Here is a 115,343-nt window from a genome sequence, read left to right on the forward strand (position 1 = left end):
AGGGTTTTATTGTTTTTGAAAAATATGAATAAGAGATTAATCATCCTGAATGATTTCTTGTTTCATATACATCTATTGATGTTCAATAAATATAAAAACCGCAGATAATCGACTAAATTTAAAAATATTTGATCTTTATCATTTAATTAAACCTTGCTGTTATGCAAGGACTCACTTGGCGACTGTAAAATCTGGCTACCTGCGGCAACACTATGGGTGAGCCAGACATTGCCACCAATGATCGAGCCTTGACCAATACTGATACGGCCTAAAATGGTTGCTCCTGCATAGATCACCACATGATCTTCAACAATCGGATGGCGTGCATAATCTTTTTTCAAGCCACCGTCATCATTTAGCTCGAAGCGTTTTGCGCCCAGAGTCACCGCCTGATAGATACGGACCTGTTCACCAATGACCGAGGTTTCACCAATCACCACGCCGGTACCATGATCGATAAAGAAGCCTTTTCCGATTTGCGCACCCGGATGGATATCAATCCCGGTGGCTGAATGAGCCAGTTCAGAAATAATCCGGGAGAGCAGCGGTACACTGGGGTAGAGCTGATGGGCAATACGATGGTGAATGATGGCGAAAATGCCCGGATAGCAGAGCAGGACTTCATCAACACTATGCGCTGCCGGATCACCTTCATAAGCTGCACAGACATCGGCATCCAGTAGACGACGAATCTCAGGCAAGGTATTGGCAAAATCCTGTACGATGGTCTGTGCCAAAGCCACCTGCTGCTCATACAGCAGCCTGTCATTGCTTGAGACAGGGATGGCCTTGACGCGACTTTTGGCTTCATAATTCAAAGCCAGCTTGACCTGTGCAAACAGGGCATTCAAGACCCGGTCAAGCGTATAGGCAATATAATAATCTTCTGTTTCCTGGCGCAGCTCACTGGGCCCAAGCCGCATTGGAAACAGGATGCCGCACAGATCATCCAGTATTGATTTAAGCGCCTCTTTGGATGGAAGTTCGCGTCCACCAAATTCCTTGATACGGTGTTGCCGCTCCCGCCATTCATGTCGTGCGTGTTGTAAGCCTTCGACCACCGGCTGTATTTTCCATTGGCTCACGAGAGTTCCTTGCAAAAAGAGGGGTTAAAAAACATCAGGCTTTAAAAGCCGTATCAGTCTTGTAGCCAGGGTAATTGATGAATACGCCAGCCATTGCTCTGATTACGCTGTTGCTGTTCGTTCAGATCGCCTTCAAAACCTTCCAGTACGTTATAAACCTGGGCAAAACCGGCGCTATAGGCTGCGGTTGCTGCCAAAGCCGAGCGTTTACCACTACGGCAGAGCAAGAGAATGATCTGGTCTTTGCCGACTTTGCTATCCAGTTCTTTCAAGAAGCGCGGATTACGGTTGAATGAGGTGCCCGTTGCCCATGCCACATGGATACTTTCAGGTACATAACCGACAAATTTACGTTCTTCATGGGTGCGCACATCTACCAGCACGGCATGGCCGTGTTGCACCAGAAACCAGGCTTCGGCAGGGGGAATACTGCCGGTAAAATCAAGTTCATTGTCTTCTGCATATTGCTGTGCACGTTGCAGGATATCTTGAGGATCATTTGAAGAACCCTGAGCAGGACTGGCAGATTCTGTTGCTGATACAGAATCAAGTTGAGCGTTCATTGTTATAGCCTTTATATACAACAGCGGGATGATTTTTATCTTAGGTTTGTTTTTATCAGCAGGAAAATAATCTATATTTATTTATATATCTGTATTTGATAAATAATGGTTATTTATTAACTTATTCGGAATATGGTTTAAAGAACATTTTAAAATAATTGTGCTTATTATATTTAAATATGAAATTATCAGGATTAAATATTTTACTTTTCAATTAAGCTGAGGAATATTTACCCTGAATATTAATCTGGAAAAAATAAAATGCAAATATAGTCAAATAAACAGGGTGGTGATAAAAACAGCAAACAATGGCCAGTACCTATTCTTATCTCTCAAATGAATAAGTAACTCACTTTTTCTTATTTTTAATCATAAACCCTCACGCATACCATAGGCCCATATTGTTGAAAGATCATTTAAATATGGGCATCAAGAACACCAAGCCGCTAATTGTTACAGCAATCGTCCTTGTGGCGATTGTTGCTTTTATTGTCTATCAAAACCAGAAAGATGCGGCTCCTGCCCAAACAAAAAACAATAAAGCGGTGGTGATTGCCTATCAGACCGGCGTTGATCCGACCAAGGTTGCGCAGGCCAGCGGTGATTATGAACGTGACAGCGGGCAGGCAATCCAGTGGCGCAAATTTGATGCCGGTTCGGATGTGGTTAATGCTTTGGCCTCGGGTGATGTGGTGATTGGCAATATTGGTTCCAGCCCGCTGGCTGCTGCAGCCAGTCGTGATTTACCGATTGAAGTCTTTCTGGTCACAGCAAAATTAGGTGGTTCAGAAGCCCTCGTGGTCAGCAATAAATCCGGCATCAAAAACCCGCAAGACTTGATTGGCAAAACCATTGCGGTGCCGTTTGTTTCGACCACACATTACAGCTTGTTGTCAGCACTCAAGCACTGGAATATTGCCGATAATCAGGTCAAGATCATTAATTTACGTCCACCTGAAATCACGGCTGCCTGGGAGCGTGGTGATATTGATGCCACTTATGTCTGGGAACCTGCATTAAGCAAGGTCAAAGCCAGTGGGCATGTCCTGACTGACTCGAAACAGGTCGGCGAGTGGGGTGCACCAACCTATGATTTATGGGTGGTTCGTAAAGACTTTGCCGAGAAAAATCCAGCGTTCTTGAAAGCTTTTGTGCAGACCAGCCTGCAGCAGATTGAACGCTATAACCAAGATCCGAAAGCATTTGAACAAAATGCCGATCATATCCAGAAAATTGCTCAGCTGACAGGCTCTGATGTGAAAGATATTCCTTTACTGTTATCCGGCAATATTTATCTGAATGGCCAGCAACAACACGCGACTTTAGCGGGTGAGTTTGCCAAAAATATTTTTGATACCGCAACATTCCTAAAAAGCCAGGGCAAGGTCGATCAGGTCAAGCCTGATTATCAAGCCAATGTCACCACCCAGTTCTTACAGCCCTAGGAGATCGACATGAGCGTATTAGCTGCAGAGCATCTTCATTTAACTTTTCCAAAGCAGACGGTGCCTGTGCTTCAGGAGATTAACCTGAAGATTGAAGAAGGCAGCTTGACCGTGATTTTGGGTGAGTCGGGCTGTGGTAAAACAACCTTGCTGAATATCTTGGCCGGCTTTCAACAGCCAAGTTCGGGCCAGATTACCCTGGATCATGAAGTGGTGACGGCACCCGATGCACGCCGTGCAGTGGTGTTTCAGGATCATGCCTTACTGCCTTGGCTGAATGTCTCTGAAAATATCGGTTTTGCTTTACAGCTCAAAGGCTTGAAAGCGCAAGAAATTCAGCAGCAGGTCGATGCAATCCTGAAAATTGTGGGGTTGAGTCATGTGGCTCAAGCCAATATCTGGGAATTGTCAGGCGGCATGAAACAACGTGTCGGTATTGCACGTGCCTTGATCAGCCATGCAGCATTCATTTTGCTGGATGAGCCTTTTGCTGCGCTGGATGCCTTTACCCGTGAAACCATGCAGCAACTGGTGCTGGATTTATGGATTGAACAGAATAAATCGTTTTTCCTGATTACCCATGACATTGAGGAAGCATTGTTGCTCAGCAATCAACTGGTATTGATGACAGCGCGTCCAGGAAAAATCGTCGAGACCTTAAAACTGGATTTTGCTGATCGTTATAAACAGGGTGAGTCGATCCGTGCGATTAAGTCGGATCCACAATTTATCCAGTTACGTGAGCAACTGTTTGAACGCTTACGTGTGCAGAAACAGGCAGGGCATGAGGTGGCTGTATGACGGGACCAGCAGAAAATACCGCATATGACGTGAGCAAAACGCAACAGCTGCAACCGGGCAAAATACCCTCAGCTTCGGTTTTAAATCCGATCGGGGCTTTTGTGGCCCGTCATCGTAGTGTGGTCATCAGCCTTGCCAGCGTATTGAGTGTCTTGGTGATCTGGTATCTGATCACGGCATTAAAAATTGTCCCAAGCCTATTTTTACCAAGTCCACAAGCGGTATGGCAAAAATTTCTTGAAGTCAGCCAGCAAGGCTTTATGAAAGCCACCTTATGGCAGCATCTGGCTGCAAGTATTTCTCGCGTGTTATTGGCATTGCTTGCCGCGATTGCCATTGGCGTGCCTTTAGGCTTGTGGATGGGACTGAATAAATGGGTGCGTGCCGTGCTTGATCCACTGGTTGAGTTATTGCGTCCGATTCCACCACTGGCGTATTTGCCCTTATTGGTGATCTGGTTCGGGATTGGTGAAACCACCAAAGTACTTTTGATTTTCTTTTCAATCCTTGCGCCTGTGATTATCAGCAGTACCCATGGGGTACTGAGCCATCAGCTTAATCGTGAGCGTGCAGCGTTGTCTTTGGGAGCGAGCCAGTCACAGGTGTTCTGGCATGTGATTCTGCCGACAGCTTTACCGCATATTCTGACCGGTATCCGGATTGGACTGGGCGTAGGCTGGTCAACCTTGGTGGCTTCAGAATTGGTCGCGGCAGATCGGGGCATTGGTTTTATGGTGCAGTCGGCAGCGCAGTTCCTGATTACCGATACCGTGGTTCTCGGCATTATCGTAATTGCAATCGTTGCAGTCAGTTTTGAATTGTTTTTGCGTTGGTTACAGAAGCAATTATCTCCTTGGTATGGCCAACAGTTATAAGTGTGAGTAGTAGAAGATGACGTTAAATATTGAAGTTATTAAACCGACCATTGGTGCCATTATTCACGATGTTGATTTAAACACGGCTGATGAACATACTACCCAACAAATTCAACAGGCGTTGCTGGATCATCACGTGATCTTCTTCCGCAACCAGCAGCTTGCTCCTCAGGCACAGGCAGAACTGGCACGTGGTTTTGGTTCCCTGCATATCCATCCGATTTATCCATCGGTAGACAATGTTCCTGAAATCATTGTGCTCGATAGCTGGAAACAGGACTTGCGTGACAATGAACTCTGGCACACTGATGTGACTTTTAGCCAGAAACCGCCATTGGGCTGTGTCTTGCAAGCCATCAAGATTCCACCTGTAGGCGGTGATACGCTTTGGTCAAGTGGTGCGGCGGCATTTGCAGCTCTAGATCAAGACTTGCAGCAAAAGTTAAAAGGTTTAACCGCAACGCATGACATTCGCCAGTCTTTCCCGATTGAACGGTTTGCGCATAATGATGTTGAACGTCAAAAACTGCAAGAAACCTTTAAGCGTAATCCACCTGTGGTGCATCCTGTGGTGAGAACGCATCCGGTCACGGGACAACCGATTTTGTTTGTGAGTGAAGGTTTTACCACACGGATCAATGAGCTGGATGAATCTGAAAGCGCTGAATTGCTAGCGTATTTATTTGCGCATGCGACCAAAGAGCAATTCCATTTGCGTTGGCAGTGGCAGGCAGGTGATGTGGCAATCTGGGATAATCGTTGCACCCAGCATAAGGCTTTATTTGATTATGGTGATGCGCATCGAATTATGCATCGTGCCACGATTAATGGTGATGTGCCGTTTTATCAGGCAGCGAGTTAAGCTTTGATTTTGATGAGAAAGCTTGGGTAAAGTCCCAAGCTTTTTTATTTTACGGTTCGATAGTTTCTGTGGAATCTTACGGAGATCTCATCCTATTTTGGTATAAGCCTTCAGCTGGAGTTACTTTTGTTTCGGCAAAAGTAACCAAAACCATTGTCATCCACAAAACCTGTCTTCTTTCAGCATCTCTTTAAATTAATCGCAGAAATCGCATCTGATTAATCTCACGCAGGTTGTGGCTGACCTGTAGCACCAGTGATTCCTGAGAAAAGTTCTATGTAAAATGGCGGATAGCACCAATTAATCAAAAATTTTCAAAGCGTTATTTAATTAAAATGAGCTTCTTGTTTATAAACCGAAGGCGCTTGTCCGGTCCAGCGTTTAAAGGCACGTCGGAATTCACGTAACTCGCTAAAGCCCAGTTGCAGGCTAATCTCACTCATGGACAGGTTCTGCTGTATTAATTGCTTGGCCTTATACTCCAGTACATTTTGCCGGATTTGCTGAAAACTCAAACCTTCTGCTAATAATTGCCGTCTTAAATGGCGTTCGCTGAGGTGTAACTGTTCTGCGGCCTGCTGCATCTCAAAGCGTTCAGGTAAATGCCGTTCAATCAAATGCTCAACTAACTGTACATAGCCAACCTGATTCAGCCGTTCGATTTCCTGTAAGGCCTGTTCACAGATCTGGATCGCGGTGGCGTAGTTGGCCGGGCTATAATTTTTCAGGTCACGCTGTAACAGGCGACTGTTAAAGCGCATGAGGTTTTTAGCCCTGTTAAACCGGACAGGGCAGCCAAAAATGTTTTCGTACTGTGCCGGATCAGTACTGGGCAAATAGCTGAGTTCCAGACTGATCACATCGGCATGATCGCCCAGCATGGCATTCAAACAGGTAATGATGCTGCTAAATAATTCATCATGGAAAAAGGCTTTCAGGTCATTACACGCATGTGGGTCAGTGACTTCCAGTTCGCAAACATCTCCCGAAACCGAAAATCCGAGCATCAGTACACTGCCAGAAATCTGGTGATAGCGAAGTGCTATATCCAAAGCATCGGCCACGGTTTTACATGATTGCATGGCAAAGCCCAGAATCCCCATCGAAATCAGGCCTTCACTGCTGCCCAGCTTGAGGCCAAGGTCAGGCTGTTGATAGGTAGAGATGGCTTGCCGGACGACCTCGCAGAGCTGGCCAAAACCCACCATACTGCGGGTGTGCTGCAACTGCGCAATGTTCAGGCCGGCATGCTGGAACCATGCCGCATAATCCCAATGCTGCTGTTCTGCATAGTGAATCAGGCTGGCCAGAATCGTTGGTGGAATCAATGGCTGCCGGATATGTTTATCGCTATTGTGTTTAGGCATAAGTCCGTTTTGCCCCCCAGAGAAAAGTGCCTTTAACCCTGTCGGGTATCGCATAATTTTGATTAACTTTCAACATGCTTTAAGGCCATTAAAAAAAGAATCGAAAAAAGGATGTTGTGATGTATCAGGTGGGCTGGGATAAACAGCAAATCAAAATTACCCCGAAAGGCTATGCCATGTTTGGCTATGGGCAATGGTCACACCGGGCTTATCGGCAAAGAACTGCTTTATATGCGCGTAGTGTCAGTATGGTCGATCAGCACAGCAACCGGTTGCTGATCTGCTGTCTGGATCTGGGCTGTATTACCCATGCCATACGCAGCCAAACTGTAGCGCAACTTACACAAATTCTAGATTCGCAATTTGATGAAAATCAACTGCTTCTCATGGCCACCCACACTCATTCCGGGCCCGGCGGTTGTGCCCATGAAGCACTCTACAATATACCGACACCGGGTTTTGTACCTGAACATTTAACAGCCATTGTGGAGGCGATTGTACAAAGTATTCAAAATGCGATGGCGTCTGAACAAGACACTGAAATATTGATTGGTACCCAAGCTTTTCCAGCACAGACACCTGTGGCATGGAATCGTTCAATCAAAGCCTATAATCGTAATCCAGAAGTTCAGCCACGGACAGAAGCTGCAACGCATCTGGCCTTGAATCGTGAAATGCAACTGATTGGTTTCTATCGGGAACAAAAGCTCCAGTCCTTTATTTCCTTATTCGGGGTACATGCAACCTGTCTGGGAAATTCTTTAAACGCCTATGGTGGCGATAATAAAGGTTATGCGGCTGCATTTTCCGAGCAGGCTTTAACTGAGCAAGGGGTTCAAAATCCAGTGACAATTTTTGCCCAAGCTACTGCAGGGGACGTATCGCCGCATTTTCATGGCAAAGACCAGCTCAAGATTCGCAACAAGATCAAAGGCGAGCAGCAATACCAGTACGCACAGCAAAATGGCCGTTATCAAAGTGATCTGGCTTTGACGGCCTTACAACAGCAAATGTCTGCAAATCTGAAAAATGTTGAAGGTGAAATCGATGCTGTTTTGTCCTATGTCGATCTTGGCAATATCGAGATTCCGGCTGCATTGGCTTATGGACAGGCTGGTGCAAGAACCAGTCAGCCTTGTCATGGCACCGCATTTTTTGCAGGTACGCCCGTCGATGGAGCCGGTGCGCCAAAACCGCTGATTAAAGGTTTGCAATTTTTGGCTGGTCAGCTGCGTAAACACAAGCTGAAAAATCCTGCTGCGGCCGACTTTATGGCTTATCAGCAACTATACGCTTCTCAAGGGCCGAAACAGATCGTACTGGAAGCGGGGGCCAAAAAGATTTTAGGCCAGCCGATTGGTTTTGCGCCGGGTATGCTTGACCCATTAATTGCCGAGATGAAGCGTCAGGTAAACGCAGGCGCAATTGAGCAGAGCCCTTTAGTCCCGAGCGTGGTTCCCTTGCAGATTATACGACTGGGCACGTTAGCGCTGGTCTGTTGTCCTGGAGAATTTACCACCATCGCAGGGCAGCGTGTTGTAGATATAGTTCAACAGACACTTGCTGCACAGGCTGCAACTGAAAATGTCTGGTTCGCATCCTACTGCAATGATTATATGGGTTATGTCACCACCTATGAAGAATATCAGGAGCAGGCGTATGAGGGAGGACATACCTTATTTGGTCAATGGACACTGGCTGCCTGTCAGAGCAAATTCAAAGAGTTAGCAGAACAATTATTACTGGAAAAAAACAAACGTCATTACGATGCAATGACGCGACCACAAGCGATTTCCGCACAGGAACTCACAAAACGTACTAATCATGGCAATGTAAAAACGGCCGTTAGCCAGGGAGAGGCAGTATGAGTGATCTAAAACAAGGCATCTGGTCAAACTGGTCCGGTTTTCAACAATCCAAACCGCAACAGATTTTACATCCTGCCAATATTCAAGAACTACAGAGCATCGTTGCTCAGCAACAAAAAATACGCGTGATCGGTGCAGGGCATTCTTTTACGCCGTTGGTGTGTAGTGATGCCACCTTGTTGTCTTTAGATCATATTGCCGGCATTGCCTCGACCGATGCCGGACTTTGCCAGAGCAGTATTTATGCCGGTACCCGCCTGTTTGACCTTGACCGGCTTTTACAGCAGCAGTCCATCAATCAGGCCTTGATCAATCAGGGCGATATTGACCAGCAAAGTCTGGCAGGGGCGGTCTCTACCGGTACACATGGCACAGGTGCAGACTTACACTGTATTTCCGGCTATGTCGAAGCTTTTGAGCTGTTGACGGCTTCGGGTGAAATACTCAAATGTAGCCGTAGCGAAAATCTCGAGATTTTTGCCGCAGGACGGGTGTCTTTAGGAAGTCTGGGCATCCTGACCCGGATCACCATGCAGAATCGTCCCCGTTATAAACTGAAAGAACATATCCGGCTCTGTCCGGTAGAAGAGATGCAGCAGAATATTCAGCAATGGAAACATCAGCATCGGCATATTGAGTGCTTTGTATTTTCCCATGAAAAACAGTTAATGCTCAAAACTCTAGAGGAAACCGAGGACGAAATTTTGCCACGCAAGCAAAATTTCCCGTCTGACGATACGCTGTTAACCCTGTGTTCCGAGTTGACCAGAAGCTTTCCTGCACTGAATCCTTATTTACAGAAGCTGTTGGGCATTTTTGTTAAACCAACCACCTATGTGGACTGGTCGAGTAACATATTTCCAACGCCGCGTAATACCAAGTTCAATGAAATGGAGTATCAGATTCCTGTCGATCAGGGGTTAGCCTGTCTGGATGAGGTCTTGCATGCATTAAGAAAGTATAAGGTTGCGACCTTTTTTCCACTCGAATTTCGTTTTGTGAAAGGTGATGAGATTTGGCTCAGTCCGTTTTATCAGCAAGATTCCATTTCAATTTCAGTGCATCAATACCACAAACAAGACCCGAAGTTGATTTTTGAGGTGGTGGAACCGATCTTGCAGAAATATCGGGGACGTCCGCATTGGGGGAAAATGCATACCCTGACAGCGGCTCAATTACGGACTTTATATCCAAACTGGGATGATTTTATGGTTTTGCGTCAGCAGCTTGACCCGAAAGCCAAGTTTTTAAATCCCTATCTGGAAAAGCTGTTTTTAGGTTAGTTTTAACTTGGTCTGATTTAAATGTTTATTGAATTTATTGAAAAATAATTAACTTAATGGAGTCTTGCCGAGTTTTTGTCCATTTTAGGATAAGCCACTTCGTCTTGCGCTTCACTAAAGCTTTAGTCGCTTTGGCTTGCTCAGGCTCGCCTTACTTTGGTTTCGCCCTGAGAAGTGTTTGAAGCTTTGTAAGAGCAAAGGCATTGTCATCTACATGAGGAGCGACTAGCTCTGCAAGGTAGTTCAGCTTTATTTCGCTTTGCCAAAGCTTTAGCTGCTTTGGCTTGCTCAGGTTGTATATAACGTTTCCTCATATCGGATGGTTTTTTAGGATCACGATTAAATAAAAAAGGTATAGCCATGTTGGATCATTATTTTAAGCAACTCAATCTGGACCTGAAAAAACAGGGGATTGCGACCCCGCAACTGATCGTCGATGAAGCCGCGTTAAAACAAAATATCCAGCATGTTCAGATTCGGCTTGCTCACGCCAAACATCTAAAAGCACGTTTGGTGGTAAAGTCATTAGCCAGTCTGGATTTACTCAAGTTGTTATCTGAACAGATCAACACCCAGCGCTTTATGGTGTTCCATCAACCACATATTATTTCGATATTAGAAAATTTTGCCGAAGCCGATATTTTACTGGGCAAACCGATGCCGGCTCAGGCTGTACGCCATTTTTTTGAACAACATGCAGCATGGTCAAATGCCAATATTCAGTGGCTGGTAGATACCCAGCAACGTGTGCAGCAATATCTTGAGATTGCCCAGACCCATTCGTGTTGTCTAAAGCTGAATATCGAGATTGATGTCGGTTTACATCGTGGCGGGGTACAGTCGACACAACAGCTGATCGAAATATTAAAGCTGATTGAGCAAAATCCACAGTATTTAAAACTCGCCGGTTTGATGGGTTATGATGCGCATGTCACCAAAATCCCTGCCATTATTAAAAAACCTGAACTGGCTTATCACAGCTCCCAGCAGACTTATGCGCATTATCAGCAGCTGATTCAAAAACAGTTCCCAACCTTGTGGAGTGAGGCGCTGTGTTTTAATGGCGGTGGTAGTCCAACCTTTAGTTTTCATACCACAGCAAGTGTCTGCAATGACCTGTCTTTTGGTTCAATGTTGTTAAAACCTAGTGATTTTGACAGTGATTTTTTACAGGCATTACAACCTGCATTATGGATCGCTGCACCTGTGCTCAAAGTCTTGCCATTTACCCAACTGCCTTCGATGTCGTTACTAGATAAATTACCGCATAAATGCAAGGCACTTTTTATTTATGGCGGCTACTGGCTGGCCGATTATGTTTATCCTGATCAGTGTCATACCCATGTCTTGTATGGGCGCAGCAGTAATCAGGAGCTGGTCAATGTACCGAAGAATTGTGATATTCAGGTCGATGATTTTGTGTTTTTAAGACCCACACAGAGTGAGGCGATTATTTCTCAATTTTCAGAGTTAAAACTGTATCGAACACATGCTTTTGAGACATGGCAGACTTTTAGTGAGTGACGATGGAGCCCAAGCTTTGCTCATCAATATTCGAGCTAAAAACTTGCCATGTACCCGCAGCTTTAAAATAAATCGGCCAAATGACAGCTTTTTGCTTCAGTCAGGTTTTCAATGGAATCGACCAATAGAATATTGATATCTTTTTCACTTTTATAGGCTGCGATCACTTCTGCATAAATCGGCTGTTTTAGTTTGGTGGCGTTGGAGAGAAAACCTGATACCACCTTTTCCTTAGACCAGTCGGCATCTTTTAACACATATTCATTTTGCGCAATATCACATCGCGTTAACATGGCTTTATTATCCTGAATAGTTAAGGTGCCTATAAAAATATCCATGCTCTCTTTGGGATCAGGCGAATTGGCAAAAGTTGTGAAAGGAAAAAATAAGCCAGATATACATATTGCAAAGACAAAAGTGTTTTTTTTCATTGGATTTTCCTGAAGATGACATTCATTATTAAAATAATGCTTTGAGATTTTAATCTCATAGGTGGATTGAATACCAGAAAATAGCCAAGTAGGCGCAAGAATTAAACAGGATCAGGCGGCTGCTTGGCTGGATAAGACTGAATGACTAAAAGCGATAACCCATCTTCAAAGCATAGCCAATGGCGCTGTTATCTTTAAAATCGGCTTGTTCAGCAACCGGTTTGATCCCCGGTACAGGAATGTAATAGGTACCGTCTTCGGCCACCACATCGCCTAACCAGAAGTATTTAACGCCTGCGGCAATAAAGTAGTTAGGGGCAGGGTTAAACTGGGCACCTAAGCCGACACCCCAAGAACCTTTGGTGGGATTCAAGGTGGAAGCCGGGTCGCCGGTACCCGAGTCCCAACTGACTTCTGTGGAGGCACTCCATTTTTCAGTAAATTGATGGCCAAGTCCGAAATTGACCGTCCATTGATCTTTTTGGTAGCTATCCAGATCAAAACCTCCGCTATAGCTGCCTTCGCTGATCAGGTCTGTCAAATATTCGGTGACTGCGCCAAACTGGGTCGGGCGAATATGAAAATCTTTCCAGTTGACCCAGCGCAGGTTGGCATATATGAGCGTGTCTTTATACACGCCGGTCTGAAAATCAATATTTACAGATTGTGGTGTTGAAATTTTGGTTTTACTGGCTGTCGTCACTTCCAAAGGTTCACCAAACATGGTCTCAGTCACCTGCATATCGTGGTCGATCTTGGAGCGATAGGTCACTGCGGCTTTTAAGGCAATATCCGGGATTTGATAACTCAACCCTGCCAGCCAGCCGACCGCATGATCCTGTTTAAATCGGGCATCATAGCCATTAAAAGCTTCACTGTATGAGTTACCACGCAGCGCGACATTACCTTTGACCGATTGATAGACAGCACCGCCATAGAGTTGAAAATCAGTAACCGGACTGAACCCGAAAATCATACTGATACTTTCGCTGTCGACATTGACCGATGTCCCTTGCTGGGTGAATTCATTGTCCGAGAAAGTATTATTGGATTGCATCGGATAGGTAATGTCGGCTCCAAAAGGCTGGTCATAGAGCAAACCAAAACTGATCCGGTCGGTCAGCTGCAGCTTGAGTGCAGCAGCATAATATTGAAAGCTGTTGCCCATATTGCCTGAGTTCAGGTTGGATGGATCATTGACCAGTTCCGGCCGATTACGGATTTTCCCTGAAATATCAGGATCGACCGCAGTGGCACTGACCTCGACATAATTGCCATTTTCCAGAAACGCCAACATGGACTGGCCGGACTGATCCAGTGCAGCAGCATGGTTGAGGGGACTGGCCAATAGGGCATAGATGCCGGCTAAAATTGAATTGCGTTTCATACTGATCATCCTTGTAAAACCGTATCTTATTTTTAGAACTGATATTTTTATTAACGGTCATCTTTTCTATTTAGAGCAATTTGATTTCACTCGATATTTTAAATAGAAAACTCATGTCCATACAGATAGTGAAGCATCTTTTCAGGGCATGGAACAGGGTTGCAAATATGCAGAATGGGGGGCTAAGCGGTCAAAAAGGCCTTATTCAGACCAGAAAAAACCTTGTGAGCGGGCACAAGGTTTTTTAGCACAATTGAGCAGTTATTGTTTGACGATGAGTACCGGAATATGCGATTCGGTCAGCACGGCACGGGCCACACTTCCCAGCAATAAACGTTTGACGCCGGTACGGCCATGCGAGCCCATGACGATCAGATCAGCGCCAATTTCATCGGCAACGAAAATAATGCCTTCACTGGCTGAACCATGATGAATCTTGGTATTGACTTCGATGCCATCACGAACAAAAGACTGGGAAATATCCTGTAACTGGGTTTTGGCATGCGCTTCAGCCTGCATAAAATAATCGGTTACCGCAGGAGCAAATTGATAAAAATCCACACCAACAAAGGGGTCAACCACCACTACACTCAGAATGGTCACTTTAGCCCCTGATAATTTTGCCAAGGACAAGGCATGTTCAACTGCAGCATAGGAAATCGGAGAATCGTCAACAGGTACCAATATATTTTGATAAGACATCTTATATTACTCCTTTATGGTTATAAAAATGATCGGATATAAGATGTTGATAACATATTGAGTCTACGCGAGCAAACCGGCGTAGCTGCACAGGTTCGGATAAAATAGAAAATAATCTGTAAAAACAATAGATTTCCATGCAAAATAGAGCGGTAGGAGAATCACTGTATTTTTGTAATTCCAGTCACTGTCCCGTTGGGAGCATACCGGAACATTCAGGCACCATTGCACATCATAAGGAAGGTCTGTGTTACTGAGTCTAGAGGCATTTAAACAGCAAAAGTTTGACCAGCTGGCCGCCAGAATCATGGCCAATCCTGAAGCTTATCTGGACTTTGACTCGGTTGCAGATTTTTATCAGGCGACATGGCTAGATGAGTTTCCACAAGGTACAACCTGGTCTGCGACTGGTCTGGATGACGGGGCTGAACAGTTTTATGCCATGATTGAATATAAAGATCATTATCTCTATATCAGCTGTCTGCACAGCGTGACAGTTAAATTAGGCAGGCGTCATCATTACAACAAAAATAACTAATCCGAACAGTCATCTATTTTTCAATGACTGCACCTTGGAGAGCTCAGGCCGGATGCTATACTTTTGCGCAATGATGAAATCCTAATAAAACAAAATGGACATTTAAAAATGGCGCATCAATTTACAGTGAATGAAACAATTCATGGTGTTTCGATTGAGGACTTTTCCAGGCTGGTGGCAGATACGTCATTGCATGAAGCGGTGTGTAAACGTATTCCCGGAGAAAATCTGGAAATTATTGAATCTGCGGTAAATGGTGACATTTATACCTTACGCCGTGAATATAATCTGGATGTGAATATTCCGGATGTGGCAAAAAAATTATTAAAAAATGCGTTCCGTTTAAAACGTGCCGATATTACCCATTTAAAGAACTTGACCTCTACGGTTGAACTGGGCGCAAACCTGCCTTTGGAAGCCAAAGGCGAACGTAGCGTGACTGGCGACAGTGAAAAAGTGAATATCTCTCTAACCTGGACGGTTAAAGTCAAAGTGCCATTGATTGGTGGCATGTTAGAGAAGCATGCTGAGGGTGAAATCCGTAAATTCAGCAATCTTGAAATCGAGATCGTTGCCGATGAATTAAAGAAACATCTTTAACTTATTCAATAAACAGAAAACTCTCCGATCGGGGAGTTTTTTGTTTTAGAAACGCAGAAAATAGGGAAGTATTGAAAACAATATACCTGTCATGCTGATCAGCACGGTACTGTCCATAAAATAGGTAAAGAACATCAGAACCAGACCGCAGACCAACGGCACAGTCATGTGCTGCTTTTTGCCATACAAAAAATAGCCTAAGCCAATCGAGCTAAAGATCACACCTAAAAACAGTTGCGTTGCATTCATTGGGATTTGCCCGTGTTATTTTTTTCGCAAATATATTATGACAATATTCTTAAATGAAAATTATAGAAGCATTATTCAATATCCCATAATATGGTAGCCACAATTTGTTAAAACAATTATAAGGGCGTGGGATGAGTGTAATTCTACCTGTAGCACAACGTGGTGAAGAGATTCTAAAAATTAAAGCGGCAACGGTTGCTGACGGGGAGTTTAACAGTGAATGGTTATTGCAACTGGCGTCGGCCATGCATGCAACCATGCTGGAACGTAATGGTGTCGGGATTGCCGCGCCGCAGGTCTATATTTCAAAACGCTTGATTATTGTGGCTTCGCGACCGAATCCACGTTATCCCGATGCACCGGAAATGGATGCGGTGGTGATGGTCAATCCCGAGATTCTAGAGTTTTCCGGAGCGACCTGTTTCGGTGAAGAAGGCTGTCTAAGCGTGCCGAATGAACGGGGACAGGTGGAACGGGCACAGGCGATCAAAGTACGCTATTACACTTTGCAGGGCGAAGTGATTGAAACGGTTTTTGATGGCTTTCCGGCGCGTATTGTTCAGCATGAAGTCGATCATCTGGATGGGATCTTGTTTGTTGAGCGACTGGCGCTAACCTGAGCCGTGTCAGATTGCGGGCAGATCGGACGTCAACGATCTTGCAATGATTACAAAAGCGATAAAATCAAGCTTATCAGGCTCCTGTACTATAAATTTTAATCACCTTTAAAATTTGACTGTTGCAAGGCGGCTGACCATGAAAACCCCTCTTCCTGACTATTTGGCACATGTGATCGAGGCTTGCGATACAGATAACAGGGGACAACTGGCCGATTATATTCCTGAGCTGGCCAACGCCAATCCAGACCGCTTGGCGCTGGCCTTGTCGACCGTTGATGGTGAAATCTATTCTGTTGGGGACGATGAGGTTGAGTTTACGATCCAGTCGATGTCCAAACCTTTCACCTATGCCTATGTGCTGCAACAGCTTGGCGTTGATGCGGTATTGGAAAAAGTCGGGGTCGAACCATCAGGCGAAGCCTTTAATGAAATTTCATTGGGAAAAGATCGCCGTCCCAAGAACCCGATGATTAACTCGGGTGCTATCACCACACATTCCTTGATTCCAGGCAAAGACGATCTGTCCGGCGCAGAAATTTTACGTCAGTTTATGAGCGAGCTGGCAGGACGTGAACTGCGCTTCGATGATGCTGTTTATGAGTCAGAAGTAAAAACCGCTTATCGCAATCTCTCTATTGGTTATATGTTGCGAACCGTGGGGATTTTGGAATCCGATCCTGTTGATATTGTGAATGGCTATATCCGTCAATGCGCGATCTTGGTGACGGTCAAAGATCTGGTACGCATGGGTAGTGTTTTTGCTAATGGCGGAGTTGACCCTAAAACTGGAAAGCGTTTATTGAATCGTGCTGTGGTACGTCAAGTTCTGAGCGTGATGATGAGCTGCGGGATGTACGATGCTGCGGGGGATTGGCTCACGACGGTTGGTATTCCTGCCAAAAGTGGTGTTGCAGGTGGAATCCTGGGGGTGTTGCCGGGTCAGGTCAGCATAGCGGCTTTTTCTCCTCGACTCGATGAACATGGCAATAGTGTACGCGGCATTGATATCATGGAAAGACTCTCTCGTGATATGGGGCTGCATTTGATGGAAGGCACACCTTCCGCACAAACCATTGTACAGAGCCATTATCGCACCGGAAAAGATGCGTCTTTAAGTGTCTATGTACTGCGCGGTGTCTTGAAATTTACTGAAGCGGAAATGTTGTTACGAACGTTGCAATGTGAGCCAGTCGATAACAGTAGCATCGTGATTGATTTATCCCAGATTTCTCTCATTCATGATGTCGGAAAACGGATGTTTTTAGAAGGCATAGATCGTTTGATTGATGATGGTCATAGCTTGCTTTTGGTTGATCCTGAGCAGCGTCTGGATAACGCACGAACGCATAAAGATCGGGTCTTGCATGTTTATCAGAATCTTGAGGATTTGATTGAGAAGCATAAGGAGCTGTGAGAGCCTATATTGAAATGATGTAGGTTCTAAAGAGTATTAATTAAACAAGAAGATTCTAATAATTGATAGTAATTTTAAAAAGAATTATTAAAAAATATAAACTAATATTAAATTACTTTTAAGAGCTAGAGTCGATAGATAAGGCTTTTATTAAATATTGAAATCTGCTATAAATAGTATAACCCAAGCGTTTCGTTTGGTTACGTATGTTACTCAAAAAAATCAGTGCTTATTGGCTAGTTTTAACTAGTGCTATTTAATAAATAGCTTGTGGGGAGAGGTGTCGTTTCCGTCATTTGTTCCAAATAATCCTGATAGTCGAGGGTAGTAATCTTAGTGTTTATTTAAGTGCTACTGAGTAACGAAGTAAATTGAGATTACAGGCTCTATGTATTGTTTTTTAGAGTTTAATCTATTTGGCATTTAGAGTACCCTCGCTATATCACATGATAAATTCAAAATATATTTTTAAAGGCTCTAAAATTGATAGTTTAGATAAATTATCTGAAGTTTTAGATATAGATATTGATGAGTTGACGAATGCCCTTTTGTTGGAGGATGAAGCTAAATATAAAGCTGGCTTTGTAAAAAAAAGTAATGGGAAATTAAGAAATATTTATAACCCTAATACTATCTTAAGAAAAATACAAAGAAGAATAAAGAATAGAATTTTTTGTCAAATTGAGTGGCCAGATTATATTTTTGGCTCTATTCCAGCAGATGAAATATCTTCAAATGATTATGTTGCTAGTGCTGCAAAACACTGTGGGGCTAGATCAATACTTAAACTAGATATAGAAGATTTTTTTGATAATATTACTCAGGAATTAGTTGAAAAAATATTTAAAGATTTTTTTAAGTATGATCAAGATGATTTACCTAGAATTTTAGCACAGCTATGTTGTGTAGATGGGAAAGTTCCACAAGGAGGTATTACTTCAAGCTATTTAGCTTCTTTAGCATTATTTTCTATAGAGGAAAGATTATTTTTTAGGTTGAAAAATAAAAAATTAACATACACTAGATATGTGGATGATATTACAATTTCAAGTAAAAATTCTGAATATAATTTTGACTCAATTATAAAAATTGTAGAAGGTCAATTAAATAGTATAGATTTGCCCTTAAATATTGAAAAAATAAATATTGAACGATTTTCTACTAAAGCATTAAAAGTTCATAATATAAGAGTTGATTTAAAAACACCAAGATTCGATAAGTCTGAAGTTAAAAATATACGAGCTGCAATTCATAGATTAGAAAAATTAGTCAAGAAGCCAAATTATAGAACACATTATTTTTATAGAATTGATTTCAATAGATGCCAAGGCTTGGTTAGTAAATTATCTCGTGTTAATCATGCTTCAGTAGAAAAGCTTCAGCGTAAACTTGACACAATTAAACCTTTGCCCAACCGATCGGATATAGTTTTTATTGAAACATCAATTGAATCATTAAGAAAATACTTTTCCTCGCAAAAAGAAAGTGGTTCATTTATTTATAATAGGAAGTTTTTTAAAATTCAGCATAGAATTGGTTTTCTTAAGTCTCACCCTAAGGGAATATATACTGAAAGGGCAAACTCTTTGAATGCGGAATTACAGAAATATAGGTTGAAGCAAATTAATGGTTAAGCTAGCAAGAAATAGTTTTTTAATTAATAAAGTTATCAAAATAGTTTGGTTTTTAGCAGCTTGTTCTACGTTATATTTTTTTAGTTGTAATTTTTTCTTTATTTTAAGAGAGGGATTTCAATTCGAGCCATCAAGTAATGGATTAGGGATTTTTTTTGAATTAAATAAATATATTTTTCAAATTCCTATCTTTGCTGCGGCAATTACTACAGCATTGTTAGGTTGGATAACTGTTCAGATTTATTTGGAAACCTATTTGACTACTCACACTAATAATTTAAATACACAGAAGGTTAATCAGTACTCTACATATCTTCAGCACTATAAAAATTTCCTTGAAACAGTTGATATATATATAGAACATAGCAATTATTTGAAATCAAACTCAATTGATCGTTTGTTCTTTTATCGGGTAATATACCCTAATTCTTTTGATGGCGACTTAAATATTTCTGAAAAATATAAAGAAATTATTTTTTTGATCGATAGTAACATAAAATTTTTGAATGAAGATCTTCCTAGGAAAATAGGATATTCTGAGCATATTAAAAGATTAATTGCGCATGCTGAAAATTTGGGAATAAGTATTCAAGAGTGTGATAGAAAAGATTTTATTAAATTGGAATATGATTTTTATTTATTTATTAACAACATAAATAAAAGTTTAGTTGTAAATGAACTAACAAGACCAGAATATTAGTCTTATTAGATTAGACATTAAAATTTAATGTCTAATCTAACTTATTAGAGATAATTTTTAGCCAATCGAATCATCCAAATTCGGCGCTAACCAACGCTTCGCTTCATCCAGTGTCCAGCCTTTACGCTTGGCATAATCCTCAAGCTGATCTTGAGAAATCTTGCCTACGTTGAAGTATTCACTTTCAGGATGCGAATAATAGAAACCACTGACCGAAGAAGGTGGCATCATGGCAAAATGTTCAGTCAATTTGGTACCAATCTTCGCTTCCGAGCCTAACCAGTCAAATAACACCGCTTTTTCAGAATGCTCTGGGCAAGCAGGGTAACCTGGTGCAGGACGAATACCGACATACTTCTCTTTGATCAATTCTTCATTGCTCAAAGTCTCATCGGCTTTATAGCCCCAGAACTCTTTGCGGATACGCTCATGCAAATGCTCGGCAAAAGCTTCTGCAAAACGATCGGCCAATGACTGAACCAAGATGGCTGAATAATCATCACCTTTGGCTTTGTATTCATTTGCCAGTTCTTCGGCACCAAAGATCGATACGGTGAATCCGCCCAAGTAATCCTGCTGCTCACGATCAGGACGAATATAATCTGCCAAAGATAAGTTTGGTTTGCCTGTCACTTTGTCAGATTGCTGACGGATATGCTCAAAGGTATGGGTAACCTTTTGACCGGCTTCATCAAACACGCTCACCGTATCTGCACCGGTACGTTGTGCAGGGTATAAACCAAATACAGCTCGGGCATCGAAACGATTATTTGCAATAATATCTTTCAACATCGCTTGTGCCTGATTATACAAATCAGTGGCTGCTTCACCGACCACTTCATCGGTCAGGATTTTCGGAAATTTACCCGCCAAGCTCCAAGAGATAAAGAACGGCGTCCAGTCAAAATATTCCACCAGTAATTCCAGCGGATAGTTTTTAATGACTTGTGTCCCTAAAAGGTTTGGTTTGGGTGGTACATAATTGGCAGCTACCTTAAAACCATTTTCAACCGATTCGGCATAGCTGAGTTTGGCGGCTTTCGGTTGCTTGTTAGCTAGACGTTCACGAATCTTGGCATATTCAGCACGGTGTTCGGCAATAAAGTTGCCACGCATTTCAGGTGAAAGCAGGGTGGTTGCAACACCCACTGCACGTGAAGCATCGGCTACATAGATGACAGCATCATTTTGATACTGCGGATCGATCTTGACGGCGGTATGTGCCTTCGATGTGGTTGCTCCGCCAATCAATAACGGAATGTTAAAGCCTTTACGTTGCATTTCTTTGGCAACAAACACCATTTCATCCAGAGAAGGGGTGATCAGACCAGACAGGCCGATGATGTCACATTTTTCGTCAATTGCGGTTTGCAGGATTTTCTCTGCAGGCACCATTACGCCCAGGTCAACAATGTCATAACCGTTACAGCCCAAGACTACCCCCACGATATTTTTACCAATATCGTGTACATCGCCTTTAACCGTTGCCATCAGCACTTTACCCTTGGACTGGCCTTCTGATTTTTCAGCTTCGATGTACGGATTCAGCCATGCTACAGCCTGTTTCATCACACGTGCAGATTTCACCACTTGTGGCAGGAACATTTTGCCTGAACCAAACAGGTCGCCGACCACGTTCATGCCATCCATCAATGGCCCTTCGATCACATCAAGAGGACGTTTGGATTTTAGACGGGCTTCTTCGGTATCTTCATTAATAAAGGTCGTGATACCCTTGACGAGCGCATATTCCAGCCGTTTCTCGACGGATTCATTGCGCCATTCCAGATTTTCAGCCTCTTTGGTTGCACCGCCCTGACCCCGATATTTTTCTGCAATTTCGAGCAGGCGTTCAGTTGCAGCCTGACCAGTTTCACCCTGGTTCCGGTTCAGCACTACATCCTCAACTGCCGCTTTCAGCTCTTCTGGAATATCATCATAGATTGCCATCTGGCCAGCATTGACGATGCCCATGGTCATACCTTGTTTGATGGCATGATACAGGAAGACCGAATGAATGGCTTCACGTACAGGCTCGTTGCCACGGAACGAGAACGAAACGTTTGAGACACCACCGGAAATCATGGCATGCGGCAGGTTCTGCTTGATCCAGCCGGTTGCTTCAATAAAATCGACGCCATAGTTGTTATGTTCTTCAATCCCGGTTGCCACGGCAAATATATTCGGGTCAAAAATAATATCTTCGGCAGGGAAGCCAACATCATTGACCAAGACATCATAAGAGCGTTTACAGATTTCACGCTTACGCTCGGCGGTATCGGCCTGTCCCGCCTCGTCAAAGGCCATGACAATAACCGCAGCGCCATATTGACGGCACAGGCGCGCTTTTTCGACAAACTCGTCATAACCTTCTTTTAAGGAAATCGAGTTAACTACCGCCTTACCCTGTACACACTTCAAGCCCGCTTCAATGATTTCCCACTTGGATGAGTCAATCATGATCGGTACGCGAGAGATATCCGGTTCAGACGCAACCAGATTAAGGAAATGCACCATCGCATTTTGCGAATCCAGCATCCCTTCATCCATGTTGATATCGATGATTTGTGCGCCAGCTTCCACCTGCTGCTGTGCAACTTCCAGTGCCTCGGCAAAGTTCTCTTCACGAATCAGGCGCAGGAATTTTTTTGAACCGGTAACGTTGGTACGCTCACCGACGTTAACAAACAGCGAATCATCATAGATGTTAAATGCTTCTAATCCACTTAAACGGCAGGCAGGAACGGTTTCAGGCACCTGACGTGGCTGAATGTCTTTGACGGCATGATAAATGGCACGGATGTGGTCGGGTGTGGTGCCACAGCAACCACCGGTAATATTGATCAAGCCGCTTTCAGCAAATTCTTTAATGAAGGCTGCGGTTTGTTCCGGTGTTTCATCATATTCACCAAAAGCATTTGGCAAGCCGGCATTCGGATGGGCTGAAATAAAGGTATCTGCCACATCGGCAATAGTCTTGATATGTGGGCGCATGGCATCTGCACCTAGCGCACAGTTAAAACCGATCGACAACAAATCGCCATGACGGACCGAGTTCCAGAATGCTTCAGCCGTCTGGCCTGTTAAGGTACGACCTGAGGCATCGGTAATGGTACCTGAAATCATCAATGGCAGTTCGCGGCCAATTTGCTTGAACACTTCTTTCACTGCAAAGATGGCAGCTTTACAGTTCAATGTATCAAATACCGTTTCGATCAGCAGAATGTCTGCACCACCTTCAATCAGCGCATGGGCAGCTTCAATATAGTTTTCTTTGAGTTCGTCAAAGGTAATGTTACGAAATGCCGGATCATTGACATTAGGCGAAATCGAGCAGGTTCGTGAAGTAGGGCCGAGTACACCTGCAACAAAACGCGGTTTATCCGGAGTCGAATATTTGTCACAGGCCGCACGTGCCAGACGCGCTGCTTCACGGTTGATCTCGGGAACCAGATCTTCCATGTGATAATCCGACATGGAAACACGGGTGCCGTTAAAGCTGTTGGTTTCAATAATGTCAGCGCCTGCATCCAGATAGGCTTCATGGATTCCCTGGATAATTTGTGGTTGTGTCAAAACCAGTAAATCATTATTCCCTTTGAGGTCGGATGCCCAATCTGCAAAACGTTCACCACGATAATCTTCTTCTTCTAATTTATGGCGTTGAATCATCGTTCCCATTGCACCATCAATAATCAGGATACGTTGGGCCAGAAGTGATTTTAGGGTGGTAAGCGTGGACATTCAGAAACCCCGGTGGATGATAAAGATAAAAAGCAGGGGCATTGTAACAGAAGCGAGACCAAAGCGCGTATTTTCAGCAGTCAGTGAGGGTGATTGTCCGGTTTATTTTAAAAATGTCATAAAAGCTTCATGAAGCTGTCACAATCGAACTGAATAATGCTTAAAAGAAGAAAAATTATTCGAAATATGACAGAAAGATGTCATATTTCGTAGCATTTGTTGCAAAATCAGACAAACAGTTTAATTTGCTGGGGGGTGTGCTTAATTTGTTGTTTTTAAATGTTTATTTTTATTTGGAGAGCAGAATTCAGGTACAAAAACAGCAAAAAACAAGGTGAAAACATGAAATTTTGGCTTTATGTGACAGTCCTTTGTCATATAATTGTCATAATTTAATTAAACAATACAGAGGATTTTATTATCCTCTCACCGTCTACATGAATTCTAATCTTCCTCCTGTTTCGGATTCACCGCTTGCCAATTCTCAGGCAAAATCGACGAATGTACATGTACCAACACCGAAATTCTTTATGCCGGTGTTTTTGACAATTATTGTTGCAACCCTGATTTATATCGGTTTTCAGTTAAGTGCTGATCTGGCACATGTACCGCCATTAAGTCTATATTCAGTTATTCTTTTATCGACGGCACTCTTCATCGCTTTAGGCTTCGAGTTTGTAAACGGTTTTCACGATACGGCAAATGCTGTAGCGACGGTTATTTATACCAATGCATTACCTGCACCGGCAGCTGTCATGTGGGCAGGTTTTTGTAACTTCCTTGGCGTGATGGTGGCAAGTGGCGCAGTAGCATACGGGATTATTGCATTACTTCCAGTAGAAATGATCATGAATGTCGGCAGTGGTGCTGGCTTCGCGATGGTGTTCGCCTTGTTGATCGCAGCAATCCTATGGAATTTAGGAACCTGGTTTCTGGGGATTCCGGCCTCAAGTTCGCATACCCTGATCGGTTCGATTCTGGGCGTGGGCATCATGAACCATATCCTGAATGCCTCTGCAGGTGCGACCAGTAGCGGTATTGATATTGATCAGGTGATCAAGGTGGGTAAGGCGTTATTATTCTCTCCATTAATCGGTTTTGCATTTGCTGCAATCCTGTTCTTGCTGGTGAAAAAAGTCTTTAAACGTCAAATGGAGCTGTTCCAGCCACCAGAAGGCAATAAGCCACCACCACCGCTGATCCGTGCCATCCTGATTTTTACCTGTACCGGTGTAAGTTTTGCCCATGGTTCAAACGATGGTCAAAAGGGCATGGGTTTAATCATGCTGATCCTGATCGGTCTGGTTCCATTGGCTTATTCATTGAATAAAAATCTGGATGCACAGCATTTACAGTCTTTTGAACAGCTTTCAGCTCAAACTGCCACTGTTTTAAATGTGAACCAGAATGAACTGGCTGATGAAAAAGCACGTGAGGTTCTGACCCGATTCATCCAGACCAAGGAACAGACTGCTGAAGTCGTGCCGGCACTTGCAAGCATGACTGCACATATCGGTACACGTGTTGCAGGCTATGGTGATCTGAAAGCGATTCCGGAAGCGGCAGTGAGTGAAATCCGTAATGACATGTATTTGAGTACCACGACATTCAAGCGTCTGGACAAGGCTGAAGCATTACCGGCAATGGATGAAACTCAGGCCAAAGTGGTAAAAGAGTATCGTAATAGTCTGGATTCTTTCCTGCAGTACATTCCAAACTGGGTGAAGGTTGCCGTTGCTCTTGCACTGGGTCTGGGAACGATGGTGGGCTGGAAACGTATCGTAGTGACTGTAGGCGAGCGTATCGGTAAGAACCATATGACTTATGGTCAGGGCATGTCTGCCGAGCTGGTTGCAATGAGTACCATTGCTGCGGCTGATGGTCTGGGGATGCCGGTATCAACGACACACGTATTAAACAGTGCGGTTGCAGGTACCATGGTGGCCAATAAATCAGGTTTAAACTTTAATACCGTGAAAACCATTCTTTCTGCATGGGTGTTCACCTTACCGGCAACAATTGCATTGTCTGGCGGTTTGTACTGGTTATTCTTACAGTTCGTTTAATGATCCTGATTCATTAAATCAGCATAATATTTCAAGACCTTGCTTCGGCAAGGTCTTTTTTTATGGGTACTGTTGATGTTACATCTGGCATTCACCAGATGCAGCCTTAACGCCTCCAGAGTGGTTTAAACATAACAAGTCTCCCCAGGTAGCACGATTTGTCTTAACCGGCGTAGGCGCGGTTATAGAGTGGAACTGGGTGCCATGAAAAACATTGCCATAGAGACGATAGAAATGATGGAGCGCTGTGCTACCTAATCCATATAAAGGCCTGATTTCCCAGACAGGGACGATGTCAGGAAGATGTTTAGTATTGGTCTGTTGATCCGAATAGATCATTCATGCCAGATCATGTGAGGGTGCCGGGCATGCACAGGTACTCTAATTGGGTTTGTATTATCGTTGGCCACTTCTGGCAAAAGTCTTTTAGGTGCTGTTAAAGTCAGGCGCATAAAAAAAGAGCTGTCTAGACAGCTCTTTTTTCAGTTTACTCAAGTGTTATGCCTGTTGAATACCGGCAACTACCCAGTCTTGCTGTGAACCGGCAGGTTTTACAAAATGCCAGATTTCAGTAAAAGGTTGCGGCAGGCTATTGAGGTCTTCACTCACAGTACCGGTAAAGCGTACGCTTACTACATATTGACCATTTTCAGTCGTGCTTTCCACCACCATTGCATTGAGGTTGCTAAATTCAGCAACATCCTGATCCTGGTTGGCCATAATGTCGTTATACATCGAGTCATAGAGTTCAGGTGTCAGATAACGGCGAATTTCTTCAACATTACTTGCACTGTTTACAGACTGGATGTGGTTAAAACGCTGGCGTGCAATTCGTAAGAAAGCTGCGGGTTCGGTACCATCTGGTAACTGATTGCCACTATTCATGGAAGCCCCGCCAAACGGTGCCTGCGGAGCAGCAGTACCACCACCTACAGATTGACCAAAGATATTGGTGTTATCACCTGACTGACGTGGTGCTGCCTGAGGCGGAACCTGACGGCCAAAATTGTTTTGACCGCCATTGTTCGGAGCATACGGGTTATTGGTTGCTAATTTTTTTTTTGCGCCCAATTTGCGGAACACAAAAAAGGCGATGGCAGCAGCAAGTAGTACCCAGATCCAGCCAGGCAGACCACCTTTTTCTTCCTGTTGCTGTTGAGTCTGTTGAGCCGCTTGCTGCTCAGTTGCGGTCGGATTGTGTTGTTTGTCATCCGCCAATGCATTGGCAGCTACAGCACCAACGGCTGCACCTGCGACACCCGCAGCAACCATTGAACCCACACCCGGACCAGATTTTTGAGGTGCAGTCTGTTGTTGAGGCGCTGGCGCTGCTTGGCGTGACGGCTGATAAGACTGGCTAGATGAACTAGATCTGCTCATACCATGGCTTTTTCCGCCACCGGCACGTTTTGCTTCCGCAAGGGGTGCAGCGACCAAAGTTGCCATTAAGAGAGCTGCCATCAAGCCACGCTGGTGTACTTGCATCGAAAATTCCTATTTAAATCCAATTTGTAAATGTATTTATGCAGGTATTTACAAGGAATTTCAACTAGAAAAGTATGTTTTTTTATGTCAGCTGCCACTCATAATTCATCACTGAGCTGCATGGCCTCGGTTAATGCCTCATGTAAACGGGCTACTGCAATGACCCGGACGCCTTCAACGGGCTTTTGCGGAGCATTGCCTCTTGGCAGGATGACATATTTAAAGCCATGTTTGGCTGCTTCCTTCAGGCGTTCCTGACCATTGGGGACAGGTCGAATCTCGCCGGAAAGCCCGACTTCACCAAAAACGGCCAGTTGTTGTGGTAATGCTTTGCCTCTCAGGCTGGAAGCGCAAGCGAGTAACACCGCCAGATCGGAACCGGTTTCGGTGATTTTTAAACCGCCAACCACATTGACATATACGTCTTGTCCAGAAGTTTGCACACCTCCATGACGATGCATCACGGCAAGCAACATATTCAGCCGGTTTTGTTCCAGACCCAGTGCCACACGACGAGGCTGTCCATGTGCATCGTCTACCAGCGCCTGAACCTCGACCAGCAGGGGACGAGTGCCTTCGCGGCTAATCATCACAATGGAGCCTGGAATGGCTTCGTCATAGCGGCTCAGGAAAATTGCTGACGGATTGGCGACTTCACGTAGACCCTTATCGGTCATGCCAAATACCCCCAGTTCATTGACTGCACCAAAACGGTTCTTGACCGCACGGATCATGCGATAGCGGGAGTCTGACTGTCCTTCAAAATACAGGACACAGTCGACCATATGTTCCAAAACACGGGGGCCGGCGAGCGAACCTTCCTTGGTAACATGACCAACAATGAACAGAGCCGTCCCGCTATTTTTGGCAAAACGTGTCAATAAAGCAGCCGACTCGCGAATTTGCGATACGCCGCCCGGAGCCGATTGCAGCGTTTCGGTATAGAGTGTCTGGATCGAATCCAGAATTGCAACAACAGGACGCTCCTGTGCCAGAACCTCACAGATCCGCTCGACACAGGTTTCAGCCATCACCTTCAAAGAGTCTGTAGGCAAATCCAGACGCTGGGCACGCAAAGCCACCTGTGACAATGATTCCTCACCGGTGACATACAGGGCGGTACTTTTCTTGCTTGCCATATGGGTCGCGGTTTGCAGCAGGATGGTCGATTTACCGATACCCGGGTCACCCCCAATCAGGACAACAGAACCGGTCACCAGCCCCCCGCCCAGTACACGGTCAAATTCGCTAATACCTGTAGGCACACGGGTTTCATTGGAGACGGTCACCTGATTTAAGGTGGTAATGCTGGCAGCCTGACCTGCATAACCTCCTCCCATTTTGGGTTGACCGCGATGCGTCACCACAGGTTCGACCCGGACTTCGAGCAGGCTATTCCATTCACCACATTCAGAACATTGACCAGCCCATTTGGGGTGATCGGTACCGCATTGTTCACATCTGTAAACGGTTTTAATTTTGGCCATAAGATAAAATTGAAAACTTGCTGAAAATTAGATAAAAAAGACTCAGGACGAAATTTCTAGTCATGCCGGACTACCTTGCAGATGGATAAAACAGGAAGCCGGTATGTTTTCGTCACTCGCTGGTTAAAGGGAAGAGCTCAGAAAAATAACATGATATACAACTTTTACAAGTTATAGACAGTGTGTTTTTAGCAATCGCTTTTTTGTTCAATTCACTTTTTCCATGGATGGTGTTAGGTGTGTTCGCTTATTTATTGTCATGAGATTTTGATCGAATGGCATAGATATTGCTCATGCTCAGACGAATGGAAATTTAGCCTTAGCTACTTTTCAAAATAAATAATAAAGGTGGATGTCTATGAGTGCAGCAGAAATTGTAAATTGGGTCAATGGAATTATCTGGAGTCCGGCACTGATCTATTTATGCCTGGGCGCAGGGCTATTTTTTTCTATTTTAACCCGCTTTGTGCAGGTTCGCCAAATTAAGGAGATGGCCAAACTGTTAATTCACGGTTCTTCCTCTGCGCAGGGAATTTCCTCATTTCAGGCCCTGTCGGTCTCGCTCTCTGGTCGTGTCGGGGTGGGGAATATTGCAGGGGTGGCAGCCGCCATCGGGTTTGGCGGGCCGGGAGCCGTGTTCTGGATGTGGGTGGTGGCTTTTCTGGGAGCAAGTACGGCTTATGTCGAATCCACACTTGGCCAGATTTACAAGGTTGAATATCAGGGGGAATATCGCGGAGGGCCGGCCTTTTATTTTGACCGGGGCTTAGGCCAGCGGTGGCTCGGTATTCTGTTTGCAATTGCTGCAATTGTTTCATGTGGCCTGTTCCTACCCGGTATTCAGGCCAATGCTGTCGGTAATGCCTTTACCCAGATTACAGGTCAGGGCGCTATCGTAGTCGGAAATATAGGCGCATATAAATTACTGGCGTTGATTGTAATTGTTTCCTTATTGGCAATCATTATTTTCGGCGGAATTAAACGGATTGCCCGTTTTGCCGAGCTGGTGGTGCCATTTATGGCCTTGGGGTATATCCTGATGGCGGTGATTATCGTGGTCATGAACATTCAGGAATTGCCGGGAGTGATCAAACTCATTTTTGCAGATGCATTTTCTCCAATGGCCGGGGTCGGAGCTGCAATCGGCTGGGGGGTAAAACGTGGTGTTTACTCCAATGAAGCGGGTCAGGGCACGGGGCCGCATGCAGCAGCTGCTGCAGAAGTCCAGCATCCGGCACAACAAGGGTTCGTACAGGCCTTTTCCATTTATGTCGATACGTTATTTGTCTGTTCTGCAACTGCCTTTATGATTCTGATTACCGGTACCTATAACGTACAAGGGACTCTGGAAGCTGGACAATTTATCGTGCAGCATGTTGCGCCGGCTACCGAAATCGGATCACCTGCCTTTACCCAGATGGCAGTGAGCACCGTGTTTGGTGGCTTTGGCCAGATTTTTGTCGCCTTGGCCGTTTTCTTCTTTGCCTTCACCACGATTGTTGCCTATTACTATATTGCTGAAACCAATATTACCTATCTGAGCTATATCACCAAAACGCCATCCTTACTGTTTATCACCAAATGTTTCATCATGATTTCCGTCGCTTATGGCGTGTTGAGTGCAACCGGTTATATCTGGGGAATTGGTGATATCGGGGTTGGCCTCATGGCATGGATCAATATTATTGGCATTATTGTTACTTATTTTGTGTGGAAACCGACCATCAAGGCGTTACGCGATTATGAAGCGCAGCAGAAGGCGGGCGTCAAGGAGTTTAGCTTTGATCCGGTAAAACTGGGTATACGCAATGCGACCTTCTGGGAAGAGCGTTTAAAGAAAAAACAGCAATCATCTAATGACTAAAGCATCAATCATTTTTTTATAAAAAAGCACTGGTCCTGAGTGCCACTGCTTTTTTATCTGTTCTTGTTTTCGAGATGACCAAGTTGCCCTCACAAGTTGATTGTATTGTTTTGGCCTTGTGCGTATGATCGAATTCAAATGTATTTCACTTGACAAATACAGGCAAAACATTGCTTAGCTAAAGCGAGCCAGAGCAAGGATAGCGAAAAAAATACTGAAAAGGGTATGTGTCGTTATGAACAGCTGGTTTTAGCTAAGGTATTAAAAAACACTGGAGAGTTTTTGTAAAATGTCGAATCAAAATCTGAGTGAGGCTGCTGAGCAAAGCGGGCTTCACCGTAGTCTATCTAATCGGCATCTACAGTTGATTGCGATTGGCGGTGCAATCGGAACTGGTTTGTTCATGGGTTCGGGTAAAACAATCAGTTTAGCCGGCCCATCGATTCTGTTTATCTATATGATGATTGGTTTAATGGTGTTCTTCGTGATGCGCGCATTGGGAGAATTATTATTATCCAACCTGAATTATAAGTCCTTTATCGATTTATCAACCGATCTTATTGGCCCTTGGGCTGGTTATTTTGTGGGCTGGACCTACTGGCTGTGCTGGGTCACGATCGGGATCGCAGATTTATCAGCGATTATTTATTATCTGGAATTTTTCAACGGCGGTGAATCCTTTACGGCCGCTGGCGGGTTACTGATCAGTACGGTTGCGATTGCCTTCGTACTTGGCTTGAATCTGGTCACCGTAAAACTGTTCGGTGAAATGGAATTCTGGTTTGCCATGGTCAAAATCACGGCAATCATCGTGTTGATCGCGGTGGGATTGTGGATGATTTTTACAGGATTCACCAGCGCTTCCGGTACCGTAGCCAGTATTTCTAACCTGTGGACGCATGGTGGCATGTTCCCGAAAGGCCTGGATGGTTTTCTGGCAGGTTTCCAGATTGCAATTTTTGCCTTTGTTGGTGTGGAACTGGTCGGTACGACCGCTGCTGAAACACAGGATCCAAAGCGTAATTTACCGAAAGCCATCAACTCGATTCCGATTCGTATCATCATTTTCTATGTACTGGCATTGTTTGTGGTGATGTGTGTAACGCCTTGGGATGAGATCAATCCTAAAGTCAGCCCCTTTGTAAATATCTTCTCGCAAGCGGGGATTGCATCTGCGGCGATCATCATGAATCTGGTGGTGTTGTCTTCGGTGATGTCATCAATGAACAGCGGGGTATTCTCGACCAGCCGCATGCTGTTCGGTTTATCGGCAGACCAGCAGGCTCCTAAGCTGTTTGGCAAGTTATCCAAATCTGCGGTTCCTGCCAAGGCTTTGATCTTCTCGTCTATCTGTATCTTTATTGGTGCATTTATTCAGTACATCTATAAGCTACAGACCGGAACCAACGATGAGGTTACGGCATTTACCCTGGCAACCACATTATCGACGATCCTGTTTATCTGTGTATGGATCATCATCATGTGGAGTTATATTAACTACCGCAAAAACCGTCCCGAGTTACATGCCCAGTCAAGCTTTAAGCTGCCTGGCGGTGTATTTACCTGCTGGGTGGTCATTATTTTCTTCCTTGCCACGATCTATTTCCTGGCACTGGATGAAACCACATTAGAATCGCTCAAAGTCAGCCCAATCTGGTTTATTATTCTGGCGATCGGTTATTTCTTCTATAAGAAAAAATAAGCCGGTAGCAGGGTAATGTAGAAAAATGCCGATTTTAAAGTCGGCATTTTTTATGCTTATTCGCCGATTCATTCAAGTTTAGACTTTAGCCAATCTGATGATCACGCTATACTGCTCCGAATTGTAAAAGTTAGGTGCTCAGATGCTTAAAGCCATTTGTTCTATCAGTTTATTATTGAGCAGTGTGATCTTGACTGCTTGTGGTCAGTCTGGTGCATTGCAGTTGCCGTCCGATCCCAACCATGACAAACGCGCCAAATATCTGCTTTACAAAAATGAAGCAAGCCAGACAAAAACGTCATCTGAGGTAAAGAACGCTGAAGCAGGTGCCGAACAGCAGGCCACCTCCTCAACGACCCAATCACAGACCATCTCCCCTTAAAGTTTGTAAATAAGGACATCTTCATGAGTTTCACTCGCATTAATGGAGTATTGCACGCTGAGCAATGTTCTCTGGATCAGCTCGCGCAGCAATTCGGCACGCCTTTATATGTGTATTCAAAAGCTGCTTTTGAGAAACATTATCTGGATATGCATCGTGCTTTTGATTTTATTGATCATCAAATCTGTTTTGCGGTGAAGTCAAACTCAAATCTGGCTGTCCTGAATGTATTGGCAAAACTGGGCGCAGGCTTTGATATTGTGTCTGGGGGTGAACTGGCCCGGGTTCTGGCTGCGGGGGGAGAACCTTCAAAAATCGTATTTTCCGGTTTGGGCAAGACCGAAGCGGATATCGAGCAGGCCCTTGAGGTCGGCATTGCCTGCTTTAACGTGGAATCTTATGCAGAGCTGGACCGCATTCAAAAAGTTGCAGCTAAACTGGGCCGCAAAGCGCCGGTTTCGCTGCGGGTAAATCCTGATGTAGATGCCAAAACCCATCCTTATATCTCGACGGGCTTGAAGGAAAACAAATTTGGTATTCCAAGCGATACTGTGAATGAAACTTATCAGTATGCGGCATCCTTGCCGAATCTTGAGATAGTCGGGATCGACTGCCACATTGGCTCACAGCTGACAGAAACCAAGCCGTTTGTCGATGCGCTGGAGCGGGTCATTGTCATGATCGGGCAGCTGAAAACTCTGGGTATCGAGCTTAAGCATATTGATATTGGTGGTGGTCTTGGGGTGCGTTATAAAGATGAAACGCCGCCAAGTGTTGAAGAATATGCAAATGCAATGCGTCCTGCTTTAGAGCAGCTTGGTTTAAAAGTCTATATGGAACCGGGCCGCAGTATTTCTGCCAATGCAGGCGCATTATTGACCAGAGTCGATTTACTCAAACCGACCAGCCACCGTAATTTTGCCATTATTGATGCGGCCATGAATGATTTAATCCGTCCGGCCTTGTATGAAGCATGGATGGATATTCAGTCGGTAAACCCGGATACTGATGTTGAGGTGAAGACATGGGATCTGGTTGGCGCAATCTGTGAAACTGGCGATTTCCTCGGTAAAGCGCGTGACCTGGCACTGCAGGAAAATGACATCTTGGCGGTGCTGGGAGCAGGCGCCTACGGTTTTGTGATGAGCTCTAACTATAATACGCGTGGACGTGCTGCCGAAGTCATGGTCAGTGGTGATCAGGCCTATTTAATTCGTGAACGTGAAACCATAGAATCACTCTGGGAAAAAGAGCATTTGTTGCCTGAGGAGTAAATTGAGATGTATTTAGAATTTACCAAGATGCATGGTCTGGGCAATGATTTTATGGTCGTTGATCTGGTTACCCAGCGCGCTTATCTGGATACCTTGACGATTCAGCGCTTGGCGGATCGTCATTTTGGTGTCGGTTTTGATCAGTTACTGATCGTTGAACCACCCGATTTACCGGATGTTGATTTTAAATACCGGATTTTTAATGCTGACGGTTCTGAAGTAGAACAATGTGGGAATGGCGTACGATGTTTTGCCCGCTTTGTGCATGAACGTCAGCTGACCAGCAAAACCAAGATTCGTGTACAAACCAAGGCAGGCATTGTTGAGCCTGAACTGGGAGCAAATGGCTGGGTGCGTGTGAATATGGGGCAGCCTAGATTCCTGCCTGAAGAAATTCCGTTTGTTACCGAGGCCCATGAAGATACCGAAGGTTTATATACCCTGGCATTGGCAGATAACCAGAACCTCAATATTGATGTCGTCAATATGGGAAATCCGCATGCAGTAACCATCGTGCCGGATGTACTGACCGCCGAGGTGGAACGTATCGGCCCGCAAGTCGAATCACATGAGCGTTTTCCGGCACGTGTCAATGCAGGGTTCATGCAGATTCTGGATGAAAAACATGTCCGTTTACGTGTCTATGAACGTGGTGTCGGCGAGACCATGGCCTGTGGTACGGGGGCTTGTGCAGCAGCGGTAAGCGGCATGCGCCGTGGCCTGCTGGCGAGTGAGGTTGAAGTCCAGCTTGCTGGTGGCAAGTTGCATATTGCCTGGCGTGAAGGGGATGTGGTGTGGATGACCGGCCCAACCACGCATGTCTACGATGCCCGTCTGGATTTAAGATATTTTCAGGGCTGATCATACCGGATTAAAAAAGCGCGTAGTCATGTACGCGCTTTTTTATGGCTTAACGTTTGCTTAGCGCCAGTTTCAGTGCAAACAGGACAAACACGCTGCCTGTAATACGATCCATATATTGAATGAATTTCGGTTGTTTCAGGTAGCCTGAAATAGTTTGCATTGCAGCGATCAGGAATATCGACCAGACCAAGCCAATCAGCACATGAATCATCACCAAGCCCATGGTCCAGATGACTGGAGATGAGGACTGCGGAATAAACTGCGGCAAGAAGGAAATATAAAAAATACCGACTTTCGGATTAAGTAAATTGCCCCAGAAGCCTTTGATAAACCAGTTTTGCGTCGTCGTAGAATCATTCAGACCTGCGAGTTGGTTACGTGGTTTCAAGATCAGATTGAGTCCTAACCAGGCCAGATAAATGGCGCCCATCCATTTTAAAATATTAAAGGCCAGATCCGAGGTCATCAACAAGGCACCCAGACCACAGGCCACAATGATTCCCCAAACAATACAGCCCAGATTAATCCCTAAAGCCGCTTGAAAGGCTTTGGCCTTACCTTCCAGTGTGGCAGTGCGAATAATCAGTGTGGTATCAAGCCCAGGGGTAAGGGTAAGCAAGGTAATTGCGATCAGATAGGGAATAAGCATTGTTGTCATGATGAGGCCACCACTTAAAACTTGAAAAATGATTGTAGTACAGTGCCATACATTGTTCGAGCAGGTTGAGCAGGAATCGAGGGAAAAATTTGCTAGACTGTATGACGTTGAAGTCAGAATAAAATTTAAATGCTGCAAAATAAAATTCGAGGCGGTCTGTATGGCTTGTTGTTAGGAGATGCCGCTGGTGTACCTTATGAGTTTAATCTGCCGGAGTTACTGCCTGCATATCATCAGATAGATATGCTTCCTCCCCAGGGCTTTAGAAAAACTTACCCTGAGATTGCTGTCGGGACATGGTCAGATGACGGGGCACAGGCACTGTGTTTATTGGCTTCTTTATTGTATTGCGGTCGCTATGACGAATCGGACTTTGTAAACAGGTTATGTAACTGGTGGCAGTATGGTTATATGGCGGTTGACGATCAAGTCTTTGATGTGGGAGTACAGACGGCTCAGGCCCTGCGCCGATATATAGAAGGCACCGAGATTTCCCGAATGGCCAATCGGGACGAATATTCAAATGGCAATGGTGCATTGATGCGCACATTGCCCTTGGCGTTATGGCACAAGGGCAGTGATGAGCAATTGATTGAAGATGCCTATGCGCAGTCACATGTGACCCATGCCCATATCCGCTCAAAGATTTGTTCGGCTTTGTATTGCTTATGGGCAAGGTATCTGCTGGCTGGGACAGCGGTTAATGATGCCTGGCATCAAGCTATCCGGACATTGAGTTTGGTTTATCGCCATAGGCATGAGGAGCTGCGCGAGCTCGAAGACAATATTGCTCCCATTCCGGCACAGGTCACGGGCAGCGGTTATGTGGTAGATTGTTTACATTCGGCACGGTTTGCACTTCAGCAGCATAACTTTGTAGATGTGGTGAAGACTGCCATTGCTTTAGGCCGGGATACCGATACCACGGCTTGTGTTGCCGGTGGTCTGGCCGGGATCGTTTACGGTGATGAAGGATTGCCAAAAAACTGGCTGGACGTATTGAAAGGAAAGCAGATGGTTGAACCTTTGCTAAGGGACTTAATACTGTCTTCCGGACACAGGTAACTTAATGTGATCAAACAGGTAGAGCAAAGATGATAGCAGCTGAAACTCCTGCAAAACTGCTGGCGATGTGGCTCAAAGAACGGGTTGTCCAAAACCAGTCACAACATACCATTGCTGCGTATCAACGTGATCTAAGCGATTTTTTTAAATTTTGTGAACAAAAGCAGTTACAACTGCAAGATGTCGAAGCTTCAGATTTGAGAGAATATCTGGCTGCCCGTGTAGAACAGGATCAGTTGAGTTCCAGCAGCCTGCAACGCCACCTGACCTCCATTCGCCAGTTCATGAAATGGGCCGAGCAAGGGCAGTATCTGGCGCAAAATCCATCAGAAGACTTTAAGTTAAAACGCCAGCCCCGTCCGCTGCCCGGAATGGTAGATATCGAGACGGTACATCAAATTCTGGATCAGGCCGCCCCTGAAAAACCGCTTGAGCAGCAACTGTGGCTACGTGACAAAGCCATGCTGGAACTCTTATATTCAAGCGGTCTGCGTCTGGCTGAATTGCAGGGCTTAACCATCAAGGATCTTGATTTTAACCGGCAGTTATTACGCATTACCGGTAAAGGCAATAAAACCCGCATAGTCCCGTTTGGCAGCAAAGCCAAAGACAGTCTGCTCGAGTGGCTGAAAATCTACCGGATCTGGCAGGGCAGCTTTAATGCCGATTCGGCGGTTTTTATCTCGCAACGGGGCCATGCCTTGACGCCGCGTCAAATTGAAAACCGGGTCAAGCTACAGGCACAACGTGCGGGCGTCAACGTTGACCTGCACCCGCATTTATTACGTCACTGCTTTGCCAGCCATATGCTGTCTGCCAGTGGAGATTTACGTTCGGTACAGGAAATGCTGGGACATAGTAACCTGTCGACAACCCAGATCTATACCCATGTCGACTTTGAACAGCTGGCCAAAGTGTACGACCAGACCCACCCGCGTGCGCAGAAAAATTAATTCCGGATATATTATGTTGCAAAATTGAATGATTAATAAACGATGTTTTTTCACTTTGTTGGCTTGATTTGTCTAATTGATGTTCTTACTTAATTGCCAAGTTTTTCTGAATGTGAAAATCGCGAGAGAGGTACAGTAGGCGAGTAGTGATGGCATATGACCGCTGTAAAAACGAGAACCGTTTTAGATTGTTGAATTATATAAAATATTAAAAAAATCAAAGTCTAATATCTGTCATGTAAATAAGTGACGGTTATGCTGGACAGAACTATTTTCAATATGTGAACTGAGCGTTTCACCTTTTTTATGGCTGTAGCGGAAATTGTGACTTGACCGAAATGCCAAATACATTGCAAGATAGGGCACCTAAAAAGTTTCAATCGAAGAGTTAGAATACTCTTCATTACATTTACTTGCTTAGAACAGCCGAGGATTACATGAAGGCTCTTGTCGCTGTAAAACGTGTGGTTGATGCCAACGTTAAAGTTCGTGTTAAGCCGGACAATAGTGGGGTTGACCTTACCAACGTTAAGATGTCAATCAACCCATTCTGTGAAATCGCGGTGGAAGAAGCGGTTCGCTTAAAAGAAAAAGGAACAGTTTCTGAAATCGTTGTGGTTTCAGTGGGTGCTAAAGAAGCTCAGGAACAAATTCGTTCTGCAATGGCTTTGGGTGCTGACCGTGGTATTTTAGTTGAAACTGCTGATGAAGTTGGCGCTCTTGAAGTGGCTAAAATCCTCAAAGGCGTAGTAGATGCTGAAAAACCGGAACTTATTCTTCTTGGTAAACAGGCAATTGATGACGACTCTAACCAGGTAGGTCAGATGCTTGGTGCTTTACTGGGTGCAGGTCAAGGGACTTTCGCATCTGAAGTGAAAGTTGACGGCGGTAAAGTTCAGGTAACGCGTGAAATCGACGGCGGTTTACAGACTGTTGAGCTTGCACTTCCTGCAATCATCACCACTGACTTACGTTTGAACGAGCCACGTTATGCTGCTCTTCCAAACATCATGAAAGCGCGTAAAAAGCCACTTGATACCAAGACTCCTGCTGATTATGGCGTTGCGACAGGTACTAAGCTTAAAACAATCAAAGTTGAAGCTCCTGCAGAACGTAAAGCTGGCGTACAAGTGAAGTCTGTCGACGAGCTTGTTGAAAAATTGAAAAACGAAGCGAAAGTGATCTAATACAGAAGGATAAAATCATGAGTATTTTAGTTATCGCTGATCACAACAACCAGACACTTAACGGTGCAACTTTAAACGTTGTTGCGGCAGCACAAAAAATCGGTGGTGATATTACTGTATTGGTTGCTGGTTCTGGCGCTCAGGCAGTTGCTGACGCTGCTGCCAAAGTTGCTGGTGTAAGCAAGGTGTTACTTGCTGACAATGCTGCTTATGCAAACCAGCTGGCTGAAAACGTTGCTGGCCTGGTTGCAGATATCGCGAAAGGTGGTTACAAATACGTTCTGGCAGCTTCTACTACCACAGGTAAGAACATTCTTCCACGTGTTGCTGCGCTTCTTGACGTAAGCATGATCACCGACATCATTGCTGTTGAATCTGCAAATACTTTCAAGCGTCCGATCTATGCGGGTAACGCGATTGCAACGGTTCAGTCTGATGAAGCAATCATCATTGGTACCGTTCGTGGTACTGCATTTGATGCAGTAGCTGCTGAAGGCGGTTCTGCAGCGGTTGAAACTGTTGCTGAAGCGAAAGATGCGGGTATTTCCAAATTCGTTAACGAAGAAATCGTGAAGCTTGATCGTCCAGAGTTAACAGCTGCACGTATCGTTGTTTCTGGTGGTCGTGGTGTTGGTTCTGGTGAGAACTATCACAAAGTCCTTGATCCATTGGCTGACAAGCTTGGTGCTGCTCAAGGTGCTTCACGTGCGGCAGTTGATGCCGGCTTCGTACCAAACGATTTCCAGGTAGGTCAAACGGGTAAAATCGTTGCACCTGATCTTTACATGGCGATCGGTATCTCGGGTGCGATTCAGCACTTGGCAGGTATGAAAGATTCTAAAGTGATTGTTGCAATCAACAAAGATGAAGAAGCGCCAATCAACAGCGTTGCTGACTACTGGTTAGTGGGTGACTTGAACACTGTTGTGCCTGAATTGGTAAGCAAGCTGTAATTTACAGTCTGCTACTTATTCAAAACGCCCTTGTGCTATACATTGCACAAGGGCGTTTTTTATTGGGTTAATGATGAATATTGATTCTACCGCTGCGATAGAAGCACAGCATTTACATCACTCGCTGGTCAGCTTGGCACGTGCCGATCTGGCGCGTGATTACCTGTGTATCCGGGCGAAAAACCGGCATGGACTGTCAAATATTCAGGTGAATCAGTTGCACATGGGCATACTGTTGCATGGGCAGCAGCAAATAAAGCTGCATAAGCAGCAAATAAGTTTGAGTGCGGGCGATCTGTTTATGATCAAGCCCGATACTGTGGCCGATACCGTCAGTATTCCAGACCCGGCTACAGGTGAGTTTTTGTCGATTCTGGTACCGCTGTGTGAAGAGGTGATTCAGGCTGCCCAGATGATCTGGGCGAAACCGGTTACCGATAAAACTGCTACTATCCTCCGGTTTCCGATGGATGATTTTGCGCCGCATTTGCTGGGGTGGCAAGCGGCCCTGTTGGAGCAGGATCTGGTAAAAGCGCGTTTATGTATCGCGGCAATACTGGTGCAACTATGTCAGCAGCAGTGCTCGGATATCCTTATTGTGCCTCCTGTCAAACTCGCCAGACAGATTTATCAGTGGGTGCAGGAGCATCCACAATATCCATGGCAATCCAGTGAAATTGAAGCACGCCTGGGCTTAAGTAGTGCCACATTACGCCGTAAACTCAGTCTGGAACACACCAGTTTGAGGGAAATCATCACTCATGCACGTCTCGCCTATGCTTTGGAGTTGTTATATTCAAACAGGTTACCGCTGAAGACCATTGCTGCTAAATCCGGCTATCAATCGGTTGCGACATTTCGCGAGCGGTTTATGCAACGTTATCAGGTTGATCCGGGTGTTTTATCGCTGTATTAAGCTAAATTGAGCGATTCACGTCGATGTTTGAGCGATTTTGATCATCTGAAAGCGTTAGATTGAAAGCAGTCCAATATCGAGGTGATGCAGGTGAACTTGTTAAAACCCATCCTGATTGCGCTACTGTGCAGTGCGGCTACGCTACATGCGGAACCGCAACCACAGCTAAAGCAGGTCGCGGGATATTTTTTACAGCCGGTTGGTAATCTGAAAGTGACGGCGCTGTTTGATGGTGAGCTTGGCTTGCCTCGCAGTGATTTGCTGGGAATCTCGTCGGAAAAAGCCGGACGGTTATTTGCAGAAAACTTTGTGCCTGTCGACGAGCACAATCAGATCGTGACCGATTTTTCGGCTTATCTGGTGCAAACCCCGACCCAGAATATTTTGATTGATGCAGGTACGGCCCAATGTTTTGGCCCGAGCTTGGGTCATGTTCCGGAAAACCTGAAAAAGGCAGGGCTACAACCCGAGCAGATCGATACGATTTTAATTACCCATGCCCATCCTGACCATTTATGTGGCATTAGCCTGAACGGTGAAATGCTTTATCCGAATGCCAAGGTCTACCTGGCCAAAGCCGATGTGGATTACTGGACGTCTGCCCAGAATGAGGCAAAGGCGGATGATTTCTTCAAACCATTATTTAAGATGACCCGTGATGCATTAAAACCCTATCAGCAGGCAGGGCGGCTGGTTGCCTTTAGCAAAACTTCCTTTCATGTGCCAAATGTACAACTGATCGCTACACAGGGTCATACGGCAGGCCATTCCTCTTATCTGGTAGATGGACAAAATGGACAGAAGTTTTTGGGACTGGGGGATGTGGTGCACTATGCTGCAGTGCAATTTTCCTATCCGGAAGCCAGTTATAAACCGGATACCGATTCCCATCGTGCCATTGCGGTACGTAAAGATATCTTTGAGCAGGCCTATCAAGCACAGTGGTGGGTGGGGGCCGCGCATGTTGCTTTTCCCGGAATTGGCCATATCGGCAAGAATGCACAGGGCTATCAGTGGATACCTGCACAATATCGCCCCAACACTGAATGACAGAGGCCTGTTTAAGGAAAAAAAGAGGCGCATGTTTTTTCTGGAGGAAGTGCTACTTGCAAGTCTTTGCTTCTGATTCGCAATTCAAAACGTGCTGCAACACAGCGTTACCTGTATGGAACGCTGTTTTTATAATTTAATTTATTGATTTTTATTAGCTTCATATAAAAACCGGCTTATGGTTAATTCCAATCAGTGTAAAAGTGTACTCGTCAGTACACTTTTGTTAGACTTTTATTTTCGCTGGTTTTTTTTGTTGAATAATGAAGTTTGATTTTCGTTTAAATGGCGCGGTAGTCGCCTTATTCTCCCTTTTATCTCTCACTGTTGTTCTGGCTATTACGCAAAGTGCTGTTCTGCTGACATGGAATGTCCATGTTGTGGAAGCCTTTCAGGCAATTTTATTATTTATATGCGTTCCGTTTACCTGGTTTTATGTCAGGCCCGATACTTTAACCGAACAGAAGAAATGGTTCTGGTTGTGGGCCATGGCATGGTGGTTGATGTTCTTTGGGCGAAGTATCAGTTGGGGCCGTGATTTTTTTCCTGAAGTGCCGCATTTTTATTATCGGATCATTTCAATTTTTGTGATTGCACCGGTGGTTCTGATGCTGTTTTCTCCTCATTTAAGGGCTGAAATCGAGCATAAGTGGAAACAGGTCAGGTTGCCGTTCTGGTATTTGCTGATTGCCGTTTTGTCGCTGTTTTTCGCCGATAGTGTCGAGCATCATCGTTTTATAGATACCTGGTTATATGGTTATGCTGCAAATCAGGATATCGTGGAAGAGTTATATGAAAACCCCTTTATCCTTGCGCTATTCTGTGCTGCTTTTTATTTTATGCGGCAGGATCGGGTGACTCAGCAAGATAAGCTTATGCTGGCTATGGAGGCAGAGTTTTCTCCCAAGCCCTACCAGTCAAAATAGAGACTTTTTAAACGGATTGGCTGGAGAGGGAAGCGATATGGAATTGTGCTGGATCAGCTACTTTTGCAACAGGGTTTGCTGTTTTTTTATCCAAAGTCGTTAGTAAAGTATTTTGATCGGCGCTTTTCTGTTTTTAATAATTTTAAGTCATTCATTTATATATTCTTTTTATTGTAAAAAAATGCTATTTTTGCAGGCTTAAACTTACCGCTATTTCCTCCTTTATGCTATAATTTTCCGCTGTATTTTTTATTTTTAGTTCAAGTTTCTGAGCTGAATATTTGCAAGTTTTAAGACATAAAAACAGGTACAACTCTCTACCTGTAAACAAGGAGTATGCATGAGCGTATCGGAAATCAGACCGATTGCCATTGAGGACGAACTCAAGCATTCATATCTAGATTACGCAATGAGCGTAATTGTATCTCGTGCATTGCCAGATGTGAGAGACGGTCTAAAACCTGTGCACCGTCGCGTATTGTATGCGATGCACGAATTGGGCAATGATTATAACAAAGCATACAAAAAGTCTGCTCGTGTTGTCGGTGACGTGATCGGTAAATATCACCCGCATGGTGATAGCGCGGTATATGAAACAATCGTCCGTATGGCGCAGGACTTTAGCTTGCGCTACATGCTGGTGGATGGTCAGGGTAACTTCGGTTCGGTCGATGGGGATAGCGCCGCTGCAATGCGTTATACCGAAGTTCGTATGCAAAAGCTCACCCATGAAATTTTGGCCGATCTGGAAAAGGATACGGTAGACTGGGAAGACAACTACGACGGTTCCGAGCGTATTCCCCAGGTGATGCCAACGCGTATTCCAAACCTGCTGATCAATGGTACCACGGGTATTGCGGTCGGTATGGCGACCAATATGGCACCACACAACATGACCGAAGTGATTCATGCCTGTCTGGCCTATGCCAATAACCCGAATATCTCTGTAGAAGGGTTGATGGAGCACATTACCGGCCCAGATTTCCCTACAGGCGGTATTATTTATGGTAAATCAGGTATTGTAGATGCTTACCGTACCGGTAAAGGCCGCTTGCATATTCGTGGTAAATATCATTTTGAAGAAGACCAGAAAACAGGTCGTACCACCATCGTCTTTACCGAGATTCCTTATCAGGTCAACAAGGCGAAAACCATTGAGCGTATTGCCGAGCTAGTCAAGGAAAAGAAACTGGAAGGCATTTCCGAGCTTCGTGACGAGTCCGATAAAGAAGGGATGCGTATCGCGATTGACTTGAAGCGTGGTGAAAATGCAGAGGTGGCAGTCAATAACCTGTTCTTGCACACCCAGCTGCAAAACTCGTTCAGTATTAACATGGTCTGCCTTGATAACGGCCAGCCGAAGTTAATGAACCTGAAAGATATTATCGCGGCATTTATCCGTCACCGTCAGGAAGTGGTGACTCGCCGTACCATGTTCGAATTGCGTAAGGCGCGTGAACGTGGCCATATCTTGGAAGGTTTGACCGTTGCCTTGGCCAATATCGATGCAATTATTGAAACCATCAAGACCTCTGCCAACCCGGCTGAAGCGCGTGAGCGTTTACAGGCAGGTGAGTGGGCCGGCGGTGGAGTGGTTGCCTTGCTGGAAAAAGCAGGTGCGATCTCTGTTCGTCCAGACGAGATTGAAGGTGAAGATCCGGCACGTCCGTTTGGCTTGTCAGGTGATATCTATCGCTTGTCACCTACCCAGGTGGCTGCGATTCTGGAATTACGCTTACACCGTCTAACCGGTCTGGAACAAGACAAGTTACACGCTGAATATTCCGAAATTCTGGCCCAGATTGCCGAATTAACCGCTATTCTGAACGATTTCAACTTATTGATGAATGTCATTCGTGAAGAACTTGCATTGATCTTGCAGCAATATGGTGATGCACGCCGTACCGAAATCGTCGAGTCGGGTGTCGACTTCTGCCGTGAAGACCTGATCCCTGAAGAGCAGGTGGTATTGACAGTTTCACAAACCGGTTATGCGAAAACCCAGCCATTGTCTGATTATCAGGCACAACGCCGTGGTGGTCGTGGCAAGTCTGCAACCGCGATGAAAGATGATGACATCATCCAGCATCTGATTGTGGCATCTAACCATGCAACCGTGTTGTGCTTCACCAATGTCGGTAAGGTTTACCGCTTGCGTGTGTTTGAAGTTCCGCAAGCCTCGCGTGGTGCCAAAGGCCGCCCAATCATCAATTTACTTCCGCTGGAAGCGAATGAAACAGTAACAGCGATCTTGCCGCTGACCGAGTTCCCTGAAAACCATTATGTGTTTATGGCGACTGCATCCGGTACGGTAAAACGTGTTGAGCTCGAGCAATTCAGTAATGTCCGTTCAAACGGTTTACGTGCCATTGAACTGAATGAAGAAGATACCCTGATCGGTGTGGCGATTACCGATGGTAACCAGCAGATCATGTTGTTCTCGAATGAAGGTAAGGCGATCCGTTTTGCTGAAACCGATGTGCGTGCCATGGGCCGTACTGCCAAAGGTGTGCGTGGTATGCGCGTCAGCTTTGCCAGCAACAGTATCGAGGCGGAAGACGCCGAGGTCGAAAATGATGATGGCGATGACCATGACGATTCATCAGATTCAAATGTCATCAGCCGTATTGTTTCACTTGTGGTTGTGCCTGAGACTGGTGAAGTGTTGTGTGCATGTGCCAACGGTTATGGTAAACGTACTCCGGTGGATGACTTCCCGACCAAGAAGCGTGGCGGTAAAGGTGTGATTGCCATCAAGACCAGCGAACGTAATGGTGAGCTTGTCGGCGCGGTATCGATTGATGAAACCAAGGAACTGATGCTGATTTCTGACGGCGGCACCTTGGTACGTACCCGTGCTGCTGAAGTGGCAACAACGGGCCGTAATGCGCAAGGTGTCCGTTTGATCCGTTTAAGCGATGCTGAAACCTTGGTGGGCGTGGTTTCGATTGAAGCTGTAGAAGATGACGAAGAGTTAGAAGCTATGGATGAAGTTGAAAATACCGAAACTGAAGCAGTGACTGCTGATGACGTAATCGTTGAACCAAAAGATGATGCGCCTGAAGCGTAATTATTGAGGTGATAAAAAAGGAAGCTGTTTAGCTTCCTTTTTTTATGGCGGGCATAATGACTAAACGGTAATAAGAAACCGCCAGTAACACTGCACCGACAGTGGCCAGATAAATCAGTTTTGGCACCACGATTGAGGTGGGTACGCCCATCTGGTTAAGCTGGACAAACATCTGAACCCCATGAGTTGAAGGAAAAATCCAGGCCAGCGCTTGCATCCAGTGGGGCATGGCTTCATGCGGCCAGGCTGTTCCTGTCAGCAAGAATAACGGCACTGAGGTGACCACAATCAAGTGTCCAACCCGTTCCGGCATATCGACCAGTGAACCGAGCAGCATGCCGAGGCCAATGACACAGCTGACATAGACCGGTACAGCCAGAAGCATGCCCCAGAAGTTACCACCATGTGGAAATTCATACAGCCAGAAAGTAAAGCCAAACAGATACAGGCAGCTTAAACAGCCTGTGGTAAAAATTGCAGCAAAGGTGGCCCAGAATTCAACCGGTTTGGCTGCCCAGCCTTGTTCACGATAACTGGCAATCAGCATGGCGAGGCCAAGCACAATGGTCTGGTGGATGATCAGGCTGGCGACCGCCGGAAAGATATAACTGCCATAACCTGACAGGGTATTAAATAACGGAATCTGATGAATCGACAGCTCGGGTTCGAAAGAGGAGGCATTGCCGAATTTTTCTAAATGCTCTTTCAGGGTATATTCGATTGAACCGGCTAAGCCAACGCCGACTTCTTTGGTCCGAATAAAATACGCTGTACTCAGATATAGGCCAATTCCTCCCATTTCCCCGCGTTTCAAGCTGTTGCTGAGATTTTCAGGCAGCAACAGGATGCCTTCTGCCTTCTGGTTTTGCACCATGCGTTGCGCTTCCAGAAAGTTATCTGTGACAGTCGTGATCTTGATATGCGGGCTATTCGACGTTTGGCTAATGATTTTTGAGGTCAGTATGCTCTGTTCTTCATCCACAATCACAATCGGAATATCTTCGGCCGTTTGCGCTTTATAGGCGGTTGGGTAGAAGAAGCTATACAACAGTGTTGCTGCAATCAGGGTTGTAAATACCGAATTGTTGGCAAAAATATTTTTAAAGGTCTGCAGGTAGTAACCGAAAAATGACTTCATGCGCTCAGCTCCTGAGTATTTTTCTTCAACAGACGGATGCTTAAAGCAAAGAACAGGCCTGCAAAGATGACTAAAATCGCAAAAGGAACCATTGAGACATAGAGGTCACTGCCAATGATCCACTGCTCGGTTTGCAGTTTGGCATAAGGGGTATAAGGGATAATCATCGACCAGAACTGGGTAAAGGCAGGCGCATTATTCAGGGGCAGGGTGATTCCTGAGAAGCTTGGTGAAGACCCGCCGTATAGTGCAATAAAACCAAAGGTTTTAGGCAGGTTCCGGGTGGCAAGTACCACGGTGCTGCTGATCACGGAATAGGAAAAATACAGTAAAAATTGCGCCACCAGGATCAGCGTGAGTGAACCTGCAATAAAGTAACCGCGAATCTCTGCCAGCCAGAACATCCAGCACCAGGTCCAGGCACAAAAGATCAGGACATAGAGCAGGATTTTACCAAGCAGACTGGACATGACCTTTTGCGGCTTCACCCATTCACCTACGGTTTTGCGCTTGAATTCTTGTCCTATGGCAAAGGCCACACAGCAACATAGCAACAGATGCAGCACAGCCGGTACCATAAATGGCTCAAGAAATAACTCATAACTCATACTTGGATTGTACAAGGTGGAAATCTTGATATGCGGGGTGGGCATGTCCAGATAGGGAATGGTATTGGACAGATAGCTTTGCCCCATATATTCCGCCATGCCATTTAAGGTACTGATGAGCATGGCCGAAGAGATGGTATTGCCGATACTAAAAAAAGACTGGTTATAGGCGATACTGATCTGTGCATCCTGGGCTTTGACCAGACGTTGTTCAGCCCCGTCGGGAATCATGACAAATCCCCAGGCTTCGGTTTTATTGATCAGGCGTTCGGCTTCGTCCTGACTGGAGGTAATCGTCTTTATATGCAGGGTATGGTTTAAACTCAAGGCGCGTATGACCTTGCGGCTCATTTCACTCTGGTCCTGGTCAATCACCACAATCGGCAAATGTTCGGCCTTACCTGCCGAGAACATACTGCCAAACAGCAAGATCACCAGCAAAGGGGCAATGACCGCCATAAACAGATCGACTTTATGGCGTTTCAGATAGCGCAACTCCCGAAGCATGGTCGCAAACATCGGTTATTTTGCCTCTTCGATTTTGAACAATACGCTCATGCCTACTTTTAAGTCAGGAATGCTTTGCTCAGGCACCAGATGGAACTTAAAGCTGCGAATATCATATCCACCGGTTTGGCGAGTGGTCTTGATGGTCGCAAATTCACCTTCTGCATCAATATTTTTAACCTTGAAGGTCACTTTCCGGTTCAGGGCAGGAATAAAGCCTTCCAGGGTCTTGCTTTTATAGACCGAGCTATACATATCTTCACGTACGTTCAGGCTGACCCACAAATCATGGTCTTCAATGATGCTGACCACAGGTACACCGGTTGCAACCAGTTCGCTTGGTTTGCCGTAAGTTTTCGATACTGTTCCGTCTGTAGGGGAGTACAGCTTGGTTTCTGCGGTCAGGGCATTGGCCTCTTTGACTGCGGCTTGTGCCATCGCTACCTGTGCATCAGCTGTGGATTTCTGTTGTTCGGTACTGCCACGTTTGGCGCGTGCATATTGCTGGTAAGAGGCTTCGGCAGTTTCACGGGCAGAAATCTGCGCTGCCCGCATTTCATCACGGCGTTGACGGGAAATCACGCCTTGCTGATATAAGGTTTCACCACGTTTATAGGTGGTTGCTGCCAGCTCGGCCTGCGTTTTCATGGCTTGCCAGTTGGCATATAGCGTCTCGATATTTTCCTGTTGGGCACCACGATATACCGTAGAGTGGAATGCAGTCGCACTTTGTAAGGCGGCCTGTGCCTGTTCTTTTTTGGCCTCAAGTTCAGGGCTGACAAAACGGATTAGTGCCTGACCTTTCTTGACCGGCTGGCCTTCAGAGACATAAAACTCTTCAATACGACTAGGCACTTTGGTACTGATATGTACGGTTTCTGACTCCACCCGGCCTTGCAGCTCAATGGCTTGAGGCTGATAGGCTTTCCACAAGCCAAAAGCGATCAAACCTAAAAGCAGAATCAATACGATCAGGCCGATGATTTTTGCCTTGCCTTTTTTAGCGGGCCCGTTCGGTGACGGTTGTGTAGGTGAGTCTGATGTCTCGGGTTGTGGCTGTACGACCTTATCGGCAGACGCTGCTTGCGCTTGGGCAGTTTCAGAAGCCTGAGTTGCAGCGGTGTTTGCCGCCTGATCTTTATCGCGTTCTGAATTGGATGATGATTGATCTTGGCTCATAAAATTCTCCAATTAACGGATATAGTCAGTGCGGGGTTGATTGACGTACAGCTTGAACTCATCAATCGAGCCATAGCTTTGTAACAGCGTTGCTAAAGATAAAATGTATTTATATGAATTAAGCGCCATTTCACTTCTTAAGGCACTCAGTGCATTTTGTGCATCAATTACCTGTGTCGCCGTGCCCATGCCTTCCTTAAATGAAAGCTGCTGGATACGTAAATTTTCTTGCGCTGCCTTGGTGTTCTGGACTAATAACTGATGGCTGGTCTGGGATGAGCTTAATTCACTATAAGATTTGTACAAGACATTTTCGACTTCCTGCTTGGTGCGTTCAGTCATCAGTTCGGCTGCATATTTTTTCAGCTCGGCAGCGCGGATATTTTTATTGTTATCGATACCGGAAAACAGGTTGTATTTTGCCATGACGCCGACAATCCAGTTTTCCTTGCTATCTAGCCCATATTCACCAAAAGCAAAAACACTGGGTTTTTTTGCAGATTGCTGAACCTTGATATTTTCATTGGCAAGCTGGGTATCCATTTGCAACTTTTTAATCAGACTGGAATTCTGGTCGTAGCTGGCCAGCATTTTATCCAGAGAATGGTTCTGTGCATTATTCACAAACAGGGGGGTGGTAAGATTTAGACTTTCTTTGGTTTTGAGCAGGTTTTGCAGGCTAAACAGGCTGGCTTGCAAATTTGATTGTGCATTTTGATAGCTACGTTCTGCATTGTTGCGCGCGACTTCAAATTGCATACGCTGGCCTTTATTAATAAAGCCTTGCCGTTCTAATTTAAGCGCATTGTCATAATGTTCTTGCATCGCATTCAAATTAAATTTGCTGGCATTGAGTAATTGTTGTTGTAACTGTACATTAAAATACGACTGGATCATCTCAAAGCGTTGCGAGTCTTGTTGTTGTTTTTCGCTAATGTTTGAGCGTTGTGCCTGAATGCTGGCAATCTGTTTGGCGCTGCTAATTTTACCGCCCGTGTAGAGCGGCATCACCATTGAAACTGAAGTACGGACATCGTGGTCTTTGACCGTAACATCCAGATTATTGGGAACCTTGTTGAGTCCTTCATTGACGGTCTGGTCAAAACCCTGTCCTACCTGGTCAATGACTTCCGGAGGCAAGACATTTTCCCATTGCGATAACTTGTCATCAAAACCCCGGGTCAGCGAGTTTTCGAGGCGACGTTTGCTCGACTCTAAAGGCACACTGGTTTCACTATGAAATGAATAGGCGCGGGCATTTAAATCAATCCGGGGAAGCCCCAGATTTTTAACGGCCTCCATCTCCAGTTGTGATGCCTGTTGCAAGGCCTGCTGGGCCTGGGAGGCGTAGGCATTTTCAACAACATATTGTTCAGCTTCGCTATAACTGAAGGTTTGTGCCAATAACGAGGGCGAAAACAGAGAACAACTGATTAAGCTGATACTTAAACTTAACAGTTTGGGAAATCGCCGGACCTTGAAACCCGGTCGCTCATGTCGTTTCAACATTATGGTGTGTCGCAATTTAATAATATCCTGCGTTAGTCTAAATTCTTTTTATAAAATTAAAATATTATGTTTTTAATTAAATAGTTATATCGCAAGGATTGGTGTAGTGAATTTGTAAAAAGTAGAGTTTTTAATCTAGGTTAAACCGCTGAAAAGCGGTATTTCCTGCCCTATATAGCTGCGCTGAAGAATCTGGCCTAAAATGGTATTCAGCATCCAACCCGATTGAAAAACGAGTACTTTTTTTAAAGTCAAATTGAAATATTTACTGCATAAGCTGCTGCAAGCTTGGCCAATCTATGATTAAATTCCCATTCCAATCTGTTCCACGTTAACAAGGGAAAACTCATGCGTGCTTATAATTTCTGCGCTGGTCCTGCTGCATTACCTACTGCCGTTTTAGAAAAAGCTCAACAGGAATTGTTGAATTGGCAGGGCAAAGGTCTGTCGATCATGGAAATGAGTCATCGTAGCAAGGATTATGTTGCTGTGGCTGAGAAGGCTGAAGCCGACTTGCGTAAGCTCATGAATATTCCTGAAAACTATAAGGTCCTGTTTTTACAGGGGGGTGCATCCTTACAGTTCTCGGCAATTCCCCTCAACCTGTTAGGTAAAAATAACAAGGCAGACTATATCCATACCGGGATCTGGTCTGAAAAAGCGCTGAAAGAAGCAAAACGCTATGGCGACATTAATATCGTTGAAGCGGGTACGCTCATTGAAGGTAAACATGCCATTACCGAACAAGGCAGCTGGAACCTTTCCAAGGATGCAGCCTATGTACATTATGCCGATAATGAAACCATTGGCGGTTTACAGTTTGCAAGTGTTCCCGACGTAACTGCGCCACTGGTCTGTGATTATTCATCAAGTATCCTGTCTGCGCCGTTAGACGTCAGCAAGTTTGGTTTGATTTATGCGGGCGCGCAAAAGAATATCGGCCCGGCAGGCCTGACCATTGTCATTATCCGTGATGATTTGCTTGATCAGGCCAAGCCTGAAATTCCAAGTATCTTGAAGTATGCAGATCAGGCCAAGAATGGTTCAATGGTGAATACCCCGGCAACCTATGCATGGTATCTGTCAGGTCTGGTATTTGAGTGGTTACTTGAACAGGGCGGGGTAGATGCAATCTACAAGGTCAACCAGGAAAAAGCCAAATTGCTCTATGGTTATATCGATTCGAGTGATTTTTATAATAACCCGATTGCTGTCGGCAACCGTTCAATGATGAATGTGCCATTTACCCTGGCCAATGAGGCGCTGGAAAAGACATTCTTGCAAGAAGCTGAACAGCATCACTTGTTGAATCTGGCAGGCCATCGTTCGGTGGGCGGCATGCGTGCAAGTATCTATAATGCTGTTCCGCTAGAAGGGGTACAGGCCCTGGTCAGCTTTATGGATGAGTTTGCAAAACGTCATGGTTAAATAAAGTCCGGTTAAAATAAAAGCCCTCCAATGTGAGGGCTTTTATATGTAAATCGGTTTGGGGCCAAAAATTAGAAAAATCCAATTTGATGAAAAATTAGTGCTGCTAAGAACATACCCAGTAAAAAAAAGCAAAATGCACCAACATCAAGTTTAAGACCTTGATCACTCGAATGAATCAGACTGGTGGTCGTTTGTTCTGGTATAATTTTCATTAGAACGCCTAAAAATGCCATTTATGTGATTTTTTGTCACTCATGAGCAGTTTTAGCATAAATATTGGCCTGAATCCATAGGTTCCCACGAATATATTGGCCAATGTTAAAGTTTTTATACAATTCGTTTTTAGTCGCGATTCGGATCAGGATTGCCGGTAAATTATCTTCTAAAACCAGAGTGACATCATAAAGGGTATATTCATCCTGCATAAACTGCATGGAGGTTTTACCCACGATATTTCCCTGAAACCATGCTTCATCTTCCTGACCTAAAGTTTCTCCGAATAAATAGGCCACCATTTTAGAAAAGTCGACAGTAACAGGTTCTTGATCTTCTGGCGTTTTTGGTTGCCAGTCATTAATCAGTTCCTGTAAGTTTTCCGGGGCAATGCCATTATGTTCAGCCAGAATGGCATTTAATGCGCGATGGTGCTTAATCGAAGCCGGGTCATCGACAATGATTTTCTCATCTTCAGAAACAGTTTCCAGTTCATATGCCCAGGCATTAAATTGAACCTGATAGGTCTGGTTTTTGTCATATTGACAGTTATTTACGCTAAACAGATTATCAAAGGCATAAATGGTGGTGTCTTTATTTAAATTCAAACGTAATACAGCCTGAGTGGCAGAGTCACAGGTAATAATCCGTTCAATTTTGGCATCATATTTATACGGGCTTTCAAAACTTGGGAAGGCCGTTTTTAATGCACGCGGTTTTTGGTTTTCCACCGCAATAATCTGGTTAATCGCCACCGATTCACCACTTGGGCCCTGAATCAACCAGAATGATTGATCCATCTCATGTTCATCTTCACACAGCCCCATTGGCATGACAGGTGCATCAAGGGCCAGTCCTAACCATTTGGGAACATCTGTTTCAGGTGTATCCGTCAATAAATTCCAATGCTCGGCATGATTACCGAAATTTTGATCTTGAATTTTAATGATTTCTGGACTGTTTTGATTTTTCATAAAGCGGGATGCTAAAAAGATTGAACTTGTTCTATTAAATCGAGGGTAACTGCGATATTTCAAGTCCGGATATGTAATTCTATCAAAATTATTTTATTTTTTAACCTAAATATCAAGGTACTAGTCTCTTTGAGAGCAATGGAAAAACTGCAGCTGCGGGTTGCGCCGAAGTTCACTCTACTTTTCCAGTAATCTGCTACACTATGCTTTTATCCTCAAGAGCTTTCCTCAACGTGCTGCCATTTAAATTGTGGGTAGATGCTGATGCTTTACCCAAGATTTTACGTGAAGTGATTTTGCGTGCCTCGGACCGTTATCAACTTGAAGTGACCTTCGTTGCCAATCAGAATGTCGGCATTACTCCTTCATTGCGGATTAAATCCATTCAGGTCATGAGTGGGGCAGACCAGGCAGACAAGGAGATCGTGGAGCGTATGCAGGAAAATGACATTGTCATTACACAAGACATTCCGCTAGCCGCTCAAGTGATTGAAAAAGGTGGTATCGCCATTCATCCACGTGGGGAGATTTATACCACTGCCAATGTAAAGGCGCGTTTACATCTGCGTGACTTTATGGACACTTTACGCGGGGCCGGGGTACAAACAGGCGGGCCACCCCCAATCTCGGAACGTGATAAACGCGAGTTTTCCAGTGCGCTGGATCAGACCATTTTAAAACAAAAACGTAAAACTGCCTCTTGAGTTGAATATGCCAACCCGTATTAACCTGATGCTGACCTATGCTTTACTGGTCTTTATCTGGGCGACCACCCCGCTTGCAATTGTATGGAGCGTTTCCGACCTGCATCCGATGTGGGCTCTGGTGATCCGCTTCTTTATTGCCTTGCCTTTGGCAGTAACGATGTTGCTGCTGTTAAGGGTCAAATTTCCGGTTCATAAAGTTGCTTTATTGAGTTATGCCGCAGGTTCATTAAGCCTGATTGGTTCGCAAATTTTTACTTATGCGGCCACTGCTTACCTCAGCTCTGGCCTGATTGCCTTGATGTTTGGTCTGGCACCGATTATGGCCGGGCTGATTGGGCGCTTTGGCTTTCAGCAAAAACTGGCAGCTTTGCAATGGCTGGGAATGGCCACCTCCATTACGGGGCTGGCCCTGATCTGTTTGAGCGGTAGCCAGCAGCATGTGCAGCCGATCGGGATTGTTTTAATGCTGGCCAGTGTGTTTTCTTATTCACTGTCCATTTTTCTGGTCAAGAAGATCAATGCAGATTTGCCGGTCATGGCACAGGCAACCGGTTCAATTCTGGTCTCAACCTTATTGGCAACCCTGTTGATCCCCTGGATCTGGCAATATGCGCCAACACATTTTCCTTCAGCAAAATCGGTGCTTGCCCTGACATATACCATCATCATGGCCTCGTTGATTGCCATGTTCTGCTATTTTAAATTGGTACGAAACCTGCAACCGACCACATTATCACTCACCACAGTCATGACCCCGATGCTGGCAATCCTGATCGGGGCTTACCTGAACCATGAACAATTGTCGGCGCAGGTCTTTGTCGGTGCCAGCATTATCCTGTTCGGTTTATTGCTGTACTTTTTTAAGGATTTAAGAGCGTATCGCCGTTTAAAATCTTAAATTGGGGAAGCCTGAGAGGAGCCGGCTTCGGTCTGTTGGGCCTGCCGGATGCTGGCGGCTAGCTTGGCACGATCTTGTGGATTTAAGGTCACAAAATAGGCACCGATACGGAATTTTCCCTGTTCTTCCGGTGTACTATGTGCGACCTGGGCAATAGCTGCGATATGGAAGAAATTTTCAGGATGACTCAAGGTAATATGGATATAACTCCCCGGGTTAATATCCTGTGTACTAAAAAAACTCAAACCATTTTCGGAAACATTGACCTGTTCAGGTACGGGCAATAAAGATTGCACGATGTTGTCATAATAAGAGCCGGTAACCAGGTTTAATTTCTGGTTAAAAAGGGATAAGATGCGAGCAATTTGTTGATCTTTTTCATTTAATTGTTCTAATTCGTAGCGAAACGCATGATCAAATTGATCTAATTCTGCAAGTAGTAGAAAATAGCGTGGCAATACGAAATGGGAATCATACGGATCATTCAGCGCAACATCATCGGGAATGATTTGATAGTTGATTCTCAACACGGCATCAATGCGAGACATCACACGACGTTCGGTCGTCTCGTCAACAAGATGATGTTGTGAATTTTCCATAATAAATCACCTCGGACTAGCTGGTATGTTTAAGCCAATTTCGCTGTATATAGGGTTGAGATACACTCGTGCTCGGCGGAGTAATCATTTTATTTCTTTTGTCGCTTTAGTTTCCATGATCGGCTTGACGCTTGGTGTTGCTGTCCTCATTACAGTGTTATCTGTCATGAATGGTTTCGACCGTGAATTAAAAAGCCGTGTCCTTGGAATGGTTCCACAAGCCACTGTTTCTTCTACTCAAATTCTAACAGATTGGCCTGAGCTTGTAAAAAAAGTTGAGAACCACCCGCATGTCACCGGTGTTGCGCCTTTTACTCAATTGCAAGGGATGTTAACTGGGCAGGGGCAGGTCGCAGGCATTATGGTGACCGGAATTGAACCAGAATATGAAAAAAAGGTTTCCATTATCCAGAACCATATGGTGGCAGGTGATTTAAGTGCGTTGAAAAAAGGGGAGTTCGGGATTGTTTTGGGGAAAGACATGACCGATGCATTGGGACTGGGCTTAAATGACAGTGTGACCTTGGTCCTGCCCGAAGCGACGCCATCTCCAGCCGGAGTAGTGCCACGTTTTAAGCGTTTTAAGATTGTCGGTATTTTTAGTGTCGGTGCCGAGGTAGATTCAATGGTGGGCTATATTGCCTTGAATGATGCCTCGACCCTGTTACGCTTGCCAGATGGGGCCCAGGGTGTACGTCTTAAAGTAGATGATATTTTTGCCGCGCCTGAAGTGGTCCACCAGATCGTCAAACAGTTACCAGACAATTTTTACGCAACCAGCTGGAAAGAAACGCACGGCAGTTTATTCAGTGCGGTACGAATGGAAAAGAATCTGGTGGGGTTACTTTTATTTCTGATTATTGTGGTGGCTGCATTCAATATCGTTTCGTCATTGGTGATGGTGGTCACTGAAAAAAAGGCAGATATTGCCATTTTACGTACTTTAGGTGCCTCGCCCAGATTCATCACCTCTGTTTTTATTGTGCAAGGCACGATCATTGGCATTGTCGGTACCGTGATCGGAGTGATATTAGGCAGTACCTTTGCATTAACCATCAGTGATCTGGTGGGCTGGTTGAATCATACCTTTGGACTTAATTTATTTAGTGGTTATGTCATTGGCTATTTACCTTCTTATTTACGCTGGCAAGATGTGTTGATTGTTGTGACAGCATCTTTATCTATCAGTTTTTTAGCAACAATTTACCCTGCTATCCGTGCAGCGAAAACGCAACCAGCCGAGGCATTACGTTATGAGTAAGATCGTTCTAGAATCAAAAAATATCTTTAAGCATTTCGATGACGGCAAAAGTAAAGTTGAAGTGATCAAGGGCTTGTCGCTACAGGTCAATGCAGGCGAGTTTGTTTCTATTGTCGGTTCAAGTGGTTCAGGTAAAAGTACCTTGTTACATGTGTTGGGTGGTCTGGAGCAACCCTCGCAAGGCGAAGTGTTTTTACAAGGCCAGCGCTTTGATAATCTGGGTGAGGCAGAGCGTGGCTACAAGCGCAATCAATATCTTGGTTTTGTTTATCAGTTCCATCATTTATTGCCAGAATTTACCGCCTTGGAAAATGTGGCGATGCCCTTGATGTTGCGCCGTGAAAGTCAGTTTAAGGATGTGAAAAAGCAGGCTGAATACCTGCTGGATCGTGTCGGTTTATCTCACCGGATGGATCATAAACCGGGTGAGTTATCGGGAGGGGAACGCCAACGTGTGGCGCTGGCCCGTGCTCTGGTAACCAAACCTGCGGTTGTGCTGGCCGATGAACCGACCGGAAATCTGGATCGTAAAACCGCGCTCAGTATTTTTGAATTGCTCACCGATTTGAAAAAAGAGCTTAACATGGCCATGCTGATCGTGACGCATGATGAACAACTGGCACAGTCAGCAGATTCAATTCTGCATATGCAAGATGGGATATGGGTGGATGAGCATGTTTAAACCCATTTCATTTTTTATTGGACTGAAGTATACGCAAGCCAGAAAAAAAAGCCGTCTGGTGTCATTTATTTCGTTGATGACCATGATTGGTTTGACGTTAGGTGTTGCCGTGCTGATAACGGTTTTATCGGTGATCAATGGTTTTGACCGGGAATTGAAGAACCGTATTTTAGGTATTGTGCCGCAAGCGACCATTGCATCGACACAAATTATGACCAATTGGGACGCTCTGGCGCAAGATATCGCTAAACAGCCTCATGTTGATGCCGTTGCGCCTTATACCCAGTTACAAGGAATGCTAACCGCGCATGGTCAGGTGACCGGGATTTCGATCTCGGGAATTGAACCAGAATATGAAAAACAAGTCTCGATTGTTCATAATTATATGAAAGCAGGGAGTCTGGATGCGCTGCAAAAAGGCAAATATGGAATCGTACTGGGGCAAGATCTGGCAGATAGCCTTGGGCTTGAGTTACATGACCCTGTAACGCTTGTGTTACCTGAAGCGACCAATTCATCAGCAGGCGTGGTACCACGTTTCAAGCGTTTTGAAGTGGTTGGAATATTTAAGATTGGCACGCAAGTCGATTCGATGGTGGGGTATATTGCCTTAAATGATGCGTCAACCTTATTACGCTTGCCCGACGGTGCGCAAGGTATACGCTTAAAGCTGGATGACATTTTTGCCGCGCCAGAGATTTCCGAAAGCATTATCAAAAAATTACCGAGTAATTTCTATGCTTCGAACTGGACCTATACGCAAGGTAATTTATTCAGTGCCATTCAAATGGCAAAAAACATGGTGGGCCTATTACTTTTACTCATTATCATTGTAGCTACCTTTAATATTATTTCATCCTTGATGATGCTGGTTACCGATAAAAAATCAGATATCGCGATATTACGTACTTTAGGTGCATCCCCATTGTTGATTACTCAGATTTTTATGGTACAGGGCACCATTATTGGCGTCATTGGCACCGGTTTAGGTACCGTTTTAGGGGTTATTCTGTCTTTAAGCATTGGCAGTATTGTATCTTGGGTAAATACAACCTTTGGCTTAAATTTATTGGATGCATATTTTGTACATTATTTGCCATCATATTTGCGCTGGCAAGATGTACTGCTGGTCGTAAGTGTTTCATTACTTTTAAGTTTGCTGGCAACCATTTATCCGGCAATGCGTGCAGCAAAAGTTCAGCCTGCAGAAGCATTACGTTATGAATAATGCATAAATATTGAATTAGACCTCTTGTTAAAGCCCTGAAAAAGGGCTTTAATTTTGCCTTTAGAATAACTACAACCTCATTTTAAAAAATGTTTAAAATCGTCCTGTTCGGCTGGATTGCGGGTATAACCCTAATGGGGCAGCGTTTTCCCTTTGCAATACAAACCTGGTGGCTCTGGCTAATCCTCGCAGCAGTGATCTTTGCTACAGGTTTATATAAACGCACTTCAAGCACTTCTCCCTCTATTGGCTATACCTTGCTGCTGGTCAGTACAAGCTGGGCACTATTCTGCACAGGCTTTTATTATGCGAATACTGCTTTGGAGCAGCGTTTAAAATTAAGGGAAGTGGAAGTTCAGCCTTTTGAAGCAATTGTTTATATTAAAAAAATAGATGAATTGAGCGGTGGTGAGGGCCGTAAACAGGTTGCCGAAATACTAAACCGACATCGTCAACCGGTAGACTGGGTGTTTTATCTGGGGCAAGGAGTTGAGCAGGTTCCGCAACAAGACTTGCGCTTAGGTCATTATTATCGTGTTTATGGCACAGTCCAGCCCGCACACAGTTATGCCGTTGCCGGGGTATTTGATCAGGAAAAATGGTTTTTGCAGCAGAATATCATGTCGGCCTATCTGGTCAGGCATATTCAGCCACTCTCTCATGAGCAGATCTATGCTTTGGGTTACCGGCAACATTTAAAGCAGCAACAGACATTAAAAGCCAGATTGCTGTTAAAGATAGAAAACCTGCGTTTGGTTTTCCGGCAGATGTTGCAAGGGTCATCTCTGCAGCATCAGGGGCTACTACTGGCACTGTTGACTGGTGATGAAAGTTTATTAAAGAATGAGTTGAAGCAGCAATTCCAGCAACTTGGTATTTCACATCTGTTGGCAATTTCCGGCCCGCATGTACTGATTTTTGCCTTAATGCTGTCCTGGTTCATCAAAAGCGTGATACAGCGTTATTGTCCGGTGCTGTATTTATGGAAACCGCGACAGATCCTGCTACTGTTACCTTTCGGACTGAGTGTGGTTGTTTATGTGGCTTTTATCGGTTTTGAAATACCTGCAATTAGAACCTTATTAACCGTTATGATCGGCAGCCTGTACCTTATGTTCAGGCAATCCGTTCAGCCACTGGCTTTACTGGTCTATAGCGCCAGTTTGCTGCTGGTTTATGATCCGTTTAGTGCCTTGTCGACGGCTTTCTGGCTGTCTTACGGGGCCTGTTTTATTTTGTTGCGGGTTTATCAAACTATTCAGCAGTTTCCACAAGACCAGGTGGCAACAGCCCTGCAGAAACAGGTCTGGACACTGAAGGTACTGGTTGAGTCACAGTGGAAAATTTTTATTGCCTTATGTCCCTTGATGCTGATTTTTTTCCAGCAAATTTCCTGGACGGCGCCACTGAGTAATTTCATTGCAGTTCCATTATTGAGCGGGATTGTGGTACCACTAGACATTATTGCGGCTATTCTATGGCTGCTTCTACCTGCTGCCGGCCTGCTGTTGTTCCAGCTTAACAACCAGTTGCTCACCATTGTAATGGTGTTGCTCAATGGCGTGCAGCAGCTGTCTCCACAGTTGTATGGAGTAAGTTATACACCGCTGATGATGGTGAGTTTAATGCTGGGAATTGCGATCCTGTTTATGCCGCGAGGCAGTATTCCCAAGTTTTGGGCTGTCATTTGTGTTGTGCCGATCCTGTGTGGTGTTCAGAAACAGCAAACTGTCTTGAATATTCTTGATGTCGGGCAGGGGCAGGCAATCTTTTTACAACATCCCCAGCAGACCTTGATGATTGATACTGGTGGTGCTTATGACGAGCGTAAATTTGGTATTGGCGAGCGTGTGGATATCCCGTTTTTAAGGCAGCAAGGAATACGGTCACTGGATCATGTCATTCTATCTCATCTGGATCAGGATCATAGCGGCGCATTTCCGGCTATACAAAATGCCTTTGCGATTACTCAGGTACAGTCCAATGAACGAAGTGACAAATTGCCTTTCCAGAATAATTTCTCATATTGCTATCAGGGACAAAACTGGTCTTATACCGATCTGGACATCAAGATTTTATCGCCTGCACAAGATGGTCTGAATTTTGCCAAACATCAGCAAAATGAACAGTCCTGTGTAGTCTATCTGCAATTTCGCAATACCCGGCCGTATCAAAATTTTTTAATTATGGGAGATGCCGGATGGGAAACCGAATTTAAACTGCTGCAGCAATATCCCGATCTAAAGGTGGATGTGTTGGTGTTGGGTCACCATGGCAGTAAAAACAGTTCTGCCTATGATTTTCTGGCGACTTTAAAACCCAAGCTGGCAATTGCTTCTGCCGGTTTTCATAATCGTTATGGTCATCCCAGCCAGGAAGTTCAAAAACGTCTACAGGCTTTACATATTCCCTTGCTCAATACTGCGCATACCGGAACGGTGAGCTTCCTGTTTGAGCAGGGCAAGGTTGAAGTCAAACAACAACGCCAGCAAAGAACATGGTTACGACGAGAATAGCCTAAGCAGTCTCTTGTTGTGTTTGTTGACGAACTGCGGCTACCCGAGCCAGGGCTTCATGTTCATCAATGTCATAAATTTTCTTGAGGGCTGGATGGGCACGAAAGCGTTTATAGCTCCAGTGATAATGTTCAGGATAACGCCGGATCAACTGTTCCAGAGTCTGGTGCAGAATACGGGTTCCATGTTCGGCACTTCCTTCATACACCTGTGGATCAACCGGTTCAATATACATATCAAAGCCATCTTGATCATTACGCATGGTATACAGAAGCAGTGCCTTGGCCTTGGTTTTTTGAATCAGTTTGGCACTCAGGCTGCTCGATGCCAGAGGGATGCCGAAGTATTCGATCATGTCGCCACCATGATCGGGGGTATGGTCAGGCAAGATCGCTGTGGTACCGCCCTGTTTTAAGGCCTTGAAAATCTGTCTTACCCCACTTTCATCGGTCGGAACCAGATGTGCTTGTTCACGGCTACGGGCATCACGGACGAACTGGTCGGCAGCAGGATTTTTAACAGGCTTATACAGGATTGTCATCGGACTATACTGTGCAACCCACGCATTCATGACTTCCCAGGTTCCAAAATGGGGAACAACCAGCACCACACCTTTCTTTTCTGCCAAGGCATCATGTAAGTAATGCTCGCCATGAATGGTATCAATACGCCGGATATTCTTCTGGTTGGAGGCGCCCCAGATACTTAAAAACTCAAAATAAGAAGTGAGCTCATTATGGATTGCTTTTCTGACCAGCTGCTGTCGTTGTTGTGCTTCCATCTCGGGGAAAACAATCTGTATGTTCAGGCTGATGATCTTGGAAAGCTTGGAGAGGGAAAAGGTATTGACCAATCCTGCAACCAGACCTGCCATGAAACGACCCAGTTGAATCGGTTGTCGACTCAGGAGTTTGATGAGACGGTAATTTGTGCTGCTGGATTTGGATTGTGTCATGTAGTTCAGATGAGAATAGTTACAAAGGAAAAGTATAATGCAAAAAATAATTATAAGTTAAAACAAGTTATTTAAACAGTTTTGCCCAAATCAGCGTATATAATAAAGCCACTTTAAAACATATTGGATTGGAATCTTATGTCCGATTGGCCACCAAAACCAAAAAACGAATCAACAAATAGTGATCAGGTGACGGGTAAAGAATGGCAAATTTTAGAAAAAGCCGTTCTTGCATCTGTGGAAGAGCAACGCCGTAGTCGTCGTTGGAGTATCTTTTTTAAATGTTTAGGTTTCGCGTATTTATTGATTGTCTTGATCGCAATGACCAAGAGCTGTTCAACTTCACCCGAAAAATCGACGACAAGCATCAGTGGAGATCATCTCGCGGTGATTGATATCGTGGGTACGATTGACTCATCTGCCGGGCAGTCTACGGTCAATAGTGAAGATACCAATAAAGCCCTAAAACGTGCCTTTGATGCAAGTGGCAGTAAAGCAATTGTTTTAAATATTAATTCTCCGGGCGGTTCTCCAGTCCAGTCAGATGAGATCTGGCAGGAAATCCGCTATCAGAAAAAACAGCATCCAGACAAAAAAGTCTATGCCGTGATTGGGGATATGGGTGCTTCAGGCGCATATTATATTGCATCTGCTGCCGATGAAATCATTGTCAATCCATCAAGCTTGGTGGGCTCAATTGGTGTGATTATGCCAAACTATGGTCTAAGCGGTCTGGCACAAAAGCTCGGGATCGAAGATCGTACCCTGACTGCCGGTAGCAATAAAGACATCCTGAGCATGACCAAGCCATTAGATCCGGCACAAAAGCAACATGTCCAATCGGTACTGGACAATGTGCATGGCCACTTTATCAATGCGGTTAAGGAAGGTCGTGGTAAGCGCCTGAAATCTAATGATCCTGCAATCTTCTCGGGACTGTTCTGGACAGGCGAGCAGGCCATTGCGTTAGGGATTGCCGATCGTAGCGGTAGTATTACCACACTGATGCGGGAGCTGAAAGTCGAGCAAAAAGTAGACTACACCGTACAGCGTAATCCTTTAGAATCAATCTTGGGGCGTATGGGCGCCAAGATTGGAGAGGGGATCAGCAGTTCACTGGCAGCACAGCTGGAAACCCGGCAGAATGCCAAGATACAGTAATGTATCGTTTTTGATCTTGTCAGGGCTGTGGTTTACACAGCCTTTTTTTATGCTAAAAATAACTGGACAGTTTTTCTTTTTATTTGCAATACATATGTAGAGCTGGATAATTGATCAATCAGTGCGAATAAAAGACAGGCTTATGAAACCTTTGATACATTTTGCCCATGCCAATGGTGTCCCATCTAAAGTTTATCAAAAGCTGTTTGATCAGTTGAAAGATCAATATGACATTATTTATGTGGCCGAAATTGGCAATGATAAACGCTACCCGGTTACCCATGGCTGGACACATCTGGTCGATCAGGTGATTGATAGTATTATTCAGCAGGCACAGGGACGCAAGGTCATTGGCCTGGGCCATTCCTTGGGTTCAGTCTTGACCCTGATGGCGGCTTATCGGCGTCCTGAGCTTTTTTCACAAGTCATCATGCTTGATCCACCCCTAATCATTGGTAAAGCCTCTTTTGTTTTTCACTTGGCCAAATTATTTAAGCCGAAGCTGGTAGACAAGATCACTCCGGCGGGTTTGTCTGTACGTCGTCGTGATCATTGGGAATCGCGTGAGCAGGCCGCAGAATTACTCGGATCAAGAGGGTTTTACCAGTATTTTGATGCGGACTGCTTTCAGGCCTATATTGAGCATGCCTTAACGGATGATCGGCAGCGAGGGGGTGTGACCTTGACCATTCCTAAAAAGGATGAGGTTGAATTGTTCCGAACCACACCGTCGATGTGGTGGCTGCCTATGCCAAAGCCGCCGGTTGCCGTGCATCTGGTTGTGGGCCAGGACAGTGTTTTCCTGAAAGAAAAATTCCCTCAGGTTGCAAAAAAGAAACTGGGTATTCCATTTTCTGTTGTTGAAGGAGGGCATATGTTCCCCTTGGAGCATCCCCTGGATACCGTTGAGAAAATTAAAAGCTTGGTGCTTTGATTGTTTTTATGAGACATGCCGAGATTATTCTCAATGCACTTGACTTGCTGGGGTATGGACAAGAAAGTTGCCAGGCAAGCGTGCTGAATTTTTTTGTTGCTTATCAACAACAGGTTGAATATATCCGCGACTTTTTAGCAGTATTTGGCCTTTCGTTAAGCAATCTACAAACACAAGAGCAGCTTATAAGCGTATTTGATCAATTCAACCATAAAAACTGGCAAGAGATTGATCAGTATTCATATCAAGAAGGTGAGTATTACTGCTTTCTTCGCATCAAAGTTTTTCTATTGCATTTGCACGATGAACATGATGCAGATGAAAGTATGGGGTGGTTAAATATTTTCCAAGAAAAATATTTGTCCTACCTTTTAGAGTCATAAAAAAACACATCCTGAGATGTGTTTTTTTATTGTTAAAACTGGGCAAACTGAATAGGGCGTTCCAGCGGTTTCTGGTTAAAATAGGCTTGCCCGTCTTTCCAGCGCAGCTGACCATTGCAAAACCACTCTGCAACCTGAGGATAAATAAAATGCTCAAGTTCATGCACACGTTTTGCCAGACTTTCTACCGTATCATGCGTACCGACCTGAATGGCTGATTGAGCAATGCTTTGTCCGGCATCCAGTTCGGCCGTCACAAAATGCACCGTACAGCCATGCAAACGGTCTCCTGTATTCAATACGCGTTGATGAGTATGAGTGCCTTTATAAACAGGCAGGAGCGATGGATGGATATTTAACATTTTGCCTTGCCACTGACGGACAAAGCCCGGAGTTAAAATCCGCATAAAACCGGCCAGAATGACTAAATCGGCTTGCCATGCCAGCAATTGTTGATGCACGGCATCGTCAAAGCTTTCCCGGCTTGGATAATCTTTATGTGAAATCACAGCAGTAGCAATATTGGCAGTTTGGGCACGCTGTAATGCATAAGCATCAGCTTTGTTCGATAACACACCAATGATTTGCCCTGACAGATTTGCATCTATCAGGGCTTGTAAGTTGCTACCGTTGCCAGAGACAAGGACAGCAATTTTCATTATGCAAAGATCACGCGAATTTTTTCGTCAGCGCCTTCAACCGATTCGGCATTTTCCTGAATATGCCCGATTTTCCAGGCTTTTTCACCTTGTGCATTTAACAGCTCAACAGCTTTGTCTGCTTCGCTGGCATCAACCGCAATGACCATGCCAACGCCACAGTTAAAGGTACGATACATTTCAAAGCGTTCAACATTACCTTCACGTTGTAACAACTGGAACAATTCAGACCATTCCCAGCTTGATTCGTCAATCACGGCCTGAGCACCATTTGGAAGCACACGTGGCAGGTTACCTGGCAAACCGCCACCTGTAATGTGTGCCATGGCATGGACATCAACCTGTTTGCACAACTCCAGTACCGGCTTGACATAAATACGTGTAGGTTCCATTGCAACATCTGCAAGCGGGCGACCATCTACGATCTGATTCAGGTCGACATTCTTAACGTCTAGAATCTTGCGTAACAGTGAATAACCGTTTGAGTGAGCACCACTAGAGGCAACACCAATCAGAATATCCCCGGCTTTTACCTTGGAGCCATCAATAATTTTGCTTTGCTCAACCACACCGACAGCAAACCCGGCAAGATCATAATCTTCGCCTTCGTACATGCCTGGCATTTCAGCAGTTTCACCACCCACCAATGCACAACCGGCAAGTTCACAGCCTTTACCGATTCCGGTCACTACATTTGCTGCAACATCAACATTCAAATGGCCTGTCGCATAGTAGTCAAGGAAGAATAATGGTTCTGCACCGCACACCAGCAAGTCGTTTACGCACATTGCGACAAGATCTTGACCAATGGTATCGTGACGGTTGAGATTAAGCGCCAGACGTAATTTTGTACCTACGCCATCTGTTCCTGAAACCAATACAGGTTCTTCATAACCTTTCGGAATTTTGCATAGTGCACCAAAGCCACCGAGACCGCCCATTACTTCAGGACGAGTGGTGCGTTTAGCGACAGATTTGATACGATCGACCAGTGCGTCGCCCGCTTCAATGTCGACGCCCGCATCTTTATAGCTTAAACCAGTGTTTGGGGTAGAAGTTGAGTTGCTCATAGTGAAGTCTCCGCATTGGCGGCAGATTATAACCTGAATATACGAAACTCTTATGTTATTTATGCTCGAAAATGCTATCTTTAATTAAATTTTTTTTCATTTATAACGATTATACTAAAAAAGGCTAGATTTTATGCAAGATCAGGTACTACGTCGTATCTTTATCCTCGCTGGGCTCGCATTATTGCTTTGGGTGCTCTATCTGCTGAAGCCCATCGTCATTCCTTTTGTAGGTGCTTTTTTTATTGCCTACCTGTTTAGTCCACTTGTGGATGTTCTTGTTAAAGTTAAATTGCCACGCTGGCTTGCAATCAGTATCGTGTTTATCGGCATTGGCGTGACCTTGACCATGGTGCTGTGGTTCCTGGTACCACTGATCTGGAAACAGCTTATGTATGCGCGGGACAGCATTCCGGCCGGTATACACTGGATCAATGCCACATTCCTGCCTTGGGTGTCCCATACCTTCAATGTCATGCCAATGGAAATTGATACCGAACAGATTTCAAAAGCCGTGATGGATTATATCCAGACCAATTATAGCGCTGACAGTATCCAGAGCATGGCCTTGAGAGTTGCCCAATCCGGTCTGAATTTTATCCAGCTGGGCGGGGTGGTGATCCTGATCCCGATCATTTCCTTCTATTTCCTGCTAGATTGGGAAAGAATGCTGCAAAACATGCGTCGCCTGATTCCGCGCCGTTATGAGGCATCAACCTTAACGATCGTGAGCGAATGCCATAGCGTTTTAGGTGCTTTTGTCAAAGGCCAGTTTCTTGTCATGCTGTTACTGGGCGTGGTCTATGCAATTGGCTTGCAACTGATCGGACTGGAAGTCGGCCTGATTATCGGCATGATCGCCGGTTTGGCCAGTATCATTCCTTATCTGGGTTTCGGGGTGGGGATTATTGCAGCGATTGTGGCCACTTTATTCCAGTTTGGACTGGACTGGACACAACTGTTACTGGTGGGTGTGGTCTTCATGATTGGTCAAATGGTCGAAGGTTATATCCTGCAACCGTTCCTGTTAGGAGATAAAATCGGTCTTTCTCCGGTTGCAGTGGTTTTTGCTGTACTGGCGGGTGCCCAGCTGGGCGGATTTCTTGGAATGCTGATTGCGCTGCCGGTTGCTGCCGTGATTGTGGTGCTGCTTAAACATGCCCGTGATAATTACGAAAAAAGCCGCTTCTATGGTGCAACCACGGAAGTTGTACTGATCGAGGGTCAAACTCGGCATATAAATGTTGAATCAGATCAAGTAGAGCTTGATATTCAGGTTAAAAACTCTCAAGATACAGAGACTTCAAAACCGAATGATTTAAAGTAATTGAGGAACATATTAACTATATGCGTCAACTACAACTGGATATAGAACCGCAACTCGATGCCCGAATCAGTGATTTTTCGGGGCCGGGTTGGGGACCTGTGGTTGATGCAGTAAGACAGTTACACGCCGGCTTGGTCAGCCGCTTCTACGTGTATGGTGGGGCTGGTACTGGCAAGAGTCATCTGCTTTCAGCAATTTGTGATTCCTATCTGGAGTTAGGCCGTCCTGCCATCAAGGTGTCCTTGTTAGAATTACTCGATGCGCCGATTGAAGCGATTACTTCGCTGGAGTTTTATGACCTGGTTGCCCTGGACGATATTGACGCGATTAGTGGCGTACCGCATTGGCAAAAAGCAGTTTTCCATTTGATGAATAACCATGAAGGACAACTGGTTTTTTCATCCCGGGTTGCACCGATCGAATTGAAACTGGAACTACCTGATCTTCAGTCCAGACTGACCCAGGCAGTGAGTGTAAAAGTCCCGAATGGCAGTTCCTACACAGATCGTCAGGCTCTGCTGCAATCGGTAATGACCCGTCGCGGTATCCATTTTGACCAGCAGATCGTCGACTATCTATTAAGCAATGGTCCGCATCAGGCGTCAATCTTATTACAGACCCTGGCGCAACTTGAAAAAATGCTGAAAGGTGAAAAAACCAAGCTTTCCAATAATACACTGAAGCAAATTTATGCGCTGATTGATGAATATCGTCAATAGTATAAAATTTCTTGAGTAATTTTGAGAGCTATGACAAAGTACGCACAAAGGAATGTGGTTGCAAACACCGAGTTTGTAAAACTAAAAAAAATGAAAAATATAGAAGGAGATGGGTATGCTCAAACGGACGCTTGCCTGCGCTTTATTTGCGATTACCGGACATGTGTATGCTGCGGATATTCAAGTCACAACACTGGTTGATGAAGACAAGGATGATACCGTTTGTTCATTAAGGGAAGCTGTTGAGTTTTTAAATAAAAGAAGCCAGAAAGAATTTGAAAATGGCTATCATGGATGTGGTAATAAAGACTCAAGTAGCACCATCGTCCTGCAAAGAGATAAAGAATACACCTTAAATTCAGCCCTTCATATTAAGGCCGCGGCCTCGATCATTACTGCTGCAAGCGGTGATTTTAATGATAGCCAGAAAGGCATGCATAACGCGACCATTAGCATGGCCGGTAATGACCGTTTATTTGTCATTGATGATGGCAGTGTAGAAAATACCTTAATCCCGGTTTATTTGATTGAATTAAATTTAAAAGGTTCCACTCATAAAATGAGTGATGGTGGCCTGATTCTGAATCGTGAAGCATTAGGCATCCAGTACTCGCGCTTGACTGGAGGCAATGCGTCCAGAGGAGGAGCGATTTATAATGCCGGTATTTTGACAGATGAGCAAAAGACTGCCGGGATATTAAATATTAGTAATAGCCTGTTGCAAGGAAATAAAGCCGATCAAGGCGCGGTGGTCTACAGTGAAATGCCCTTATATCTGATTACGCAATCTGTGATCCGTGATAATGAAGGTGTAAAAGGCGAAAGCGGTGCCATACTGTATTCACAAACAGGCTTTACCGATAAAACCACGACCGGAGCGATCAGTTCCCGTATTTCCGGCTTGCGTAATACAACAATTTTCCATAATAAAGGTGGCTATGTTGCGAATATTCGTGAAGGAATGCTGCTAAATAATGTCACGATTCTGAAGAATGCTGCAGGATTGTATCTGCAAGCCCCGAAAATAACGACAACAACATCCGAAAATGGTGAAACTACAACCAGCAAGAGTCCGAGTGCTTATATTTCTAATAGCATCATTGTGGCAAATGAAGCAAATAACTGCGCCAGTTCGGCTGATGATGAAGCTGTGATACAAAGTAACCTGATCACTCCTGAATGTAATCGCAACGCCCCTAATGAAAGACCAAATTTCTTCATTGGCAATACTCAGCTCATTGCTGGCGGAAGTAATGATGAGGGCGAGTGTGCTGCCCCGCCTGCAGATGGACTTTTGTGTCCATACTATACGCCTAAAGATCAGATGCTAGGTTACTTCAAACCGCGCTTATTAATGTCTTATACCAGACTTTCAGATTCTTTGATTGTCAATAAAGGGCGAATTTATAGTGATGGCTCGACCGCAGGACTGGCAAGTTGTGAAGGCGCTGATCAGCGTGGCAAAAACCGGAGTGGTTATGATGAGCTATGTGATCTGGGGGCGATCGAACTTGTCGTCAATCGTGCTGATATTCCTGTTGCCGGACAGGATATTTTATATGGTCAGGTAGCCAAGTTCAGTATTGCCGACAGTTTACTGGATGGTGAATTGCTTGACCCTGCCTCATGTGAAAAAGTACTGGGCAAACGTGCCGATAATCAGCCTTGGCAACCGGGCTGCTTGGATATCCAGCAAACGCAAACCCCGTCAAAAGGCAAGTTGACGATCGATCAGGCTGGAAACATTACTTATGTGCCAAATGGAAATTGGCATGGGGCAGATAAATTTAATATGCGGATTATGACCACAACAACCCGTTTTAATGATGTCTCGAATTATTACATTACCATTCCAACCACAATTGTTCAGGACCCACCAGATAATTTTAAAAGTAAAACAGTCAATGTAGGTGGGGGAAGTTTTGGAATGGGGGCAATCCTTGCGCTATTCGGACTTATTGGATTACGTCGCTTTAAATCATAATCAGGGATGACGAGATGAAAAATTATAAAAAAACCTTGCTGGCTACGATGGTGCTTGCAACTATGCCGCTTTTTGCCGCGACCAGCAGTGCCCCAATCAAAGTCACAACATTTGCAGATGAAGATGGTGAAAATAGTAATGCCTGTTCATTACGGGAGGCACTTAAAACAGCTGCAGAAAGAAAGCCCTACGGTGGCTGTCAGGTAACAGATACTTCTCCGGCAACCCTGAAATCGATTCAATTGGAAGCCGGTACCTATACCCTTGACCGAGAATTAACACCTACGGTTGATGTTGTGATCTCGGGTAAAAGCCCTGTTGACTGGGAAAAGCGAAATGTCATTAACAATGATTATCCTGCGCAGACTGCACTCCAGACAACGATAGATGCAAAAAATTCCGGCCGTATTTTCAATACGACCGGCAATAACAGTGCGCTTAGCCTGAATGATGTTGTTTTAAGCAATGCCAGTAGCTCTGATCGAGGGGGAGCAATCTATGCGGGAGGCAATGTTAGCTTAAATAATACACATATTATAAATGCCCGGGCAGCAGTGGGTGGTGGGGCTATATTTCTGGCTGGCCCGTCTTCTTCGTTAAGTATTACTGGTAGCTTATTGAAAAATAACAAAGCGCCTTTGGGTAGCTTGCTGGCAATGAGCTGTATCAATGACAACGTATATTCTAAAAGGAATATCGAGATTATCAGAAGCGCACTGATTGCCAATGGTGCAGAAAACTCTGGCAGTATGCTGGATTTTTGTGGTGAGCCGACAGTATCTCTGAACACGAACACGATTGCTCAAAATAGCGCGAATTTGACAAATGGAAGCCTGATTAAATTTACAGGTGATACTCAAGCAGGAAGTGCACCTGCCAATAGCTCCAGTATTCTAAGCAACGCCAGTTCTATCAGCTTGCTCAGTAATACCATTGTTGAGAATAATGCTTACTCGGCTTTTCTATACGATAAACTGGGGCTTAAAACTTTAAGTTTTAATGTGCTTGCCTACAATAATAGTGGCTACTCTTGCCGTTATTTATTGGGTGATGTCACTGACCAGAAAGATGTAAATATTGTTCCTTTGTATAACGCACTTTCTTTAACAGGCAATAGTAAATGTGACCTGCCTGCACAGGTGTTACCAGAGAAGCATAGCAATATTGATGTTGGTAATATCAGTATCCGGACATTGTTAACTCCATTGCAGCCTGCAACCGAATTTAGTCAATATTTGCCTTTGTACTATCCTGTAAACAATAGAACCGCAACGGACCTGGTCGATACCGGAGTGACCGGCTGTAGCACTACAGATCAAAGAGATATAGCGCGTATTACAGATGGAACGTTGTATTATGAGCCAGAAACACGCAATACCTGTGATATCGGCTCGGTTGAGCTGATGAAGCTTACCGCGGGAGATATTACAGATATCTCGAATATCTCACTGACGACACTACTTGGAAATTATAAGAATCAGTTAGATTTCTTTAATGATCTGGTCAAGCAGCCAAACAATCCTGATTTCTTAACCTATTACAAGGTACGTGCCCAAGAATATAAAAAATTATATGACACAACCAAGGCAAATCTAAAATATCGAGCGATTTATATCGATCTGAAGAAGTATCAGTTACCTTTGCCGCAAGAAATTGAACAGAATGATGGAAGTCATAAATTGCAGTTCTTTAATAAAGAGAACTATAACGTGATTACGGAACCATTAGGGATTGGGCAAATCAGTGATGATGTAGCAAATATTAATACGAATGATAAAAAGAACCTGGTCTGTACGTGGAATGAAGATCTGGAACAAATTATTTTTTACCGTAAAGACGACAGTATCACTCAGGCTGGTGATAAGGTTTTCTGTAAATACACAGTTCAATCCAAAGCTGACCCATCGATTAAGTCTTCTGGACTGATTCGTGCAGCATTTGTCAATATTGCTCCGGAAGCAAAAGATACTTCAGTGACATTGAAATATCAGAAAAAGGAAAAAGTCGCCCTTAATCTTCTAAGCTTTGCCAATGATTATGGCGATATGGGAGAAGGGGGAACAGGGCCTGAGAGTAATCCTGCCAAGTCCCAGTTCTGGAAAAATGCAGAAGGGGTTGAGTTGCCGATCCGTCTGTCCAATGTTCCAAGCAGTAATATTAGTGTGACCGCTGACCGTCAGGGGGCTTGTCCTGAACCGGATCAACAGCAAATCTGTTATGGTGGCAACATTTATGTTCAGGAAGTCAATATCTTTAACCCGTTCAACTATTCTTTTAATTATCAGGTTTATGATGCAGAAGGCCTAATTTCAAATACGGCAACGGTCAAGATCATCAGTACAGGTACGACCTCCGATGACACTCGTAAAGCTGGTGGAGGGGGAGGTAGCTCAAACCTATTCTCGTTACTGGGTTTATTGGGCTTATTGGCGTATCGCCGTTTTAAAAAGTAAATACCGAAATATAAATAGCGCCGGACTGGCGCTATTTTTTTTATATTCAAATAAAAAAATCAGTGTTCAGCATATTTGCTTAGGTATTCTTCCCGAATCGTTACGCGTTCTTCTGTATTGGCATGTTGCATGCGTTTGCGTAAGGTATTACGTTCCTGAGTACTCATCTTTTGCCATACATCACGCATTTTTTGTTTTTCATCTTCGGGCAGCTGGGTAAACCACTCCATTCTCTGCTGGAGTTGCGAGCTTTGTGTCGTCGGAATTTCCTTTAAAGACTGATAGCGTTGAATTAAAACGCGCTGTTCTTCTGGTGTTAAATCATCCCATGCTTCTTCAGTTGTTGGCTTATTCGGTTTGGAAAAAATCCAGAAACGTTCAGAACCGGCAAAACTTGTTTGCAATAAGCCAAGGGTACACACAACAAGTGCTAATTTTTTAGCTGCCATGTGGAACTTTATCCTCACCTAAAACCAATAACATTTCCATATCCTCAACCATTTGCGGGGAAAGCTTTGGATTGACCACCACCTGATTTTGCTGCTTGTCGACCAGCTGGAGTGAGCTAGGCAATACAACAATGCCCATAATGGCTGCTGCTACAGCAAAACCGGTCATTTTCCAGATACTGTAATAAGAGGTAGGTTTCTTTTGAACCGTATCTAGAACATGATTCATCACCCGCATTTTATTGTGGTGTTGCTCTTTTGCAAGTTGATCAAGTCTGGAAGTCACTTGTTTAGCGAACTCATCTCTTTTCATCTGATGATCCTCCCGTATGTGGATTTAAGTGCTCTAAGGCAATTCTGAGTCCCTGAATTGCACGGTGATAATGTGTTTTGACACTACCTTCACTACAATCCATAATTTGCGCTGTCGTCATCGTATCAAAACCTTCCCAGGCCCTTAACATGAACGCTTGTTGTTGACGCACAGGTAATTGATTGATTGCAGCCTGAATTTCTTCCATTGTGACTTCCTGGTCAAGGAACTCAAACGGATTTGGAGTAGATTCATCTACAACATCAATAATTTCCTCGTCATCATCTAAACTGATCTTTTTAAATAATGAGAATGGGCTTGCCCGACGGGCTTCCTTTCTTCTCCAGTCCTGGAGCTTATTGTTCAATATGGTATAGAACAGGGGATACCACTCATCGGTACTTTTGTCTGCATAGGATTTATGCAATGAGATAAAGGCTTCCTGAACCAGATCCATTGCAATGCCTTGTTGCCCCTGTGTTGCACTTTCCATCATCACAAGCGCACGACCAGTCACGTCTTGCATAAAAAAACGCAGACGTTGTTCAACTGTACTGCGGTCAGTACCGTTTTCTGTTCGAGCCTGTTTAGGTGCTAAATCCATAGAGATGGAAAATCCTGTCATGGATACCCACCATTATTTCAATTCATTAGTCATATAACGTTGAAAATGGTGAGTGCGTTGACAACTTAAGCAATTATTTTTAGTAGTGTAATTGATTTTCCCAGTAAAAAAATCGTATTTAAAATAAAATAACGTTTTACTGACGTTGGCGCACCATTTCAAAAAAGCAGATCGAGCCTGCAATGGCTACATTCAGGGATTCCTGACCACCGGGTTGCGGAATGGTCACAGCCTGTGCATGTTCCAGCGCATAATCACTCGCACCCTGACCTTCATTCCCCAGAATCCATACGCATGCTTGGGTCAGGTCTTTACTATATAAGCTGGTTGAGCGGTGTGAACTGGTAACGAATACGGGAATCTGGAATTTGGGAAGAACATCGCTGAGCTGAAAGTTTTCAAAACAGGTCAGGCTAAAGTGTGCACCCATACCTGCGCGTAACACGCGTGGAGACCATAATGATGCCGAGCCCTGGGTACAAATGATCTGTTTAATATTTGCTGCAGCGGCAGAACGTAGCAAGGTACCGACGTTTCCTGGATCTTGCACATTTTCAAGAATCAGGGTGTCAGCCTGATAGTCTATTGTGACTGCGCTTTTTGGGAGGTCAATAATGGCCAAACAAGGCAGGGTCGTGCCCAAAGTACTTAAATCTTTATAGAGCACTTCGCTAATGACAAAAATATGTCCTTGGTGCAATTCAGTGATTTGTTGCAATTCAGGATGATTAAGCGCCTGTTCGGTGGTAAAGAGCGAAAAGATTTTTTTCTGCTGCTGTAACCAGGCCAGACAAAGATGGGTACCTTCCAGAACCGTTTGCTGATGTTTTTTTCGGGCGCTGTTCAGCTCGATCAGCCCACGCAAATGTTTAATCTTTGCATTGTCTTTTGATTCTAGAAAAATAACGGCCATAAGATAAACATCCAAAAGGGCATTATAAATTTATGATAATGCCCTGATTATAAAAATTAATTAGTGATAGCTGGTCACGCGTTCAACTTCATTTTTTGAACCGATAATCACAGGAACACGTTGATGCAGTTCAGTCGGCTGGATCTCGAGAATACGGACACGACCTGTTGTCGACGCACCGCCGGCCTGTTCAATCAGCATGCTCATCGGATTCGCTTCATACATCAGGCGTAAACGACCTGCTTTTTTAGGGTCTTTCAAGTCATATGGATAAAGGAAGATACCGCCACGGCATAAGATACGGTGAATGTCACCCACCATACATGCCACCCAGCGCATATTGAAGTCTTTTTCACGGACTGAAGTTTTACCCGCAAGTAACTCATCAATATAACGTTTTACCGGATTTTCCCAATGACGCTGGTTGGATGCATTGATGGCAAATTCTTGAGTATCGGCTGAAACCTGAACTTTTTCAGATGTTAACAAGAAGCTTTGTGATGTCGGGTCAAAGGTAAAGAACGCTACACCTGCGCCTACTGTCAGAGCCAACATGGTAGAAGGGCCATAAAGTACATAACCCGCAGCAACCTGCTCTGTACCTGCCTGCATAAAATCAGCCGCCTGAGTGATGGCATTTTTTGCTGGAAGGATAGAGAAAATAGTACCTACACACATATTGATGTCGATATTGCTTGAACCGTCTAACGGGTCAAATAACACCAGATATTTGCCATTTTCCTGAGCTGGTGTAAAGTCATCCAGTTCTTCTGAAGCCAAGCCGCCTACTTGCGGATGTACTTTTAAGGCATCAATCAGGTAGTCGTTAGAAATGACATCTAGTTTTTTTTGTGTTTCACCCTGAACATTTTCGTTGCCAGCGCTGCCCAAAATACCGGCTAAAGCACCTTTTTGTAAGGCTTGATCAATGGTCTGGCAAGTGGCTGCAATTGTTTCGATGACTTGTGCCAGCTCTGGAGTCAAATTCCCATTTTGTTGTTCTAGGTATTGGGTCAAAGTAAGGTTTGACATATTGAATAGCTCCGCTTTAGCCGTGTCAAAAATTGATAAAAAAGAATGTGGCTATTCTAGATGAGATCGCCTGAAAATAAAAATTATCTTACTTTATTTATGTTGCTTTTATGATTACAACTGCATCATTACATGATATGTTGGGTGGATACTAGACAGGATGTTTGGAGATGAAGATGTCAACCAAGAGTTTTGAGGCAACGCCCACGCCAAGCGAACCCATTAGTTTAGAAACGATTTCTAAAGAAAATGTGCAAGAGGCCTGGAAAGAGTATGAGGCAAAGCCTGAGTATAAAGAGTTTAACAAGCACGATCTGATTGAGTCGATGCAGCCGAAGTCAGATGCAGATGCACACTCTAAACTCTGATCTCGCATAAAAAAATGCTCACCATAGGTGAGCATTTTTTTATGTATTGCCGTTTCAGCATTATTTTAATAATGGCGGCACAGCTTCATAATTAATTTCTACACGACGGTTCTCTTTCCATGCTGCTTCATCATGGCCCGCATTAACAGGAGATTCCTTGCCATAGCTGACAGCTTCCAGCTGTTGCGGATTTACGCCATTGGTAATCAGGAAGCTTTCAACTGCTTTGGCACGACGTTCGCCCAGTGCCATGTTGTATTCACGTGTACCACGCTCATCGGTATGACCTGTCAGGGCGACACGAGAGTTGGCGTTGGCAACTAAAAATTGAGCATGTGCCTGAAGGGTCTGGTAGTCTTCGTTAGACAGATCACTACTGTCATAGTTAAAGTGAACAACACGTTTTGCCAGGAAGGCTTTATTGGCAGCTGTCACGCCTTTTGAAGATGCGCCAGCCAGATTTTGGGCATTTAAAGCCGCATCTTCACTTAAGCCTTCCGTACTTACAGTAGCTGAACCATTTGGCGTGTTGCCTGCAGTAATTTCGGCCGCAGGCTTACGGCTGGCACATCCCGTAAAAACGAGAGTGGCAGCAATCAATGGAAGCGTTAGATATTTAATGTTCATATAATTCTCCAATACATTAAACTTATTTTGGTGCCCAAGCTGGTTCACGAACTTCACCCTGTTCACTTGGTAAATTCATGCGGAACCGGCCGTCAGTAGACATGACCGACAATAAACCGCGATTACCTTCACGTGTGGCATAAACAACCATTTGGCCATTTGGCGAGAAGCTTGGCGATTCATCTAAACTGGTTGGCGTGAGAATGTTGGTAATCCCGGTGTTGATATCCTGGATGGCAACTTTGTAACTGCTGCCACTTGGGCGATGTACGAGCGCGATTTTCTTACCATCTGCACTTAATGTACCGCGGGCATTGAATGCTCCTTTAAAGGTCAGGCGCTTAACCGAGCTGTCATCAAAGCTATAGCGATAGATTTGTGGTGAACCGCCGCGATCCGAGGTAAAGATGAATGATTTGCCATCTGGTGCGTAACGTGCTTCAGTGTCAATAGCCGAGTCATTGGTCATGCGCTGAACCTGACGAGTGCTCAAGTCCATTTGATAGACTTCCGGGTTGCCATGCATAGAGGCAGTAAACAGCATTGATTTGCCATCTGGTGAAAAGCTTGGTGCGCCATTTAATCCGCGGAAGCTGGCCAAGACTTCACGTTGGCCTGTTGCTAAATCTTGCAGATAAATTGCAGGTCGTTTGGTTTCAAACGAAACGTAAGCAATTTTCTTGGCATCAGGTGTCCATGCCGGGGAAAGGATCGGGTCACGTGATGACAATACTGTTTTAGGCTGTTCACCATCTGTATCCGCAATTTGCAGGGTATAACGCTGGGCAGGGGTTGCCTGATTACGGAGTACATAGGCAATACGGCCACTAAAGTCGCCTGCAATACCGGTTAATGCCTGATAAATGGTATCACTGATCAGGTGTCCTGCCTGACGTACGCGTGAGCGTGGTACTGTCAGGACTTCATTGAGTAGGTATTGCTGTTTTTGTACATCGTACAACTGGTAGTGAATTTCAAACGTGTTGGCATCAACAGCTTTCATTTGACCAACGACAACATAAGGCACGCCAGCAGTTTGCCAGTCACTTGCCTGAACCTGGTTCAGGCTTGCAGTTGCTGGCAGGTTTTGTGATGCACTGGTAAAACGTCCTGAACGGTTTAAGTCACTTTCCACAATTGGATAGATCGCATTGTCATTGGCAAATGGGATGATTGCGATTTTGGGTGCCTGTTCAGGGGCTTTGGCAATTTCAAGATGTAATTGAGCAAAGGTTGCTGTTGGAACAACTGTGCCAATTGCAGCGAAAACTGCCAGAGAGATGAGATGCTTACGAGTCTTGTCCATAGTTACAATTACTTGCGTCGTATTTTTGTGGCTGTTGATTATTTAACATAGTTACAGGCTTTGTGCTATTAAAAGCCTGTAACGTTAACTATTCATTACTATTTTGCAGTAAAACTTGAGGTAAAGCTTCTTGCCTCACGTCGTGCTACAGGATCATCAGGCATTGGATAAGGCGCAGCAGCGCGAACAGCTGCCTCTACGCTTGCTTTTACATCTGGATCACTGGCTGAAACAACAACAGATAGGACAGCACCGCTATCGCTGAGGGTTACACGTGCACTAGCACGTTGTCCTGAAGAACCAGCTGGCATATTCCATGCACGATAGATTTTTTGTTCAAAATCCCGTTTGGCAGTTGAAGCTACACGTTTGGCATCTGCTTTTTTCTGGGCCGCTTCTTGTTCCGCTTTTTTGGCAGCGGCAGCTTTAGCATCCGCCTCAGCTTCTGCTTTTCGTTTCGCCTCTGCATCTGCTTTAGCTTTGGCATCCGCTTCGGCCTTGCGTTTGGCCTCTGCATTGGCTTTAGCCTTGGCATCTGCTTCAGCCTTACGTTTCACGTCTGCATCTGCTTTAGCTTTGGCATCTGCTTCGGCCTTCCGTTTCGCTTCTGCATTGGCCTTAGCCTTGGCATCTGCTTCAGCCTTACGTTTTGCATCCGCGTCCGCTTTAGCTTTGGCATCTGCCTCGGCTTTGCGTTTCGCCTCTGCATTGGCTTTAGCTTTGGCATCTGCCTCGGCCTTACGTTTTGCTTCTGCTTCCGCTTTAGCTCTGGCGTCTGCTTCGGCTCTACGTTTTGCCTCTGCGTCCGCTTTACGTTTTGCCTCCGCTTCGGCTTTGCGTTTCGCTTCTTGCTGAGCTTGAAGCTTGGCATTTTCAGCCGCTTTTTGCTGTTTTAGCTTGGCATCTTGCTCTGCTTTTTGACGTGCCTTGGCATCGGCTTCAGCTTTTGCATTCTGCTCAGCTCTGCGTCTGGCATCCGCTTCACTTTTCGCCTTTGCATCGGCTTCATTTTTAGCTTTTACTTCAGCCTGACGTTTTGCTTCAGCATCTGCACGTTGTTTTTGTGCTTGTGCCTCTGCGAGTTTGCGTTGTTGTTCAACTTGTTTGGCACGGGCAGCTTCATCGGCCTGTCGTTTTTGTTCAGCCAGTTTTGCTTGCTGTGCCTGTTCTGCCTTTTGCTTTTGGGCTGCAAGTTGTTGTGCAGTAGGGGGTGGAGGGGCGACAGGAATAGTTTCAGTTAAGGTTGGATCGACATTTGGGCTGACCACTTCCGGTGCCTGTTTGTCAGCAGTCACTTGCTGTTCAGGATGCTGTAACGATGGGGGTAAATCTTCTGGCTTCACCAAAATAGTGGTGAGTTTTTTAGGCTCTTCTGGTGGTTTGCTCAAGCCTAAAAACAGTAAGCCAACAATAGCGATTGCATGCACACCGAGTGTGAAACCCAGCGCAATCGCATTTTGCTTAAAAGGTGGCTCTTGAAATTTTTTCATAGCTTATTTTAACGGCTCGGTCAGTAAGCCAACTTGAGTTAGGCCGGCTTCTTGTAGACTCGCCATGAGTGAAACCACTTCACCATAAGGACGAGATTTATCACCATTCACCAGAACAGTCAGCTGTTTATTATCTTGCTCGGCTTGTGTTTGAGCTTCACTCAAAAGCGTTTCAAGCTGTTCCAATGATAAAGGTTCACTGCCTTTGTGTTCTTGATACTGCAAAAAGATATTACCGTCTTTGCCAATTGTAACCATTGCTGGCATATCTTTTGATTCGATAGGGTGATTGTTAGCTTGTGGCAAATCCACCTTAATGCCACTGGTGATCATGGGTGCAGTGACCATGAAAATAACCAGTAGTACCAGCATGACATCGATATAAGGAACGACGTTCATATCACTTTTCAGTGGTTTTTTGATGCGTTCAAAACGTCCAGATCGTTGAATCGCCATTATGCATCTTCCTGTGTCGTTCCAATTGCCTGACGCTGTAATAGGGCGACCATTTCCTCTGCAAACAGGGCGCGATCTGAATAAATAGATTCACCTTTTGCAGTAAAGTGGTTAAACGCAAGTACAGCCGGAATTGCAGCAAATAAGCCGATAGCTGTTGCAATCAGCGCCTCTGCGATGCCTGGAGCAACGGTTGCCAAAGTCACCTGATCTACTGCAGCCAGCCCGATGAAGGCATTCATAATGCCCCAGACCGTACCAAATAAACCAATATAAGGTGCAACAGAACCAATGCTGGCAAGCGCACCTAAACCTTGTTCCAGACCAGCTTGATCACGACTTAAACCGACACGCAGAATACGTTCAGTACCTTCGATGGTCTGGTTGGTATCTGCTTTACGTTTTTGTAATTTGAAAAACTCGCCTAAGCCTTGGTAGAACACATCTTCCAGACCACGGCGTTTAGAGTTGAGTTGAGCATTGTTGTAGAGGGTGTTTAATTCGGCACCTGACCAGAACATCTTTTGAAAATGCTCATCATCTTGACCTGCTTTTTTGAAGCCCATATGTAATTTGGCAATCAGGTACCAGCTATAAATTGAAGCAAGTAACAAGATCAGCATGACCAGCTGTACCACAGGACTTGCTTGCAAAATAAGGTCGGAGATGTGTAGAGAAGATTCTAAATTAGTTGCCATAAGTTACTGTGCCGAAAGTTTATTTTAGTCCTGTGCCAATTCTTTTTGAATCAGGTCACGAATTTCATCAGGAAGCCGGCGTGGCATTAGCTCTTTGTTTAAACATGCCAACACGACCTCACCTGAAGCCAGCAAGATTTCACCACGATAAATATTTTGTTGCAACACAAATGATGCTGCTTTACACGAAATAACACGTGCTGTAACGGTAATTAAATCATCCATTAATATTGGACGTACATATTTGACAGCAATCTGGTGTACCACAAAGCTGTAATCTTTTTGGTGCCAGTAATGATCCACACCTGCGGCACGTAACCATTCTGTCCGTGCCCGTTCCATAAAGCGGATATGGTTGGCATGGTAGACAATGCCGCCGGCATCGGTGTCTTCAATGTAAACACGAATATTGAACTCAAAATGATTAGCCATGTGTTTTACCTATTTCCATGTTCAGTAAGCTGCAATCAGGGAATGATATGGTCTGAACAGAAAGATGGAAATAGTAATAAATAACATATTGTTGAGTCGGGCAAAAAAATAAGCCCTGCAATGCGGGCTTATGAACATGAATCTGTTTACAGGAGTTCATCCCATTCTTGTACCAGGGTTTGTACCAGTTTTCCGTCTGCATACGTATTGATTAATGCTTTGGCATCGGTTGTCTGGCGGATCGAGATCGTATTTTTCTGGTTGTAAAGATCGGTAATTTCAACATTTGCTGAATGAGGTTTGAAATTATAAAGGTCATCGGCTGAGGTGAAATTAAAATTTGAGGCAAAGTTTACTGAAAAAACTTGGCCATTGGATTCTCCATTCATTTTACCTTTAGCAAAATCTTCGATACGTCCGGTAGATTTATAATAATTTGAGAGAAGCTGATAATTATATAGGGTATATAAATAATGATTTCTATCCCCATATTTTTCGATAAACTTAAGTGTAGAATGATCAGTTTCATAGCTTTCACTTATCAGGTTATTCGCCGGTGACGTAGCAATATGAGTTATTTTGCCATTAAAAACGATTGAGTTTTCGGCCAGCTCAATATTTATTTCCGATAGATTCAGGTCATTTTTCTGGAGGCTGCTGGTGCTATTGTCAGTGGACTGGATAGTGCCGGAAACTGTTCCCGGGAACTGGCTTCCTTGTGATGAAGCCTTGAAGTTTTTACAATGGTCGAGTGTAACACTCTTGTTGCTATTGAGTTTTACCGTTCCTGTTTCACACGAAAAATCTGCGCTATTTACACTATTATAAATACCCTGTGTAAGCATCCCTATAAAAAATAAGATATTGTCCGATTCAGTGGAGAGGTTTACTACTGCTTCGCTAATGGTTTCTGTCGTTTCTGGCTTATTATAATCGAGTTTTTCTTTACCATTAAAACTGGTCTGGCTATCACTGCCACCACCGCAAGCTGTTAATAATAATGCCCCTGAACATATAAAAGAAGTGAATAATCTGTTTGTCATTTCTTGCCCCTTTATCTAAATATTGAGTGGTTAAAATATATTTTTTTATTTTAACCGGGCGAGTATAACAGGAATTTTTATTTAGAATATCGTGCTTTAATTTTTATTGATAAACGAACATGAGAGTAAATACCAATGGCTACGGTATTTACTCTGTGCCGGATTTATTCTGGCGGTGTCATACCAAACTGCAAATAGGCCATATTGGTAGCAATACGCCCACGTGCCGTACGCATTACATAACCTTGCTGAATTAAATATGGCTCAATCACGTCTTCAAGTGTTCCGCTGTCTTCTGCCATCGCTGCGGCTAAAGCTTCAACACCGGTTGGTCGTCCTTCAAAGCGTTCCAGCAACATACTCAGATAACGACGATCAAGTGTATCTAAACCGGCTTTATCCACATTGAGCATATCCAGCGCACGTTGTGCCATCTCCTGGGTGACTTCACCGGTACCTTTGACTTGGGCATAGTCGCGAACCCGGCGTAATAAACGGTTGGCAATACGGGGGGTACCACGAGAGCGACGGGCAATTTCGGTTGAACCTTCATGGGTAATCGGTACGTCCATCAAATTGGCAGAACGTGTCACGATGTGCGTCAGGTCTTCAACCGAATAGAACTCTAAGCGTTGCACAATCCCAAAACGGTCACGCAGGGGCGAGGTCAATAAACCTGCCCGTGTTGTGGCTGCAACAAGGGTAAAGGGGGGCAGGTCGAGCTTGATTGAGCGGGCCGCAGGGCCTTCACCGATCATGATATCCAGCTGATAATCTTCCATCGCCGGATACAGAATTTCTTCAATTACAGGGGAGAGGCGATGAATCTCGTCAATAAACAGCACATCACCTTCTTCCAGATTGGTCAGCATGGCAGCCAAATCGCCAGCACGTTCCAGTACCGGGCCTGAAGTCGACTTTAAATTACCGCCCATTTCACGCGCGATAATATTCGCCAAGGTCGTTTTACCCAAGCCCGGCGGGCCAAAAATCAGGGTATGGTCGAGTGCCTCGCCACGACCGCGCGCGGCACCAATGAAGATTTCCATTTGCTCACGGACAACCGGCTGGCCGATGTAGTCTGCCAGTGAAGTCGGGCGAATGGCGCGGTCAAAATGATCTTCAGGCTTTTCTGTTCCGCTAATAAGACGATCTTGCATATATCTATTACTTCATCATGGATTTAAGCGCAGCACGGATAATATCGGCTGACTCGGTAAAGTCTGCCTTGACGGCAGCAACGGCTTTTTGTGCTTCAGCCGGCTTATAACCGAGAGATTGTAATGCGGCTTCGGCTTCGGCAACAGGTGAGTTGGACATAAACTGGATTTGCGTTGCTACAGCATTGCTTGAGCCACCTGCAGGATGGGCCAATGCTTTAAAGCGGTCACGTAATTCAATCATTAGACGTTCAGCTGTTTTCTTGCCTACACCCGGGACTTTCACCAGGGTATTGACATCATCATGTTCAATGCTATGGATTAGCAGTTCCACACTCAAGGTTGAGAGAATACCGAGTGCCATTTTAGGCCCTACACCATTCACTTTGAGAAGTGTGCGGAAAATGGTTTTTTCCTGAGCATCGCTAAAACCATACAGTTGCTGCGCATCTTCACGGACCACCAAATGCGTCCATAATGTGACTTTTTGTCCTTTTTGTAATTGGCAAAATGTCGAAAGTGGTGTATCGACTTCATAACCAACACCATTTACATTGAGTAATACGGTTGGGGCTTCCAGGGCAAACACTTCGCCAATCAAACATCCGATCATTGAATCTTTCACTTTTTTGTTAATGGTTGAATAGTAGTAGCCATTTGTTCTAAACGCAAAATGGCTTTCAGGATTTCTTTGCGATTTCGTGCGGATTTTATCCAGGCAGGCAATCGGCTTAAGTAAGTTTTATTCTTATTTGTATAGGTTCTCTGTCTTAGCTCAGCAGAGATGTAAGCTTTCAAATCATTTAACTGTTCCGTGTTATATACGAAAACAAGACCATGCCTTGTTGCTGTGGTGAGATACAGCCGATAGCCAAAGAAAGGATCTTTATTGATTTCAAACCCGGATTTTCTCGGAGTTTTATAGGTCAATAACGGATAAGGAGAATCATACACTTGCTCTTTTTGGCAGAAACTGCAATTCAGCTTTATAAAAGGGGGAAGAGTGCCGGGCCGAGCATAAGATTGGGAAAAGTAAAATTTCCCGCGTTTACAAGTGCAGGTCTGATTAATTTCTACATTGATCTCGTCAAAATAGCCTAAGTTGTTTTGTTGCTGCTGATCTTGATCAAAAGCTTTACAACACGATAAACAGCTAAAAATAATATTTTTTTTAGGCTGATGAGGTAAGTCTTGCTGAAAGACCTGAGCTTTGCTCTGGCAAAATGGGCATACCACTAAAACAGGGGCATGGGTAAAACTACCCCAGGTCTGACCTTCATCAACAAATCGCTTCATTAGAAAAAGCCTATTTTATTTCCTTGCAACTCCTGCGCCAGGCTATAGGCTTGATGGTCAGAAAACTTACTAATAATATCGAGAACTTGCATAATATTATTGTAATGGTTGTTCTGAAAATTTGCGCCCGAATGTTGCAAAATCGACATTAACCGCTGTTCTTTAAAACTGAGTGTCTTGTGTGGCATGGTTAAGGGAACAAAAGCATCCAGAATAGTCTGTAAACTTTGATGTGCAATAATCTCCAGCCCCGATTTTTGTGGGTGCTCAAAAATGCGGTCCCGGGCCAGGTTCTTGGCGGTTTGGATACCGGCTTCAATATCGGGTGAGCAATATTGTAGAAGATTACCCTTGAGCTGGCCGGTTAGAATTTCAAAGTGGTGCTTGGCAAAGGCAGTGGTGACTTCATCCACCAGCCGTTTCATGACACGGCCACGTAGAGCCGCAATTTTTTGCTGCCAGGTAGTATGTGGTAAATGCAGTTCTTCAGGGTAACCATAATCGGCAATGAGATTTAGAAAAATCGGCTCCACTTCGGCATAGTTCAACATGTTGAGAATAATGCCATCTTCCAGATCAATCAGTGCATAACAAATATCATCAGCAGCTTCCAGCAAATAGGTCAGGGGATGACGGCAATAATGATATTCACCCAGTTGAATCAGGCCGAGCTGTTCTGCCAGTTGTTTTAAAATTTCCTTTTCAGATTGGTAGCAACCGAATTTTGCCCGTTGATGAGACGGCCTGTCACCTTGCTCTTCAATGGTTTTGGATAACCAGGGATATTTTAAATACGCACCCAGCGTGGCACAGGTCAGGCGCATTCCGCCATCATCCGGGTGATAATCAATCCGGCTAAGTAGGCGAAGTCCCTGGGCATTGCCCTCGAACTGACGTACGTCGGCTTCTTCTTCTGCTGTCAGTTTGGTGAGGAAGTCCCGGTGTGAGGCATCATCAAACCATTCGCGAATAGCATATTCACCGGCATGGCCAAAAGGAGGATTGCCAATATCATGGGCCAGACAGGCTGCCTGAATAATGGCACCCACATCGGCAGGAGAAATCCATACCGGTAATTCGTCCCTGATTTTTTCTGCTGCCAGCATTCCTAGCGAGCGTCCAATGCAGGAAACTTCCAGTGAGTGGGTTAAACGGGTATGAATGCCGTCGTGCTGGGTCAGTGGGTGAACCTGGGTTTTTCTGTTAAGTTGGCGAAAGCTTTGGGAAAATATAATTCGGTCATAATCTTTATGGAATGGGCTTCGGGCCAATTCGGTACTGCTTTTTTTACTACCTAGACGAATTGCAGACAGCAACTCTAACCAACGCATTTGTTCCATTTATCATTATTCACTATGAATTCAGTTTCATCATGCCAAAAAAAAGATGAAAGCACTAGAGCAGGGCGACATAAATTGTCTTGCTGCTTGTTTCAGGCGTTTAAGGTTATTGAATTGGTTGCAGTGTTGCAAAATAACAAGCTTACAAGTAGCAGGCTTGGAGCGGAATGCCCTAACAATAGCTCAGGTGAAAGATCTGACTTATTCATATATTGAATAACAAGCTATAAATAAGTCAGAGCGAAGTCATTTAATTGAGCTTAAAAAAATCTGGAGAAGAACCCGGGTTTTTTCCATGACTTTTTGTATTCGGCGGCTATAGGGGTATGGTCGCTAAATGACAGGATGTGATCCAGATGTTGGTGCGCCTGTTTGATCTGACCGCTGTTGTAGTATGCTTCAGCTTCGAGCAGATAGGTTTTTTCCATGATGTCATCATAGTCCCATGCTTGCTCTTCATAAATTGTTCGGGACTGTTCAGCCAGCTGATGTACCATTGCAAAATCACCTAGCTTGAGAAAGCTTTGTATGAGGTATTGGTTGAGCGTCGGAAAATTATCCGGATCAAATTCCTGCTCTATTCTGGCTGCATGGTGTTGATAAAACTGGATCGCTTGCTCATGTTGTTCAAGTAAGCAGTGACTTTTTATGAGCAGATAAATCGCTTTGTCCCAGTCTTGTGGTGCGATCATAAAATTGCGCTTTACCTCTAAATAGCGATAAGCATATTGGTTTACCTTTTCATAATCCTCTAATTCATTATAGACCTGCATTAACACATAATAAGGCTGTGAGGCTAATGGATAACGTGCAGTGACACTTTCATAATAGTCTTTGCGAATCAATGCATCCTGATTTTCATACAGTTCATAAATTAGCCTCTCTACTGCGCCCTCTGCAACATGAAGATTACGATAGTCTTGATCATTCATGTGCTGTGTTTTGGCATAATGATCATAGAGCCGGAATAATACTTTTTCGGCCTCTTGCTGAATATTGTTGAGTCGGCCCAATTTTGCCTTACAGACCACCTGCTCAGCTACTCGAACCTGATGTTCAATAAACGGCACACAGCTTTCATCATATTTTTCAAAATATTCTGTTAAGGCCTGTTCCATCTGCGGGTAATCTTCAGAATATTGATAAGCCCAGATCCGGTTAAAATGTAACTCCATAAATTCAGAATACTGTAACCCTTCTGTTGCAATCTGTGCTGCCTGATCATAGTGTTCCGTATTCAGCAACTGAATGGCATAGTTGTTACAGCACATGGCAAAAACGTGATAGTCCCCGTAGAAATCGCTCTGATACTGATTATGCTCAAAATATTGTTTAAAGGCGTGATAAGACTGACGGTAAACTTCACAATTTAAGTGGTGAAAGTAAGTCGTCGTTTCCTCATCGAACTGATAATTCTCCTGATAAAAATCGTTCAGACTCACCCCTGTAGCATACAGGTCTCTGGGGAGGGCCTTGCTGAATACAGGTACTTCCAGATGGATCGGTTGTTGAGCCAGATATTTCGATTTCACCCATCTACGCCAGGTCACTACATCCGGTTCTAAGACCTGAGCTTTTTCCAGATAAGTTAATGCTTGCTGATATTGTTCGTTTTCATACAGATAAGTTCCAGCAAAATGGAAGGCTGCAGCTTCATCCGGATATTTTTCAATGGTGCTTAGACAGCGTTGATAGTAGGAGGATTTGGTTTTATTGAGTTGTTCATAATAGTTTCGCTCAATAATAATCTGGTAATAGCGCACTTCAGGGTGGTCATAACCGTTTTTAATCAGCTCTTCAAAGCGCTGATACCAGCGGACTAATCCGGCCGGAACTTCGGGTTGGTAATTTAATCCTTTGATCAGTTTTAATAATATTTTTTGTGCCAATGTAATGTTTTGATGCTCATACGCAATTTCCGCCAAATGCAAATACTCGGTTTCATCTTCAACAGACAGCAGATCAATACCATTTTCGATGTGCGTGATTAAGTCAGGATGTTGTTGCGATGCTAAAAAATACACTTTATCGAGCCAGAGCTGGGAAACCATGATATCGCGTAGTTCACGGTTATGGGCATACTGCTGTTGATACAGTTCGGTATATTCGGCATGATATTTCAAGAAGTCATTTACCTGCTGCTGTTGCTTGGCAAGTAGCAGATAAAAACGCAGGGCAGCTTCCTTTTCATTTTCCTGCTGATAAAGTTGCGCGATCAGTTGTTTATATTCTTGTGTATTTTCATGATTAAGCAGTGAAAGATGTGCAGGGTTTTGCTCTAGAGATGCTTCATGCTCAAACAGATATTCAAGCAAAGTCCTGATGACAGCGGTGTCATTATTCTGGTTAATAATTTTTTTGAGGTCGGGGAGAATGGTGTCTTTTAAGGCCTGACGGGTCTGTTCATGCCCTTGCAATGAAGCTTGCTGATAATGGGCCTGTGACAGCAGATAGCGTATATCAAGGTCGTTGGGATGGTCTGTTAAATATTCTTTAGCGGCTTCAATGCATTGTTGAATTTTATTTTGTTCAAATAGCTGTTCAATAATCTGCTTATTCATTTAAGTACTCTAGCTTAATCTCTGTTGTTATGAAGACAGGTCTGTATTATATCGTGTTTCTGGCCTGTTATGATAAAGGTAAACAGCAAGGCAGAAGAATTAAAAGTACCCGGTCAGACGTCCGTTAGTTTATATACAAGACATGGCAGGACGCACTTGATGTGGAGGGGGGCGGCCGTATAAGGCAAAGAAACAGCACACTGGCAGGTCTGCTGTTTCTGGTCGTAAAAGAATGGTGATCAATAACGCAGGGGGAGCTGGTTTAAAACTGGCCCCGAACATTCACTGTCCGGAGCCTTATTTGGATTTACCAGTGGATATTGACGCGTCTATTCGGTGCTAAACAGTCAATCAACTGACTACGGTGTTGTTGGGTAGAACATTGCCGATAGGCATCTGTTTGGCTGTTTGCCTGAATCTGGATGCGGTTGGCTTCAATTCCTTCATTGATTAACAGGCGGGCAACGGTATTTGCACGTTGTGCAGATAGTTCATGGTTATAGGGAGTTTTGCCCAATGGATCGGTAAAGCCTGCCACAATGATGGGATTTGCTGAATCACTCTGCTTAATTTGTTGGGCGATTTTTGAGATGGCGGTTTGCCCCTGTTCAATGGCATTTGCATCGGAACGGTCGAATGTAAAGAGAACATTGGCTGAATTGATCGGGTTTTGTTGGGCTTGTTTTTGAGGAGCAGCGGGCAGGGCGCCACACTCTTCACCTTTCCAGGAAAGATGTTCGGCTATATAGTTTTTATCAAAATCAACTCGTAACTGGCATCTTAAATAGTCCTGGCTATCCGGTTTGCGGATATCGAGCACGTAATTCCATGTTTTAACAAAAAATACGCCCTCGCTAAACTGAGGGTTGCCCAGTAAATGCCGGATCTGGTCTTTATTCAAACCTACATTCAAACGTGCGACATCATCCACTTCATAACGTTTCACCTGTTTCAGGTAACTTTTTTCAACTTTGGGAAAACTAACCTCTTCTTGCTGAACTGGAGTGGCGTTATCTGCAAATGCATGTGTTACCGCGCCAGAAACAATTGCAAACATTGAAGCTATTATTATCATTTTCATATTGCTTACTCTCTTGGTTTCTTAAAGATAGGAGAGGCAATGCTCTCCTGAATCATCGGTCATTAATCGATAACACCGCTAATACCTACGCGTACGCTCGGATCACCATGGGAGGCGGCTGCGATACCTCCTGTCAATGACCAGCGGCCATTGTCGGCCGTTTTACGAAGGGTAATACCGACGGCGCTCTCGCTGCTATGATAGGCAGCACCCACAGCATAGGTATATTTACCTGCAATATATGGCGCATTCTCCAAAGCCATAGCCGCTGCAATACCCGCATTCGCTTTTTTCTCTACATCGTCAATACGTTGATTGGTTGAATAAAAAGCCTGTTCAAGCCGGTTACTGACATTGTCGATTTTATTATTTAAGGTCTGATCTGATTTATTTAAGGCATCAATTGCATTGCCAACATTTTTATAGTCTTTGCCATCAACCTTATAGGTCGGGTTGGTGAAGCTATTGGTGATATTGTCATAACCGGCTCCACCGCCTAAGAACTCAACGATTTTATTATTGGTGACATTGAGTTGTGAGCCATTAATTGCATCTTTGGAGTTGGGGCCAATACTACCATTTGCGACATTGGTAATTTTCTGGTTTCCAGCATTGATGCCATTTTCATTAATCTTGACCTGGCCGACATTGACCGATTGGCTGGAGACACTATTAAAACTAACGTCTTTGGCTGTTGCAACCTCATAAACATCTTGCCCATTGGCACCAGGACCTTTATTGATTACTGTAATATTATTTCCTGCAGTAACTTCGGTTCTGGCTGCTTTTGCATCATTCCTGATGGAATGAATTGCACCATCAATTGTATCTGAACCTGTTCCACCTACGTTATTTGTACTGATAGTACCGTCAGGATTGACAATGGTATTGCCACCAATACTATTTTTGATGCTATTTGAAATATTACTGATCTGGCTACCATTCACGGCATCTTTTGAATCCGGTGCAATGCTTCCATTGGCCACATGGGTAATTTTCTTATCGGCGGCATCTATGCCGTCTTTGGTAACACTTGGACCATCCTTGATGGTTAATCCGTTGTTATTTAGGACACTGTCTCCCGTCTGGACACTATCTAGCACCAGATCCTTATTGGTAGATACTTCATAGTTGCTGCTACCATCAGGATTAACAGTTTGTTTAACGCTGATATTACTGCCTTGAGAGACAGTGGTTTTTGCTTTGACTGCATCGGTCTTGACCGAGCGGATAGCATCATCAATGTTATTTGCGCCTGTACCTCCAATATTACTGGTTGTAATACTTCCATCAGGATTTACAGTGGTATTGCCACCAATACTATTTTTGATACTTTCGGAAATGTTGTGAATTTGAGCACCGTTCACAGCATCTTTTGAGTTTTGGGCAATTGTTCCATTGGCCACATTGATAATTTTTTTATTACCTGCATCAATCCCGTTACTGGTGATACTTGGGCCATTGATAATGGTCAAGCCCGTATTATCTAGCTTGCTATTGCCGATGTTTAAGCTGCCAGTCGGGCCCAGATCCAGATTTGGATTCAGTTTAACCTGTATGCCTTCAGCGCCAGCCTCGGTTGTAATATTGTTGTCTCCTGTAACAGACACGGTATCGCCCAGTTTCTTGATACCTGTGGTGCCACTATCTCCATTAAAGGTCAGGCCTTTGCTTTGCAGGTCATTGCTGGCATCCACACCTTTTTTAATGTCGTCTTTGGTGCTTTGGGCCAGGTCAATCTGGTAGTCGGTATTATTATTGCTGTCTTTGGCGCCTTTGCTTACCTGTAGCGCCGGGGCAGCGGAAACGCTGGCACTGTCGGCATTGACTGTGTAAATATCGTTGCCACTGACAGGGTCGGTTGCTTTGCCAATATTGACATTTGTACCATTTTGCAGCGCAGTTTTGGCTGCAGCAGCAGCTTTTTGTACATCACCAATATTGGCAGCATTGGTTAGAGTATTACCACCACTCGATACATTACTGATCACTTTATTGCCTGCATCAATTCCATTACTGGTGATACTTGGGCCATTGATAATGGTCAAGCCCGTATTATCTAGCTTGCTATTGCCGATGTTTAAGCTGCCAGTCGGGCCCAGATCCAGATTTGGATTCAGTTTAACCTGTATGCCTTCAGCGCCAGCCTCGGTTGTAATATTATTGTCTCCTGTAACAGACACGGTATCGCCCAGTTTCTTGATACCTGTAGTACCACTATCTCCATTAAAGGTCAGGCCTTTGCTTTGCAGGTCATTGCTGGCATCCACACCTTTTTTAATGTCGTCTTTGGTGCTTTGGGCCAGGTCAATCTGGTAGTCGGTATTATTATTGCTGTCTTTGGTGCCTTTGCTTACCTGTAGCGCCGGGGCAGCAGAAACACTGGCACTGTCGGCATTGACTGTGTAAATATCGTTGCCATTCACCGGATCTGTAGTTTTCACGACATTGGTATTTGTACCGGCAACGACATTGGTTTTGACAGCTTTTAAGGCGTCATCAATCGTATTTTTACCTGTTCCACCCAGGTTGCTCGGAGGGGTGTAGGTATTTGTGACTGGATCATAATGACTATTGCCTCCCAGTACATTGCTTAAATTATTGTTTACATCATCATAAGCTCTATCTAGTTGGGCCACAGTGACAGCATCGGAGAGTGCCGAACCATCGGCAACATTTTGAATACGACGTTCTTGCCCAACATCCCCAATAGACAAGACGCCTGTAGGTGGAGCCTGATTGGTGAGGAAAGCATTGCCTGTTGCTGTTGTTGATTTAGATTGCTGGCCGATGGAAATACTATTCTCGGCATTGGCCTGAGCACCCTGACCAATTGCAATGCCTCCTTCAACAGCTGTCTGGGCCTGATCCCCAATAACTACCGCATTATCTTGATTGGCTTTGGAACCTGTACCTATAGAGACCGATTTGTCACCTGTAGACTCTGAAAAGGCACCAATTGCCAAAGCATTTTGCTTGGTTGCAATGGCGCCACCGCCAAATGCGATAGAATCTTTGCCTGTAGCCTTTGTTGCCATGTTAGGCTGATAGGCCGCACCTGCTTGCCCGGCAACCGGATCTGCATTGTCAATATCAGGGGAGCCAATGGCAATCGCACGATAACCTTCAGCAGTTGCTGAGTGGCCGATTGCTAACGAGCCTTTGCCTGTTGCTGCAGCTACATTTCCGATGGCTTGAGAATAATCGCCTATGGCTGCGGACTGCCGGCCAATTGCCAAAGCTGTGTTCCCGCTAGACAAGGCTGCTGTACCTAAAGAGATTCCGGCAACCCCTTGAGTTGTTGCATAAGAGCCAATTGCAGTACCGAGCGGGCTCTCGGTTCTTGCACCGGTGCCCAGGCTGATCGAGCCGCCTTGCTTCGGCTGGAGCGGATTTGCAAAGGCACCTGTCGAGTTGTTATAAGGGTTTTGACGATTGGCAATCAAGATATTGGCAGAGGTGGTTTGCAAGGTTGTCGCCGAACAGCCGATTGCAATATCTTTGGCATTGGCCGTGTTGGCACCGCCGTCCTGGCAGTTGGTCTGGGTGCTTCCAGAAATAGCAGTGCCATTGCCTGTACCCCCATCGATTCCTGTCGCAGCCCATACCGAGGGCGAGAATCCTGTAATGAGCGTTATAATGACCGTTGATAAGGTTAATTTTTTTGATGTAGTCCGTGTTTTAGCTTTAGCAATTTCTGAAACTGCTACCCATGCACCCAAAGATGCGTTCCATACAACTTTATAGAATTTATTCATAGTGTGTTCTCAGCAACAAAGTACGGATCAGAACAAGAAATTAGTCAGGTAATTTTTGTTCTTGTTTTTTTAAATATATTTTTTTCATCTTTAACATAGCGCTGTGTTTGTGTGATGTAAATCACACATTTATTTGTTTTGTTGATTTGATTTGCGATAAAACTATTGTGTTTAATAAAAAAAGATTGATGCAAAAATAAATAGTTGTGCTGAGTAGGCTGGATTAATGACGATAAAAAAAAGTGGACAATTCTTATTAATCGAACGTTACAGCTCAATTTGTTTGGTTGCTTTTTGTATCAAAATAATTTTCACCACAAACTGTTTTTATTTTTATTAAAGAGTAAAGCGCAAAAGAGTAAACATTTGCATGGACAGCTGACATGATTGTCTGAAGTATTAAAACCGAAGGTTCTAGTGACAGATATATAAAGGTTCTAAAATAAGCGATCAAAAAAATAAAAGAGTAACTTGCCTGAAGAAATCCGAAGGGAGGGCATGAATCCTGATCATGAAGGAAACGATTTTATCCGGAACCCGCCACAAAAAAGATGTCAATTAATTTCAGTTGCAATAAAGTAAAAAGATAAATCGTAGATCACATCTAGCTGATTCGACGAATAAACAGTAGAATATGCGCTCTCTCATAAGTCACATGGCGGTAGGATCGTTAGACCTGCCCGTGGAGCCAAAGTCAACATGTTTATCGTGGCCGGTGCATCAGCACATTCTTCTTTCAAGAAAGCTCAACTCTTAAACCGTTTAGCGTCAATGAGTTCTGTTCAATCTTTTGACAGCCAGTGGGTTTATTTGTTTGATCAAGCGCTCAGCGAGCAGCAACATCAATCGGCATTACAACTTTTAAACGATGGTCAATCTTTTCAACTTCGCCAAGCTGCGAGTGATGAAATCCAGATTTTGGTGACACCACGTGTCGGCACAATCTCGCCGTGGTCATCCAAGGCAACAGATATTTTCAAGAACTGTAATACGCCGGTGCACCGTTTGGAACGTGGAATCCTGTTTACCTTAAAAGGGATAAAAGAAATTTCCAATGAGGTCAAACTGGCGTTACATGACCGTATGACAGAGAATGTTTTTGCCCAAATTGAAGATGCAAAAGCATTATTTTCGGAAACCGCCCCGAAACCGTTGAACTCAATTGATATTCTGGGTCAGGGTAAAGCAGCATTAGTCAAAGCCAACAATGAGTTTGGCTTTGCTTTATCTGAACAGGAAATTGATTACCTTACCGAAGCCTTTACCAAGCTGGGACGTAATCCAAACGACATCGAGCTGATGATGTTTGCACAGGCAAACTCTGAACACTGCCGTCACAAAATCTTTGGTTCGGAATGGACGATCGATGGCGAGAAACAGCCATTATCCTTGTTCCAGATGATCAAGAATACCTATAAAGAATCGCCAACCGATGTGTTATCGGCATATAAAGATAATGCCTCTGTGATCGTGGGATATGACACCATGCGTTTTTATCCGAAAGCGGATGAAAACGGTCACTTTGTTTATAAATACAAGAGCCAGGCTGCTCACATTTTAATGAAGGTGGAAACCCATAACCATCCAACAGCCATTTCTCCATTTGCAGGGGCGGCAACCGGTTCGGGCGGTGAAATCCGTGATGAAGGTGCAACCGGCCGTGGTGGTAAACCAAAAGCAGGCTTAACCGGCTTTACCGTTTCTAACCTGAATATTCCTGGCTTTGAACAGCCTTGGGAAGAAAACTACGGTAAACCTTCACGTATGGCATCACCATTACAGATCATGATTGAAGGTCCATTGGGTGGTGCTGCGTTTAACAACGAATTCGGTCGTCCTGCATTAAATGGTTATTTCCGTACTTTTGAACAGAATGTCAATGGTGAAGTGAAAGGCTTCCATAAGCCAATCATGATTGCAGGCGGTTACGGTAACATTCGTCCTGACCATGTCGAAAAAGATGCAATCCAGCCGGGTGATCTGCTCATTGTATTGGGTGGCCCGGCCATGTTGATCGGCCTTGGCGGTGGCGCAGCGTCTTCTGTAGACAGCGGTACCATGGGTGAAAGCTTGGATTTTGCTTCTGTACAACGTGAAAACCCGGAAATGGAACGTCGTTGTCAGGAAGTGATTGATACCTGCTGGCGTCTGGAAGACTTTAACCCGATTGTCTCTATTCATGACGTGGGTGCAGGCGGTTTATCCAATGCCATGCCTGAGCTTGTAAACGATCATGAGCTGGGTGCGGTTCTTAACCTGCGTAAGATTCCGTCTTTAGAGCCGGGTATGAGCCCGATGGAAATCTGGTCAAACGAAGCACAAGAGCGTTATGTTCTTGCAATCCGTCCAGAATCTTTAGAACAGTTTGAAGAAATCTGTGCACGTGAGCGTTGTCCGTTTGCAGTACTGGGTGAAGCGACTGAAGCACGTCATTTGACTGTTGAAGATCCTTTGTTTGACAACAATGCAGTCGACATTCCGATGCAGGTGATGTTGGGTGGTACGCCACGTATGCAACGTTCGTATGAAACGATTGAACGTACTGGCAATGACTTTGATGCAGCAAAAGTTGATTTGAAAGATGCGATCTTCCGTGTATTGAAAAATCCGACTGTTGCATCTAAGTCGTTCCTGATCACCATTGGTGACCGTTCGATTACTGGTATGGTTGCACGTGACCAGATGGTGGGTCGCTGGCAGGTACCTGTTGCCGATGCAGCCGTGACGACTACCAGCTTACAAGGTTTCACTGGTGAAGCCATGGCAATGGGCGAACGTCCACCAGTGGCTTTGTTGAATCCTGCTGCATCTGCACGTTTAGCGGTTGCGGAAGCGATTACCAACATTGCCTGTGCCAACATCGAACAAATCAGCGATATCAAGCTTTCGGCAAACTGGATGGCAGCGGCAGGTCAAAAAGGTGAAGACCAAGCCTTGTTTGAAGGTGTCAAAGCGATTGGTATGGAAATGTGTCCTGCTCTAGGCATCGCAATTCCAGTCGGTAAAGATTCACTTTCAATGCGTACAACGTGGAACGATGGTGAAGAGAAAGCAGTAACTTCACCAATGACCGGTGTCATTACCGCTTTTGCGCCTGTACTGGATGTACGTAAAACCTTAACGCCTGAATTGAAAAATCTGGCTGACTCTGTGCTGGTGCGTATTGACCTATCTAAAGGACAGTTCCGTTTAGGTGGTTCGATCTTGGCGCAGGTATATAAAGCCATTGGTTCAGTGACACCTGATGTCGATAGTTTTGATGACTTCAAAGCATTCTTTGCCTTGATTCAAGACTGGAACAACCGTGGTGTGATCAAGGCTTACCATGACATCGGTGATGGTGGTTTACTGGCGACTGTTGCTGAAATGATGTTTGCTTCACGCTTGGGTGTCGCTTTAGAAAACCAAACCACTGAAAGCTTGTTTGCTGAAGAAATTGGTGCTGTACTGCAAATCACAGCGGCGGATTGGGCACAGTTAGAAGTTGAAGTTGCAGCCTCTAGCCTGAAAGATGCCATTGCTGTTGTCGGTCGTGTAAATAGCACGGATCAATTGGCAGTCAATGGTTTAACGCTAGAGCGTGCTGAATTGCAACAAGCATGGGCAGAAGTATCGCATCAGATCCAACGCTTACGTGATAACGTAGAAACGGCGGATCAAGAGTTTGCATTAATCGCAGATAAAAACCATAAAGGTTTGCTTGCCCAAGCAACTTATGATTTAAATGAACCTGTTGAAGCGCCGTTTATCAATACACGTCGTCCAAACATGGCAATCTTGCGTGAGCAGGGTGTCAATGGTCATGTCGAAATGGCGGCGGCGTTTGACAAGGTCGGCTTCAATACCATCGACGTACACATGAGTGACTTGCTTGCCGGTCGTGTCAGCTTGAGCGATTTTGAAGGTCTAGTGGCATGTGGTGGCTTCTCGTATGGTGATGTCATGGGTGCTGGCGGTGGCTGGGCAAAATCGGTATTGTTCAATGCCAAGTTACGTGACCAGTTTGAGCAGTTCTTCCATCGTCAAAATACATTCAGCTTGGGCGTATGTAATGGCTGTCAAATGATGTCGCAACTTGCACCATTGATTCCGGGTGCAGAACACTGGGGCCGTTTCCACCGTAATACCTCGGAAGTGTTTGAAGCACGTGCTGTGAACGTTCGTGTAGAAAAATCGGTTTCAGTATTACTTGAAGATATGCAAGGTTCGATTTTACCAATCGCGGTTGCGCATGGTGAAGGTCGTCTGGTTGCAACTGAACAGCAACTTGCTGCTTTAAATGCCGAGAATCAGGTGATCTTGCGTTATGTAGATAGCTTGGGTAACCCAACTCAGCACTATCCGTTGAACCCGAACGGCTCACCTGAAGCAATTACAGGCTTAACCTCTAAAGATGGTCGTGCAACGGTCATGATGCCGCATCCGGAACGTAATTTCCGTGCTTTACAGCATTCATGGAAGCCAGAAGACTGGGCTGAAGATGGTGCCTGGTTACGTATGTTCCGTAACGCACGTAAATTTATTGGTTAATCAATCCATGCAATAAGCCACCGTCAGGTGGCTTATTTAATTCCAAATACAATAACCATCAATGGACAACAAAAATGAAATCAAAAATCCATTTCCATGAATTTGCACTATTGATGGCATTACTAATGTCCATCGTCTCTTTCTCGATTGATGCGGTTTTACCTGCACTGGGTGAAATTGGAAAAGTATTTACGTTAACGAACAATAATCAGGCCCAATGGGTGATTATTAGCATTTTCTCAGGTATGACCCTTGGTCAATTGATAGCAGGACCATTGTCCGATGCGATTGGACGGAAACGGATTTTATTCACAGGTATTGTGATCTACTTTTTAGGAAGCTTATTGTGCTATTCCACCCAAAGCTTTGAATGGTTCTTGGTCGGACGTTTTATTCAGGGTGTAGGTGTTTCCGGACCTTATGTCGCTTCAATTTCGATTGTGCGGGATAAGTATAGCGGCGCACAAATGGCGCGCATCATGTCTCTGATCATGATGGTATTTATGGTCGCGCCTGCGATTGCGCCGAGTCTGGGACAACTGATTATTCATTTCTTTGGCTGGCGTGATATTTTTGTGTTGTATATGGTCTATGCCACGGTTGTGGGAGCATGGGTCGCGTTACGACTGGAAGAAACGCTGATTCCTGAAAATCGGTTGCCGATGCGAGTACAAGCTTTTAAGGATGGCTTTAAAGAAGTGGTGAGCAATAAAACCACCATGAGTTATCTGCTCTGTGCAGGTTTCTGTTTTGGCGGTTTTATTGGCTACCTGGGCACTTCACAACAAATCTTTATGCAGCAATTCGGTAAAACAGGTCAGGAGTTTAGTGCCTACTTTGCACTATTGGCAGGCGTAATGGGGATTGCGTCTTTTACCAATTCTCGAATCGTGATGAAGTTTGGGATGCGTCCGATTTGTATTTATGGCTTTCTTGGCCTGTGTTTAATTTCATTGGTATTTTTGATCATCCAACTTGCGGATGTAACCGTTTCATTCTGGATGTTTATGTTGTATGCCTGCATTCTGTTTTTATTGTTTGGTACGTTGTTTGGAAATCTGAATGCGATTGCCATGGAACCGATGGGGCATGTTGCGGGTATGGCTTCGGCGATTATTGGGGCATCTTCATCTGTACTGTCTTTAATACTCGCTTCGATCATTGGGCAGCTGTATAACGGCACCTTGATTCCGATGGCCAGTGGTTTTGTGATTTTGTGTGGTTTGGCATTTGCGATGACACTGTATGAGAAAAGACAGTTGAAAAATTTGAGTGCTGAGTAGTTAGATCGATAAGATATACATGATTCTCTTTGTCAGGATAACCTGGGTTAGATTTTGAGTTCTTTTGGGTTTCTTTTAAGTCATAACCCATCTTCTCTTGATGAAAGCCAGTCTTTATATTTGTCTCTTAAAGCATTTCTTTTCGCCGTATCAAAGATAATAAAATCAATGCCACCATCATAAGGTGCAACGATTATGTTTTGCTCAAAAGAAACCATAAAAGCCTTTAATTCATCATCAGCGATTTTTTTCAATAAGTCATCATGTTGATTGGTTTGCCAAGTTACTTCGACGCTATATGGTCTAAAGAAATAATCCTCATCCTCTTCATCATAATATTCAGGATTGGCTTGTGTTAAGTTGATTTCCTGCTCTAAATGGAATTGGTATTTGAGCATAAAGGCAGGATCATAAACTTTCTTGTTTCTGCTCAATGTGAAGTAATGGCCTGAAACAATAAAAATAGAAGTGTCAGTACCGAAGCAGTCTGTAATGATTCTATTCTGCCGATCTAGCAATAATGCATATTCTGCAGCCGTATCTGCATATCTTTTTGACTTGGGTAGGCTATGGATCCTAAACCAAAATTGTGGAAAATCTTGGATTAAATAATGAGAAATTGGAAGTTTGTTGGGATAATAAAAATCCCATTGTGATTGGAAAGAGTGAGCCATATTAATTTATAAAAATTTATTTTATTTTAATTAGATAGAAAGATAAATCTAGAGATTAGGGTTGTTTTATTGAATCACTTATAAAAACTTTTACAGAGTTGGTTTAATGCTTGCTTCTTATATTTCAACAATCATAACATAGGCGAGAACCGCATGATGAAAAATGAAAACTATTTAAGAACAAGCTATTCAAAAGACAAAGGCTGGTTTTGGTTTGGCTTCACGGTGTTTATTCAATTGCTGTTTATTGCGGTAAGTTATCTCATGATTAATCTTCCACTTTGATTGTTTAGCTCTTATACCGTTATGATTGAAGCTAGATTGATTTCAATTTGAGCCATTTTACGATGTTAAAACTGATTTATTACGTGCCTGAATCTCATCTGGCAGCGACCAAACAGGCGATTTTTAATGCCGGGGCAGGTGGTATTGGAAACTATGAACACTGTGCTTGGCAAGTCAAAGGCATCGGGCAATTTAAGCCCGTTAAAGGTGCCAATCCGTTCTTAGGGCAACTGGATGAGTTAGAGCAGCTCGACGAATGGCGAGTTGAAACCATTGTTGCAAAAGACAAGGCCAGGGCGGTGGCAAAAGCTTTAAAGGCAAGCCATCCCTATGAAGAACCGGCCTTTGAGTTTATCCAGATTTTAGATATTCAATAAGCTTTATTATTTATCAGGCATTGTGCTTTGAATTAAACGGGCGATATCGGTTGTGCGTGCACAGATCAACTCTGCTGCATTTTTACAGGCTTGCTCTAGACTGCTTGGGCCGGAAGTCAAAGAAAAGGCAGCGGTAATACCATGTTGGTATAAAGCCTGATAGTTTTGCCCAAGCGTTCCTGCAATCACAATCACAGGGATATTGGTAGCTTGTGCGATTTTGGCGACACCGAAAGGGGTTTTGCCATTTAAGGTTTGTTGGTCAAGTTTACCTTCGCCAGTAATTACCCAATCTGCCCCCTGAACTTTGTCAGCAAGCTGGTTCAGTTCTGCAATGACTTCGACACCTGATCGAAACCCGGCCTTTAAGAAGGTTTTAGCTGCAAAGCCTACTCCACCCGCAGCACCGGCACCCGCCTCATGGCGTTGATCACAGCCAAAGTGTTGAGCGGTAATGTCGGCAAAATGTGATAATGCCTGATCGAGTTCAAGGACCTGACTGGGTGAAGCGCCTTTTTGTGGGCCAAAGATATGCGAAGCACCATTTATTCCGCAAAGTGGATTGGTGACATCTGCGGCCAATAAAAATTGAGTTTGGTGAATACGTGGGTCAAAATTTTCCAGATCAATCTGTGCCAGGTCTTGCAGGGCAAGACCACCAGCAGGCAGGACTTGATGATCTGCATCCAGAAATCTGGCACCTAATGCATTGAGTAAGCCAGTACCTGCATCATTGGTTGCGCTACCACCAATCGTCAGAATAATTTGCTTGGCGCCCGCATCCAAAGCAGCAAGGATTAGCTCACCTGTACCAAAAGTACTGCTGATACAGGCATTACGTTGTGAAGGTTTGAGTAACTGGATACCACTGGCTTGTGCCATTTCAATAATGGCGGTCTTTTTAGCTTCTATCCAGCCCCATTTTGCCAGTACCGATTCACCAAGTGGGCCTTGTACCTGCTGTTCACGCCATTGACCCGAACATGCCGCCAAAACTGCGTCAATGGTTCCTTCACCACCATCTGCCATCGGGCATTGAATGATTTCTGCATCAGGAAAGACCTGTTGCCAGCCCGAAGCAATCGCTTCTGCTACATGCTGGGCAGACAAGCTGTCTTTAAATGAATCAGGGGCAATGACGACTTTCATAGTTTTAAAATTTGGTTTTAATCTGAGTCGAGCTTAGACGGTCTGCCCGTAAATATCCAGATTGGAAAAAATAAAAAACCACTTAACTTTTGGAGTTAAGTGGTTTTTGAATGATTTACAGCATGATTAATTGAACTGGGAAAAATCAGGCTTACGCTTTTGCATAAAGGCTTGTACCGCTTCCATCATTTCAGGAGAGCGTACACGTTGCATAAAGATTTCAGCTTCATCATCAACACACTGAATGATTTCAGCCAGGTCCTGTTTCATCAGTGCTTTAGTTTGTTTGATTGAAGCCAATGGCAGCGCAGCTAAATGTTGTGCTGTTTGCTGTGCAGTGGCATAGACATCTTCAACCACATCATTGACCAGATTGGCTTTTACCGCCGTTGCTGCATCAAATTTTTTCGCCGTGAATAATAACTCGGCGGCTTTCAGATAGCCGGCCTGTTTGACCAGCAAACGGCTAGCTGCACCTTCCGGAGACAGCCCAAGGCTGACAAATGGAATCTGGAACAGGGCCGTATTGTCTGCAAACACCAGATCGGCATGTAATAAAATCGTAACGCCAATACCAATTGCAACCCCTTTGACTGCAATGATCAGCGGTTTTGAAAAACGGGCTGCAGCTTTTAATAACACAAATGGAGGCTGGTCGCCCGCTTTTCCTTCATGCGGCTTTTGAATAAAGCCCATAAAGTCTTTCATGTCATTACCCGCAGTAAAGTCTTGTTCTGCACCACGGAAGATCACCACACGAACGTTTTTATCGGCATCGGCTTCATCCAGGGCTTTTGCGATCCATAGATATAGTTCGCCATACAGTGCATTTTTTGCTTCTGAACGGTTAATGGCTAAGGTGAGTACGCCATCTTCTAAATTTGCTTGCAAATGTTGATGAGGTTGTTGAATACAGCTAAGTGTCATCGTACTATCCTTGCTTTAATCCAGATTGATGTTAAGTGCACTCATTATGTCGCATATTTACCAGAATGGCACAACTGATGAGTTCACAAAAAGTGAAATTAAGCCTATGTACACATTTGACTATCTTGTTTTTATTGGACGCTTCCAGCCATTTCATCTGGCACATATGCAAACCATTGAAATTGCGTTACAACAAAGTCAAAACGTGATTCTGGCTTTAGGTTCGGCTCAACCGGAACGTAACATCAAAAATCCGTTTCTGGCGGTTGAACGTGAACAGATGATTCTGGCCAATTTTCCGGAGCATGAGCAACAACGGATTCATTTTGTTCATGTAGTTGATGTGTACAACGACGAAAAATGGGTCAAGCAGGTCAAAGATCTGGTCAATGAGGTGATACAACCGGATGCAAAAGTTGGCCTGATTGGTCATTTTAAGGATGAATCTTCCTATTATTTACGTTTATTTCCTGAGTGGCAGATGGTAGAACTGGAGAGCCTGAAAAACTCGATTTCTGCAACGCCCATGCGTGAAGCCTATTATCGTGGGGAGATTCAAACCGAGTTTTTCCCCCAAGGCACCATACAGTTTTTAAGAGATTTCCAGCAATCGGCAGTTTATCCAAAACTACAGCAAAAATTTAAGGATAATGACCGATCCAATATTGATGAAACTTGATCGCTTGGGGAGACTAGGCATCTTGCCAAACGATCATTCGTTTTGAAAATGCATTGCTCCTGCTCAGTTCCAAGGTTTCCCAATCGGTTTTCTGCACTTGAGGTTTGGCAAATATTGTCTTTTGCATCCAGTTCCGCATGAAGCAAACGGAGATTCTCCCAATAAATGCGAATGGCACTGTGCGGGCTAGCATCACCGAAATGCTCAGTTAAATGAATGATACGCTCCTCTCTGGAGATCTGTAGATAAACTGGGAAGTTATCCCCAAATCTATGTTGCCAGTCGAGTTGAAAGCCCAAATACGCCAGATAAAATGAATAGGCGAGTGCAACAACAAGATGCAGAATGAGGATAATGGAGCCGGATTGTAGGCTTATCCCTTTTTATTGAACACCAAATTGTTGAGTCCAATAACTTTTTTGTTTTGCAGATGGGTTAACTGTACAGGCGATCGCATAATCTGTAAATTTTGGATGCATCAAATTGCGACAATGCACCGGACTGGCCAGCCATGTTGCCATCACTTCATTCAGGCTATTTTGTCCACGTGCCACATTTTCTCCACCGCCGTGGCCTTTAAATTGTGTCTTTAAGCGGCTTCTAAAATCGTGACCTGTGCTGCTGGTGTGCCCGAGCATAGCGTGTTGGGCCATATCCTGCGCATGCGCAAACGCACTCTGAGATAACCCGTTGTTCCATTTTAAGGGAGCTACGGCAGGGAAATGCTGACCGCCACATTGCTGTGGATGCTGTCGAATTTCATTGATGGCATTCAGAATAGCCTGTCGATAGGCAGGGTTCTGTATATCCTGACAGCGTATTGAGACGCTTGGCCGATTAATTTGTGTAACAGTCAAGGACTGTTGTTGAGATGTTGCAGGTGTGCTTGTACTACAAGCGGATAAGACCATGAGGTAGCTAAGGCTAGAAAGTGGTTTTAGAAGTTTCATTTTCAGTATCTTTTAATTATTTTTAATTTGTTTATCATACGTCAAGCAGCAAGTGGACAGCAATTTTTCTGAATAAAAAAGCGAGTTAGAAACCCGCTTTTTTGTGATTGAATCGTTTTAAGCCGTTTGTAATGCTTTTAAGTCTTCAAGCACCTGTTCGGCATGTCCGGCCGCTTTGACTTTACGGTAGCTTTTTACTAACTGCTTGTTATGGAAAATAAACGTAGAGCGCTCAATGCCCATAACCTGTTTGCCATACATATTTTTTTCTTTAATCACATCGAAATGTTTGCACAGCACTTCTTCTTTATCGCTGATTAAATCAATCTTAAGCGATTGCTTTTCGGTAAAGTTCTGATGTGCCTTAACCGAATCGCGAGATACTCCGATAATCTGGCAGTTTAACGCATCAAACTGATCTTTCAGGCATGAAAAGCCTACCGCCTGAGTGGTACAACCTGGGGTTGAATCTTTAGGATAGAAATATAGTACCAGCCATTCACTGCCGGTTTCGGCCAGATTGATTTCACCTTGTGTGGTTGGGAATACATGATTCGGTAATTGAATATTCTCAGACATTGTTTATCCTTTGATAAAATGAGTTGTGCTCAAGCTCAAGCGGTAAAAAAGCATATTCCTCATGATAAACAATATCGCCGTGACGTACAGGAATAGCTTTGTTAAAAATTGGCCCGTCAATCACGGTGGTGTGAAATTCGCCACCTTCACCGCATGGATCAATGCCACGATTTTCCAATTGCTGAATATAGTCCAGAGTCAAAATTTTACCCAGATCTTCAACTTGCATGCCTAGCTTGAGGTTGACGGTCACGATCACACTTTTAAACCCCAGCTGAATAAATTCTTCAACCACTTCACGGTGAGGGCGTAACCAGAGTGGCATGCCCAGTTTAAGGCCAACCTGCCGGGTTACCCGGTCATGCCAGCAACCATGCTCTGGCATATCCAGGTCACCGGTTACCAGCACTTCTGCACCTTGCTGTTTGGCTTGCTCAAGCAGTGCAATGAACCTGGTTTCATAGTCAGCCCAGCTGGACGCGCTCATAAATACCGGCAAACCGACTGCCTCAGCTTGGGCACGGATAATCTCCAGTGGCATGGCATGAGAGCGGGAACGTTGCCCCTGTTCTTCCAGCATCACAATTAGCCCGATCACGGTTCCTGTTTGCATGGCATGGTAGAGGGCGAGAGAACTGTCTTTACCGCCACTGAACGAGACAACCGACCGCCGTAGCTCGGCATTACTTTTCCATTGATCCTGCATGGTGTTATTCAACCGGTTCTAAATAGAAAAGGATTTTAGCAAACCCAAATAAAAAAGCCCGCATAAATGCGGGCTTGATTTTAAGCAATATAGGCTTATTTTTTCGGTGCTTGCTGTTGAGCAGCTTTCATTGCTTCTTCAGTCAGTTTTTCAAGCTTGCTGACCAGTGGAGCGCCTAGGCAAGCCTGCAGGTCTTTATTTTGTTGCTGTACAAAAGCTAAAGAGCTTGGGCTTTTCTTGGCATTGATTGCGCTCTGGATTTCCCATTTTTGTGCTTCAGTCACTTTACCTTGAGCATCAATCTGGCAACCACAGAACTTGCTGACTTCAGCAGCAGTCAATTTACCGCCTTTAGCAGTCTGGTCTTTACATACATTGACCAATGCTGCTTTTACATTGGTACTTTTATACGCAGTTTGTAATGGATTATCAGCCGCGTGAGTTGCTGTTGCGAAGAGTGCAGCAGCTGACATCATTGTAGAAAGAATAAGATTTGATTTAGAAAACTTCATATAATGTACCTAATTTTTTACCCTAATATCGATTATTCAGCGTAACGCGTTGGATCTGCAATACCTGCATCGATAAAACCTTGTTGACGTAAACGACAACTGTCGCATTTGCCACATGCACGTCCTTGAGCATCTGCCTGATAGCAGGATACCGTTTGACTATAGTCTACGCCATGTTCGATACCTAAGCGTATAATATTCGCTTTGGATAAATGTAACAAAGGTGTTTCAATTTTAAGGGGTTTTCCTTCAACACCGGCTTTGGTTGCCAGTCGAGCAAGATTGGCAAATGCGTCAATAAATTCTGGTCTGCAATCAGGATATCCTGAATAATCAACGGCATTGACACCAATTACGATGGCTTCTGCGTCAAAAACTTCTGCTGCTGCAAGGGCATAAGACAAGAAAATTGTGTTACGTGCTGGAACATAAGTTACAGGAATCCCTTCTTGTAATTGTTCTGGGACTTCAATGTTATGATCTGTAAGTGCAGAACCGCCGAGATTGCCTAGATCAATATTGATGATGCGGTGTTCAACACCAGCGCGTTGTGCCAGAGTTTTGGCGGCATCAAGTTCAGTGGTCGAACGTTGACCATACATAAAGCTTAAGGCAATACATTCATAGTTTGCCTGCGCCCAGGCGAGACAAGTTGTGGAGTCTAAGCCGCCAGACAATAATACGATGGCACGAGAACGCATATTATTTTCCATTATTCAACCTAAAATAAATTGGGGGAAAACCGGGCCTGTTAAATCAGCACGCAGGTTTTCACAAGCTCTTAACGACCGGATTCATCATTCCATAGCAGTTTGTGTAACTGTAGCTGGAAGCGAACAGGGAGATGGTCATCTAAAATCCACTGCGCCAGATCAAGCGCAAGTGCGGGAAGGGCAACGGCACCTTTTTCAACAGCAAAAGCTGGTGAGAACCAAACCGTACTTACCTTATCTTGGAGCTGGAATTGCTCTAGCTGTTGTTTTGACCATTCATAGTCGGCACGATTGCAGATCACAAATTTAATCTGGTCATGCGGGGTTAAGTGTTCAAGATTGCCAAGCAAATTACGGTGGTCTTCTTTTGAGGTCGGGGTCTTTAGATCGAGCACCTTGGAAACACGGGGATCAACCTTGGAAACATCCAAAGCACCACTGGTTTCAAGAGAGACCTGAAAACCAAGATCACAAAGACGCTGTAACAGGATCAGACAGTTCGGTTGTGCAAGCGGTTCACCGCCGGTAACACAAATATAAGGTGTCTTATGCTGGCTTGCGGTCTCGATAATCTGTTCCAGTGATAAACGCTCACCGCCTTCAAAAGAATAGGTGGTATCACAATAACTGCAACGCAAAGGGCAACCTGTTAAACGGATAAACACCGTTGGTAGACCAAAGGTATTCGCTTCGCCTTGCAAAGAGTAAAAGATCTCGGTGATGCGTAAACCAGCCGCAGGATCAGAGACAGGAATTGCAGAAGAACGTAAGGAAGCCATAAACAGTTACCACAAACAGGTGCCACACAAGCAGCATGCTACATAAAAAACAAAATCCCTACGACCATGACTGATCGTAGAGACGAGGAGCAAGAGCAGCTCCGGGGAACCATCAGGTTCCGTATCTATTACAAATTAGTCAGCGCGTAATAAATCGTTCAAGCTGGTTTTTGCACGTGTTTTTGCATCCACTTTTTTCACGATAATGGCAGCATATAAGCTGTAAGTACCGCATTTTGATGGAAGACTACCTGCAACCACTACAGAACCTGCTGGTACGCGGCCGTAGTGAACTTCACCAGTTTCACGATCAAAGATTTTGGTTGACTGGCCAATGAAAACACCCATTGAAATCACTGAACCTTCTTCAACAATCACGCCTTCAACGATTTCAGAACGTGCACCGATAAAGCAGTTGTCTTCAATAATAGTCGGGTTGGCCTGTAAAGGCTCTAACACACCACCGATACCCACACCACCTGACAAGTGAACGTTTTTACCGATTTGTGCACATGAACCGACAGTTGCCCATGTATCTACCATGGTGCCTTCATCCACATAAGCACCAATATTGACATAAGAAGGCATCAACACCACATTTTTCGCCTGGAAGCTACCACGACGGGCAACCGCTGGAGGAACAACACGCACACCCGCAGCCTTGAACTGTTCTTCAGTCCAGCCAGAATACTTGGTATCTACCTTGTCATAGAAACGAAGATCACACGATTCGATAGGCTTGTTATCATTGAGTTTGAATGAAAGCAAAACAGCTTTTTTTAACCATTGGTGAACAACCCATTCACCATCGATTTTTTCGGCAACACGCAATGTGCCGTTATCCAAACCGGTTAGTGCTTCTTCTACCGCCTGACGGATTTCAGCCGGGCAGTCCGCTGCGCTATAGTTGGCACGGTCTTCAAATGCTTGCTCAATGATTGCAGAAAGCTGAGACATGATCTTCCTTCTTCCAAAAAAATTTTGAAGATTTTACACTAATTTTTCAGGGTCTGTTGCCATTTTATAAACAGGTTGCGTTACAGGCTAAATTTTTATCAGGCAAGACATCAAACTTGGCCGTGCCTGTTTGCTTGGCAAGTTTCATAACAAACTGTCAGCAAGTTTTAGCCATAACCTGTGCAAGAGCAAAGCACTGCTTTGATTACAGCGTAAGGTGAAGCTCAAGGGCAAGGCGTTTTTGTCGCTATACCCTGATGTTTTACTGATCTAGCGGGGCTAAATTTCACAAGCCATGCCTTTGATTGCCTGAAAAATCTTGCGTCGTATCAAGCTCATGTTGCGATCATAAATAAAGTGGTGAGAGATCCATAAAAGCTTTGAAAAAAGTAGTTACAATAAATTGTTTTAAATTTAAGCAATAAATTTGCAATAGAAATGGAGCCTATTGTTTTTTATCTATAATTTGGAAATACATAATTCCTCTGAATTTGTATCAAAAAATAACAAAAAGTAATCACTTTCTGTATAAAAAAATAGCGTTCTTTCTTTTATGCTTATCCCACAGTAACAATTATACTTTAATAAGAGCATTTTTTGAGGAGACTTCAATGAAAGCTTTGCGTGTTATGTTAGCAGCAGGTGCATTAACAGCGATTGCAGGTACTGCATTTGCAGCAGATGAACAAGTAGTAAGAGAATCAGTTTACGCTTTCCCTTCTTACTTAGATCCAGTTTCAGTTCGTGCTGAAGTCGGTACTACAGGCTACGGTGGTGCAATTTCATATAAAGTCAACCCATACGTTAGCTTAAGCCTGGGTTATAACGGCGGCGATATTTCTTGGTCAGACAGCTTAAAAATTGATGGCACAAAATACGATATGGACATGGATAACAAAAATGCATACTTAAATGCAGAAATTTATCCGTGGGGTACTAACCAGAATGCATTTGTACGTTCACTTTATGTAGCGGCAGGTGTTGGTTATATCGATAATAGCTACGATTTGAAAAAAACCGTATCTAATACAAACGATACAATCAAAATCGATGGTTCAAACTACTACGCACCAGGCGGTAAAGGTTCGGTTAAAGGTCATTTGAACTATGACAACCAAATTGCTCCATACCTAGGTTTTGGTTTAAATAGCCCTGTTTATAAAAACATCGGTTTATTCGGTGAAGTTGGTGCCTACTATACTGGTAATCCGACAGTTGACTTAAAATCTGAAGGTTTGGTAAAAGTGGGTGGTACTGAATCAGGTCAAGCAGCTGCTGATCGTGATGCAGACAAAATTGCCAACAAAAACAAATATGAATGGATGCCAGTTGCAAAAGTGGGTGTGAGCTTCAAGTTCTAATCCATGCATCCAGCATAAAGAAACGGGCATCATGCCCGTTTTTTTATGCCTGTGAACTAGACAAAATAAAAGGCTCATGATGAGCCTTCTATCTATATGTTGATTAAGTTACTCTTCCGGATACGCCACTTTTTTCAATGCCTTGATATCGGTTTCTGGTGAGCATAAAGAGATAAATTCATAGCCATAGCCGCGTAGTAAGTGGCCTTTGCGTACTGCAATCCAGGTCGTATTGGTACCAAACACATCAGTTTTGATTTGTTGCAGGCGATAGTCACGTTCGGCATCATACGCGACATCGTTGACGATCCCGACCCCCATATTCAGTTCTACATAGGTTTTGATGACATCGGCATCAAGTGCTGACATCACGATGTCTGCATGTAATTGCGCATCTTCAAATGCCTTGTCAATTTTAGAGCGTCCAGTGAAACCGCCGTGATAGGTGATAAGTGGATACTCAGCCAACACATCTAAACTAATTTTATCCAGCTTGCTTAAAGGGTGATCTTTGGGGGTAATGATGCTGTGATGCCATTCATAATAAGGCACACTTGCCAGGTTTTCTTCTGTGGTCAATGATTCGGTTGCAATCCCGATATCAGCTTCTCCCTGAAGCAGCATTTCAGCAATTTCAACAGGACTGGCTTGTTGTAAAACCAGATGAACTTTCGGGAAGAGCTTTTTAAACTGGTTGACAATTGGGGGCAGCACATAGCGAGCCTGGGTATGTGTTGTTGCAATCGTCAGGGTACCTTCATCAACCTTATTAAAATCATCCGCCAGACGTTTAATGTTATCGGCATCGACCAGCATACGCTCTACAATGCTAAGCAAGGATTGACCCGGCTCGGTCAGGCCTAACAGGCGTTTACCTTTACGTACAAATAGCTGGACGCCTAATTCATCTTCCAGATCTTTAATGTGTTTACTGACACCAGATTGAGAGGTGTAAAGTGCCGCAGATGCTTCCGTTAAATTAAAGTTTTGGCGAACAGTTTCCCGAATAATTCTGAGTTGTTGAAAGTTCATAATCTTTTTTTCCACATAAGAGGTGAGAAACGGTTAAGTTTCATAAGCTGAGTTTAACCGCTCTCAGGGTATTATTTTAAGCAACTTGTGTTGTCTGGTCTGCAAATAAGTGAAGTTGGGCCGCACTGATCCAAACAGTCTGGTTAGGTCTAAACTGATGTAAATTCGCCTCTTCTACACTTAATAAAATTTCAATGGTTCGCCCACTCCGGTCTTGTAGTTCAGCAATAACACGGCCGGCAATCCAGACCTCACGCAAGAATGTTGCTTCAATCGTATTGGCTTGCGGCCGGGTGTGAATATGTAATTCATTCGGGCGTGCAAATGCAATGACTTTACCTTGCGGTGCTGTTAGGCTGGTTGGTAACTGAATACGATCATCACCGATACGGATAATACCGTCAGTATGCTCGCCTTCAAAACGGTTTGCCTGACCCAGGAAATCAAAAACAAATGGTGTTGCCGGTTTTTCATACACTTCACGTGGTGAGCCGATCTGTTCAACATCGCCTTTATTCATGACAATAATCTGATCTGCAACTTCCAGGGCTTCTTCCTGATCATGGGTGACAAAGATTGAAGTAATATGCAGTTCGTCATGCAAGGTTCGTAACCAGCGGCGCAATTCTTTACGGACTTTGGCATCTAATGCACCGAATGGCTCATCCAGCAATAAAACACGGGGTTCTACAGCCAGAGCACGGGCCAGAGCAATACGTTGACGTTGTCCACCAGAGAGTTGCGCAGGGTAACGGTCTGCCAGAAAGCCGAGCTGAACCAGATCGAGCAGGCGTATTACACGTTTCTTGATTTCTGCTTCTGAAGGACGTGTGGCACGGGGACGTACACGCAGGCCAAAGGCGATATTGTCAAATACCGTCATGTGGCGGAACAGGGCATAATGCTGGAAGACAAAACCGACCTGGCGCTCACGTACGTGGATATCGGTTGCATCTTCACCTTCAAGTAAAACCTGTCCGCCATCAGCAGACTCCAGGCCCGCAATTATTCGTAATAAGGTGGTTTTACCGCAGCCTGAAGGACCAAGCAGGGCGACCAGTTCACCTTCAGGAAAATCTAGAGAAATATTTTTAAGCGCATGGAATGCACCAAAGTGTTTTTCAATATTTTTAACTTGAATACTCATGTGTTCATTCCTTAGTGAGAAGGTTGATGCTCGTTGGCTTGATCCTGACGAACTTCCAGCCATGTTTTTAAAATCAGGGTAAGAATCGCCAGAAATGCCAGTAATGAAGACACAGCAAATGCAGCGCTAAAGGTATATTCGTTGTAAAGAATCTCTACATGTAACGGTAAGGTGTTGGTCTGGCCGCGGATATGTCCTGACACTACCGAGACGGCGCCAAACTCACCCATTGCCCGGGCATTACACAAGATTACTCCGTAAATCAGCCCCCATTTAATATTGGGCAAGGTCACTTTCCAGAAGGTCTGCCAGCCTGATGCGCCTAGCACAATCGCCGCTTCTTCTTCCTCTGTGCCTTGTGCTTCCATTAACGGAATCAATTCTCGCGCTACAAATGGAACGGTAATAAAAATGGTGGCAAGCACAATCGCAGGTACGGCATATAAAATCTTGATATCGTTATCCATTAACCAGCCACCAAACCAGCCTTGAGCACCAAAAATCAGTACCAGCATCAAACCGGCGATCACAGGAGAGACCGAGAACGGTATATCTATAATCGTGGTCAGTATGGCTTTACCCCGGAACTGGAATTTTGCAACCGCCCACGCCGCTGCTACACCAAACACTACATTAATGGGTACGGCAATCGCTGCGGTCAGCAAGGTCAGTTTTACGGCCGATAAGGTATCTGAGTCTGTTAAGGCATTGACGTATACCTCAATCCCTTGCTTGAATGCTTCAACAAAAACCAGAATTAGGGGTAACAGTAAGCAGCTTAAAAAGAAGATCAGGGCTATACCAATCAGGGTATAACGCACCCAGGTCGGTTCGCGGGTTGCGTCACGGGCTTGAAGCTTGACGGCTAAAGCATTGCTATTGGTATTTAAGCTCATTGTGCAACTCTCCCTGTACGGCGGCTGGCCCAGGCCTGAACCAGATTGATTAGAAACAGGATGGCAAATGACAGAACCAGCATCACTACAGCAATTGTGGTTGCTCCGGCATAGTCATATTCCTCCAGACGGGAAATAATCATCAGCGGAGCAATCTCGGTTTTATAGGGCTGGTTGCCTGCAATGAAAATGACTGAACCATATTCGCCGACACCACGGGCAAATGCTAAGGCAAACCCGGTGAGTAAGGCCGGGAACAAGATTGGCAGAATGATTTTGGTAATGGTTTGCCAGCGATTGGCGCCTAATGCCGAAGCCGCTTCTTCCAGCTCGGTTTCAATATCACTGAGTACAGGCTGTACGGTACGTACCACAAAAGGTAAACCAATAAAGATCAGGGCCAATGTAATCCCGATCGGGGTATAAGCAACTTCAATACCCAATGGCGAGAGATATTGTCCAATCCAGCCTGTTGGTGCATATAAAGAGGTTAGGGCTATACCCGCCACTGCGGTGGGTAATGCAAAGGGCAAGTCAACCAGGGCGTCGACAATGCGTTTACCCGGAAAGCTATAACGTACCAGACACCAGGCCAGTAACAAGCCAAAAATTACATTTACTAATGCAGCAACCAGCGCAGCACTAAAGCTCAGTTGCAAGGATTTTAAAATACGTTCTGAAGTCAGGATTTCCCATAAGCCATCCCATCCAATCCCTAAAGATTTGATAAATACAGCAGATAAAGGAATAAGCACAATCAAAGACACGTAAGCGAGGGTAAAGCCCAATGAGAGACCAAACCCAGGCAGCACTCGGGAACGCTGCGACATGATATTTCCTCAAAGAGAAAGGTTTGCTAAAACAAGCAAATAAATAATGCGGATACTAAAAAAACGGAGGTGAAAATCAGGCAAACTTCAAGTTAAAGTTTGCCTGACTCATTCGGGCAACGGGCTGTCTCTTTTTTTCAGGTAACAGATAATTCAGGATTGCCGGAAAAGGTCCGAAGCCGGAGGCGACATTAATATGGCCAACAGGCCCTAAATTGACTGGATTCAATTGCCATGCCTGAGCCAGTTGCAAGGCATCGACATAGCCTAACCACGGATCATTTTCACTGATTAGTAATGTGGCTGGTACATCAATACGAAGTTGCTGAAAATACTGCTGATAGTCGGTCAGGCTATGACGTGCAAAGCCGGCTTCACCAAAACGCGCTGGATTGGCTGGGGCAACCAGAACCAGATTTTTCACTTTGGCCTTGAGTTCTGGATGTTCGGCAAGTGCTGCAACACTGGTCAGGCAGCCAAAGCTGTGTGCCACGATTTGTACCGGCGCCGGGGCTGCATTAATCGTTTTAACAAACTGGGCAACCCATTCACTGAGTACAGGACGATCCCAATGTTTCTGTTGAACGCGAGAGCTAGACACGAGTTGCTGTTGTAACCAAGACTGCCAATGCTGCGCTTCGCTACCCCCTACACCTGGAACAATTACCGTATGAATCATGTCTATTCTCCTTATCCCCTTAGAAGCCCTCCCAACCTCCCTTTAAGAAAGGGAGGAGTAACACGAATTTAGTAACTAAACTAAAATCTGTGTAATTCCCCTCTTTTAAAGAGGTGAGCTGTGTTTATAGCAGCGCAAGGGAGATTTTTATTTGCCTGTGCTGTTCTGTTTGACGATCTGGTCAAAAATCCCGCCATTATCAAAGTGGGTTTTTTGCACTTTGCTCCAGCCACCAAATTCCTGATCAATGGTCACCAGCTTGAGCGGTTTAAACACGTTGCTATATTTCTTTAATACCGCTGCATTACGCGGGCGATAGAAGTTACGTGCGGCAATTTCTTGTCCGGCAGGTGAATAGAGGTAGTTCAGGTAACCACGGGCAATTTGTGCATTGCCTTTTTTCTCGGCATTTTTTTCTACTACTGCAACTGGCGGTTCTGCAAGGATAGAAAGAGAAGGTGTAATAATTTCAAATTTGCCCGGCTGTTCACGTACGGCCAGGTAGGCTTCATTTTCCCAAGCCAGCAAGACATCTCCGATCCCGCGTTCAGCAAAGGTTGTGGTTGCTCCACGTGCGCCTGAATCGAGTACTTTGGTTTGCTTGTAAATTTGACGGACAAATTCTTGCGCTTTGGCGTCATTGCCACCTTTTTGATGTTTC

The 115,343-nt window shown here is 44.5% G+C and carries 104 protein-coding genes and 1 pseudogene (1 of these 105 cut by a window edge); 48 read left to right on the plus strand and 57 right to left on the minus strand.

Annotated elements, in window-relative coordinates; all coding sequences use genetic code 11:
- Positions 1-146: 146 nt before the first annotated feature.
- Together epsC and OC23_RS13000 are read right to left on the minus strand one after the other, a co-directional pair.
- Positions 147-1,085, minus strand: coding sequence for a serine O-acetyltransferase EpsC (epsC, locus tag OC23_RS12995; protein WP_038345290.1), 939 nt, complete (start codon positions 1,083-1,085; stop codon positions 147-149).
- Positions 1,086-1,138: 53 nt separating this feature from the next.
- The gene (locus tag OC23_RS13000) at positions 1,139-1,648 is read right to left on the minus strand and encodes a rhodanese-like domain-containing protein (protein WP_038345291.1); all 510 of its coding nucleotides are present in this window, start codon (positions 1,646-1,648) and stop codon (positions 1,139-1,141) included.
- 404 nt (positions 1,649-2,052) lie between these two features.
- On the opposite strand from OC23_RS13000, the gene tauA reads away from it, so the two are divergent.
- Genes tauA through tauD form a run of 4 tightly spaced genes read left to right on the plus strand, consistent with a single transcriptional unit; the run spans position 2,053 to position 5,631 of the window.
- A complete protein-coding gene (gene tauA, locus OC23_RS13005; protein ID WP_171194793.1) occupies positions 2,053-3,093 on the plus strand; it encodes a taurine ABC transporter substrate-binding protein in 1,041 nt (346 codons plus the stop codon).
- 9 nt (positions 3,094-3,102) lie between these two features.
- Positions 3,103-3,894 carry a taurine ABC transporter ATP-binding protein gene (locus OC23_RS13010; protein ID WP_038345293.1) on the plus strand — a complete coding sequence of 264 codons (792 nt, stop codon included), beginning with the start codon at positions 3,103-3,105 and terminating at the stop codon, positions 3,892-3,894.
- Positions 3,891-4,769 carry a taurine ABC transporter permease TauC gene (tauC, locus tag OC23_RS13015; RefSeq protein ID WP_038345294.1) on the plus strand — a complete coding sequence of 293 codons (879 nt, stop codon included), beginning with the start codon at positions 3,891-3,893 and terminating at the stop codon, positions 4,767-4,769. Before OC23_RS13010 ends, tauC begins: the two co-directional genes overlap by 4 nt.
- A gap of 16 nt (positions 4,770-4,785) precedes the next feature.
- Positions 4,786-5,631: a taurine dioxygenase gene (gene tauD / locus OC23_RS13020; protein ID WP_038345296.1), complete on the plus strand. Its 846-nt coding sequence runs from the start codon at positions 4,786-4,788 to the stop codon at positions 5,629-5,631.
- Between the two features lie 326 nt (positions 5,632-5,957).
- Here the strand turns inward: tauD and OC23_RS13025 are convergent, their stop codons facing one another.
- The gene (locus tag OC23_RS13025; RefSeq protein WP_038345298.1) at positions 5,958-7,052 is read right to left on the minus strand and encodes an AraC family transcriptional regulator; all 1,095 of its coding nucleotides are present in this window, start codon (positions 7,050-7,052) and stop codon (positions 5,958-5,960) included.
- A 65-nt stretch (positions 7,053-7,117) separates the two neighbouring features.
- Between OC23_RS13025 and OC23_RS13030 the strand changes: the two genes are divergently transcribed.
- From OC23_RS13030 to OC23_RS13040, 3 genes are all read left to right on the plus strand, one after another.
- A complete protein-coding gene (locus tag OC23_RS13030) occupies positions 7,118-8,866 on the plus strand; it encodes a neutral/alkaline non-lysosomal ceramidase N-terminal domain-containing protein (RefSeq protein WP_038345299.1) in 1,749 nt (582 codons plus the stop codon).
- On the plus strand, positions 8,863-10,149 hold the full coding sequence (locus OC23_RS13035; RefSeq protein ID WP_038345300.1) for a D-arabinono-1,4-lactone oxidase: 1,287 nt from the start codon (positions 8,863-8,865) through the stop codon (positions 10,147-10,149). Before OC23_RS13030 ends, OC23_RS13035 begins: the two co-directional genes overlap by 4 nt.
- A gap of 360 nt (positions 10,150-10,509) precedes the next feature.
- Positions 10,510-11,673 carry an alanine racemase gene (locus OC23_RS13040; RefSeq protein ID WP_038345301.1) on the plus strand — a complete coding sequence of 388 codons (1,164 nt, stop codon included), beginning with the start codon at positions 10,510-10,512 and terminating at the stop codon, positions 11,671-11,673.
- A 62-nt stretch (positions 11,674-11,735) separates the two neighbouring features.
- Here OC23_RS13040 and OC23_RS13045 read toward each other — a convergent pair whose 3' ends face one another.
- The 3 genes from OC23_RS13045 to OC23_RS13055 all read right to left on the minus strand — a co-directional run bounded on the left by OC23_RS13045 (position 11,736) and on the right by OC23_RS13055 (position 14,193).
- Positions 11,736-12,104, minus strand: coding sequence for a hypothetical protein (locus OC23_RS13045; RefSeq protein ID WP_038345302.1), 369 nt, complete (start codon positions 12,102-12,104; stop codon positions 11,736-11,738).
- A 145-nt stretch (positions 12,105-12,249) separates the two neighbouring features.
- Positions 12,250-13,491, minus strand: coding sequence for an OmpP1/FadL family transporter (locus OC23_RS13050; RefSeq protein ID WP_038345303.1), 1,242 nt, complete (start codon positions 13,489-13,491; stop codon positions 12,250-12,252).
- Between the two features lie 261 nt (positions 13,492-13,752).
- Positions 13,753-14,193 (minus strand): universal stress protein, encoded by a 441-nt coding sequence (locus OC23_RS13055; RefSeq protein WP_038345304.1) that lies wholly within the window; start codon positions 14,191-14,193, stop codon positions 13,753-13,755.
- 247 nt (positions 14,194-14,440) lie between these two features.
- On the opposite strand from OC23_RS13055, the gene OC23_RS13060 reads away from it, so the two are divergent.
- On the plus strand, positions 14,441-14,731 hold the full coding sequence (locus tag OC23_RS13060; RefSeq protein WP_038345305.1) for a hypothetical protein: 291 nt from the start codon (positions 14,441-14,443) through the stop codon (positions 14,729-14,731).
- A gap of 108 nt (positions 14,732-14,839) precedes the next feature.
- On the plus strand, positions 14,840-15,331 hold the full coding sequence (locus OC23_RS13065; RefSeq protein WP_038345306.1) for a DUF2505 domain-containing protein: 492 nt from the start codon (positions 14,840-14,842) through the stop codon (positions 15,329-15,331).
- A 45-nt stretch (positions 15,332-15,376) separates the two neighbouring features.
- On the opposite strand, the gene OC23_RS13070 is transcribed toward OC23_RS13065, so the two are convergent.
- A complete protein-coding gene (locus tag OC23_RS13070) occupies positions 15,377-15,580 on the minus strand; it encodes a hypothetical protein (protein ID WP_038345307.1) in 204 nt (67 codons plus the stop codon).
- Positions 15,581-15,711: 131 nt separating this feature from the next.
- On the opposite strand from OC23_RS13070, the gene def reads away from it, so the two are divergent.
- From def to OC23_RS13090, 4 genes are all read left to right on the plus strand, one after another.
- Positions 15,712-16,200: a peptide deformylase gene (def, locus tag OC23_RS13075; protein ID WP_038345308.1), complete on the plus strand. Its 489-nt coding sequence runs from the start codon at positions 15,712-15,714 to the stop codon at positions 16,198-16,200.
- Positions 16,201-16,336: 136 nt separating this feature from the next.
- On the plus strand, positions 16,337-17,614 hold the full coding sequence (locus tag OC23_RS13080) for a glutaminase (RefSeq protein WP_038345309.1): 1,278 nt from the start codon (positions 16,337-16,339) through the stop codon (positions 17,612-17,614).
- A gap of 446 nt (positions 17,615-18,060) precedes the next feature.
- On the plus strand, positions 18,061-19,248 hold the full coding sequence (locus tag OC23_RS13085; RefSeq protein WP_038345310.1) for a reverse transcriptase family protein: 1,188 nt from the start codon (positions 18,061-18,063) through the stop codon (positions 19,246-19,248).
- Entirely contained in the window at positions 19,241-19,948 is a 708-nt protein-coding gene (locus tag OC23_RS13090) for a retron Ec48 family effector membrane protein (protein WP_038345311.1), read from the plus strand. Before OC23_RS13085 ends, OC23_RS13090 begins: the two co-directional genes overlap by 8 nt.
- A 57-nt stretch (positions 19,949-20,005) precedes the next feature.
- Here OC23_RS13090 and metH read toward each other — a convergent pair whose 3' ends face one another.
- The gene (metH, locus tag OC23_RS13095; RefSeq protein WP_038345312.1) at positions 20,006-23,692 is read right to left on the minus strand and encodes a methionine synthase; all 3,687 of its coding nucleotides are present in this window, start codon (positions 23,690-23,692) and stop codon (positions 20,006-20,008) included.
- A gap of 437 nt (positions 23,693-24,129) precedes the next feature.
- Here metH and OC23_RS13100 point away from each other — a divergent pair, with 437 nt between their 5' ends.
- Positions 24,130-25,758 (plus strand): inorganic phosphate transporter, encoded by a 1,629-nt coding sequence (locus tag OC23_RS13100; RefSeq protein ID WP_038345313.1) that lies wholly within the window; start codon positions 24,130-24,132, stop codon positions 25,756-25,758.
- 78 nt (positions 25,759-25,836) lie between these two features.
- On the opposite strand, the gene OC23_RS19075 is transcribed toward OC23_RS13100, so the two are convergent.
- The 3 genes from OC23_RS19075 to radA all read right to left on the minus strand — a co-directional run bounded on the left by OC23_RS19075 (position 25,837) and on the right by radA (position 28,730).
- Complete coding sequence (locus tag OC23_RS19075; protein ID WP_152607837.1) at positions 25,837-26,097, minus strand: hypothetical protein; 261 nt, start codon at positions 26,095-26,097, stop codon at positions 25,837-25,839.
- A gap of 159 nt (positions 26,098-26,256) precedes the next feature.
- Positions 26,257-27,243 carry a Tim44 domain-containing protein gene (locus OC23_RS13105; RefSeq protein ID WP_038345314.1) on the minus strand — a complete coding sequence of 329 codons (987 nt, stop codon included), beginning with the start codon at positions 27,241-27,243 and terminating at the stop codon, positions 26,257-26,259.
- 98 nt (positions 27,244-27,341) lie between these two features.
- Entirely contained in the window at positions 27,342-28,730 is a 1,389-nt protein-coding gene (gene radA / locus OC23_RS13110; RefSeq protein WP_038345315.1) for a DNA repair protein RadA, read from the minus strand.
- Positions 28,731-29,088: 358 nt separating this feature from the next.
- Between radA and OC23_RS13115 the strand changes: the two genes are divergently transcribed.
- From OC23_RS13115 to dapF, 5 genes are all read left to right on the plus strand, one after another.
- A complete protein-coding gene (locus OC23_RS13115; RefSeq protein WP_038345316.1) occupies positions 29,089-30,594 on the plus strand; it encodes an alanine/glycine:cation symporter family protein in 1,506 nt (501 codons plus the stop codon).
- 289 nt (positions 30,595-30,883) lie between these two features.
- On the plus strand, positions 30,884-32,296 hold the full coding sequence (locus OC23_RS13120) for an amino acid permease (protein ID WP_038345318.1): 1,413 nt from the start codon (positions 30,884-30,886) through the stop codon (positions 32,294-32,296).
- A gap of 142 nt (positions 32,297-32,438) precedes the next feature.
- A complete protein-coding gene (gene lptM, locus OC23_RS13125; RefSeq protein WP_038345319.1) occupies positions 32,439-32,678 on the plus strand; it encodes an LPS translocon maturation chaperone LptM in 240 nt (79 codons plus the stop codon).
- Positions 32,679-32,701: 23 nt separating this feature from the next.
- Positions 32,702-33,952 (plus strand): diaminopimelate decarboxylase, encoded by a 1,251-nt coding sequence (gene lysA / locus OC23_RS13130; RefSeq protein ID WP_038345320.1) that lies wholly within the window; start codon positions 32,702-32,704, stop codon positions 33,950-33,952.
- A 6-nt stretch (positions 33,953-33,958) separates the two neighbouring features.
- The gene (gene dapF / locus OC23_RS13135; protein ID WP_038345321.1) at positions 33,959-34,813 is read left to right on the plus strand and encodes a diaminopimelate epimerase; all 855 of its coding nucleotides are present in this window, start codon (positions 33,959-33,961) and stop codon (positions 34,811-34,813) included.
- 49 nt (positions 34,814-34,862) lie between these two features.
- Here dapF and OC23_RS13140 read toward each other — a convergent pair whose 3' ends face one another.
- A complete protein-coding gene (locus OC23_RS13140) occupies positions 34,863-35,474 on the minus strand; it encodes a LysE family translocator (protein WP_038345322.1) in 612 nt (203 codons plus the stop codon).
- A gap of 132 nt (positions 35,475-35,606) precedes the next feature.
- Between OC23_RS13140 and OC23_RS13145 the strand changes: the two genes are divergently transcribed.
- The 8 genes from OC23_RS13145 to gyrA all read left to right on the plus strand — a co-directional run bounded on the left by OC23_RS13145 (position 35,607) and on the right by gyrA (position 45,594).
- Complete coding sequence (locus tag OC23_RS13145) at positions 35,607-36,539, plus strand: ADP-ribosylglycohydrolase family protein (RefSeq protein ID WP_038345610.1); 933 nt, start codon at positions 35,607-35,609, stop codon at positions 36,537-36,539.
- Between the two features lie 65 nt (positions 36,540-36,604).
- A complete protein-coding gene (gene xerA / locus OC23_RS13150) occupies positions 36,605-37,492 on the plus strand; it encodes a site-specific tyrosine recombinase/integron integrase (protein ID WP_161792295.1) in 888 nt (295 codons plus the stop codon).
- A gap of 437 nt (positions 37,493-37,929) precedes the next feature.
- Entirely contained in the window at positions 37,930-38,679 is a 750-nt protein-coding gene (locus OC23_RS13155) for an electron transfer flavoprotein subunit beta/FixA family protein (RefSeq protein ID WP_038345324.1), read from the plus strand.
- 17 nt (positions 38,680-38,696) lie between these two features.
- Positions 38,697-39,632, plus strand: a complete 936-nt coding sequence (locus tag OC23_RS13160; protein ID WP_038345325.1) for an FAD-binding protein — start codon at positions 38,697-38,699, stop codon at positions 39,630-39,632.
- 73 nt (positions 39,633-39,705) lie between these two features.
- Complete coding sequence (locus OC23_RS13165; protein WP_038345327.1) at positions 39,706-40,548, plus strand: helix-turn-helix domain-containing protein; 843 nt, start codon at positions 39,706-39,708, stop codon at positions 40,546-40,548.
- Positions 40,549-40,632: 84 nt separating this feature from the next.
- Positions 40,633-41,598 carry an MBL fold metallo-hydrolase gene (locus OC23_RS13170; protein WP_038345328.1) on the plus strand — a complete coding sequence of 322 codons (966 nt, stop codon included), beginning with the start codon at positions 40,633-40,635 and terminating at the stop codon, positions 41,596-41,598.
- Positions 41,599-41,861: 263 nt separating this feature from the next.
- A complete protein-coding gene (locus OC23_RS13175; protein ID WP_038345330.1) occupies positions 41,862-42,524 on the plus strand; it encodes a hypothetical protein in 663 nt (220 codons plus the stop codon).
- A gap of 340 nt (positions 42,525-42,864) precedes the next feature.
- Positions 42,865-45,594: a DNA gyrase subunit A gene (gyrA, locus tag OC23_RS13180; RefSeq protein WP_038345332.1), complete on the plus strand. Its 2,730-nt coding sequence runs from the start codon at positions 42,865-42,867 to the stop codon at positions 45,592-45,594.
- A 28-nt stretch (positions 45,595-45,622) separates the two neighbouring features.
- Here the strand turns inward: gyrA and OC23_RS13185 are convergent, their stop codons facing one another.
- The 4 genes from OC23_RS13185 to OC23_RS13200 are packed head-to-tail and all read right to left on the minus strand — an operon-like array spanning position 45,623 to position 50,535.
- Positions 45,623-46,732 (minus strand): ABC transporter permease, encoded by a 1,110-nt coding sequence (locus OC23_RS13185; RefSeq protein WP_038345333.1) that lies wholly within the window; start codon positions 46,730-46,732, stop codon positions 45,623-45,625.
- The gene (locus OC23_RS13190; RefSeq protein ID WP_038345334.1) at positions 46,729-47,859 is read right to left on the minus strand and encodes an ABC transporter permease; all 1,131 of its coding nucleotides are present in this window, start codon (positions 47,857-47,859) and stop codon (positions 46,729-46,731) included. The genes OC23_RS13185 and OC23_RS13190 overlap by 4 nt, the downstream gene beginning before the upstream one ends.
- A gap of 3 nt (positions 47,860-47,862) precedes the next feature.
- Complete coding sequence (locus OC23_RS13195; protein ID WP_038345335.1) at positions 47,863-49,026, minus strand: HlyD family secretion protein; 1,164 nt, start codon at positions 49,024-49,026, stop codon at positions 47,863-47,865.
- 12 nt (positions 49,027-49,038) lie between these two features.
- Positions 49,039-50,535 carry a TolC family protein gene (locus tag OC23_RS13200; RefSeq protein ID WP_038345336.1) on the minus strand — a complete coding sequence of 499 codons (1,497 nt, stop codon included), beginning with the start codon at positions 50,533-50,535 and terminating at the stop codon, positions 49,039-49,041.
- A gap of 348 nt (positions 50,536-50,883) precedes the next feature.
- Here OC23_RS13200 and serC point away from each other — a divergent pair, with 348 nt between their 5' ends.
- Positions 50,884-51,963 carry a 3-phosphoserine/phosphohydroxythreonine transaminase gene (serC, locus tag OC23_RS13205; RefSeq protein WP_038345337.1) on the plus strand — a complete coding sequence of 360 codons (1,080 nt, stop codon included), beginning with the start codon at positions 50,884-50,886 and terminating at the stop codon, positions 51,961-51,963.
- Between the two features lie 251 nt (positions 51,964-52,214).
- Here serC and OC23_RS13210 read toward each other — a convergent pair whose 3' ends face one another.
- Entirely contained in the window at positions 52,215-53,153 is a 939-nt protein-coding gene (locus tag OC23_RS13210; protein WP_038345338.1) for a hypothetical protein, read from the minus strand.
- A gap of 203 nt (positions 53,154-53,356) precedes the next feature.
- Between OC23_RS13210 and OC23_RS13215 the strand changes: the two genes are divergently transcribed.
- Positions 53,357-53,857: a YaiI/YqxD family protein gene (locus OC23_RS13215; protein ID WP_171194794.1), complete on the plus strand. Its 501-nt coding sequence runs from the start codon at positions 53,357-53,359 to the stop codon at positions 53,855-53,857.
- A 7-nt stretch (positions 53,858-53,864) separates the two neighbouring features.
- Positions 53,865-54,758 (plus strand): DMT family transporter, encoded by an 894-nt coding sequence (locus OC23_RS13220; protein ID WP_038345340.1) that lies wholly within the window; start codon positions 53,865-53,867, stop codon positions 54,756-54,758.
- Here OC23_RS13220 and OC23_RS13225 read toward each other — a convergent pair.
- Positions 54,755-55,357 (minus strand): PilZ domain-containing protein, encoded by a 603-nt coding sequence (locus OC23_RS13225; protein ID WP_038345342.1) that lies wholly within the window; start codon positions 55,355-55,357, stop codon positions 54,755-54,757. The genes OC23_RS13220 and OC23_RS13225 overlap by 4 nt on opposite strands.
- Before the next feature lie 25 nt (positions 55,358-55,382).
- Between OC23_RS13225 and OC23_RS13230 the strand changes: the two genes are divergently transcribed.
- The 4 genes from OC23_RS13230 (at position 55,383) to OC23_RS13245 (ending at position 61,044) form a co-directional block, all read left to right on the plus strand.
- Entirely contained in the window at positions 55,383-56,618 is a 1,236-nt protein-coding gene (locus OC23_RS13230; RefSeq protein WP_038345344.1) for a lipoprotein-releasing ABC transporter permease subunit, read from the plus strand.
- A complete protein-coding gene (lolD, locus tag OC23_RS13235) occupies positions 56,611-57,300 on the plus strand; it encodes a lipoprotein-releasing ABC transporter ATP-binding protein LolD (RefSeq protein ID WP_038345345.1) in 690 nt (229 codons plus the stop codon). The genes OC23_RS13230 and lolD overlap by 8 nt, the downstream gene beginning before the upstream one ends.
- Positions 57,293-58,528: a lipoprotein-releasing ABC transporter permease subunit gene (locus tag OC23_RS13240; protein ID WP_038345346.1), complete on the plus strand. Its 1,236-nt coding sequence runs from the start codon at positions 57,293-57,295 to the stop codon at positions 58,526-58,528. Before lolD ends, OC23_RS13240 begins: the two co-directional genes overlap by 8 nt.
- A gap of 89 nt (positions 58,529-58,617) precedes the next feature.
- Positions 58,618-61,044 (plus strand): DNA internalization-related competence protein ComEC/Rec2, encoded by a 2,427-nt coding sequence (locus OC23_RS13245; protein WP_038345347.1) that lies wholly within the window; start codon positions 58,618-58,620, stop codon positions 61,042-61,044.
- Between the two features lies 1 nt (position 61,045).
- On the opposite strand, the gene OC23_RS13250 is transcribed toward OC23_RS13245, so the two are convergent.
- Positions 61,046-61,999 (minus strand): lysophospholipid acyltransferase family protein, encoded by a 954-nt coding sequence (locus OC23_RS13250; protein ID WP_038345348.1) that lies wholly within the window; start codon positions 61,997-61,999, stop codon positions 61,046-61,048.
- A 138-nt stretch (positions 62,000-62,137) separates the two neighbouring features.
- Between OC23_RS13250 and sppA the strand changes: the two genes are divergently transcribed.
- The 3 genes from sppA to OC23_RS13265 all read left to right on the plus strand — a co-directional run bounded on the left by sppA (position 62,138) and on the right by OC23_RS13265 (position 64,477).
- Positions 62,138-63,160 (plus strand): signal peptide peptidase SppA, encoded by a 1,023-nt coding sequence (gene sppA / locus OC23_RS13255; RefSeq protein WP_038345349.1) that lies wholly within the window; start codon positions 62,138-62,140, stop codon positions 63,158-63,160.
- 142 nt (positions 63,161-63,302) lie between these two features.
- A complete protein-coding gene (locus OC23_RS13260) occupies positions 63,303-64,094 on the plus strand; it encodes an alpha/beta hydrolase (RefSeq protein ID WP_038345350.1) in 792 nt (263 codons plus the stop codon).
- 8 nt (positions 64,095-64,102) lie between these two features.
- A complete protein-coding gene (locus OC23_RS13265; RefSeq protein WP_038345351.1) occupies positions 64,103-64,477 on the plus strand; it encodes a hypothetical protein in 375 nt (124 codons plus the stop codon).
- Positions 64,478-64,509: 32 nt separating this feature from the next.
- On the opposite strand, the gene purN is transcribed toward OC23_RS13265, so the two are convergent.
- Entirely contained in the window at positions 64,510-65,139 is a 630-nt protein-coding gene (gene purN / locus OC23_RS13270; protein ID WP_171194800.1) for a phosphoribosylglycinamide formyltransferase, read from the minus strand.
- Entirely contained in the window at positions 65,136-66,206 is a 1,071-nt protein-coding gene (gene purM, locus OC23_RS13275) for a phosphoribosylformylglycinamidine cyclo-ligase (RefSeq protein ID WP_038345353.1), read from the minus strand. The genes purN and purM overlap by 4 nt, the downstream gene beginning before the upstream one ends.
- Positions 66,207-66,339: 133 nt before the next feature.
- On the opposite strand from purM, the gene cxpE reads away from it, so the two are divergent.
- The 4 genes from cxpE to OC23_RS13295 all read left to right on the plus strand — a co-directional run bounded on the left by cxpE (position 66,340) and on the right by OC23_RS13295 (position 72,689).
- Entirely contained in the window at positions 66,340-67,533 is a 1,194-nt protein-coding gene (gene cxpE / locus OC23_RS13280) for a chloramphenicol efflux transporter CxpE (protein WP_038345354.1), read from the plus strand.
- A 20-nt stretch (positions 67,534-67,553) separates the two neighbouring features.
- Positions 67,554-68,252: a DnaA regulatory inactivator Hda gene (gene hda / locus OC23_RS13285; RefSeq protein ID WP_038345356.1), complete on the plus strand. Its 699-nt coding sequence runs from the start codon at positions 67,554-67,556 to the stop codon at positions 68,250-68,252.
- Between the two features lie 115 nt (positions 68,253-68,367).
- Entirely contained in the window at positions 68,368-70,236 is a 1,869-nt protein-coding gene (gene rbtA / locus OC23_RS13290; protein WP_038345357.1) for a rhombotarget A, read from the plus strand.
- A 14-nt stretch (positions 70,237-70,250) separates the two neighbouring features.
- Positions 70,251-72,689, plus strand: a complete 2,439-nt coding sequence (locus OC23_RS13295; RefSeq protein WP_038345358.1) for a CSLREA domain-containing protein — start codon at positions 70,251-70,253, stop codon at positions 72,687-72,689.
- A gap of 59 nt (positions 72,690-72,748) precedes the next feature.
- Here the strand turns inward: OC23_RS13295 and OC23_RS13300 are convergent, their stop codons facing one another.
- The 5 genes from OC23_RS13300 to OC23_RS13320 form a co-directional block, all read right to left on the minus strand.
- Positions 72,749-73,138, minus strand: coding sequence for a DUF3106 domain-containing protein (locus OC23_RS13300; protein WP_038345359.1), 390 nt, complete (start codon positions 73,136-73,138; stop codon positions 72,749-72,751).
- On the minus strand, positions 73,128-73,451 hold the full coding sequence (locus OC23_RS13305; RefSeq protein ID WP_038345360.1) for a hypothetical protein: 324 nt from the start codon (positions 73,449-73,451) through the stop codon (positions 73,128-73,130). Before OC23_RS13305 ends, OC23_RS13300 begins: the two co-directional genes overlap by 11 nt.
- Entirely contained in the window at positions 73,438-74,055 is a 618-nt protein-coding gene (locus tag OC23_RS13310) for an RNA polymerase sigma factor (protein ID WP_004771436.1), read from the minus strand. The genes OC23_RS13305 and OC23_RS13310 overlap by 14 nt, the downstream gene beginning before the upstream one ends.
- Before the next feature lie 157 nt (positions 74,056-74,212).
- A complete protein-coding gene (locus OC23_RS13315) occupies positions 74,213-74,989 on the minus strand; it encodes a TrmH family RNA methyltransferase (RefSeq protein ID WP_038345361.1) in 777 nt (258 codons plus the stop codon).
- A gap of 60 nt (positions 74,990-75,049) precedes the next feature.
- Complete coding sequence (locus tag OC23_RS13320; protein WP_038345362.1) at positions 75,050-76,021, minus strand: class 1 fructose-bisphosphatase; 972 nt, start codon at positions 76,019-76,021, stop codon at positions 75,050-75,052.
- Between the two features lie 176 nt (positions 76,022-76,197).
- Between OC23_RS13320 and OC23_RS13325 the strand changes: the two genes are divergently transcribed.
- A complete protein-coding gene (locus OC23_RS13325) occupies positions 76,198-76,389 on the plus strand; it encodes an NF038105 family protein (protein WP_038345363.1) in 192 nt (63 codons plus the stop codon).
- Between the two features lie 60 nt (positions 76,390-76,449).
- Here OC23_RS13325 and pal read toward each other — a convergent pair whose 3' ends face one another.
- The 14 genes from pal to OC23_RS13395 form a co-directional block, all read right to left on the minus strand.
- Positions 76,450-77,016, minus strand: a complete 567-nt coding sequence (pal, locus tag OC23_RS13330; RefSeq protein ID WP_038345364.1) for a peptidoglycan-associated lipoprotein Pal — start codon at positions 77,014-77,016, stop codon at positions 76,450-76,452.
- A 22-nt stretch (positions 77,017-77,038) separates the two neighbouring features.
- Positions 77,039-78,322 (minus strand): Tol-Pal system beta propeller repeat protein TolB, encoded by a 1,284-nt coding sequence (gene tolB, locus OC23_RS13335; RefSeq protein WP_038345365.1) that lies wholly within the window; start codon positions 78,320-78,322, stop codon positions 77,039-77,041.
- Between the two features lie 98 nt (positions 78,323-78,420).
- Positions 78,421-79,812, minus strand: a complete 1,392-nt coding sequence (gene tolA, locus OC23_RS13340; RefSeq protein ID WP_038345366.1) for a cell envelope integrity protein TolA — start codon at positions 79,810-79,812, stop codon at positions 78,421-78,423.
- A 3-nt stretch (positions 79,813-79,815) separates the two neighbouring features.
- Positions 79,816-80,268: a protein TolR gene (gene tolR / locus OC23_RS13345; protein ID WP_038345367.1), complete on the minus strand. Its 453-nt coding sequence runs from the start codon at positions 80,266-80,268 to the stop codon at positions 79,816-79,818.
- Positions 80,268-80,966, minus strand: coding sequence for a protein TolQ (tolQ, locus tag OC23_RS13350; RefSeq protein WP_038345368.1), 699 nt, complete (start codon positions 80,964-80,966; stop codon positions 80,268-80,270). Before tolQ ends, tolR begins: the two co-directional genes overlap by 1 nt.
- 24 nt (positions 80,967-80,990) lie before the next feature.
- Positions 80,991-81,398 (minus strand): tol-pal system-associated acyl-CoA thioesterase, encoded by a 408-nt coding sequence (ybgC, locus tag OC23_RS13355; protein ID WP_004805671.1) that lies wholly within the window; start codon positions 81,396-81,398, stop codon positions 80,991-80,993.
- A gap of 146 nt (positions 81,399-81,544) precedes the next feature.
- Positions 81,545-82,441 (minus strand): hypothetical protein, encoded by an 897-nt coding sequence (locus OC23_RS13360; protein WP_038345369.1) that lies wholly within the window; start codon positions 82,439-82,441, stop codon positions 81,545-81,547.
- Positions 82,442-82,605: 164 nt separating this feature from the next.
- Positions 82,606-83,601 (minus strand): Holliday junction branch migration DNA helicase RuvB, encoded by a 996-nt coding sequence (gene ruvB, locus OC23_RS13365; protein ID WP_038345370.1) that lies wholly within the window; start codon positions 83,599-83,601, stop codon positions 82,606-82,608.
- A 7-nt stretch (positions 83,602-83,608) separates the two neighbouring features.
- Complete coding sequence (gene ruvA / locus OC23_RS13370) at positions 83,609-84,214, minus strand: Holliday junction branch migration protein RuvA (protein ID WP_038345371.1); 606 nt, start codon at positions 84,212-84,214, stop codon at positions 83,609-83,611.
- 8 nt (positions 84,215-84,222) lie between these two features.
- Positions 84,223-84,897 carry a hypothetical protein gene (locus OC23_RS13375; RefSeq protein ID WP_038345373.1) on the minus strand — a complete coding sequence of 225 codons (675 nt, stop codon included), beginning with the start codon at positions 84,895-84,897 and terminating at the stop codon, positions 84,223-84,225.
- Positions 84,897-86,237, minus strand: coding sequence for a deoxyguanosinetriphosphate triphosphohydrolase (locus tag OC23_RS13380; protein ID WP_038345374.1), 1,341 nt, complete (start codon positions 86,235-86,237; stop codon positions 84,897-84,899). Before OC23_RS13380 ends, OC23_RS13375 begins: the two co-directional genes overlap by 1 nt.
- 260 nt (positions 86,238-86,497) lie before the next feature.
- The gene (locus OC23_RS13385) at positions 86,498-88,798 is read right to left on the minus strand and encodes a hypothetical protein (RefSeq protein ID WP_038345375.1); all 2,301 of its coding nucleotides are present in this window, start codon (positions 88,796-88,798) and stop codon (positions 86,498-86,500) included.
- Between the two features lie 307 nt (positions 88,799-89,105).
- Positions 89,106-89,855: a trimeric autotransporter adhesin/peptidogylcan-associated protein TpgA gene (gene tpgA, locus OC23_RS13390; protein ID WP_413772405.1), complete on the minus strand. Its 750-nt coding sequence runs from the start codon at positions 89,853-89,855 to the stop codon at positions 89,106-89,108.
- A gap of 86 nt (positions 89,856-89,941) precedes the next feature.
- On the minus strand, positions 89,942-93,637 hold the full coding sequence (locus tag OC23_RS13395) for an ESPR-type extended signal peptide-containing protein (protein WP_038345378.1): 3,696 nt from the start codon (positions 93,635-93,637) through the stop codon (positions 89,942-89,944).
- Between the two features lie 699 nt (positions 93,638-94,336).
- Between OC23_RS13395 and purL the strand changes: the two genes are divergently transcribed.
- Positions 94,337-98,167 carry a phosphoribosylformylglycinamidine synthase gene (gene purL, locus OC23_RS13400; protein ID WP_038345379.1) on the plus strand — a complete coding sequence of 1,277 codons (3,831 nt, stop codon included), beginning with the start codon at positions 94,337-94,339 and terminating at the stop codon, positions 98,165-98,167.
- A 74-nt stretch (positions 98,168-98,241) separates the two neighbouring features.
- On the plus strand, positions 98,242-99,450 hold the full coding sequence (locus OC23_RS13405; RefSeq protein WP_038345380.1) for a multidrug effflux MFS transporter: 1,209 nt from the start codon (positions 98,242-98,244) through the stop codon (positions 99,448-99,450).
- A gap of 80 nt (positions 99,451-99,530) precedes the next feature.
- Here the strand turns inward: OC23_RS13405 and OC23_RS13410 are convergent, their stop codons facing one another.
- Entirely contained in the window at positions 99,531-100,124 is a 594-nt protein-coding gene (locus tag OC23_RS13410; protein WP_038345381.1) for a hypothetical protein, read from the minus strand.
- A gap of 153 nt (positions 100,125-100,277) precedes the next feature.
- Between OC23_RS13410 and OC23_RS19585 the strand changes: the two genes are divergently transcribed.
- Together OC23_RS19585 and OC23_RS13415 are read left to right on the plus strand one after the other, a co-directional pair.
- Complete coding sequence (locus tag OC23_RS19585; RefSeq protein WP_005284612.1) at positions 100,278-100,409, plus strand: KGW motif small protein; 132 nt, start codon at positions 100,278-100,280, stop codon at positions 100,407-100,409.
- 62 nt (positions 100,410-100,471) lie between these two features.
- A complete protein-coding gene (locus OC23_RS13415) occupies positions 100,472-100,786 on the plus strand; it encodes an NGG1p interacting factor 3 protein, NIF3 (protein WP_038345383.1) in 315 nt (104 codons plus the stop codon).
- 6 nt (positions 100,787-100,792) lie between these two features.
- Here the strand turns inward: OC23_RS13415 and OC23_RS13420 are convergent, their stop codons facing one another.
- Both OC23_RS13420 and OC23_RS13425 read right to left on the minus strand, forming a co-directional pair.
- Complete coding sequence (locus OC23_RS13420; protein ID WP_038345384.1) at positions 100,793-101,935, minus strand: glycerate kinase; 1,143 nt, start codon at positions 101,933-101,935, stop codon at positions 100,793-100,795.
- Positions 101,936-102,061: 126 nt separating this feature from the next.
- Positions 102,062-102,862, minus strand: coding sequence for an enoyl-CoA hydratase-related protein (locus OC23_RS13425; RefSeq protein WP_038345385.1), 801 nt, complete (start codon positions 102,860-102,862; stop codon positions 102,062-102,064).
- A 106-nt stretch (positions 102,863-102,968) separates the two neighbouring features.
- Here OC23_RS13425 and OC23_RS13430 point away from each other — a divergent pair, with 106 nt between their 5' ends.
- Positions 102,969-103,541: a nicotinate-nicotinamide nucleotide adenylyltransferase gene (locus OC23_RS13430; RefSeq protein WP_161792297.1), complete on the plus strand. Its 573-nt coding sequence runs from the start codon at positions 102,969-102,971 to the stop codon at positions 103,539-103,541.
- A 13-nt stretch (positions 103,542-103,554) separates the two neighbouring features.
- Here OC23_RS13430 and OC23_RS19515 read toward each other — a convergent pair.
- The 8 genes and pseudogenes from OC23_RS19515 to dapD form a co-directional block, all read right to left on the minus strand.
- Positions 103,555-103,918 (minus strand): annotated as a pseudogene (locus OC23_RS19515) (glyoxalase superfamily protein).
- A gap of 6 nt (positions 103,919-103,924) precedes the next feature.
- The gene (locus tag OC23_RS13440) at positions 103,925-104,491 is read right to left on the minus strand and encodes a CAP domain-containing protein (protein ID WP_038345387.1); all 567 of its coding nucleotides are present in this window, start codon (positions 104,489-104,491) and stop codon (positions 103,925-103,927) included.
- A 117-nt stretch (positions 104,492-104,608) separates the two neighbouring features.
- The gene (locus OC23_RS13445) at positions 104,609-105,070 is read right to left on the minus strand and encodes a peroxiredoxin (RefSeq protein ID WP_038345388.1); all 462 of its coding nucleotides are present in this window, start codon (positions 105,068-105,070) and stop codon (positions 104,609-104,611) included.
- Positions 105,063-105,776 carry a diphthine--ammonia ligase gene (locus OC23_RS13450; RefSeq protein WP_038345389.1) on the minus strand — a complete coding sequence of 238 codons (714 nt, stop codon included), beginning with the start codon at positions 105,774-105,776 and terminating at the stop codon, positions 105,063-105,065. Before OC23_RS13450 ends, OC23_RS13445 begins: the two co-directional genes overlap by 8 nt.
- A 95-nt stretch (positions 105,777-105,871) precedes the next feature.
- Entirely contained in the window at positions 105,872-106,288 is a 417-nt protein-coding gene (locus tag OC23_RS13455; protein ID WP_016652030.1) for a hypothetical protein, read from the minus strand.
- A 32-nt stretch (positions 106,289-106,320) separates the two neighbouring features.
- Complete coding sequence (gene queC / locus OC23_RS13460; protein WP_201773439.1) at positions 106,321-106,989, minus strand: 7-cyano-7-deazaguanine synthase QueC; 669 nt, start codon at positions 106,987-106,989, stop codon at positions 106,321-106,323.
- Positions 106,990-107,069: 80 nt separating this feature from the next.
- Complete coding sequence (gene queE / locus OC23_RS13465) at positions 107,070-107,780, minus strand: 7-carboxy-7-deazaguanine synthase QueE (protein WP_038345392.1); 711 nt, start codon at positions 107,778-107,780, stop codon at positions 107,070-107,072.
- A 135-nt stretch (positions 107,781-107,915) separates the two neighbouring features.
- Positions 107,916-108,737, minus strand: a complete 822-nt coding sequence (gene dapD, locus OC23_RS13470) for a 2,3,4,5-tetrahydropyridine-2,6-dicarboxylate N-succinyltransferase (RefSeq protein ID WP_038345394.1) — start codon at positions 108,735-108,737, stop codon at positions 107,916-107,918.
- A gap of 611 nt (positions 108,738-109,348) precedes the next feature.
- Here dapD and carO point away from each other — a divergent pair.
- Positions 109,349-110,098: an ornithine uptake porin CarO gene (gene carO / locus OC23_RS13475; protein ID WP_038345395.1), complete on the plus strand. Its 750-nt coding sequence runs from the start codon at positions 109,349-109,351 to the stop codon at positions 110,096-110,098.
- Between the two features lie 108 nt (positions 110,099-110,206).
- Here the strand turns inward: carO and OC23_RS13480 are convergent, their stop codons facing one another.
- The 6 genes from OC23_RS13480 to OC23_RS13505 form a co-directional block, all read right to left on the minus strand.
- A complete protein-coding gene (locus OC23_RS13480; protein ID WP_038345396.1) occupies positions 110,207-111,130 on the minus strand; it encodes a CysB family HTH-type transcriptional regulator in 924 nt (307 codons plus the stop codon).
- Positions 111,131-111,206: 76 nt separating this feature from the next.
- Positions 111,207-112,277: a sulfate/molybdate ABC transporter ATP-binding protein gene (locus tag OC23_RS13485; RefSeq protein ID WP_038345397.1), complete on the minus strand. Its 1,071-nt coding sequence runs from the start codon at positions 112,275-112,277 to the stop codon at positions 111,207-111,209.
- 11 nt (positions 112,278-112,288) lie between these two features.
- The gene (cysW, locus tag OC23_RS13490) at positions 112,289-113,173 is read right to left on the minus strand and encodes a sulfate ABC transporter permease subunit CysW (protein WP_038345398.1); all 885 of its coding nucleotides are present in this window, start codon (positions 113,171-113,173) and stop codon (positions 112,289-112,291) included.
- Entirely contained in the window at positions 113,170-114,003 is an 834-nt protein-coding gene (gene cysT, locus OC23_RS13495) for a sulfate ABC transporter permease subunit CysT (protein WP_038345399.1), read from the minus strand. Before cysT ends, cysW begins: the two co-directional genes overlap by 4 nt.
- Positions 114,004-114,079: 76 nt before the next feature.
- Positions 114,080-114,682, minus strand: a complete 603-nt coding sequence (locus OC23_RS13500; RefSeq protein WP_038345400.1) for an RBBP9/YdeN family alpha/beta hydrolase — start codon at positions 114,680-114,682, stop codon at positions 114,080-114,082.
- A 147-nt stretch (positions 114,683-114,829) separates the two neighbouring features.
- Positions 114,830-115,343, minus strand: partial view of a sulfate ABC transporter substrate-binding protein gene (locus tag OC23_RS13505; RefSeq protein WP_038345401.1) — the 3' portion only. 494 nt of this gene lie beyond the right edge of the window; 514 of the gene's 1,008 nt are visible here — the last part of the coding sequence; its start codon lies off the right edge, out of view; the stop codon is at positions 114,830-114,832.

Source organism: Acinetobacter sp. A47 (assembly GCF_000805455.1).
Taxonomy (GTDB): Bacteria; Pseudomonadota; Gammaproteobacteria; order Pseudomonadales; family Moraxellaceae; genus Acinetobacter.

What these genes read in the sequence shown, in the direction of transcription:
- OC23_RS13445 (WP_038345388.1), bottom strand. Translation starts at nt 105,070, where the DNA reads ATGTCTGAGAATATTCAATTACCGAATCATGTATTCCCAACCACACAA.
- OC23_RS13385 (WP_038345375.1), bottom strand. Translation starts at nt 88,798, where the DNA reads ATGAATAAGCAGATTATTGAACAGCTATTTGAACAAAATAAAATTCAA.
- ruvA (WP_038345371.1), bottom strand. Translation starts at nt 84,214, where the DNA reads ATGATCGGATGTTTGATTGGCGAAGTGTTTGCCCTGGAAGCCCCAACC.
- OC23_RS13210 (WP_038345338.1), bottom strand. Translation starts at nt 53,153, where the DNA reads ATGAAAAATCAAAACAGTCCAGAAATCATTAAAATTCAAGATCAAAAT.
- radA (WP_038345315.1), bottom strand. Translation starts at nt 28,730, where the DNA reads ATGGCCAAAATTAAAACCGTTTACAGATGTGAACAATGCGGTACCGAT.
- OC23_RS13010 (WP_038345293.1), top strand. Translation starts at nt 3,103, where the DNA reads ATGAGCGTATTAGCTGCAGAGCATCTTCATTTAACTTTTCCAAAGCAG.
- OC23_RS13420 (WP_038345384.1), bottom strand. Translation starts at nt 101,935, where the DNA reads ATGAAAGTCGTCATTGCCCCTGATTCATTTAAAGACAGCTTGTCTGCC.
- OC23_RS13175 (WP_038345330.1), top strand. Translation starts at nt 41,862, where the DNA reads ATGAAGTTTGATTTTCGTTTAAATGGCGCGGTAGTCGCCTTATTCTCC.
- OC23_RS13050 (WP_038345303.1), bottom strand. Translation starts at nt 13,491, where the DNA reads ATGAAACGCAATTCAATTTTAGCCGGCATCTATGCCCTATTGGCCAGT.
- OC23_RS13315 (WP_038345361.1), bottom strand. Translation starts at nt 74,989, where the DNA reads ATGGCCGTTATTTTTCTAGAATCAAAAGACAATGCAAAGATTAAACAT.
- OC23_RS13405 (WP_038345380.1), top strand. Translation starts at nt 98,242, where the DNA reads ATGAAATCAAAAATCCATTTCCATGAATTTGCACTATTGATGGCATTA.
- ruvB (WP_038345370.1), bottom strand. Translation starts at nt 83,601, where the DNA reads ATGCAAGATCGTCTTATTAGCGGAACAGAAAAGCCTGAAGATCATTTT.
- OC23_RS13185 (WP_038345333.1), bottom strand. Translation starts at nt 46,732, where the DNA reads ATGAAGTCATTTTTCGGTTACTACCTGCAGACCTTTAAAAATATTTTT.
- OC23_RS19585 (WP_005284612.1), top strand. Translation starts at nt 100,278, where the DNA reads ATGATGAAAAATGAAAACTATTTAAGAACAAGCTATTCAAAAGACAAA.
- serC (WP_038345337.1), top strand. Translation starts at nt 50,884, where the DNA reads ATGCGTGCTTATAATTTCTGCGCTGGTCCTGCTGCATTACCTACTGCC.
- OC23_RS13195 (WP_038345335.1), bottom strand. Translation starts at nt 49,026, where the DNA reads ATGAGCCAAGATCAATCATCATCCAATTCAGAACGCGATAAAGATCAG.
- tauD (WP_038345296.1), top strand. Translation starts at nt 4,786, where the DNA reads ATGACGTTAAATATTGAAGTTATTAAACCGACCATTGGTGCCATTATT.
- OC23_RS13220 (WP_038345340.1), top strand. Translation starts at nt 53,865, where the DNA reads ATGCCAACCCGTATTAACCTGATGCTGACCTATGCTTTACTGGTCTTT.
- OC23_RS13485 (WP_038345397.1), bottom strand. Translation starts at nt 112,277, where the DNA reads ATGAGTATTCAAGTTAAAAATATTGAAAAACACTTTGGTGCATTCCAT.
- OC23_RS13065 (WP_038345306.1), top strand. Translation starts at nt 14,840, where the DNA reads ATGGCGCATCAATTTACAGTGAATGAAACAATTCATGGTGTTTCGATT.
- cysT (WP_038345399.1), bottom strand. Translation starts at nt 114,003, where the DNA reads ATGTCGCAGCGTTCCCGAGTGCTGCCTGGGTTTGGTCTCTCATTGGGC.
- rbtA (WP_038345357.1), top strand. Translation starts at nt 68,368, where the DNA reads ATGCTCAAACGGACGCTTGCCTGCGCTTTATTTGCGATTACCGGACAT.
- OC23_RS13425 (WP_038345385.1), bottom strand. Translation starts at nt 102,862, where the DNA reads ATGACACTTAGCTGTATTCAACAACCTCATCAACATTTGCAAGCAAAT.
- xerA (WP_161792295.1), top strand. Translation starts at nt 36,605, where the DNA reads ATGTGGCTCAAAGAACGGGTTGTCCAAAACCAGTCACAACATACCATT.
- queE (WP_038345392.1), bottom strand. Translation starts at nt 107,780, where the DNA reads ATGGCTTCCTTACGTTCTTCTGCAATTCCTGTCTCTGATCCTGCGGCT.
- OC23_RS13035 (WP_038345300.1), top strand. Translation starts at nt 8,863, where the DNA reads ATGAGTGATCTAAAACAAGGCATCTGGTCAAACTGGTCCGGTTTTCAA.
- OC23_RS13090 (WP_038345311.1), top strand. Translation starts at nt 19,241, where the DNA reads ATGGTTAAGCTAGCAAGAAATAGTTTTTTAATTAATAAAGTTATCAAA.
- OC23_RS13260 (WP_038345350.1), top strand. Translation starts at nt 63,303, where the DNA reads ATGAAACCTTTGATACATTTTGCCCATGCCAATGGTGTCCCATCTAAA.
- OC23_RS13115 (WP_038345316.1), top strand. Translation starts at nt 29,089, where the DNA reads ATGAGTGCAGCAGAAATTGTAAATTGGGTCAATGGAATTATCTGGAGT.
- dapD (WP_038345394.1), bottom strand. Translation starts at nt 108,737, where the DNA reads ATGTCTCAGCTTTCTGCAATCATTGAGCAAGCATTTGAAGACCGTGCC.
- OC23_RS13085 (WP_038345310.1), top strand. Translation starts at nt 18,061, where the DNA reads ATGATAAATTCAAAATATATTTTTAAAGGCTCTAAAATTGATAGTTTA.
- tolQ (WP_038345368.1), bottom strand. Translation starts at nt 80,966, where the DNA reads ATGGCAACTAATTTAGAATCTTCTCTACACATCTCCGACCTTATTTTG.
- OC23_RS13440 (WP_038345387.1), bottom strand. Translation starts at nt 104,491, where the DNA reads ATGAAACTTCTAAAACCACTTTCTAGCCTTAGCTACCTCATGGTCTTA.
- tpgA (WP_413772405.1), bottom strand. Translation starts at nt 89,855, where the DNA reads ATGTTTGCAATTGTTTCTGGCGCGGTAACACATGCATTTGCAGATAAC.
- OC23_RS13245 (WP_038345347.1), top strand. Translation starts at nt 58,618, where the DNA reads ATGTTTAAAATCGTCCTGTTCGGCTGGATTGCGGGTATAACCCTAATG.
- OC23_RS13295 (WP_038345358.1), top strand. Translation starts at nt 70,251, where the DNA reads ATGAAAAATTATAAAAAAACCTTGCTGGCTACGATGGTGCTTGCAACT.
- OC23_RS13410 (WP_038345381.1), bottom strand. Translation starts at nt 100,124, where the DNA reads ATGGCTCACTCTTTCCAATCACAATGGGATTTTTATTATCCCAACAAA.
- OC23_RS13155 (WP_038345324.1), top strand. Translation starts at nt 37,930, where the DNA reads ATGAAGGCTCTTGTCGCTGTAAAACGTGTGGTTGATGCCAACGTTAAA.
- OC23_RS13240 (WP_038345346.1), top strand. Translation starts at nt 57,293, where the DNA reads ATGTTTAAACCCATTTCATTTTTTATTGGACTGAAGTATACGCAAGCC.
- dapF (WP_038345321.1), top strand. Translation starts at nt 33,959, where the DNA reads ATGTATTTAGAATTTACCAAGATGCATGGTCTGGGCAATGATTTTATG.
- carO (WP_038345395.1), top strand. Translation starts at nt 109,349, where the DNA reads ATGAAAGCTTTGCGTGTTATGTTAGCAGCAGGTGCATTAACAGCGATT.
- purM (WP_038345353.1), bottom strand. Translation starts at nt 66,206, where the DNA reads ATGAGCAACTCAACTTCTACCCCAAACACTGGTTTAAGCTATAAAGAT.
- cxpE (WP_038345354.1), top strand. Translation starts at nt 66,340, where the DNA reads ATGCAAGATCAGGTACTACGTCGTATCTTTATCCTCGCTGGGCTCGCA.
- lolD (WP_038345345.1), top strand. Translation starts at nt 56,611, where the DNA reads ATGAGTAAGATCGTTCTAGAATCAAAAAATATCTTTAAGCATTTCGAT.
- tolR (WP_038345367.1), bottom strand. Translation starts at nt 80,268, where the DNA reads ATGGCGATTCAACGATCTGGACGTTTTGAACGCATCAAAAAACCACTG.
- OC23_RS13320 (WP_038345362.1), bottom strand. Translation starts at nt 76,021, where the DNA reads ATGTCAAACCTTACTTTGACCCAATACCTAGAACAACAAAATGGGAAT.
- OC23_RS13500 (WP_038345400.1), bottom strand. Translation starts at nt 114,682, where the DNA reads ATGATTCATACGGTAATTGTTCCAGGTGTAGGGGGTAGCGAAGCGCAG.
- OC23_RS13200 (WP_038345336.1), bottom strand. Translation starts at nt 50,535, where the DNA reads ATGTTGAAACGACATGAGCGACCGGGTTTCAAGGTCCGGCGATTTCCC.
- tolA (WP_038345366.1), bottom strand. Translation starts at nt 79,812, where the DNA reads ATGAAAAAATTTCAAGAGCCACCTTTTAAGCAAAATGCGATTGCGCTG.
- cysW (WP_038345398.1), bottom strand. Translation starts at nt 113,173, where the DNA reads ATGAGCTTAAATACCAATAGCAATGCTTTAGCCGTCAAGCTTCAAGCC.
- OC23_RS13190 (WP_038345334.1), bottom strand. Translation starts at nt 47,859, where the DNA reads ATGTTTGCGACCATGCTTCGGGAGTTGCGCTATCTGAAACGCCATAAA.
- OC23_RS13100 (WP_038345313.1), top strand. Translation starts at nt 24,130, where the DNA reads ATGAATTCTAATCTTCCTCCTGTTTCGGATTCACCGCTTGCCAATTCT.
- tauC (WP_038345294.1), top strand. Translation starts at nt 3,891, where the DNA reads ATGACGGGACCAGCAGAAAATACCGCATATGACGTGAGCAAAACGCAA.
- OC23_RS13215 (WP_171194794.1), top strand. Translation starts at nt 53,357, where the DNA reads ATGCTTTTATCCTCAAGAGCTTTCCTCAACGTGCTGCCATTTAAATTG.
- OC23_RS19075 (WP_152607837.1), bottom strand. Translation starts at nt 26,097, where the DNA reads ATGATCTATTCGGATCAACAGACCAATACTAAACATCTTCCTGACATC.
- OC23_RS13000 (WP_038345291.1), bottom strand. Translation starts at nt 1,648, where the DNA reads ATGAACGCTCAACTTGATTCTGTATCAGCAACAGAATCTGCCAGTCCT.
- OC23_RS13120 (WP_038345318.1), top strand. Translation starts at nt 30,884, where the DNA reads ATGTCGAATCAAAATCTGAGTGAGGCTGCTGAGCAAAGCGGGCTTCAC.
- OC23_RS13045 (WP_038345302.1), bottom strand. Translation starts at nt 12,104, where the DNA reads ATGAAAAAAAACACTTTTGTCTTTGCAATATGTATATCTGGCTTATTT.
- OC23_RS13300 (WP_038345359.1), bottom strand. Translation starts at nt 73,138, where the DNA reads ATGGCAGCTAAAAAATTAGCACTTGTTGTGTGTACCCTTGGCTTATTG.
- queC (WP_201773439.1), bottom strand. Translation starts at nt 106,989, where the DNA reads ATGCGTTCTCGTGCCATCGTATTATTGTCTGGCGGCTTAGACTCCACA.
- OC23_RS13025 (WP_038345298.1), bottom strand. Translation starts at nt 7,052, where the DNA reads ATGCGATACCCGACAGGGTTAAAGGCACTTTTCTCTGGGGGGCAAAAC.
- OC23_RS13250 (WP_038345348.1), bottom strand. Translation starts at nt 61,999, where the DNA reads ATGACACAATCCAAATCCAGCAGCACAAATTACCGTCTCATCAAACTC.
- OC23_RS13375 (WP_038345373.1), bottom strand. Translation starts at nt 84,897, where the DNA reads ATGAAGCGATTTGTTGATGAAGGTCAGACCTGGGGTAGTTTTACCCAT.
- OC23_RS13395 (WP_038345378.1), bottom strand. Translation starts at nt 93,637, where the DNA reads ATGAATAAATTCTATAAAGTTGTATGGAACGCATCTTTGGGTGCATGG.
- OC23_RS13225 (WP_038345342.1), bottom strand. Translation starts at nt 55,357, where the DNA reads ATGGAAAATTCACAACATCATCTTGTTGACGAGACGACCGAACGTCGT.
- OC23_RS13140 (WP_038345322.1), bottom strand. Translation starts at nt 35,474, where the DNA reads ATGACAACAATGCTTATTCCCTATCTGATCGCAATTACCTTGCTTACC.
- OC23_RS13305 (WP_038345360.1), bottom strand. Translation starts at nt 73,451, where the DNA reads ATGAAAAGAGATGAGTTCGCTAAACAAGTGACTTCCAGACTTGATCAA.
- OC23_RS13480 (WP_038345396.1), bottom strand. Translation starts at nt 111,130, where the DNA reads ATGAACTTTCAACAACTCAGAATTATTCGGGAAACTGTTCGCCAAAAC.
- metH (WP_038345312.1), bottom strand. Translation starts at nt 23,692, where the DNA reads ATGTCCACGCTTACCACCCTAAAATCACTTCTGGCCCAACGTATCCTG.
- OC23_RS13040 (WP_038345301.1), top strand. Translation starts at nt 10,510, where the DNA reads ATGTTGGATCATTATTTTAAGCAACTCAATCTGGACCTGAAAAAACAG.
- OC23_RS13310 (WP_004771436.1), bottom strand. Translation starts at nt 74,055, where the DNA reads ATGGATTTAGCACCTAAACAGGCTCGAACAGAAAACGGTACTGACCGC.
- OC23_RS13325 (WP_038345363.1), top strand. Translation starts at nt 76,198, where the DNA reads ATGTCAACCAAGAGTTTTGAGGCAACGCCCACGCCAAGCGAACCCATT.
- OC23_RS13360 (WP_038345369.1), bottom strand. Translation starts at nt 82,441, where the DNA reads ATGACAAACAGATTATTCACTTCTTTTATATGTTCAGGGGCATTATTA.
- OC23_RS13055 (WP_038345304.1), bottom strand. Translation starts at nt 14,193, where the DNA reads ATGTCTTATCAAAATATATTGGTACCTGTTGACGATTCTCCGATTTCC.
- gyrA (WP_038345332.1), top strand. Translation starts at nt 42,865, where the DNA reads ATGAGCGTATCGGAAATCAGACCGATTGCCATTGAGGACGAACTCAAG.
- OC23_RS13265 (WP_038345351.1), top strand. Translation starts at nt 64,103, where the DNA reads ATGAGACATGCCGAGATTATTCTCAATGCACTTGACTTGCTGGGGTAT.
- OC23_RS13160 (WP_038345325.1), top strand. Translation starts at nt 38,697, where the DNA reads ATGAGTATTTTAGTTATCGCTGATCACAACAACCAGACACTTAACGGT.
- OC23_RS13450 (WP_038345389.1), bottom strand. Translation starts at nt 105,776, where the DNA reads ATGCAGGATCAATGGAAAAGTAATGCCGAGCTACGGCGGTCGGTTGTC.
- lysA (WP_038345320.1), top strand. Translation starts at nt 32,702, where the DNA reads ATGAGTTTCACTCGCATTAATGGAGTATTGCACGCTGAGCAATGTTCT.
- hda (WP_038345356.1), top strand. Translation starts at nt 67,554, where the DNA reads ATGCGTCAACTACAACTGGATATAGAACCGCAACTCGATGCCCGAATC.
- OC23_RS13030 (WP_038345299.1), top strand. Translation starts at nt 7,118, where the DNA reads ATGTATCAGGTGGGCTGGGATAAACAGCAAATCAAAATTACCCCGAAA.
- pal (WP_038345364.1), bottom strand. Translation starts at nt 77,016, where the DNA reads ATGAACATTAAATATCTAACGCTTCCATTGATTGCTGCCACTCTCGTT.
- OC23_RS13170 (WP_038345328.1), top strand. Translation starts at nt 40,633, where the DNA reads ATGCAGGTGAACTTGTTAAAACCCATCCTGATTGCGCTACTGTGCAGT.
- OC23_RS13380 (WP_038345374.1), bottom strand. Translation starts at nt 86,237, where the DNA reads ATGGAACAAATGCGTTGGTTAGAGTTGCTGTCTGCAATTCGTCTAGGT.
- OC23_RS13165 (WP_038345327.1), top strand. Translation starts at nt 39,706, where the DNA reads ATGAATATTGATTCTACCGCTGCGATAGAAGCACAGCATTTACATCAC.
- OC23_RS13230 (WP_038345344.1), top strand. Translation starts at nt 55,383, where the DNA reads ATGTTTAAGCCAATTTCGCTGTATATAGGGTTGAGATACACTCGTGCT.
- OC23_RS13070 (WP_038345307.1), bottom strand. Translation starts at nt 15,580, where the DNA reads ATGAATGCAACGCAACTGTTTTTAGGTGTGATCTTTAGCTCGATTGGC.
- def (WP_038345308.1), top strand. Translation starts at nt 15,712, where the DNA reads ATGAGTGTAATTCTACCTGTAGCACAACGTGGTGAAGAGATTCTAAAA.
- OC23_RS13415 (WP_038345383.1), top strand. Translation starts at nt 100,472, where the DNA reads ATGTTAAAACTGATTTATTACGTGCCTGAATCTCATCTGGCAGCGACC.
- purL (WP_038345379.1), top strand. Translation starts at nt 94,337, where the DNA reads ATGTTTATCGTGGCCGGTGCATCAGCACATTCTTCTTTCAAGAAAGCT.
- ybgC (WP_004805671.1), bottom strand. Translation starts at nt 81,398, where the DNA reads ATGGCTAATCATTTTGAGTTCAATATTCGTGTTTACATTGAAGACACC.
- tolB (WP_038345365.1), bottom strand. Translation starts at nt 78,322, where the DNA reads ATGGACAAGACTCGTAAGCATCTCATCTCTCTGGCAGTTTTCGCTGCA.
- OC23_RS13105 (WP_038345314.1), bottom strand. Translation starts at nt 27,243, where the DNA reads ATGCAAGTACACCAGCGTGGCTTGATGGCAGCTCTCTTAATGGCAACT.
- sppA (WP_038345349.1), top strand. Translation starts at nt 62,138, where the DNA reads ATGTCCGATTGGCCACCAAAACCAAAAAACGAATCAACAAATAGTGAT.
- OC23_RS13455 (WP_016652030.1), bottom strand. Translation starts at nt 106,288, where the DNA reads ATGAAGTTTTCTAAATCAAATCTTATTCTTTCTACAATGATGTCAGCT.
- OC23_RS13430 (WP_161792297.1), top strand. Translation starts at nt 102,969, where the DNA reads ATGTACACATTTGACTATCTTGTTTTTATTGGACGCTTCCAGCCATTT.
- OC23_RS13080 (WP_038345309.1), top strand. Translation starts at nt 16,337, where the DNA reads ATGAAAACCCCTCTTCCTGACTATTTGGCACATGTGATCGAGGCTTGC.
- lptM (WP_038345319.1), top strand. Translation starts at nt 32,439, where the DNA reads ATGCTTAAAGCCATTTGTTCTATCAGTTTATTATTGAGCAGTGTGATC.